This window comes from Staphylococcus sp. TCBT05 (assembly GCF_055179755.1).
This window is the reverse complement of record NZ_JBUQDQ010000038.1, coordinates 403700-519042: the sequence shown is the minus strand read 5'-3', so window position 1 is coordinate 519042 and position 115343 is coordinate 403700. Positions and strand designations below refer to the sequence as shown.

Annotated in this window: 108 protein-coding genes, 1 other RNA gene, 2 pseudogenes and 1 riboswitch (2 of these 112 running past the window's edge); of the genes and pseudogenes, 52 read left to right on the top strand and 59 right to left on the bottom strand. The window is 32.1% G+C overall.

Annotated features, from left to right (window positions below):
• The 10 genes from alsT to ACY191_RS09585 all read left to right on the top strand — a co-directional run.
• On the top strand, positions 1-737 hold the 3' portion of the coding sequence (gene alsT, locus ACY191_RS09630; protein ID WP_042738765.1) for a glutamine transporter AlsT. 706 nt of this gene lie to the left of the window's left edge; the window shows 737 of its 1443 coding nt (coding positions 707-1443); its start codon lies beyond the left edge, outside the window; its stop codon occupies positions 735-737.
• A gap of 398 nt (positions 738-1135) precedes the next feature.
• Complete coding sequence (gene glcT, locus ACY191_RS09625; protein WP_042738764.1) at positions 1136-1978, top strand: glucose PTS transporter transcription antiterminator GlcT; 843 nt, start codon at positions 1136-1138, stop codon at positions 1976-1978.
• Positions 1979-2601: 623 nt separating this feature from the next.
• Complete coding sequence (locus ACY191_RS09620) at positions 2602-3828, top strand: AI-2E family transporter (RefSeq protein ID WP_042738763.1); 1227 nt, start codon at positions 2602-2604, stop codon at positions 3826-3828.
• Between the two features lie 404 nt (positions 3829-4232).
• On the top strand, positions 4233-6758 hold the full coding sequence (mprF, locus tag ACY191_RS09615) for a bifunctional lysylphosphatidylglycerol flippase/synthetase MprF (RefSeq protein WP_463270013.1): 2526 nt from the start codon (positions 4233-4235) through the stop codon (positions 6756-6758).
• A 678-nt stretch (positions 6759-7436) separates the two neighbouring features.
• The gene (gene chrA / locus ACY191_RS09610) at positions 7437-8597 is read left to right on the top strand and encodes a chromate efflux transporter (protein WP_229367173.1); all 1161 of its coding nucleotides are present in this window, start codon (positions 7437-7439) and stop codon (positions 8595-8597) included.
• A 181-nt stretch (positions 8598-8778) separates the two neighbouring features.
• Positions 8779-9732 (top strand): LacI family DNA-binding transcriptional regulator, encoded by a 954-nt coding sequence (locus ACY191_RS09605; protein ID WP_042738760.1) that lies wholly within the window; start codon positions 8779-8781, stop codon positions 9730-9732.
• 45 nt (positions 9733-9777) lie between these two features.
• Positions 9778-10167: a D-ribose pyranase gene (rbsD, locus tag ACY191_RS09600; protein WP_042738759.1), complete on the top strand. Its 390-nt coding sequence runs from the start codon at positions 9778-9780 to the stop codon at positions 10165-10167.
• A gap of 11 nt (positions 10168-10178) precedes the next feature.
• Positions 10179-11669, top strand: coding sequence for a sugar ABC transporter ATP-binding protein (locus tag ACY191_RS09595; protein WP_269668881.1), 1491 nt, complete (start codon positions 10179-10181; stop codon positions 11667-11669).
• Positions 11656-12597, top strand: a complete 942-nt coding sequence (locus tag ACY191_RS09590; RefSeq protein ID WP_107589411.1) for an ABC transporter permease subunit — start codon at positions 11656-11658, stop codon at positions 12595-12597. Before ACY191_RS09595 ends, ACY191_RS09590 begins: the two co-directional genes overlap by 14 nt.
• A 12-nt stretch (positions 12598-12609) precedes the next feature.
• The gene (locus tag ACY191_RS09585) at positions 12610-13524 is read left to right on the top strand and encodes a D-ribose ABC transporter substrate-binding protein (protein WP_229367175.1); all 915 of its coding nucleotides are present in this window, start codon (positions 12610-12612) and stop codon (positions 13522-13524) included.
• A gap of 233 nt (positions 13525-13757) precedes the next feature.
• On the opposite strand, the gene msrA (ACY191_RS09580) is transcribed toward ACY191_RS09585, so the two are convergent.
• Positions 13758-14273 (bottom strand): peptide-methionine (S)-S-oxide reductase MsrA, encoded by a 516-nt coding sequence (gene msrA, locus ACY191_RS09580; protein WP_042738755.1) that lies wholly within the window; start codon positions 14271-14273, stop codon positions 13758-13760.
• Between the two features lie 138 nt (positions 14274-14411).
• On the opposite strand from msrA (ACY191_RS09580), the gene ACY191_RS09575 reads away from it, so the two are divergent.
• Entirely contained in the window at positions 14412-15392 is a 981-nt protein-coding gene (locus ACY191_RS09575) for an LCP family protein (protein ID WP_042738754.1), read from the top strand.
• A 79-nt stretch (positions 15393-15471) separates the two neighbouring features.
• Here the strand turns inward: ACY191_RS09575 and ACY191_RS09570 are convergent, their stop codons facing one another.
• Positions 15472-15657 carry a 2-hydroxymuconate tautomerase gene (locus tag ACY191_RS09570; RefSeq protein WP_042738753.1) on the bottom strand — a complete coding sequence of 62 codons (186 nt, stop codon included), beginning with the start codon at positions 15655-15657 and terminating at the stop codon, positions 15472-15474.
• A 160-nt stretch (positions 15658-15817) separates the two neighbouring features.
• On the opposite strand from ACY191_RS09570, the gene ACY191_RS09565 reads away from it, so the two are divergent.
• The 3 genes from ACY191_RS09565 (at position 15818) to ACY191_RS09555 (ending at position 18644) form a co-directional block, all read left to right on the top strand.
• Positions 15818-17080, top strand: a complete 1263-nt coding sequence (locus tag ACY191_RS09565) for a Y-family DNA polymerase (RefSeq protein WP_229367382.1) — start codon at positions 15818-15820, stop codon at positions 17078-17080.
• A gap of 89 nt (positions 17081-17169) precedes the next feature.
• On the top strand, positions 17170-17622 hold the full coding sequence (locus ACY191_RS09560; RefSeq protein WP_229367176.1) for a MarR family winged helix-turn-helix transcriptional regulator: 453 nt from the start codon (positions 17170-17172) through the stop codon (positions 17620-17622).
• The gene (locus ACY191_RS09555; RefSeq protein ID WP_229367177.1) at positions 17619-18644 is read left to right on the top strand and encodes a threonine aldolase family protein; all 1026 of its coding nucleotides are present in this window, start codon (positions 17619-17621) and stop codon (positions 18642-18644) included. Before ACY191_RS09560 ends, ACY191_RS09555 begins: the two co-directional genes overlap by 4 nt.
• Positions 18645-18737: 93 nt before the next feature.
• Here ACY191_RS09555 and ACY191_RS09550 read toward each other — a convergent pair whose 3' ends face one another.
• The gene (locus ACY191_RS09550) at positions 18738-19829 is read right to left on the bottom strand and encodes a prephenate dehydrogenase (RefSeq protein ID WP_042738750.1); all 1092 of its coding nucleotides are present in this window, start codon (positions 19827-19829) and stop codon (positions 18738-18740) included.
• A gap of 181 nt (positions 19830-20010) precedes the next feature.
• Here ACY191_RS09550 and ACY191_RS09545 point away from each other — a divergent pair, with 181 nt between their 5' ends.
• The 15 genes from ACY191_RS09545 (at position 20011) to ACY191_RS09475 (ending at position 35103) form a co-directional block, all read left to right on the top strand.
• Positions 20011-20943, top strand: coding sequence for a D-2-hydroxyacid dehydrogenase (locus ACY191_RS09545; protein WP_042738749.1), 933 nt, complete (start codon positions 20011-20013; stop codon positions 20941-20943).
• Between the two features lie 182 nt (positions 20944-21125).
• On the top strand, positions 21126-21944 hold the full coding sequence (locus ACY191_RS09540) for a squalene/phytoene synthase family protein (RefSeq protein WP_107512877.1): 819 nt from the start codon (positions 21126-21128) through the stop codon (positions 21942-21944).
• Between the two features lie 272 nt (positions 21945-22216).
• On the top strand, positions 22217-22522 hold the full coding sequence (locus ACY191_RS09535; RefSeq protein WP_463270012.1) for an SdpI family protein: 306 nt from the start codon (positions 22217-22219) through the stop codon (positions 22520-22522).
• Positions 22523-22550: 28 nt separating this feature from the next.
• Positions 22551-23579, top strand: coding sequence for a M42 family metallopeptidase (locus ACY191_RS09530; protein WP_042738746.1), 1029 nt, complete (start codon positions 22551-22553; stop codon positions 23577-23579).
• Positions 23580-23875: 296 nt separating this feature from the next.
• Positions 23876-24598 carry a hypothetical protein gene (locus ACY191_RS09525; protein ID WP_229367180.1) on the top strand — a complete coding sequence of 241 codons (723 nt, stop codon included), beginning with the start codon at positions 23876-23878 and terminating at the stop codon, positions 24596-24598.
• A 558-nt stretch (positions 24599-25156) separates the two neighbouring features.
• Positions 25157-26563 (top strand): anthranilate synthase component I, encoded by a 1407-nt coding sequence (locus ACY191_RS09520; RefSeq protein WP_229367181.1) that lies wholly within the window; start codon positions 25157-25159, stop codon positions 26561-26563.
• Entirely contained in the window at positions 26560-27156 is a 597-nt protein-coding gene (locus ACY191_RS09515) for an anthranilate synthase component II (RefSeq protein ID WP_229367182.1), read from the top strand. The genes ACY191_RS09520 and ACY191_RS09515 overlap by 4 nt, the downstream gene beginning before the upstream one ends.
• Complete coding sequence (trpD, locus tag ACY191_RS09510; protein WP_107589400.1) at positions 27125-28141, top strand: anthranilate phosphoribosyltransferase; 1017 nt, start codon at positions 27125-27127, stop codon at positions 28139-28141. The genes ACY191_RS09515 and trpD overlap by 32 nt, the downstream gene beginning before the upstream one ends.
• The gene (trpC, locus tag ACY191_RS09505; RefSeq protein WP_229367183.1) at positions 28125-28907 is read left to right on the top strand and encodes an indole-3-glycerol phosphate synthase TrpC; all 783 of its coding nucleotides are present in this window, start codon (positions 28125-28127) and stop codon (positions 28905-28907) included. Before trpD ends, trpC begins: the two co-directional genes overlap by 17 nt.
• Positions 28907-29545, top strand: a complete 639-nt coding sequence (locus ACY191_RS09500; RefSeq protein ID WP_107513009.1) for a phosphoribosylanthranilate isomerase — start codon at positions 28907-28909, stop codon at positions 29543-29545. Before trpC ends, ACY191_RS09500 begins: the two co-directional genes overlap by 1 nt.
• Positions 29538-30752 carry a tryptophan synthase subunit beta gene (gene trpB, locus ACY191_RS09495; protein ID WP_042738739.1) on the top strand — a complete coding sequence of 405 codons (1215 nt, stop codon included), beginning with the start codon at positions 29538-29540 and terminating at the stop codon, positions 30750-30752. The genes ACY191_RS09500 and trpB overlap by 8 nt, the downstream gene beginning before the upstream one ends.
• Positions 30745-31473, top strand: a complete 729-nt coding sequence (trpA, locus tag ACY191_RS09490; protein ID WP_229367184.1) for a tryptophan synthase subunit alpha — start codon at positions 30745-30747, stop codon at positions 31471-31473. Before trpB ends, trpA begins: the two co-directional genes overlap by 8 nt.
• A 120-nt stretch (positions 31474-31593) precedes the next feature.
• On the top strand, positions 31594-32253 hold the full coding sequence (locus tag ACY191_RS09485; RefSeq protein WP_463270011.1) for a type 1 glutamine amidotransferase domain-containing protein: 660 nt from the start codon (positions 31594-31596) through the stop codon (positions 32251-32253).
• 297 nt (positions 32254-32550) lie between these two features.
• Entirely contained in the window at positions 32551-33813 is a 1263-nt protein-coding gene (locus tag ACY191_RS09480) for an aminoacyltransferase (protein WP_107528020.1), read from the top strand.
• Positions 33814-33843: 30 nt separating this feature from the next.
• Positions 33844-35103, top strand: coding sequence for an aminoacyltransferase (locus ACY191_RS09475; RefSeq protein ID WP_107528019.1), 1260 nt, complete (start codon positions 33844-33846; stop codon positions 35101-35103).
• 413 nt (positions 35104-35516) lie between these two features.
• Here the strand turns inward: ACY191_RS09475 and ACY191_RS09470 are convergent, their stop codons facing one another.
• Positions 35517-36038, bottom strand: coding sequence for a DUF308 domain-containing protein (locus tag ACY191_RS09470; protein ID WP_042738734.1), 522 nt, complete (start codon positions 36036-36038; stop codon positions 35517-35519).
• Between the two features lie 1346 nt (positions 36039-37384).
• On the opposite strand from ACY191_RS09470, the gene ACY191_RS09465 reads away from it, so the two are divergent.
• A complete protein-coding gene (locus tag ACY191_RS09465; RefSeq protein WP_463270010.1) occupies positions 37385-38395 on the top strand; it encodes a siderophore ABC transporter substrate-binding protein in 1011 nt (336 codons plus the stop codon).
• A 57-nt stretch (positions 38396-38452) separates the two neighbouring features.
• Here ACY191_RS09465 and ACY191_RS09460 read toward each other — a convergent pair whose 3' ends face one another.
• Positions 38453-38809, bottom strand: a complete 357-nt coding sequence (locus ACY191_RS09460) for a membrane protein (protein ID WP_042738732.1) — start codon at positions 38807-38809, stop codon at positions 38453-38455.
• A gap of 286 nt (positions 38810-39095) precedes the next feature.
• On the opposite strand from ACY191_RS09460, the gene pepF reads away from it, so the two are divergent.
• Entirely contained in the window at positions 39096-40910 is a 1815-nt protein-coding gene (gene pepF / locus ACY191_RS09455) for an oligoendopeptidase F (protein ID WP_229367185.1), read from the top strand.
• A 274-nt stretch (positions 40911-41184) separates the two neighbouring features.
• On the opposite strand, the gene phoU is transcribed toward pepF, so the two are convergent.
• The 6 genes from phoU to cvfB all read right to left on the bottom strand — a co-directional run bounded on the left by phoU (position 41185) and on the right by cvfB (position 47070).
• A complete protein-coding gene (gene phoU / locus ACY191_RS09450; RefSeq protein ID WP_042739029.1) occupies positions 41185-41835 on the bottom strand; it encodes a phosphate signaling complex protein PhoU in 651 nt (216 codons plus the stop codon).
• 7 nt (positions 41836-41842) lie between these two features.
• Complete coding sequence (pstB, locus tag ACY191_RS09445; protein ID WP_042738730.1) at positions 41843-42718, bottom strand: phosphate ABC transporter ATP-binding protein PstB; 876 nt, start codon at positions 42716-42718, stop codon at positions 41843-41845.
• A gap of 78 nt (positions 42719-42796) precedes the next feature.
• Positions 42797-43714, bottom strand: a complete 918-nt coding sequence (gene pstA / locus ACY191_RS09440; protein WP_229367186.1) for a phosphate ABC transporter permease PstA — start codon at positions 43712-43714, stop codon at positions 42797-42799.
• A 1-nt stretch (position 43715) separates the two neighbouring features.
• Positions 43716-44645: a phosphate ABC transporter permease subunit PstC gene (gene pstC / locus ACY191_RS09435; RefSeq protein ID WP_042738728.1), complete on the bottom strand. Its 930-nt coding sequence runs from the start codon at positions 44643-44645 to the stop codon at positions 43716-43718.
• A gap of 204 nt (positions 44646-44849) precedes the next feature.
• Entirely contained in the window at positions 44850-45815 is a 966-nt protein-coding gene (locus ACY191_RS09430; protein ID WP_042738727.1) for a PstS family phosphate ABC transporter substrate-binding protein, read from the bottom strand.
• A 355-nt stretch (positions 45816-46170) separates the two neighbouring features.
• Positions 46171-47070, bottom strand: coding sequence for an RNA-binding virulence regulatory protein CvfB (cvfB, locus tag ACY191_RS09425; protein ID WP_042738726.1), 900 nt, complete (start codon positions 47068-47070; stop codon positions 46171-46173).
• 145 nt (positions 47071-47215) lie between these two features.
• Between cvfB and ACY191_RS09420 the strand changes: the two genes are divergently transcribed.
• The 10 genes from ACY191_RS09420 (at position 47216) to lysA (ending at position 58564) form a co-directional block, all read left to right on the top strand.
• On the top strand, positions 47216-48820 hold the full coding sequence (locus ACY191_RS09420) for an ABC-F family ATP-binding cassette domain-containing protein (RefSeq protein WP_042738725.1): 1605 nt from the start codon (positions 47216-47218) through the stop codon (positions 48818-48820).
• 167 nt (positions 48821-48987) lie between these two features.
• Entirely contained in the window at positions 48988-49818 is an 831-nt protein-coding gene (locus ACY191_RS09415; RefSeq protein ID WP_229367187.1) for an aldo/keto reductase, read from the top strand.
• 141 nt (positions 49819-49959) lie between these two features.
• Positions 49960-50138, top strand: a riboswitch (Lysine riboswitch).
• Between the two features lie 87 nt (positions 50139-50225).
• Positions 50226-51428, top strand: a complete 1203-nt coding sequence (locus ACY191_RS09410; RefSeq protein WP_229367188.1) for an aspartate kinase — start codon at positions 50226-50228, stop codon at positions 51426-51428.
• 49 nt (positions 51429-51477) lie between these two features.
• Entirely contained in the window at positions 51478-52467 is a 990-nt protein-coding gene (locus ACY191_RS09405; protein ID WP_107527353.1) for an aspartate-semialdehyde dehydrogenase, read from the top strand.
• Between the two features lies 1 nt (position 52468).
• A complete protein-coding gene (gene dapA, locus ACY191_RS09400) occupies positions 52469-53356 on the top strand; it encodes a 4-hydroxy-tetrahydrodipicolinate synthase (protein ID WP_229367189.1) in 888 nt (295 codons plus the stop codon).
• The gene (gene dapB / locus ACY191_RS09395; protein ID WP_042738720.1) at positions 53353-54075 is read left to right on the top strand and encodes a 4-hydroxy-tetrahydrodipicolinate reductase; all 723 of its coding nucleotides are present in this window, start codon (positions 53353-53355) and stop codon (positions 54073-54075) included. Before dapA ends, dapB begins: the two co-directional genes overlap by 4 nt.
• 22 nt (positions 54076-54097) lie before the next feature.
• Complete coding sequence (gene dapD / locus ACY191_RS09390; RefSeq protein ID WP_229367190.1) at positions 54098-54817, top strand: 2,3,4,5-tetrahydropyridine-2,6-dicarboxylate N-acetyltransferase; 720 nt, start codon at positions 54098-54100, stop codon at positions 54815-54817.
• Between the two features lie 251 nt (positions 54818-55068).
• Positions 55069-56217, top strand: a complete 1149-nt coding sequence (locus ACY191_RS09385) for an amidohydrolase (protein WP_229367191.1) — start codon at positions 55069-55071, stop codon at positions 56215-56217.
• A 5-nt stretch (positions 56218-56222) separates the two neighbouring features.
• On the top strand, positions 56223-57296 hold the full coding sequence (locus ACY191_RS09380; RefSeq protein ID WP_042738717.1) for an alanine racemase: 1074 nt from the start codon (positions 56223-56225) through the stop codon (positions 57294-57296).
• Positions 57297-57298: 2 nt separating this feature from the next.
• A complete protein-coding gene (lysA, locus tag ACY191_RS09375) occupies positions 57299-58564 on the top strand; it encodes a diaminopimelate decarboxylase (protein ID WP_229367192.1) in 1266 nt (421 codons plus the stop codon).
• A 144-nt stretch (positions 58565-58708) separates the two neighbouring features.
• Here the strand turns inward: lysA and ACY191_RS09370 are convergent, their stop codons facing one another.
• Positions 58709-59671 (bottom strand): NAD(P)H-dependent flavin oxidoreductase, encoded by a 963-nt coding sequence (locus tag ACY191_RS09370; protein WP_042738715.1) that lies wholly within the window; start codon positions 59669-59671, stop codon positions 58709-58711.
• Between the two features lie 125 nt (positions 59672-59796).
• Between ACY191_RS09370 and ACY191_RS09365 the strand changes: the two genes are divergently transcribed.
• A complete protein-coding gene (locus ACY191_RS09365) occupies positions 59797-60165 on the top strand; it encodes a winged helix-turn-helix transcriptional regulator (RefSeq protein ID WP_042738714.1) in 369 nt (122 codons plus the stop codon).
• A gap of 336 nt (positions 60166-60501) precedes the next feature.
• Here the strand turns inward: ACY191_RS09365 and cspA are convergent, their stop codons facing one another.
• Both cspA and msaA read right to left on the bottom strand, forming a co-directional pair.
• A complete protein-coding gene (gene cspA, locus ACY191_RS09360; protein WP_002507639.1) occupies positions 60502-60702 on the bottom strand; it encodes a cold shock protein CspA in 201 nt (66 codons plus the stop codon).
• A 185-nt stretch (positions 60703-60887) separates the two neighbouring features.
• Positions 60888-61193, bottom strand: coding sequence for a regulatory protein MsaA (gene msaA / locus ACY191_RS09355; protein WP_042738713.1), 306 nt, complete (start codon positions 61191-61193; stop codon positions 60888-60890).
• Positions 61194-61531: 338 nt separating this feature from the next.
• Here msaA and ACY191_RS09350 point away from each other — a divergent pair, with 338 nt between their 5' ends.
• From ACY191_RS09350 to ACY191_RS09340, 3 genes are read left to right on the top strand one after another with little or no spacing between them, the layout of a single operon-like run.
• Entirely contained in the window at positions 61532-61801 is a 270-nt protein-coding gene (locus ACY191_RS09350; RefSeq protein ID WP_229367193.1) for an acylphosphatase, read from the top strand.
• Positions 61802-61814: 13 nt separating this feature from the next.
• Positions 61815-62435 (top strand): 5-bromo-4-chloroindolyl phosphate hydrolysis family protein, encoded by a 621-nt coding sequence (locus ACY191_RS09345; protein ID WP_463270009.1) that lies wholly within the window; start codon positions 61815-61817, stop codon positions 62433-62435.
• Positions 62436-62459: 24 nt separating this feature from the next.
• Positions 62460-63599: a toxic anion resistance protein gene (locus ACY191_RS09340; RefSeq protein ID WP_042738710.1), complete on the top strand. Its 1140-nt coding sequence runs from the start codon at positions 62460-62462 to the stop codon at positions 63597-63599.
• A gap of 628 nt (positions 63600-64227) precedes the next feature.
• On the opposite strand, the gene brnQ3 is transcribed toward ACY191_RS09340, so the two are convergent.
• From brnQ3 to ACY191_RS09315, 5 genes are all read right to left on the bottom strand, one after another.
• The gene (gene brnQ3, locus ACY191_RS09335) at positions 64228-65571 is read right to left on the bottom strand and encodes a branched-chain amino acid-like transporter carrier protein BrnQ3 (RefSeq protein WP_229367195.1); all 1344 of its coding nucleotides are present in this window, start codon (positions 65569-65571) and stop codon (positions 64228-64230) included.
• Between the two features lie 115 nt (positions 65572-65686).
• Positions 65687-67579, bottom strand: a complete 1893-nt coding sequence (locus ACY191_RS09330; protein ID WP_229367196.1) for a vWA domain-containing protein — start codon at positions 67577-67579, stop codon at positions 65687-65689.
• A gap of 12 nt (positions 67580-67591) precedes the next feature.
• Positions 67592-68383 (bottom strand): ATP-binding protein, encoded by a 792-nt coding sequence (locus tag ACY191_RS09325; RefSeq protein WP_042738707.1) that lies wholly within the window; start codon positions 68381-68383, stop codon positions 67592-67594.
• 273 nt (positions 68384-68656) lie between these two features.
• Complete coding sequence (locus ACY191_RS09320) at positions 68657-68860, bottom strand: DUF6501 family protein (protein WP_042738706.1); 204 nt, start codon at positions 68858-68860, stop codon at positions 68657-68659.
• Positions 68861-68874: 14 nt separating this feature from the next.
• A complete protein-coding gene (locus ACY191_RS09315) occupies positions 68875-69684 on the bottom strand; it encodes a VOC family protein (protein ID WP_042738705.1) in 810 nt (269 codons plus the stop codon).
• A 216-nt stretch (positions 69685-69900) separates the two neighbouring features.
• Here ACY191_RS09315 and ACY191_RS09310 point away from each other — a divergent pair, with 216 nt between their 5' ends.
• The gene (locus ACY191_RS09310; RefSeq protein WP_042738704.1) at positions 69901-70092 is read left to right on the top strand and encodes a hypothetical protein; all 192 of its coding nucleotides are present in this window, start codon (positions 69901-69903) and stop codon (positions 70090-70092) included.
• Between the two features lie 852 nt (positions 70093-70944).
• Here the strand turns inward: ACY191_RS09310 and ACY191_RS09305 are convergent.
• From ACY191_RS09305 to ACY191_RS09285, 5 genes are all read right to left on the bottom strand, one after another.
• A complete protein-coding gene (locus ACY191_RS09305; protein WP_042738702.1) occupies positions 70945-71763 on the bottom strand; it encodes an ATP-binding cassette domain-containing protein in 819 nt (272 codons plus the stop codon).
• Between the two features lie 302 nt (positions 71764-72065).
• Positions 72066-73070: a Gfo/Idh/MocA family protein gene (locus ACY191_RS09300; RefSeq protein ID WP_042738701.1), complete on the bottom strand. Its 1005-nt coding sequence runs from the start codon at positions 73068-73070 to the stop codon at positions 72066-72068.
• 38 nt (positions 73071-73108) lie between these two features.
• Positions 73109-74257, bottom strand: coding sequence for a Gfo/Idh/MocA family protein (locus tag ACY191_RS09295; protein WP_463270008.1), 1149 nt, complete (start codon positions 74255-74257; stop codon positions 73109-73111).
• Positions 74257-75141: a sugar phosphate isomerase/epimerase family protein gene (locus tag ACY191_RS09290; protein WP_229367198.1), complete on the bottom strand. Its 885-nt coding sequence runs from the start codon at positions 75139-75141 to the stop codon at positions 74257-74259. Before ACY191_RS09290 ends, ACY191_RS09295 begins: the two co-directional genes overlap by 1 nt.
• Positions 75142-75193: 52 nt before the next feature.
• Positions 75194-76060, bottom strand: coding sequence for a sugar phosphate isomerase/epimerase family protein (locus ACY191_RS09285; protein WP_229367199.1), 867 nt, complete (start codon positions 76058-76060; stop codon positions 75194-75196).
• A 108-nt stretch (positions 76061-76168) separates the two neighbouring features.
• Between ACY191_RS09285 and ACY191_RS09280 the strand changes: the two genes are divergently transcribed.
• Together ACY191_RS09280 and ACY191_RS09275 are read left to right on the top strand one after the other, a co-directional pair.
• The gene (locus ACY191_RS09280; RefSeq protein WP_042738697.1) at positions 76169-77044 is read left to right on the top strand and encodes a helix-turn-helix transcriptional regulator; all 876 of its coding nucleotides are present in this window, start codon (positions 76169-76171) and stop codon (positions 77042-77044) included.
• A 226-nt stretch (positions 77045-77270) separates the two neighbouring features.
• On the top strand, positions 77271-77822 hold the full coding sequence (locus tag ACY191_RS09275; RefSeq protein ID WP_042738696.1) for an XRE family transcriptional regulator: 552 nt from the start codon (positions 77271-77273) through the stop codon (positions 77820-77822).
• Positions 77823-78104: 282 nt separating this feature from the next.
• Here ACY191_RS09275 and sucB read toward each other — a convergent pair whose 3' ends face one another.
• The 19 genes from sucB to ACY191_RS09180 form a co-directional block, all read right to left on the bottom strand.
• On the bottom strand, positions 78105-79376 hold the full coding sequence (sucB, locus tag ACY191_RS09270; protein ID WP_042738695.1) for a dihydrolipoyllysine-residue succinyltransferase: 1272 nt from the start codon (positions 79374-79376) through the stop codon (positions 78105-78107).
• A gap of 13 nt (positions 79377-79389) precedes the next feature.
• On the bottom strand, positions 79390-82191 hold the full coding sequence (locus ACY191_RS09265) for a 2-oxoglutarate dehydrogenase E1 component (RefSeq protein ID WP_229367200.1): 2802 nt from the start codon (positions 82189-82191) through the stop codon (positions 79390-79392).
• A 195-nt stretch (positions 82192-82386) separates the two neighbouring features.
• A complete protein-coding gene (locus ACY191_RS09260; protein ID WP_229367201.1) occupies positions 82387-83742 on the bottom strand; it encodes a HAMP domain-containing sensor histidine kinase in 1356 nt (451 codons plus the stop codon).
• Positions 83739-84401: a response regulator transcription factor gene (locus ACY191_RS09255; protein ID WP_463270007.1), complete on the bottom strand. Its 663-nt coding sequence runs from the start codon at positions 84399-84401 to the stop codon at positions 83739-83741. Before ACY191_RS09255 ends, ACY191_RS09260 begins: the two co-directional genes overlap by 4 nt.
• 467 nt (positions 84402-84868) lie before the next feature.
• On the bottom strand, positions 84869-85483 hold the full coding sequence (locus tag ACY191_RS09250; RefSeq protein ID WP_042738691.1) for a phosphatase PAP2 family protein: 615 nt from the start codon (positions 85481-85483) through the stop codon (positions 84869-84871).
• Between the two features lie 18 nt (positions 85484-85501).
• On the bottom strand, positions 85502-86572 hold the full coding sequence (locus ACY191_RS09245) for an undecaprenyldiphospho-muramoylpentapeptide beta-N-acetylglucosaminyltransferase (RefSeq protein WP_229367203.1): 1071 nt from the start codon (positions 86570-86572) through the stop codon (positions 85502-85504).
• 10 nt (positions 86573-86582) lie between these two features.
• Positions 86583-87092 carry a GNAT family N-acetyltransferase gene (locus tag ACY191_RS09240; protein WP_229367204.1) on the bottom strand — a complete coding sequence of 170 codons (510 nt, stop codon included), beginning with the start codon at positions 87090-87092 and terminating at the stop codon, positions 86583-86585.
• An 18-nt stretch (positions 87093-87110) separates the two neighbouring features.
• Entirely contained in the window at positions 87111-88568 is a 1458-nt protein-coding gene (locus ACY191_RS09235; RefSeq protein ID WP_463270006.1) for a S41 family peptidase, read from the bottom strand.
• A 157-nt stretch (positions 88569-88725) separates the two neighbouring features.
• Positions 88726-88947: a YozE family protein gene (locus ACY191_RS09230; RefSeq protein ID WP_042738687.1), complete on the bottom strand. Its 222-nt coding sequence runs from the start codon at positions 88945-88947 to the stop codon at positions 88726-88728.
• Positions 88947-89447, bottom strand: coding sequence for a PTS sugar transporter subunit IIA (locus tag ACY191_RS09225; RefSeq protein ID WP_042738686.1), 501 nt, complete (start codon positions 89445-89447; stop codon positions 88947-88949). The genes ACY191_RS09230 and ACY191_RS09225 overlap by 1 nt, the downstream gene beginning before the upstream one ends.
• Before the next feature lie 14 nt (positions 89448-89461).
• Positions 89462-89890, bottom strand: coding sequence for a peptide-methionine (R)-S-oxide reductase MsrB (gene msrB, locus ACY191_RS09220; RefSeq protein WP_042738685.1), 429 nt, complete (start codon positions 89888-89890; stop codon positions 89462-89464).
• A complete protein-coding gene (gene msrA / locus ACY191_RS09215) occupies positions 89883-90410 on the bottom strand; it encodes a peptide-methionine (S)-S-oxide reductase MsrA (RefSeq protein ID WP_229367206.1) in 528 nt (175 codons plus the stop codon). The genes msrB and msrA (ACY191_RS09215) overlap by 8 nt, the downstream gene beginning before the upstream one ends.
• A gap of 120 nt (positions 90411-90530) precedes the next feature.
• A complete protein-coding gene (locus tag ACY191_RS09210; RefSeq protein WP_042738683.1) occupies positions 90531-91370 on the bottom strand; it encodes a DegV family protein in 840 nt (279 codons plus the stop codon).
• Positions 91371-91383: 13 nt separating this feature from the next.
• A complete protein-coding gene (locus tag ACY191_RS09205) occupies positions 91384-91866 on the bottom strand; it encodes a dihydrofolate reductase (protein WP_042738682.1) in 483 nt (160 codons plus the stop codon).
• Positions 91867-91961: 95 nt separating this feature from the next.
• Positions 91962-92918 carry a thymidylate synthase gene (locus ACY191_RS09200; RefSeq protein WP_042738681.1) on the bottom strand — a complete coding sequence of 319 codons (957 nt, stop codon included), beginning with the start codon at positions 92916-92918 and terminating at the stop codon, positions 91962-91964.
• Between the two features lie 247 nt (positions 92919-93165).
• Positions 93166-93600 (bottom strand): bacilliredoxin BrxA, encoded by a 435-nt coding sequence (gene brxA / locus ACY191_RS09195; RefSeq protein ID WP_042738680.1) that lies wholly within the window; start codon positions 93598-93600, stop codon positions 93166-93168.
• An 18-nt stretch (positions 93601-93618) separates the two neighbouring features.
• Complete coding sequence (locus ACY191_RS09190; protein WP_042738679.1) at positions 93619-94740, bottom strand: conserved virulence factor C family protein; 1122 nt, start codon at positions 94738-94740, stop codon at positions 93619-93621.
• Positions 94741-94755: 15 nt separating this feature from the next.
• Positions 94756-95013 (bottom strand): NifU N-terminal domain-containing protein, encoded by a 258-nt coding sequence (locus ACY191_RS09185; RefSeq protein WP_229367207.1) that lies wholly within the window; start codon positions 95011-95013, stop codon positions 94756-94758.
• A 13-nt stretch (positions 95014-95026) separates the two neighbouring features.
• Positions 95027-95221: a zinc-finger domain-containing protein gene (locus ACY191_RS09180; RefSeq protein ID WP_042738677.1), complete on the bottom strand. Its 195-nt coding sequence runs from the start codon at positions 95219-95221 to the stop codon at positions 95027-95029.
• Between the two features lie 255 nt (positions 95222-95476).
• On the opposite strand from ACY191_RS09180, the gene ACY191_RS09175 reads away from it, so the two are divergent.
• The gene (locus ACY191_RS09175; RefSeq protein WP_229367208.1) at positions 95477-96181 is read left to right on the top strand and encodes a queuosine precursor transporter; all 705 of its coding nucleotides are present in this window, start codon (positions 95477-95479) and stop codon (positions 96179-96181) included.
• A gap of 331 nt (positions 96182-96512) precedes the next feature.
• Here ACY191_RS09175 and ACY191_RS09170 read toward each other — a convergent pair whose 3' ends face one another.
• Positions 96513-97067: an RBBP9/YdeN family alpha/beta hydrolase gene (locus ACY191_RS09170; RefSeq protein WP_229367209.1), complete on the bottom strand. Its 555-nt coding sequence runs from the start codon at positions 97065-97067 to the stop codon at positions 96513-96515.
• A gap of 159 nt (positions 97068-97226) precedes the next feature.
• On the opposite strand from ACY191_RS09170, the gene ACY191_RS09165 reads away from it, so the two are divergent.
• Entirely contained in the window at positions 97227-97631 is a 405-nt protein-coding gene (locus ACY191_RS09165; protein ID WP_229367210.1) for a ribonuclease HI family protein, read from the top strand.
• A gap of 85 nt (positions 97632-97716) precedes the next feature.
• On the opposite strand, the gene ACY191_RS09160 is transcribed toward ACY191_RS09165, so the two are convergent.
• From ACY191_RS09160 to ACY191_RS09120, 9 genes are all read right to left on the bottom strand, one after another.
• Complete coding sequence (locus ACY191_RS09160) at positions 97717-98598, bottom strand: 5'-3' exonuclease (RefSeq protein ID WP_042738673.1); 882 nt, start codon at positions 98596-98598, stop codon at positions 97717-97719.
• A gap of 14 nt (positions 98599-98612) precedes the next feature.
• Complete coding sequence (locus ACY191_RS09155) at positions 98613-102059, bottom strand: dynamin family protein (RefSeq protein ID WP_229367211.1); 3447 nt, start codon at positions 102057-102059, stop codon at positions 98613-98615.
• A gap of 258 nt (positions 102060-102317) precedes the next feature.
• On the bottom strand, positions 102318-102950 hold the full coding sequence (locus ACY191_RS09150) for an SDR family oxidoreductase (RefSeq protein WP_229367212.1): 633 nt from the start codon (positions 102948-102950) through the stop codon (positions 102318-102320).
• A gap of 319 nt (positions 102951-103269) precedes the next feature.
• Positions 103270-104175, bottom strand: coding sequence for an EamA family transporter RarD (rarD, locus tag ACY191_RS09145; RefSeq protein ID WP_229367213.1), 906 nt, complete (start codon positions 104173-104175; stop codon positions 103270-103272).
• Between the two features lie 73 nt (positions 104176-104248).
• Positions 104249-105370, bottom strand: coding sequence for a THUMP domain-containing class I SAM-dependent RNA methyltransferase (locus ACY191_RS09140; RefSeq protein WP_229367214.1), 1122 nt, complete (start codon positions 105368-105370; stop codon positions 104249-104251).
• A 173-nt stretch (positions 105371-105543) separates the two neighbouring features.
• Positions 105544-105926, bottom strand: an RNA gene (rnpB, locus tag ACY191_RS09135) — RNase P RNA component class B.
• Between the two features lie 140 nt (positions 105927-106066).
• Positions 106067-106423 (bottom strand): cell division regulator GpsB, encoded by a 357-nt coding sequence (gene gpsB / locus ACY191_RS09130; RefSeq protein WP_042738668.1) that lies wholly within the window; start codon positions 106421-106423, stop codon positions 106067-106069.
• 12 nt (positions 106424-106435) lie between these two features.
• Complete coding sequence (locus ACY191_RS09125; protein WP_042738667.1) at positions 106436-107002, bottom strand: SLOG family protein; 567 nt, start codon at positions 107000-107002, stop codon at positions 106436-106438.
• Positions 106995-107336, bottom strand: a complete 342-nt coding sequence (locus tag ACY191_RS09120; protein WP_042738666.1) for a DUF1798 family protein — start codon at positions 107334-107336, stop codon at positions 106995-106997. Before ACY191_RS09120 ends, ACY191_RS09125 begins: the two co-directional genes overlap by 8 nt.
• Positions 107337-107590: 254 nt before the next feature.
• Here ACY191_RS09120 and recU point away from each other — a divergent pair, with 254 nt between their 5' ends.
• Together recU and ACY191_RS09110 are read left to right on the top strand one after the other, a co-directional pair.
• The gene (gene recU, locus ACY191_RS09115) at positions 107591-108217 is read left to right on the top strand and encodes a Holliday junction resolvase RecU (protein WP_042738665.1); all 627 of its coding nucleotides are present in this window, start codon (positions 107591-107593) and stop codon (positions 108215-108217) included.
• The gene (locus ACY191_RS09110; protein WP_229367215.1) at positions 108214-110487 is read left to right on the top strand and encodes a transglycosylase domain-containing protein; all 2274 of its coding nucleotides are present in this window, start codon (positions 108214-108216) and stop codon (positions 110485-110487) included. Before recU ends, ACY191_RS09110 begins: the two co-directional genes overlap by 4 nt.
• Before the next feature lie 158 nt (positions 110488-110645).
• Here the strand turns inward: ACY191_RS09110 and ACY191_RS09105 are convergent, their stop codons facing one another.
• From ACY191_RS09105 to ACY191_RS09080, 6 genes and pseudogenes are all read right to left on the bottom strand, one after another.
• The gene (locus ACY191_RS09105; protein WP_042738663.1) at positions 110646-110978 is read right to left on the bottom strand and encodes a YpoC family protein; all 333 of its coding nucleotides are present in this window, start codon (positions 110976-110978) and stop codon (positions 110646-110648) included.
• A 5-nt stretch (positions 110979-110983) separates the two neighbouring features.
• On the bottom strand, positions 110984-111643 hold the full coding sequence (gene nth / locus ACY191_RS09100; RefSeq protein ID WP_042738662.1) for an endonuclease III: 660 nt from the start codon (positions 111641-111643) through the stop codon (positions 110984-110986).
• Positions 111630-111938, bottom strand: a pseudogene (locus ACY191_RS09095) (DnaD domain-containing protein); the annotation flags it as partial. The pseudogene ACY191_RS09095 and the gene nth, both read right to left, overlap by 14 nt.
• A gap of 74 nt (positions 111939-112012) precedes the next feature.
• Positions 112013-112319, bottom strand: a pseudogene (locus ACY191_RS09090) (DnaD domain-containing protein); the annotation flags it as partial.
• 90 nt (positions 112320-112409) lie between these two features.
• Positions 112410-113702, bottom strand: a complete 1293-nt coding sequence (asnS, locus tag ACY191_RS09085) for an asparagine--tRNA ligase (RefSeq protein ID WP_042738660.1) — start codon at positions 113700-113702, stop codon at positions 112410-112412.
• Between the two features lie 91 nt (positions 113703-113793).
• Positions 113794-115343 carry the 3' portion of a helicase C-terminal domain-containing protein gene (locus tag ACY191_RS09080; RefSeq protein ID WP_042738659.1) on the bottom strand. The gene runs 1153 nt beyond the window's last position, so only the last 1550 of its 2703 coding nucleotides appear in the window; its start codon lies off the right edge, out of view; it ends in the stop codon at positions 113794-113796.

Below are 115343 nucleotides of genomic sequence, written 5' to 3'. Positions count from 1 at the left end.
TCTTAATATTAAATTTCGATCAAATCATTCCAATGATTACAACGATTATTAAAAGTGCATTTGGTCTAGAACAAGTAACAGGTGGTACAATTGGTGCTACAATTTTACAAGGTGTAAAACGTGGTTTGTTCTCAAACGAAGCAGGTATGGGTTCTGCCCCTAACGCAGCAGCAACAGCGGCTGCACCTCACCCAGTGAAACAAGGTTTAATTCAATCATTAGGTGTATTCTTTGATACAATGCTTGTTTGTACGTCAACAGCAATTATGATCTTATTATATTCTGGATTGAAGTTCGGTGAAGATGCACCACAGGGTGTAGCCGTAACACAGTCAGCACTCAATGAACACATTGGTAGCATTGGTGGTATATTCTTAACGGTGGCAATTGCTTTATTTGCATTCTCATCTGTTGTAGGAAATTATTACTATGGTCAATCAAATATTGAGTTTTTATCAAAAAATAAAGTTATCTTATTTATTTTTAGATGTCTTGTCGTTGTTTTAGTATTTATTGGAGCAGTAGCAAAAACGGATGTTGTATGGAGTACAGCTGATTTATTCATGGGCTTAATGGCCATTGTTAACTTAGTTGCAATTATAGGATTATCCAATATTGCATTTGCAGTAATGAATGATTATCAGAAACAACGTAAAGCTGGTAGAAAGCCAGTGTTTAGACCAGAAGAGTTGGAAATCAATTTATTTGGTATTGAAAGTTGGGGCATGAAAAAATAAAATAACAGTTAAATATTTATGTTAGTACTGTTATAGTCTAACGTAGAAAGACAATTGCTAGTGGTCAATATAGCAATTGTCTTTTTTTATAAAATTTAGTTGTGTTGTTGTTAATTTGTTTAGTCAGCTTTGTGTAATATTTAATGGAGGTATGTGTTGTATAAAATAGCTTGGACTATTATTCAAAATATACTATGTATGCTTTATGATTATAATTGTTACTGTACTCTATTTAAGATGAAGGAACCAATAATTTAATCATCGTTGTTGTTATTGCACATTAGGCAGTGATAAATATATTTTATACGTGCTTTTTTATGAATGAAGGCGATCTATTACTTCCAATTTTTTTAGTTTCAATATATAATTTTACTGACATATAAATAAGGATGAACAATATGAATGATTACTTAGTTACTAAAGTTTTAAATAATAATGTTATCATTTGCACAAAAGATATGCATGAGTACGTGTTGATTGCTAAAGGGATAGGGTTTAATAAAAAAGCTGGCATGACTATTCATAATAATCAATCTATTGAAAAGGTTTATGTACTAGATCAGAAATCGCAACAAGAATACTACAAATCTATTATTGAATATGCAGATGATCAACTTATACAAGCAGTTATCGATGCTGTTAATATTATAACGAGTTCGGAATTGACAATTGATAATCAACAACTCGTGGTCTCTGTTACGGATCATATTATTTTTGCTTATAAACGCTTGAAACAAGGTCAAGTTATAAATAATCCTTTTGTAGCTGAAACAAAGCAATTATACCAAACAGCTTATTCGATTGCGGAAAAGGTGATTTATAAATTAAATCATGTGTTGGATGTGAATTTTCCAGAAGATGAAATAGGATTTATCGCATTACACATAGCTTCAAATACTGAAACGGTTTCTCTTGAAGAAATTAAATCAATTAATCGACTTATTAATAAAAGTATTTTTATATTAGAGCATGATTTGAAAAGTGATATTGATAAAAATTCGGTTCAATATCAACGGTTTATTCGACATATTCAATTTTTAATAAAGAGGTTGAGTAGTGGTGAGAATTTACAACATAATGGTGCGTTTGAAGCGTTATTAAAGGAGCAATATCCATTGTGTTATAATATTGCGCTCAAAATTATGAAGATGTTACAGCAAGAGTTAAAGGTTGAAATATATGAAGCGGAAATTACTTATCTTACGTTACATGTATATCATTTTATGGCAAATAAAAAATAAATTTAATAAGGATGTTTCTAATTTTTAAAAACTGTCTACAGACCTTTGGCTTTGTGGTCAGTTTTTATTTTGGGGACATGTGCTAGGTGTAGGTCAATTTTTTTATTATTAGTAAATAAAATAGATACACGCTTTCCGTGGACCCAGCCTCAGCCTGTAGTATTCGGCAAGTGCTATTCGGCAAGTGCTATTCCCACAGGAGTCGGCACCTAATTGGGTACTAGGAATAGCTTGTGAAAATTGATGTTTATGCTATAACCTTACTTATTTTACAAGTAATAGAAACAATTCAGATAAAAAATTCACAAAAGCAAATTGTTACTTACGTTTCAAAAAGTATATAAATTTTAAAATTAATACGTACTAAACATTATGTGAGGAAATATATGTTTAGAACAACGTGGATATGTTATTATAAATTTATTGACATGCTATGGAACTGAAATTAGGATGGTATGTTAACTTTTCGTATTTTATTGTCTTAATTACGATATTTGATAGTTGAGGTTACTTTTTAAGACTAAATATAAAAGTATTTATTTGTGACTATCAAAATAAAAGCTTAGGTTAAAATGTATTTTATTAAGACATTATTATGAATCAAAATAAGGTATGGTGAAGTTATGAATCAAGAACAAAATACTCAACAAGAATCAAAAAATAAAAAGGATCGGCTCAAGTTAAGTTTTCCAGAGACACGATTTATGAAATTTTTTGGTGGTAAAGATTTAATTTTTGGCCTCATTGTACTCATATTGGTCGGATTTGCGATTTTTATTTTTGACCAGGTATCTTATATTTTTAAACCATTTATTATTGTATTTAATACAATAGCTGCACCAATTATCGTTTCTATTATTTTGTACTATTTACTTAATCCTTTAGTTAATTTAATGGAACGTTATAATATTGGACGTGCATGGGGAGTTATTATTCTATTTTTACTAATTGTCGGTGTTATATCATTGGCGATTAATTTACTTATTCCTGTAATTGGCACTCAAATTAAAAGTTTTGGTCATAATTTTCCACATTATGTAGATAAAGTAAATGGTTTAATTGATCGGATTACTAAATATTCGTTGATATCTAATTCTTATAGTCAAATTCAAGACCAACTTGATGCATTGTCTAAGAAGATTCCATCAATGATTTCAGATTACTTTAATGGTTTTGGTACTAAAGTGAAAAATGTAGCAGAAGCATTAGTAAATGTCGGTGTCGTTATTGCTACAACACCATTTGTATTATTCTTTATGTTGAAGGATGGCCACAAATTTAAAGAATTTTCAACGAATTTAATGGCACCAAAATTTAGAAAAGATTTTCATGATCTATTGGATAAAATGAGTGAACAAGTTGGTTCTTATATTCAAGGACAAATTATCGTGTCATTTTGCATTGGTATTTTATTATTTATTGGTTATAGCATTATTGGATTGGATTATAGTTTAATTCTTGCTTGTATCGCCGCGGTCACAAGTGTCGTACCATATATTGGTCCAACGATTGCAATTTCACCAGCAATTATAATTGCTTTAATCACTTCGCCAATTATGTTATTAAAGTTAATTGTGGTATGGACTGCAGTACAATTTATAGAAGGGCACTTTATTTCACCAAATATCATGGGTAAAACATTGAAAATTCACCCACTTACAATTATCTTTATCTTATTAAGTGCGGGTAATTTACTCGGTGTCGTTGGTGTCATTCTTGGAATTCCAGCTTATGCAATCTTAAAGGTATTAGTTACTCATTTATTCTATCTTTATAAGCGTAGATATAATAAATATTATGGTGATGATGCTGGAGATTATGAAATTAAAGACGAAGAAGTCAATCGTTAATAAGATAGTCGTATAACTAGATAAATAGTTCGCTTGAATAGGCGATGTTGAGATATTCGTCAAAAAATGATATCAGCTCGCAAATGAATGTTAAAAGTTCATTTGCGGGTTTTTTAATATGGAAAATATTTCAATTAAAATGTGGAAATCAACGTAATTGATTGGTAGTACTAAAGTTGAATATGATAATACAAATGATATAAACATAATAAGTATGACGATAACGATGAATCAAAATAACAACAATAAAACAAACAAAAATATTTTTAAGCATTAAAGCAATTTTATCAATATTAAATATGACATTATTGTTAGCTCATGATTGCTTAATTATATTTCTTTGACAATTATATTGTGGTATATTTTTTATGAATATATGAAACTCGTAGAAATGAAGTGAAAAAATGTCTAAGGAAGTAAGAAGTAAACTGCTCTCTGTATTAAAGGTTGTATTTGCAGTTGCTTTATTAAGTTTTGTGATTTTTACATTGTATCGTGAACTTGCCCATATTAATTTTAAGGAAACTGTAAAAGCATTTGGCAAAATTAATAGTTTATGGTTAGTTGGATTGTTTTTAAGTGGTGGTGCTTCAATTGTTGTAATGTCTTTATATGATGTGATTTTAGCAAAGACATTAAATTTGCGTATTTCCATTTTAAGAACAATTCGTATTGGTTATATTGTAAATGCGCTTAATTCAGTAATTGGTTTTGGCGGCTTTATTGGTGCTAGCGTAAGATTTTTATTTTATAAAGATACGACTAAGGATAAAAAGGCTTTAGTCCATACTATTTCAATTGTTTTAGTATCCATGTTAACGGGTCTAAGTTTATTGTCTATTTTGGTTGTATTACATATTTTTGATGTCTCGCACATTTTTAGTCCATTTCCATGGATAAGATGGTTGTTATATATCGTTGCATTATTCTTACCGATATTTATTGTTGTTACAATTCTTAAACCTGTTCAGCAAAGTGAAAAGTATCTAGGGGTATATTGTACTATCGTATCGGCAATTGAATGGTTTGTTGCCGCATTAGTACTATACTTTGCTGCATATATTGTTGGTATTCATATTGCATTTCCTACCTTTATGGGCATCTTTATCATTGCTGCGTTATCAGGTCTCATCAGTTTTATTCCTGGTGGATTTGGTTCATTTGATTTAGTTGTGTTATTAGGCATGAAGGGGTTAGGTATTCCTGAAGAAAAAATCGTATTAGCAGTTCTGCTATATCGTTTTGCATATTATTTATTCCCATTATTGATTGCGTTGATTCTTTCAACCTTTGAATTTAAAGATACTGCAAAGCGTTATTGGGAAGATTCAAGGCTCAGTATTCCTGTAAAGGATATGTCTTCATTGTTAGCTTCATATCAAAAGGACGTATTGGCAAGAATACCATCATTTTCAATTGCAGTTCTATTAATGTTTACGAGTTTAATGTTCTTCTTAAATAACCTGACAATTATATACGATGGATTATATGCACCAAACCATAATGTATATTATACAATTGTGGCAGTTCATACTTGTGCATGCCTATTGTTGTTACTAAATACGTTTGGTGTTTACTGTGGATCAAAACGTGCAATATTGTTTTCTATTATCTCTGAAATATTAATTTTCGGTGTGACAGCATATACTTATGCTTCGTTTATATTATTAGGTTGGTTGACTATTATCATCATACTGCTTGTACTATTTTATAGACGAGCTACAGTAATCAAACGACCGTTTAGATTTTCTAAGTTGATGCTAAGTGTGTTGATAGGTGCGATCATTCTATTTCTAAATCACATTATCATAACAAGTGCATTTGCAAGTTTAGATATTTATCATGTGGAAATTGATACATCTATATTACGCTATTACTTCTGGATAACTATTATTTTAGTTGCAATTATTGTTGGATTAATTGTCTGGTGGTTTGAACATCGTTACCGCGTTTTAAGGACGGATGAGTCACTTGAAATTTGTGAAGATATCATCGCTAAGTATGGCGGTCATTTCCTCAGTCATTTAATGTATAGTGGTGATAAGAAATTCTTTATAAATGAACAACAAGATGCATTTGTAATGTATCGTTACAAAAATAATGCCTATATTGTACTGGGTGATCCAATTGGTAACTCGACTTCGTTTAATACATTATTGGAATCATTTTATAAGGAAGCAAAATTTTTCGGCTATGATGTCATCTTCTACCAAGTAACGGATAAATATATGTCGCTATACCATAATTTTGGAAACCAGTTTTTCAAATTAGGTGAAGAAGCAGTTATTGATTTGAATCATTTCTCTACTTCAGGAAAAAAGAAGCGAGGTTTGCGTGCAACACTTAATAAGTTAGATGATAGTGGGTTGATCTTTGAAGTACTATATCCGCCATTTTCTAATAGTTTATTAGCTGAACTTAAAGCAGTGAGTGATGAGTGGTTAGGTGATAGAAATGAAATGCATTTTTCTGTAGGACAATTTGATAATTTTTATTTAAATCAGGCACCAATAGCCATTATTAAAAATAATGATAATAAAGTTATAGCATTTTCATCAATTATGCCGGTATGTGAGCATGAAACGATATCTGTAGATTTGATTCGTTGGAAGCTAGATATTGATGTACCATTGATGGATGGTTTATATTTAAAAATGCTTTTATGGGCAAAAGAACAAGGCTATAGTAAATTCAATATGGGAATGGCTACTTTATCAAATGTCGGACAAGTACAATTTTCATTCTATGGAGAACGTATTGCTGGAAGAGTATTTGAACATTTCAATGGACTATATAGATTCCAAGGATTAAGAAAATATAAAGAGAAATTTAAACCAGAGTGGGAACCAAGATTTTTAGTATATCGTAAACACCATTCGCTTTGGCTTAGTATGTTAAAGGTAATGCGTGTAATTAGAAAGAAAAAGTAATACGGATGATAGATAAGTAACTAAAAGTAAATACAAGAAAACATCAAAAAGGCCAAATCTTAATTAAAAGATTTGGCCTTTTTGTAGCTTAAATTCCATGACTTTAAGCTTTTAGGAGTTTAAGTGTAGTGCTTAATGGTTTGTGTAGCCAATGATTGGAGAAGTATTAGCTACTAATAAACTAACTTGAATACTAGAAAAGTCATTTAATTCTAACTCTATATGACGATCATTACCCCTTTGCCGAAGGTATGTATATAATATAACATCGTAGGTAAGCGCTTTCAACAGTAGTTTAATTATTCTTCAAAATAAAAATTTACATTCTACTCTCTTTAATGCAATTTGATTTTAAATTGTTAATTTACATTTTTGTAAAAAGAGTGTAAAGTTTTAAAAATTGGTTTGACTAGTGTGTATAAAGTTTATAAACTCAATTTAAACTATCTTCTGTCACGTAAATAGAGATTGTGTAGTGCTTATCGTTTGTTACTACCTGCAATAATTAAAAATTAATAATTCAAATGGTTGTATTGGATTTATAGATCGAAAATTAAGTAAGTAGGCTTAGGTGTTTAAAGTTACGATTTTATTGCTACATTATAAAGAAATTCAATTGCTTGATTTATTATGATAAATTCATCCTTTGAAATAATAAAGAGAATAGAGGAGAATAAATTGAAAAAATATTTTCATATTTTTTGGATTGCTTTGAAACTTGGTTTTGTTTCATTTGGGGGTCCAACTGCTCATTTGGGTTATTTTTATGACACATATGTTAAAAAGAAACGATGGCTTAATGAGCAAGAATATTCAAACCTTGTGGCTTTATGTCAATTTTTGCCAGGACCGGCAAGCAGCCAAGTGGGAATTGGTATAGGAACTATAAAAGGTGGAATTATAGGTGGGATTATTTCGTTTTTAGGATTTACTACACCTTCAGTAATTATTTTAATGGCTTTTTCGTTATTTTTTGCTAATGAAAATACACATTTTACATGGATTCAGGGGTTAAAATTGGTAGCTATTGCAATTGTAGCGCAAGCAATTATTGGTATGGGCAAAAAACTTACTACTACTAAAACGACTATTACATTAGCATTATTTACTTTAACTTTGACACTGCTGATTGAGAATATTTTTATACAAGTTTTTTCTTTGATGTGTGTAGGTATGTATGGGTTGATATTTTTGAGAAATAAATCAAATAATCAACAAACACATAACAAATTATTTTATTTACCTAAACGTATGGGTTACCTTTCACTATTTCTGTTCTTTCTTTTACTATTCCTATTACCATATATTAGAACGTTAACCAATAACGTCTGGCTTTCTATGTTTGATAGTTTCTATAGAGCGGGGGCATTTGTATTTGGCGGTGGTCATGTCGTTTTACCATTATTGAAAAGTGAATTTGTCCCTCAAAACCTTATAACTTTAGAGCAATTTTTAACTGGTTATGGTGCTACTCAAGCAGTACCGGGACCACTGTTTACGTTTGCGTCATTTATCGGTACTGAAGTTGCTGGTATAGGTGGAGGTATTTTAGCCACAATTGCTATATTTTTACCTGCTTTCTTCTTATTATTTGGTGTCTTACCGTTTTGGGACAATCTTATTAATAATATCTATGCAAATGGCTTCTTAAAAGGAATTAGTGCAGGGGTAGTCGGAATTTTAATTTCTGCTTTTTACAATCCCATTTGGAAAACAACGATTCAATCAGAAATCGATTTTGCTTTGGTGAGCATTATGTTTGTTTTGTTAATGTATTTTAAATGGCCATCTTGGTCAATCGTCTTACTTGGTTTATTGTTTGGTATTGTATTTTATTAAATATTTAAGATGAACCATTACGTTATTTGCGTAATGGTCTTTTTTACTATAAAAAGTAGAAAATTTTGACTGGATATAGATTTTATAAATTTTATGCAGAAAATAATACATCATCTATTCAATTTTGAAAAAATATGCTATTATGAAAACGGTTACATATATTGGTGGGAGTGACTACACTATGGCGACAATTAAAGAAGTTGCACAATTAGCCGGTGTGTCTGTAGCAACTGTTTCTAGAGTGATTAATAATAACGGTTATGTTAAAGCAGATACCAAGCTTCAAATTGAGCAAGCGATTAAGCAATTAAATTATAAACCTAATGAAGCTGCAAGAACGTTATTTAAAAAGAAATCAAAAATAATTGGTTTACTGTTACCTGATATTAGCAATCCATTTTTTATGTTAATTGCTCGTGGTGTTGAAGATATTGCTTTAAAGCATGGATTTCAAGTCTTAATTGGTAATAGTGACAATTCATTAGAAAAAGCAAAAGGATATATTAACACCTTTAATTCTCATAATTGTATTGGGATCATTTCTACTGCATTCGATCACCATTCAATTACTGAATTGATAGCAACACAAAGTCTTCCTGTTGTTTTTGTAGACAGATTAAACAAGGAACAAAATGGCATTTCAACGAACCACTATAGAGGCGGTGAACTGCAGGCACAAATTGTAATCAATGGTGACGCACAGCATGTATTGTTATTGCATGAGGATCTTACTATTGAAACATTCAAATTACGATATAAAGGTGCAAAGCATGTATTGGAACAAGTGAATATTAAGGTTATAGATTGTCCGGTTTCAACGTTGCAAGATGCTAAATTATTCGAAACCATACTCACGACACAATATATTGATTCTATTATTTGCAGTAACGATATGATAGCAATTCAAGTGCTAGGAATGATTCAACAATTAAATTATAAAGTTCCAGAAGCGATTCAAATTGTAGGATATGATAATATTCCTTTTTCTAAAATGACATATCCACAAATTACTACGGTTGATCAGTCAGCATATCGTTTAGGTACCACAGCAGTTTCAAAATTATTAAATATTGATGAAGCGGATTGTGAACAAATTAAATTAATAATTAAAAAAAGACAAAGCACTAGAAATTAATGAATTTTATGTAACGGGTTACATATAGGAGAAAGGGGTTTATAAATGTATAAAACAGGTGTGTTAAATAGTGAAATTTCAAAGGTATTGAGTGATTTGGGACACACGGACAAAATTATTATTGCGGATTGTGGCTTACCGGTACCACAACATGTACACAAAATTGATCTCGCACTCACATTAGGACAACCCTCCTTTTTAGATGTATTTAATATAGTGAGTGAGCATATGAAGATTGAACGGATGACGGTAGCAACTGAAATTGAAAATGATAATAATCAATTATTTGAAGATTTAAAGGCTACTAATTTAACCATTGAAAGTGTAAGCCATGAAGAATTAAAAATGTTGAGTCATGATGTAAAAGCAATTATTAGAACTGGCGAAGGGACACCATATGCCAATGTAATCTTAACAAGTGGCGTTATATTCTAGGAGGTGAAATGATGATTGGTATGAATCAGATTTACAAATCTTTTGGTCAAAACGATGTGTTAATGGGCGTTGACCTAGAAATTCGTGAAGCGGAAGTCCATGCGCTTATGGGTGAAAATGGTGCTGGAAAAAGTACTTTAATGAAAATTTTAACTGGGGTTTATAAAGCAGATAAAGGTACAATTTATGACAATGGTCACGAAGTACAGTACAAAAATACTAAAGATGCTGAAGAAAACGGGATTGCATTTATACAACAAGAATTAAATATTTGGCCTAATTTAACAGTTTTGGAGAATTTGTTTTTAGGAAAGGAAAAGGTGAAACGTTTCGGTCTAATTGATAATAAAACGATGCGTAAAGAAGCCTTAGCTTTATTTGAAAAGTTGAACCTCAAAATTGAATTGAATGAATTAGCGAGTAATTTATCTGTAGGTATGCAGCAAATGCTGGAAATAAGTAAAGCGTTAATGCAAGATGCCAAAATAATTATCATGGATGAACCTACGGCAGCTTTAACAAATAGTGAAATAACAGTGTTATTTGAACAAATCAATAAGTTAAAAAGTGAAGGCGTATCATTTGTGTATATCTCGCACAGAATGGAAGAAATTTTTGAGTTGTCAGACCGTATCACTGTCATGCGAGATGGCCGTTCAATATTGACGACACAAACAGAACAGACAACACAGCAACAAATCATCAAAGCAATGATTGGTAGAGATTTGGATCATCAATATCCGCATAGAAATTTTACTGCAAGTGAAACGATTTTAACTGTGCAAAATTTGAATAGCAAAGCGCATGGTATTGAAAATGTGAACTTTGAGTTGAATAAAGGAGAAATTCTGGGATTTAGTGGATTGATGGGAGCAGGTCGTTCCGAAATTATGCGTGTATTGTTTGGTTTGGATGTAGGTCAAATGCATGTTGAATTAGCAGGACAACCGCTTCATATTAACAATCCGAATCAAGCAATTAAGCAAGGATTAGCTTTTATTACAGAAAATAGAAAAGAAGAAGGTCTAGTATTACAAGATACAATTGTAGAGAATATGACATTACCTGCGTTAAAAAGCTTTTCAAAGACGAATTTATTAGTACAATCATCAATGGATCAATATACTGATCAAATGATTCAACGCTTAAATATTAAAGGACGTAAAGAAAATAGTTGCATAGATTTGTCTGGTGGAAATCAGCAGAAAGTTGTATTGGCTAAATGGATTGCAACCGCACCTAGAGTGTTAATTTTAGATGAGCCGACAAGAGGTATAGATGTCGGTGCTAAGAGAGAAATATATCAATTAATGAATGAACTGACTGAACGCGGTATGTCGATTATTATGATTTCATCTGAGCTTCCTGAAGTAATTGGTATGAGTGATCGAGTAGCAGTGGTTCATGAGGGACATATTGCAGGCATATTAAATAAAGATGAATTATCTGAAGAGCATATTATGACGTTAGCTACTGGAGGGAATTTAGATGCAACAATCTAAAATATCATTATCTTATTTAGAAAAAGTAATTCCATTTATTGGATTAATCTTACTCGTTATTATTATTAGTATTTTAAACAGTGCATTTTTGGAACCATCCAATTTATTTAACTTATTGAGACAGGTATCAATTAATGGGTTAATTGCATTTGGTATGACCTTTGTTATTTTAACAGGTGGAATAGATTTATCAGTTGGTTCCACTTTAGCTTTATCTAGTGCATTAGTAGCAATTCTCATGGTTTCTGGTGTTGATGGTATTATCGCTATTATTATCGGATGCATTTTTGGAGCAGTCTTAGGTGCGATTAATGGATTCTTAATTACTTTAGGGAAAATGGCACCATTTATTGCAACTTTGGCTACAATGACTGTATTTCGAGGCGTAACGCTTGTTATTACAGATGGTAATCCAATAACGAATTTAAACGGCAGTTATGCATTTCAATTATTTGGACGAGGTTATTTTATTGGTATTCCAGTGCCTGCCATTACGATGTTCATTACCTTTATTATTCTCTATGTGATACTACATAAGACGATATTTGGTAGACAGACTTATGCTATGGGCGGTAATGAGAAGGCTGCATTTATTTCAGGTATAAAAGTTAATAAACTGAAAGTGTGTATTTACGGTTTAGCAGGGCTAATGTCTGCACTTGCTGGAGCGATTTTAACATCGAGACTTAATTCGGCTCAACCGACTGCAGGTATGTCATATGAATTAGATGCCATTGCCGCTGTTGTATTAGGTGGTACTTCACTAACAGGTGGTAAGGGTCGAATTGTCGGTACGCTTATTGGTGTATTGATTATCGGTGTGTTAAATAACGGTTTGAATTTGCTTGGTGTATCATCTTTCTACCAACAAGTTGTTAAAGGTGTAGTGATTATTATAGCAGTGTTGATTGATAGAAAGAATAAATAGGGGGTTTAGAGTATGAAGAAAATCTTTATTTGTTTAATTGCTGTACTATTATTTTTAACAGGTTGTTCGCTTGAATCCCCTTTAGAAAATAATAGTAATAGTAAATCGGATAAGAAGAAATCAGATATTGTAATTGGTGTTAGTATTTCTACTTTGAATAATCCTTTCTTTGTAAAAATTAAACAAGGCATAGAAGATGAAGCGAAACGACAGGGCGTAAAGGTCAAGTTTGCGGATGCGCAAGATGATGCAGCAAAACAAGCTAATGATATCGATGATTTAATTCAGCAAAACGTAGACTACTTAATAGTAAATCCTACTGATTCAGACGCTATTTCAGGTAGCATACAAATTGCGAATGACCAAAATATTCCAGTAATTACTTTAGATAGAGAAGTTTCTAAAGGGAAAGTAGCGTCATTTATTGCTTCTGATAATGTTAAAGGTGGAGAGATGGGTGCACAGCTTATTGTTGATGAAATAGGCAAAGATACCAAGGTGGCAGAATTAGAAGGTATTCCTGGTGCGAGTGCGACGAGAGAACGTGGTAAAGGATTCCATAATATCGCTGATAAATCATTGGATGTCGTATCAAAACAAAGTGCGAAATTTAACAGAACGGAAGGGTTGAATGTCACACAAAATATTATCCAAGCGCATCCTGATATTAAAGCCGTCTTTGCTCAAAATGATGAAATGGCTTTAGGAGCAGTGGAGGCTATAGGTAATAAAGATATTAAAGTTATTGGTTTTGATGGAAATGAAGATGCGTTAAAATCAGTAGACAATAAAAAATTATTTGCAACAGTAGCTCAACAACCTAGTTTAATGGGAGAAGAAAGTATTAAAACAGTTATGAAACTTTATGATGGTAAAAAGGTTGCTAAAAAGCATAAAATACCATTGAAAATGAAACAGCAAAAGTAAATCTTAGAAAGAATCGTTTTAGATTATAATAATAAAGCGCATCGATTGAAATATTAAATTTTAATCGGTGCGCTTATTTGATAAAGGGATAAGCCACAGTCGTATAATTTAATAAGAATATATACCAAATTATCGAGGTGTCTTATGTATTTCACATGTTTTTGGGTATTACTTGAATGGATTGTAGTACAGTTTATTCAAATTGTGAGTGTTGATGCCATATCAACAACAGACTAAACATCACTACTATTTTTATATTGATTGCGATCAGCTTGTTCCTTAGCATAGCGTTCAGGATTCTTTTTATAAAAATCTTGATGTTCTTCCTCAGCTTTATAGAATTCAGAAGCGGGTAAGATTTGTGTGGCAATCGCTTTGTCTTTATCGATTGTATGCTTTAACTTTTCTACATAATCTTCAGCTAATTCCTTTTGATCATTATTTGTATAGAAAATAGCTGTCTGATATTGTGCGCCTCTATCTTGGAATTGGCCACCAGCATCTGTTGGATCAATTACAGAAAAGAATATTTCCAATAATTTATTATACGAAAATAATGCGACATCATATTCGATTTCAACAGTTTCTAGATGCCCAGTTTCGCCAGTCTTCACTTGTTCATATGTTGGATTGTCGACATGACCTCCCATATAACCAGAGGTTACCTTTTCAATGCCTTCAAATGTATCAAATGGTTTGACCATGCACCAAAAGCAACCTCCGGCGAAGTATGCTTTGTTTATATTCATGATTAACATCCTTTCTGTATTGGACTTTAGTACCATTTATTAAGTTTTTTCTTGATTTTTATACACTTTTTATATAAGTTAGTATATATTAATTATAGTACATAAATGTGCAATTTTGAAGATATAAGGTTGATACTAATGAGTGAAGACAAACAAAGCAACAATGAATTTACAGAAAAAAGAACGACCGACAGTTCTATGAGAAGAGTAAAAAAGAAGAGAATTAGAAAGTTTCCGTTTATTATTTTGATTTTCGTCGTAATCTTAGCTATTATTATTGGCTATTGTGTACATGGTTATCATTCAGGAATAGACTATGCCAAAGACCATGGCAAGACACTCAAAGCACATAAATTTAATGGTGCTTCTAAAAATGATGGCAAGATTACAATTATGGTACTGGGTGCAGATAAAGAGCAAGGTGGTATTTCACGAACAGACTCTATTATGATTGCGCAGTATGATTATATTCATAAGAAAATGAAAATGATGTCCGTTATGCGTGATATATATGCAGATATTCCAGGTAGTGGGCAACACAAAATAAATTCAGCTTATTCAATTGGTGGTCCTGAATTACTGAGACAGACATTGAAGAAGAATTTAGATATTGATCCTGAATATTACGCAATCTTAGACTTTACTGGATTTGAGAAAATGATTGATGAACTTGAACCTGATGGTGTCCCAATTGATGTTGAAAAGGATATGTCAGCAAATATCGGCGTATCTCTAAAAAAAGGTAATCATCGACTAAATGGTAAAGAGTTATTAGGATATGCGCGATTTAGACATGACGCTGAAGGTGACTTTGGACGTGTGAGAAGACAACAACAAGTTATGCAATCACTGAAGAAGGAATTAGTGAGTCTAGATACATTACCTAAATTACCAAAAGTGGCTGGTATATTAAGAGGATATTTGAATACCAATATGCCAGATTCAGCATTGATACAAACTGCGTTAAACTTTGGTATTCGTGGTGATAAGAATATAGATTCTGTTACATTACCAATTAAAGGTACTTACCAAGATTTACAGACACCAACAGATGGTAGTGCTTTACAAATTGATAAAGCTAAGAACAAAGAAGAAGTTAAAAAGTTTTTAAATGAATAAATAATAATAAAGAAGCGTTCACTTTAGGAGTGAGCGCTTCTTTATTGTATTACCATTGTTATGCTTAGTCATAGATACTTTATTGATCTGATTTTCTTACGCCTGCAACACCGTAATGTGCAGGATTCATTTCTTCAATCACTACTTGGATTGCTTCTTTATTTGCACCTGTTGTTTTTTCAACTGCCTGTGTTACTTCAGAAACAAGCGCTTTGAGTTGCTCATCTGAACGACCTTCTAATAATTTTACATTGACGATTGGCATTGCAATTCCTCCTACTTAACTATAATTGACGCATTCATTATAGCATGAAAATTCCCAAAAGTTAGAAATTTTATTCGAACAGAACGTTCGTTCGTTAATTGTTGAAAGGGAACACTTGTTCGTATATAATATTTTTATGAAGGGGGCATTCATTATGGATATGTATGATTATAATCTAGTGGAAGAAAGAGATGTGCTATGTATAGATCAAAAGAGCTTTTTTGCAAGTGTGTCTTGCATACAGAAGGGACTAGATCCAAAAGAAGTTAAACTTGCAGTCGTAGCTGATACTAAACGTCAAGGTTCTGTTGTATTAGCAGCCACAGGACCTTTAAAGGAATTGGGAATCAAGACTGGATCTAGGTTGTTTGAAATACCACATAGAAATGACATATATATTATTAACCCAAGTATGCGCAAATATTTAGAAGTATCGATAGCAATCTCTAAGGTTGCTTTACGTTATGTTGCACCTGAAGATTTGCACCAATATAGCGTGGATGAATTTTTCATCGATGTTACAGATAGCTATCATAGGTTTAGCACGACCTTACATTCATTTTGTGAAAGATTACAGTATGAGATAAAGGAAGAGACAGGGATTGATTGTAGTATTGGTATCGGATCTAATATGTTGTTGAGTAAGGTAGCCATGGATATTGAAGCGAAACATAGTCCGAAAATGATAGCAGAGTGGCGTTATCATGATGTTCCTCAAAAGTTATGGCCAATTAAACCATTGAGTAAATTTTGGGGAATTAGTAAGCGTACAGAAGCCAAATTAAATAAGAGAGGGATTTTCTCTATTGGTGATTTAGCTAACTACCCATATCCATACTTAAAGAGGGATTTAGGTATTATCGGCGTAGATTTACATTTACATGCGAATGGTATAGATCAAAGTAGAGTGAGAGATAAGTATGAAGTGATGAATCCCTCCATTTGTAAAAGCCAAATATTGATGAGAGATTACCGATATGAAGAAACAAAGGTTGTGATGCGTGAACTTATAGAGGATGTAGCAAGTCGTGTTAGAGCAAGGAATAAATTAGCAAAGACTATCCATTTTTCATTTGGTTACAGTGATGAAGGAGGTATTAGTAAACAATATACTTTGGATAACCCGACCAATCTAGATGATCAAATATTTCAAGTTATTGAGCATTTTGCAGATAAATTATGTGATCGTTCAGCATTATATCGTACATTGAGCGTGTCATTAACACAGTTTGTCAACGAGAGGGAGAGACAACTGAATTTATTTATCGATGAATATGAAAGAAAGCGCAAGGAACGTTTAGCTAAAGCAATTGATGAATTACAAAGAAAGTATGGTAGAGGCATAGTGTCTCGAGCTGTATCGTATACTGCAGCAGGGACAAAGAATGGAAGATTAGGATTAATGGCTGGACATAAGATGTAGCAAACACATACCTTTTATATAGTTGACAAAATCAACTTATTAATCTATGCTGCAATTAGTTGACAAAGTAAACTAATGAGGTGTTGAATTTGAGTGTACAGACAATAAGAAAGTTTAATCGCTACTATACAAGAATCTTAGGTATATTTGACAAGAAAGTATTTAATTTAAACTATTCTATGATAGAGATGAGAATATTAGGAGAAATTAGTAGGAATAGTGGTATAACAGCTAATACATTAACAACCTATTTAGATATAGATAAAAGTTATTTAAGCAGGATTCTTGATAAACTATTAACTGCTGACTATATATATCGTGAAAAGGATTCAGAAGATAGTAGAAAATTGCATATTTATCTAACAGCAGAAGGGCAAAAGCTTAATGAATATGTAGAAACTGCATCAAATAAAAAGGTGGAAAAGTTAATCGCTGATATTTCACCAGGTGAAGTTAAAGCATTAGAAGAAGCAATGGAAACTATTGAAAACATATTAGGTCAAGTGGTTAGTCCGGATATAGAAGGAGAGACTCATAAATGATTTCATTTGAAAATGACTATCTAGAAGGTGCACATGAAAAAGTGTTAGCGCGACTGATTGAAACTAATATGGTTCAAGAGTCAGGCTATGGTACTGATTCATATACAAAGCAAGCTCAAGAACGTATTAAAGAAGTGATAGGCTTACCAACAGCAGAAGTACAATTATTAACAGGTGGAACACAGACTAATCAAATCGTTATAGATACTATGTTAGAACCATATCAAGGTGTACTTGCAGCAGATACAGGACATATCAGTACTCATGAAGCGGGAGCGATTGAATTTACGGGTAAAAAAGTAATAACGCTTCCTTCAAGTAACGGGAAGTTATCCGCCGAATCAGTAAAGGACTATATAGAAGTATTTTATAACGATGCTAACCATGACCATATGGTATTTCCAGGCATGGTTTATATCTCATTTCCAACTGAGTATGGAACATTGTATTCAAAGCAAGAATTAGAGCAACTATCTGCGGTTTGTAAAGCGTATCAAATACCACTATTTATAGACGGGGCACGGTTAGGCTATGGATTGGCAAGTGATTACTCAGATGTAACAATAGCAGACATCGCACAATTAAGTGATGTTTTTTATATTGGAGGTACAAAGATAGGGGCGCTTTGTGGTGAAGCGGTTGTCTTTACTTCAAATAATATGCCAAAGCATTTTGTAACACGTATTAAGCAACATGGCGCTCTATTAGCAAAGGGTAGATTATTAGGTGTGCAATTTTTAGAATTGTTCACGGATAATTTGTATTTTGAAATTAGTCAACATGCTATAAAAATGGCTCAAAAATTAAGAACATCATTTGTAAACAAAGGTTATCAACTGTATATAGACTCATCAACAAACCAACAATTTTTTATTGTACATAACGATAAATTAAAAGAACTACAAACAAAAATAAAATTTTCGATATGGGAACAATATGATGCAACACATACAATCATACGCTTTGTGACGAGCTGGGCAACAACCGAAGAAAATATTGCGAAGATAGATGCATTGATTTAAAACCATTAGTGAACAAAACAAAACCCAACATTCCCCTAAAAATGGGAGTGTTGGGTTTTTGATGTAAATTACACAAAATATCGCAATGAAAATCTAGTCGAAATAAGTATCAAAATCACTTAGTACTTCAGCACCGTGTTTGCGATCTTCAGGATTTTTAAAACTAATACGCAAGGCTCCATAAATATCTTCACGGACTTCTAATATTCTAAGGTTACTTATAGAAATATTATGTAAACTTAAGATGTGAGTTACTTTGCTAATCATACCTGGTTTATCCGGAATATCTACATATAGATCATACTCGACAGACAGCGCACCTTGTGATTTAAGGGGTAATTCATCACGATATACTTTAGCGTCATTAAAGAAATCATGTAAGTCTTTAGGGTTATTATGTTCTATTAAATCAATCACATCAGCCATTTGATGTTTCCATTCTCGTAATAACTTTAAAATTGTGTCTTTGTTCTCTAATGTGATGTCACGCCACATGACAGGGTTACTACTAGCGATTCGAGTAATATCTCTAAAACCACCAGCTGCCAATGTTTTAACTAAGGATGAATCTTTAACGTGTTCAGCATTAAGATGTACTAAACTAGATGCGATGATATGTGGTACATGACTCACGATACCAGTAACAAAATCATGCTCTTCAGCAGTTGTTGAAATAAATTTAGCATCAGTTGTTTTCAATAGCTCTTGTATAATTTCAAATGCATCATCATTTGCTGATTCATTATGTACTAAAATATAGAATGCATTTTCGAATAAATGTTTTTTTGCGTTAAGAACTCCCGATTTATGACTTCCAGCCATAGGGTGGCCACCAACTAAATGAATATCGTGCTTTAATAAATAACTTTCGTACTGCTGTATTGTAGATTTTGTACTACCCGTATCAGAAACGATGACATGCTTTTTGATATGATAGTTAGGTAATTCTTGAAGATATTTAATTGTTTGTTGAACTGGTGTGGCATAAATAATAATATCTGCATTTTCGACACAAGCCTGATAATCTGTAGATTTATAATCGATAATGCCGATAGAATGTGCCTTTTCTAGTTGTGATGCATCAGCATCAAATGCCGTAATTTCAATATCATCATGATAATATCGAAGATTGCTAGCTAAACTTCCGCCAATTAAACCTAATCCGACGAAAAGAATTTGTTTCATAAAGCGAATCACCTCTATCAAAATTTTCAGAATAGTAATATTGTATAGTAGCAAGTATTAATAAGCAACATCAATCAGTATATTTAGTCGATACAGTGAAGGGAATATTAACGAAGAATAAAAATTTAAATGTATAATTATAGAAGGTATGATTTGGTACAGTTAACAAAGGAGAATAATAATGAAGATTCAAAATATATTAATAGCTGGTGATTATCAAGCAGCATTTCATGAATATCTACCAAAATTAAAAAATTATAATTTATTATTTAAGCAATTACAGGAAATAGATAATAATGATTTAATATGGGCAGATGTATATGTAGGTTTTAGCCCTAGCCAAAGCTTTCAACCGCAGCAAGTTTCGTGGGTACATACGTTCAATGCTGGTGTAAATAATTATTTACAATTAAAGGGTTGGTTTGAATCAGGAACACTTTTAACGAGAACAGTAACAGATTTCGGACAAAAAATGGCAGAATATTGTCTCAGTTACATGCTTAAAGAAGCACAACATCACGAAATATTAGAGAAACAGCAAAGAAATAAACAATGGTCTGTTGTCACTCCTAAACCATTAAAGGAAATTACAGTAACTCTATTTGGAACAGGGGAAATTGGTAAGAAAATAGCGGAAATTTTTTCGTTATTAGGTATTACAGTATACGGTATTTCGTATAGTGGCGAGCAAAAAAGTGAATTTAAAGCTGTGACAACAGTAGCACAATCTAGTCAATATGTAGAAAAATCAGATTACATAATTAGCACGTTGCCTTTAACACAAGAAACAAATCAGTTATTTAATAGCACTATTTTTAAAACGTTTAATAAAGCAGTCTTTATTAATGTAGGCAGGGGACAAGTTGTCAATACTGAGGACTTAATACAAGCACTAGAAAATAATACTGTTCGCCATGCTATATTAGATGTTGTGGATGAAGAACCTTTACCGACAAATTCTGTTCTGTGGGATAGAAGTGATATAACTATCACACCACACATATCAGCGTTGACAGATATTGATGATGCAGTTGCATGCTTTTATGAGACATTGCAAAATATAGAAAATAAAAATCATCTCAATAATAAAGTTGATTTTCAAAAAGGGTATTGATCACTAGGATAATACAAAAAATATAAATGATAATTTTTTAATATTGCAAACCTTATTTATTGTAAATTATAGAATAAATATTGTTTATAGATAATTGAAGGCTATAAATTGAATTTGCCTTGGAATAATGTTTTATTTTGCCATTATGTGATAGTATTTTAAAAAAGGGAGGTAACAAGAAAATGACAGAAAAGAATTTCCCAAAGGATGCAATGCGAGTTCTGAAAGAAACGAGCCGTACATTCTATATACCGATTACTTTTTTAGATAAAGAAATCAAACATACAGTTGCATCGGCTTATTTGGTAATGCGTGCAATTGATGAAATTGAAGATCATGAAGAAATCGATAATGATTTGAAATATGATTTATTAATGCAAGTCAGTGATTTGTTAAAGAAACCATTTAATGAGACCGAATATCTTAATATTTTAGAACCTGTTCTAGATGATATGCCTGAAGTTACCCGTCGTTTAGGTGATTGGTTGGAGGCTTGTCCAGATAAGACATTAACAGTTGTTAAGTCATCTACGAGTGAGATGGCATATGGTATGGCGAAGTGGGCTAAGGCAAACTGGGAAATCCATACACGAGAAGATTTGGATGATTATACATATTATGTTGCTGGATTAGTAGGTGTCATGTTGTCAGAAATTTGGGACATTTGTGCCGGTGTTAAGACTGACCGTGATTTAGCAATTGGCTTTGGTCGAGGTCTACAAGCCGTGAATATCTTGCGTAATGAAGATGAAGACTTAGAAGAACGTGGCGTGAGCTTTAAACCAGATGGTTGGACGCGTGATGATTTATTTGAATATGCTGAAGAAAATCTAGCTAAAGCAGATGAATATAAAAAGGATATCAATAAAAAGACGATATTATTATTCTGTCGACTACCTCTAGCGCTTGCATATAAAAGTTTAAAAGCAATGAAAAATGGACGTGAGAAAATATCGCGCCAAGAAGTTGAAGAAACAGTGGAAGAAATTCAAAAAGATTAAATCGAATAAACACTTAAGAATGTATTAAGGTAACAAGTTTAGTCATATATTTAAGTAATTTATATTTGGAATGATACATGTTTAATAGATACTTTTATATGATTATTGAAATTGCACTAATAAACACTCAACATTTAGTGTTCGAGACATATAGTTTATAAAATGCCAACCCAAGATTAAATCATCACTTGGGTTGGCTATCTTTGTGTTAATTTATCTAAGGGAGGATAAGTAGCAATATGCTTTTGCTAACTTTCATAGTAGCGCATCATTTGATCATACGAAATTTCAAGAAGAATGTGCAGCAAAATTTTATAGCTAAACCCAATTTACTAATGGGCTATCGCAGTTTTAAATCATTGAAAAATGATAAAAGTTGGCAATTTGCACAACAAATGTTTTTAAAATATTCAGAACAGGTAAACAAAGTAGGGGTTGTATTAGGCGTCTTAGCGTTACTTTGGGCTATCGCAACGTGGTTAACACCAAGTTCACTAATTATTCAAGTTTTACTATTTTTTGTAGGTATATTATATATAATTATAAGAACGGAAATAAAAATAACTAAAAGTTATTAATTAAATCAACATAAGTGAGGTAGTACATATGGAAGCTATTTTTAAAACAATTAAAGAACTTACAGAGATTAATAGTCCATCAGGCCATACTACACGTGCGATAGAGTATGTACAGCAACACGCACAGAAATTAGGTTTTGATACGGAAATCACTAACAAAGGTGCATTATTAATCACAGTTAATGGTCAAAACGATGCACAGTATAAATGTATAACTGCACATGTTGATACATTAGGTGCAATGGTAAAAGAAATCAAAGAAGATGGGCGATTAGCTTTAACATTAATCGGAGGATTTCATTATAATGCGATCGAAGGTGAATACTGTGAAATAGAAACAGCAGCAGGTCAAATCTATAGTGGCACAATCTGTATGCATGAAACGAGTGTACATGTATATCGTGATAATCATCAACTACCACGGGATATAGAACATATGGAAGTACGTTTAGATGAAAAGGTAATGAGCAAAGCAGATACAGAAAGTTTAGGGATTGAGGTCGGTGACTTTATCAGTTTCGATCCTAGGACACAAATAACAGAATCTGGATTTATTAAATCGCGTCATTTAGATGATAAAGCAAGTGTTGCAATGATTATTGAATTATTGAAGGATATCAAACATAATCAATTAACATTACCACAAACGACACAATTTTATATTTCTAATAATGAGGAAATTGGTTATGGTGCAAATGCATCAATATCACCTAAAGTTGTTGAATATATTGCTTTAGATATGGGAGCGCTAGGCGATGGCCAAGCATCCGACGAATACACAGTTTCAATTTGTGCTAAAGACGGTTCAGGACCATATCATAAAGCCTTAAAGGAACAACTCGTTAGCCTCTGCAAAATTAATAAAATACCATATAAAATTGATATTTATCCATATTATAGTTCCGATGCATCAGCAGCGCTCAAAGCTGGTGCAGATGTACGACATGGTTTATTTGGTGCTGGTATAGAATCATCACACGCACTTGAAAGAACACACATCGACTCATTAAATGCCACTGCAGCATTACTAAAGGCATATTGTCTTACAGCTTTATAAGTCAATTTAATATCTTTATAAATACTCCTGAAAGTAGAACCAAAAACTCACTTTTAGGGGTGTTTTTGTGTTTGACAATATCAATTTATGTAATTGGAAAATCTATTATCGTATTAAAATTTAGTAACACAAAAAAATGTATTAACACAATCAATTTCAATGTATAATTAAAACGTAAGAAAGTTAAAAAATATAAATTTATATTGTTTGAAATATTAAAGAGATGTAAAGAAAATGCATCCTAGAATGAATGATGACGAATAATATAAAATTTAATAACAGAAAAGGAGACAATGATGAAAAAAGTTATAGGAATATTATTAATGTTTACAATTTTACTGGCAGGTTGTGGCTTTAATTCTAAAAAAGAAGATAAACCATTAGCATTATCAAAACTTGGAACTGGGGAACATATTTTATACATATCTCATCAATCGTCGAAAGAAATTAATAAAGTTAATGAAATAACTCAAATTATACAAGTTAAAGATGGCAAAATGAAAGGATATAATTTAGAAGAATCGACAACGAACTTAAAAGAATTGTCTAAAAAAGATGATAAAGAAGTGGTGAAATGGGCTGCGAAACAGGATAAACATAACTTTGATAAAGAATATAGCTCTAGAGAAGATACATTAAAATCATTGATTTCTTATGAAAAAAAGGGCAGTTCAGATTATAAGAAATACAATGAAGAATTAAAGGATTTAAGAACAATAAAGTATGTAAAACCAAAGTTTCATAAGTTTAATATTGAAACTACGCTGAAAAATGGAAAGCATCAAGAAACAATGATTGACCTACCGAGTTTAGTTAGTGTATCAATAAATGATATGAAAGAATATAAAGAAGACCTAGAAAATATGGGAATGCTTAATGTTAATCGTAAATTGTCAACGAAGAAAATAGGTAATTCAAGATTTTCGGGAGTACAAGAACATTATGGTAAACATGAACGAGACAATACTAATGTCATTATAAAATTAGATAAAGATCAATCCAAAGTTAGTTTTTACTAAATTAGTAGATGCTTAATATATATAACAGGATATTAATTTTCAAAAAAAAGATGATTACTGTTGACAAATAACTGAGATGCTCGTATTATTCTAGTTAATTACTTTTTGCAACTTTGGTTGCCATTTGAAAGTATGAGTAACATATATGATTCGTAGTACACAGAAAGCTAATGGTTGATGAAAATTAGCACGGCATATATTGTGAATTGGGCTTTTGAATGTATAATATTATATTTTTTAAGTGAACAAATGAAATTGTTAACTAAGGTGGCACCACGGTAACGCGTCCTTACAGAATGCGTTATTGTGGTGTCTTTTTATATTCAAAATTATGGAAAACAAAATGTAGTAGGTTATGAATGAGTAGTTTCAGAAAGTTAGTGGTCGATGCAAACTAACACTCACATAAACTGAAATTGGGTTTTGTTGGATTTAAAATTTAATAACTTAAGAGTGAGTAGAGATTTTTTTCTACTAAATTTAGGTGGTACCGCGCGACAGCGTCCTTGACATAATTTGAGTTAAGGGTGCTGTTTTTTTATTAGGAGGTAAGTTGAAATGAAAATATATTATGAAAAATTAAATGCTGAAGTAACACCGGAAGCATTAGCGAGATTAAGAAAGAAAAAAATTGTCCTTGAAAGTTCGGATCAATCACAATTAAAGGGACGTTATTCCATTGTGATATTTGATACGTATGGATCCGTAACATTAGATAACGAAACTTTAGAAGTTGTAACGAATGAACAACAAAAAATAATTAATGATAACCCTTATCAAGCATTGAAAGTGTTGGTCAACGACTATAAAGCGGAAATCGATGATAGTGAATTAGCAGCTCTACCATTTATATCAGGGTTTGTAGGATCATGTAGTTTTGATTTAGTTAGACATGAGTTTCCTGTTTTAAAACAAATTGAATTGGAAGATCATCCACAGCATGATGCTAAATTTCATATGGTAGAAGATGTTTATGTGTTTGACCACTATAAAGAGCAATTGTTTATTATCGCAACTAATTTATTTTCAAATCAAGCAGAATCTGAATTGAAACAGCGTGTTCAAGATAGAATTAACGAATTAAAGCATATTACGATTTATCCTGAATATAAAGCGCATGATTTAAGTAATAAGCAGATTGAAGCTAATATGACACAGTCAGAATTTGAAGAAACGGTTAGTGCTATGAAGTCTTTAATACAGCAGGGTGATATGTTCCAAGTCGTACCCTCTATTATTTATAGTTATCGTCATCAATTTGGCAATCATCTAAAGCAATTAGCTTATCAATTGTATCAAAATTTAAAACGTCAAAATCCAAGTCCATATATGTATTATCTCAATATGGATGAGCCTATCGTTGTGGGTAGTTCACCAGAAAGCTTTGTTAAGGTGAAAGGTGATACAGTTGTGACAAATCCAATAGCAGGCACAATTAAGCGTGGTAAGAATGAAGCTGAAGATATTGAAAATGAAAAATTACTAAAAAATGATGAAAAAGAGTTAAGCGAGCACAGTATGCTAGTTGATTTAGGAAGAAATGATATTCATAGAATTAGTGCGACGGGAACTTCAAAAATTGAAAAACTAATGGCAATTGAGCGTTATGAACACGTTATTCATATTGTCAGTGAAGTGACGGGTAAATTAAACGACGATTACTCACCGATGTCAGTCATTGCAAGTTTATTACCTACTGGAACAGTTTCGGGTGCACCGAAGTTAAGAGCAATTCAACGTATTTATGAAGCGCAACCACATAAACGCGGTATTTATAGTGGAGGTATAGGTTATATCAATTGTAATCATGATTTAGATTTTGCTTTAGCAATACGTACAATGATGATAGACGATACACATGTTAATGTACAAGCAGGTTGTGGTGTTGTATATGATTCTATTCCAGAAAAAGAATATGAAGAAACAAGATTGAAAGCTAAAAGTTTATTGGAGGTATCACCATGATTCTTATAGTTGATAATTATGATTCGTTTACTTATAACTTAGTAGATATGATTGCTAAACAAGAAGAAGTTATAGTGAAATATCCAGATGATCCTGATATATATGATTTGAATGTCGACGGTGTATTAATTTCGCCAGGACCGGGACATCCGTTAGATACAAAGGATTTAATGACAATCATTGAACATTATAAAGATAAACCAATATTAGGCGTTTGTTTAGGCTCGCAAGCTTTAACAGCATATTATGGTGGAGATGTAATACAAGCTGATAGCATTAAGCACGGAAAAACAGATCAAATGAAAGTAATCAAAGATACACCTTTATATCAAAATATGCCAGAATATTCTGAAATAATGCGATATCACTCGTTGATTAGTAATCCTAAAACATTTCCTAATTGTTTAACAATAACTGCAGAAACCGCGGATTGTATTCAATCATTTGAACATCAAAGTGAATTACATTTTGGTATTCAGTATCACCCTGAATCATTTGCCACAGAATATGGTGAAACAATAATCAAAAACTTTATCGAAATAGTAAGGGAGGCAAAAGACAATGCAATTACAAACAAAGTTAAATCAATATAAACCATTAAATCAAGAAGATATGAATGAATTTATTTCCAGTCTAATCAACACAGATTTAACTGATAGTGAAAAGGTGAAATTATTAGAGACATTTTCAGAAAAGGAAATTACTCAAGATGAGTTAACTTATATTTCAAAAAGTTTAATTCATTCAATGTATGATCAACAACCTACCTATAGCAATAGTATGTGCGTTTGTGGTACAGGTGGAGATAAGTCAAATAGCTTTAATATCTCAACTACTGTTTCATTTGTAGTTGCTAGCGCTGGTGTCCCTGTAATTAAACATGGAAATAAAAGCGTAACATCTGCCTCTGGAAGTACAGATCTATTAAATGCGATGAATATCAAGACGAGAACAGTTGAGGAAACACCTGAACAACTTCAAGATAAAGGGTTAGTGTTTTTAAGTGCAACAGAAACGTATCCAATTATGAAGCATATCCAACCTGTTAGAAAACAAATTAGTACGCCAACAATATTTAATATTACTGGTCCATTAATTAATCCATTTAAATTGGATTATCAAGTGATGGGCGTTTATGAAACATCCAAATTAGAAAAAATTGCGCATACCCTTGCAGATTTAGGGAGAAAAAGAGCAATCGTAATGCATGGTGCAAATGGTATGGATGAAGCAACGCTTTCAGGAGACAATATTATTTATGAGGTAACTGAAACAGGAGACGTGATCAATTATACGTTAAATGCAACAGATGTCGGACTACAAAGTGCGAACAATGAGGCCTTAGTTGGTGGCAGTCCACAAGATAACTTAGAAATTACAAAAAATATTTTGACTGGTAGCGATCAAACAGCAAAAAGAGATGTTGTTGTGTTGAACGCTGGTATAGCACTTTACGTTGCTGAGAAAGCTGAAAGTATCAAAGATGGAGTAGAAAAAGCGCAAACATTGATTAATGAGGGTAAAGCATTAGAACAGTACAATAAAATGGGAGGCAAAACGTATGACTATATTAGATGAAATCGTAGAGTATAAAATGGACCTGATAAAGGTAGGATATTATGAAGAAAAACTAGAATCATTATCAAAAATTGATGTTTCCCATAAACCTACATTAGAGTCACAGTTAGCACAATCAAATGATTTAGCTGTTATAGCAGAAATCAAGTCGAAAAGTCCGTCTCTAGATAAATTACCGGAGAGGAATTTAACACAACAAGTAAAGGATTATGAACAATATGGAGCGAATGCTGTATCAGTATTAACTGATGAACGTTATTTTTCTGGAAGCTATGAAAGGCTACAAGAATTAACTGTTGAAACCAATTTACCTGTATTATGCAAAGATTTTGTAGTAGATCGCATACAAATCGATGTGGCCAAACAAGCAGGTGCTTCGATAATATTATTAATCGTCAATGTGCTTACTGATGAAGCATTGCGTGATTTATATGATTATGCAACATCATTAGGTCTAGAAGCCTTGATAGAAGTTCATGACAGACAAGAATTAGCACGTGCTTATAAGTTGGATCCTAAAATTATTGGAGTGAATAATCGAGATTTAAGACGTTTTGTTACAGATGTCCTGCATACAAATGAAATATTACAAGATAAAAAATCAGGATATTTCTATATTTCAGAAAGTGGTATTCATGACAAACAAGATGTTGAAAATATTGTTGATTCAGGTATCGATGGCTTGTTGATTGGAGAATCTTTGATGAAAAGTGATAAATTAAATGAATTTTTGCCAAGCTTAAAATTAGATAAGGTGAAGTCATAATGAAACTAAAATTCTGTGGCTTTAAAACATTAGATGATGTTGAAAAGGCGAAAAATTTAAATATTGATGCAATTGGTTTTATACATTATCCAAAGAGTAAACGTTTTGTAGATGTACAAACCATTAATCAATTCACCCAACTCATTCCCGACGATAAAGAGAAAGTGGTTATTGTGGTCAACCCTAGCAAAACTACTATATCTGACTTAATAACGCATACTGGTATTACAACCATTCAATTACACGGAGATGAAACTTTAGCCACAATAAATTATATAAAGCAAATTGCACCACAACTAAAAATTATAAAGGCATTACCTGCAAAAGATTTAGCAACATTGCAACAATCTATTATTCATTATCAACAAAGTGTTGATTTGTTTATTATCGATACACCATCTGAAGATTTTGGTGGCACTGGAAAAGTTTATGATTGGTCGATACTTAAATCATTAAGTGATATTGAATTTTTAATTGCTGGTGGTATTAATTTGGAAAATATAAAAAAAATCGAACAACTTAATTTGAATCATGTGGGTTATGACATTGCAAGTGGAATTGAAACTGATGGGGTTAAAGATAGTGAGAAAATGTATGAAATCATTGAATATGTGAAAGGAGTACAACAAAATGGTTAAAAAAATACAAACAGAAGCAGATGAATTTGGATTTTTTGGAGCATATGGTGGTCAATATGTACCAGAAACATTGATGCCTGCAATTCAAGAATTAAAAAAGGCTTATAAAGAGGCGCAAGCAGATCCAGCCTTTCAACAAGAATTAGATAACTATTTAAAGGACTATGTAGGCCGTAGTACCCCTTTAACATATGCAGCATCGTATACTGAACAACTTGGTGGCGCAAAGATTTATTTAAAAAGAGAAGATTTAAATCATACAGGTGCGCATAAAATAAACAACGCTTTGGGGCAGGCGTTATTGGCTAAACGCATGGGGAAAAATAAATTAGTTGCCGAAACTGGAGCAGGTCAACACGGTGTTGCGAGTGCAACTGTTGCAGCATTGTTTGATATGGAACTCGTAGTCTTTATGGGTGAAGAAGACATAAAACGACAATCTTTAAACGTCTTTCGAATGGAATTACTTGGTGCCAAAGTTGAACCTGTTACTGAAGGTCAAGGCACTTTATCAGATGCTGTCAACAAAGCATTACAATATTGGGTCAGTCATGTAGAAGATACGCATTATTTATTAGGATCAGCTTTAGGACCTGATCCATTTCCAACTATGGTTAGAGACTTTCAAAGTGTGATTGGATCAGAAATAAAAATGCAAATTCTTGAAAAGGAAGGGCGTTTACCCGATGCAGTTGTAGCGTGTGTTGGCGGAGGATCTAATGCGATTGGTACATTTTATCCATTTATCAATGATGCTGTGAAATTATATGGTGTAGAGGCTGCAGGTGAAGGTATTGATAGTGATAAGCATGCGTTAGCTATCAACAAAGGTAAAGAAGGGGTATTACATGGTACTAAAATGTATTTAATACAAGATGATCATGGCCAGATTCAGTTAGCCCACTCTATATCAGCTGGTTTAGATTATCCAGGCGTTGGACCAGAACACTCATATTATCATGATATTGGGCGTGTGACTTATGAAACTGCGAGTGATAAACAAGCAATGGATGCACTTGTTTCATTTACTAAGGCTGAAGGTATTATACCAGCTATTGAAAGTGCCCATGCACTAAGCTATGTAGAATCATTAGCTCCAAAGATGAGTAAAGATGAAATTCTTGTAGTTACTGTATCAGGACGTGGAGATAAAGATATGGAAACGATAAGGAATTATATGCAACAAGGCGGTGACAATAATGAGTAAACTATTTATTCCTTATATAATGGGAAACAAAAGTTTTATTGAAAATATGAAAACTTTAAGTGCTGCTGGTGCAGATATTATAGAAGTAGGTGTGCCATTCTCTGATCCTGTTGCTGATGGACCCGTGATTATGGATGCAGGAAGCAAGGCGATTGAAGAAGGTGTAAACATTCAATATATATTGGATGAATTAAAATCTCATCAAGCTGAAATTGAGAGTGATTATGTATTGATGACTTATTATAATATAATAAATTTTTATGGAGAAGATGCTTTCTTTACAGCATGTGAAGATGCAGGCGTGTATGGATTAATAATACCTGATTTGCCATTTGAATTATTAGAACAACTAAAGGAGCGCCATCCACAACGTAAGCTATATATCATTTCATTAATTGCTATGACGACTTCTGAAGAACGAATTGAGCAAATTGCTAAACAAGCAGAAGGTTTTATCTATACCGTTACCATGAATGCCACTACAGGGGAAAATGGTAAGTTTCATCCACAACTAAAGTCAAAAATTAAGCAAATTAAAGAAATTTCGAGTGTACCAGTAGTAGCAGGATTTGGTATTAGAACGCCTGATCATGTGAAAGATATTATTGAAGCTTCTGATGGTGTCGTTATCGGTAGTGAGATTGTTAGACGTTTTAGCGAAGATAACCACGATACAACTACAGATTATTTAAATTCAATTCGTCAAGCACTTGATAGTTAAAATAAATGTAGTAAGAAATGCATACTCTTTATTTAGTACGGGTAAAATATTAAAGGAAGAAATGAGTTTAAAATAAAGATTTAGAAACTACTCATATTACTAATGAAGAGGTGACTTATTTTGAGTAAAAAAGTCTTATTTATATTAACGAGCAGAAGTCAATATGATGATGGTACACCAACAGGTTTATGGTTAGAAGAAGCTAGTGAACCATATAATATTTTAACAGAAGCAGGCATTGATGTAGATATTGTGTCTATTCAAGGTGGAGCAGTACCATTAGATCCCAATTCAACACAAAATGATGAGTTAACTCAATATGATAACTTTGTTAATGCTATAAAAGATGTGCCAAGTATTGAAACAGTTGATGTCCAAAATTACGATGCTGTCTATTTACCGGGCGGTCATGGTACAGTTTTTGACTATGCGCACAATCAAAAATTAGCATCTATATTAGCTGACTTTAAATCTGATGGCAAAGTCATTTCATCTGTATGTCACGGTCCAAGTGCATTTGTCGGTGCCAAAGATTACGATGGCAACTTTTTAGTCCAAGGCGTTACGCTAACATCATTTACTGATGATGAAGAACGTGCAATGGGATTAGACGACAAAGTGCCATTCTTGACGCAAACAGAGCTAGAGAATCAAGGGGCTAAATTTATTGTTAAAGATAATTTTGTTGAACATGTTGAAACAGATGGACAATTTATCACTGGTCAAAACCCACAATCTAGTGTTGAGATAGGTAAAACTTTGCGTGATGCATTAAAATAAATTAAAATAGAAGCAAAGCTTAATTACTGTATTAAGTAGTATAAAACTGGAGAACTTTATGTTTTCCAGTTTTTGTACTTTACGGTAACTAGTTCTTATTTTTAATACATTTTGAAAGAATAGATAGTGATTAAGTGTAAAATATTATTTTATTTAAAGAAAACGTTATAAAATGCATTAAATCAACATCGTTGAACATAGGTATTGATTTTGTTTTATAAATGAATATTGTATAATAATAAAGATTGAAGATTATAATATTAGAAATAGAATCATAGACATTTAGGAGTATATAAAATGAAATTTACTAATTTGACTGCAAAAGAATTCGGGACATTTACAGATAGTATGCCTAATAGCCATTTCACTCAAATGGTGGGGAACTATGAATTAAAAATTGCAGAAGGTACAGAAACACATTTAGTAGGTATAAAAAATAATGAAAATGAAGTTATTGCAGCATGTTTATTAACTGCTGTACCTGTAATGAAATACTTTAAATATTTTTATACTAACCGTGGACCGGTAATAGATTTTGAAAATAAAGAACTTGTGCATTACTTCTTTAATGAATTATCAAAATATGTAAAGAAACATCGTGCGCTTTATTTAAGAGTTGATCCATATTTACCTTACCAATATCGAAATCATGATGGTGATGTATTAGAGAATGCAGGGCATGATTGGATCTTCGATAAGATGAAGCATTTAGGTTATAAACACCAAGGTTTCTTAACTGGTTTTGATCCAGTCGTTCAAATAAGATTTCACTCAGTATTAGATTTAAAGGATAAGACTGATAAGGATGTCCTAAAAGACATGGATGGTTTACGTAAGCGAAACACTAAAAAAGTTCAAAAAAATGGTGTTAAAGTACGTTTCTTAGGTGAAGATGAATTGCCAATCTTTAGAGCATTTATGGAAGATACTTCTGAAACTAAAGCTTTCGAAGATAGAGACGATAGTTTCTATTATAATCGTTTGAAATATTATAAAAATCGTGTGCTGGTACCGTTGGCATATATGGATTTTGATGAATATATCGAAGAACTTACTGCTGAACGTGAAGTTTTAAGTAAAGATATCAACAAAGCTTTAAAAGATATAGAAAAACGTCCAGAAAATAAAAAAGCTTATAACAAAAGAGATAATTTAGAAAAACAACTTATTGCAAATCAACAGAAAATTGATGAAGCAAAAGCATTACAAGAGCAACATGGTAATGAGTTACCAATATCTGCAGCATTCTTCATTATCAACCCTTATGAAGTTGTCTACTATGCCGGTGGTACATCAAATGAGTTTAGACATTTTGCTGGAAGTTATGCAGTGCAATGGACTATGATAAACTATGCATTAGACAATAATATAGACCGCTATAATTTTTATGGGATTAGTGGTGACTTTACAGAAGATGCAGAGGATGCAGGCGTAGTTAAATTTAAAAAAGGTTTCAATGCAGATGTAATTGAATACGTTGGTGATTTTATCAAACCAATTAACAAACCAGCATATAAAATATATACAGCACTTAAAAAATTAAAAGATATAAAGAAGTAAACATAAATTATAGAAGGGAACTAAGCTAGAATGAAATTTACAGAGTTAACTGTCAAAGAATATGACAATTTTGTACAGAATCCAGCATTAGAAAGTCATTACTTTCAAGTGAAAGAAAATATTGCGACGAGAGAAGAAGATGGATTTCAAGTTGTATTATTAGGCTTAAAAGATGACGATAATCAAGTTATTGCTGCTAGTCTTTTCTCTAAAATTCCCACAATGGGTAGCTATGTTTATTATTCAAACCGTGGTCCGGTCATGGATTATAACGATTTAGGTTTAGTGGATTTCTATTTGCGTGAATTAGATACATATTTACAACAAAACAATTGTTTATATGTGAAAATGGATCCGTATTGGATTTATAATGTCTATGATAAAGATATTAATCCTTTACCAGAATATAATGAAAATGACGCATTGGTTAATCTGTTTAAATCACATGGCTATACGCATCATGGCTTCACTACAAAATACGATACTTCAAGCCAAGTGAGATGGATGGGTGTACTAAACCTTGAAAATGAAACGCCTGCTAGTTTGAAAAAGCAATTTGATAGCCAAAGAAAGCGTAATATTAATAAAGCGATTAATTATGGCGTAAAGGTACGTATGTTATCACGTGATGAGTTCGGTATATTCTTGGATTTATACAGAGAAACAGAAGAACGTACTGGATTTGTATCGAAAACAGATGAATATTTCTATAATTTTATTGATAATTATGGCGACAAAGCATTGGTGCCGTTAGCGTATATTGATTTAGATGAATATATTAATAGCACTCAAGAAGCCATTAATGATAAAGAATCACGTAGAGATCAAATCATGCAAAAAGAAAATAAAAATGATAAGCAGTTAAAGAAAATTGCTGAACTAGATAAACAAATTGAACATGACAAGAAAGAATTGTTACAAGCAAGTGAATTACGTCAAACAGACGGTTCGATATTAAACCTAGCATCTGGTGTTTACTTTGCAAATGCTTATGAAGTTAACTATTTCTCTGGTGGATCATCAACGAAATATAATCAATATATGGGACCTTATATGATGCATTGGTTTATGATGAATTATTGCTTTGAACATGGGTATGCGCGTTATAATTTCTATGGATTATCAGGTGATTTCACTGAAAATAGTGAGGATTACGGTGTATATAGATTTAAACGAGGCTTTAATGTACAAATTGAAGAGTTGATTGGTGACTTCTATAAGCCGATTAAGAAGACGAAATATTGGCTGTTTAATACATTAAATAATGTACGTAAAAAAGTGAAAAAATAGCAAAAATAAAACAGCAACCTGATTATGTATGAGCAAAATTCAGGTTGCTGTCTTTCATTTTTAAATGAAAATATTAGTTATATTAGGATGGCAATCTAATATAACAAGTATACTAAATTGTGTGGAATAATCTTAGTTGTTGATACTCGATGTCTTCCACATTTTTAGTATATCAATCGAAATATTATATTGCAATATCATTACATTATAATATTTTTATAGTAAAATTTATTTTTATAATTTTTGTTTTTGCAATGAAATGGCTCGATTATTGCCTATGATTAGCTCTAACAAATTTGCTAACGAAATAGTGTCATTATAACTACCGAATTATCTTTAAAAAAGCGTTTATTGAAATACATTTATTTCAATAAACGCTTTTGTCTTACAATGTGGTTTTTAAAATTAATTTATTATGATAATGCGATAATAATTTGTGAGATACCTATAATCACAAATACGAACGCAAGTACAAATGATACTAGCACAGCTGCAATTATAGGGTTAAATAATAAAAGTATCCCCAAAATTATTTCTAAAATATTAATAAAAATAGAAATCGTGTGTAATAAACGATTAGATCTCTCGAGCTGTGTAACTGTAAATATAGCTAAAACTGCATGAATAATAAACCAAACAGCAAATAGATAAATGATAAATGTAGTACTCGTAACAATATTAAGCATAATGACAATACCGATAATAATATTAATAACAGCAGTTAGCATTATGAATACTGAATTTTGATTTGTATGCTTCCTCATATTAAAGCTCATCACAAGCTCCATAAAGCCATTGATTATAAATAATAGTCCAATTAGCCAAGTAATAACGAAGAGATTTTCTTGAGGAAAACTCATGATAAAAACTGCTATAATCAGGAAAATCACACCAACAACTAAACTTGGCCATTTGATTCGATTGTTTTGACTCATTTTAGTCACTCCTAAGTTAATAATAATAACAGTATAAACATATATAAAGTAAATGCAACTATAAAATATAAATAACCATAAATATGTTATGTAAACCTATAGTAGTTTACTTTTAGTTTAAAACCAATCAACTAAGGATTGTTCCATCATATTATTATTTATATATCATAAAGATGACAGCTGTATATGGATATATCTAGCAGCATGTTGCGTGTTCGATATTATGACGCTGAGATTGCAATTTCTGAGCATCGAAAATTAATTTTACGTGTCATTGTACGTTGAATGTAATCTAGAATCACTTACAGCATGATGAGCAATAATGCAATTGGTTGTCTGAGTATTATGGATATAATTAAATCTTAAAAATTAGAATGTTGTGGCGTAAAATTTTTAAGATTGCGAGTTAATTCGCAATATATGGATTAGATCGTTGTAAGTTTATAAGGACGATAAATCGTTCAGTAATAATAAGCAACATGTATGAGCAGTTATAAACGTTTAATATATTAAACATGAAATTACATTAAATATAACTAATGAACAGTTAAAGTCATTGATTCATATGGCATATTTTGAAATTTTGTTTTTAGTTTACATAATATATATTATAGGAAGTTATGTGTAGTGATTGAAAAGTGCGCATTATAACCCTATTTCATCTATCATACTGTTAATTTGCATCAACGTCTTTCATATCATTCATTAGTAGATTTCAATTTTTAAAATTATAGATAATCCTGTTCATTAATTATTGGTTGTTTTCTATAGTTGAAATTATGTTATTATTTAAGACTTGATTTCAGTTACTAAATCCAATAAATATAATTTAGCTTGCTAATGCTTATAAATCTAATTCATCACATTTTATAAATTCAAATTCGAGTCATTTAACTAATAAAATTATTCATATTATTTAATTTGTTGATAATTCTAATCAGAATTTTGTTCAAGCTCATTCTTTTAAGACATTTATCTCTAAAGTCAAAATGCTATTCAATTCCATATGTTTGTATTTGAACAATCCTGTAAATTTTGAATAATAAATCACTAGCATCTAAGTTAACCTGCTTTAAGCAAGTATATTTTATTGATTGTCCTATATTTAACTATTATTTTGCATTCAGTAATAGTTAAAGTTTTGATATACATTTATCTCCTATGATTGTGAGTTTGTACTTATTAATGTAGTTATTATCATTGGTTTGTTAGATTTTACATATTTTCTGCAAAAAGTGAATTATTCCGCAATCAAAGTAATAGTATAAAACTAAGTTTTTAAAAATCTAATTGATAACACTTTTCAATTAGGATATAATAAAAGCTATTATAAGGAGGATAAAGTAATGAAGAAAATATTGTTTGTAGTTTTATGTTTTGCTGTGATGTTAGCAGCGTGTGGTTCCAATTCAAATGAAAAAGCAGAAAAAGATCAAAAAACAGTTAGTAATAAACAAACTTATGAATTTAAAGATAAAAATAAAGATCATAATCGTGGGAAAATGAAAACAGAAAAAATTAAAGTTCCTGAAAATCCTAAACGTGTTGCAGTTATGGATTATGGTGCTTTAGATATTATGAAATCATTGAAATTACAAAATAAAATCGTAGCAATTTCTAAAGGTCAAGGTGCATCTTTTTTACCTAAGAGCTTGAATGAGTTTAAAGATAAAAAATATACAAATTTAGGTAATCCAGGTCAACCAGATTATGATGCTTTAGCTAAAACAAAACCAGATGTAATATTTGCTTCATTTAGACAGGCACATACAAAGACGCTAGATGAAATGAAAAAAGCTGCTCCTAAAGCCAAAATAGTATTTGTAAGTCCAGATAATGATAATTACATAAAATCTATTAAGCATAATACACAAAATATTGGGAAGATCTTTAATAAAGAGCAACAGACAGATAAATTAATTTCAAAATTAGATGATAAAGTTAATGAAACTAAAAAGAGTATAAACAATGATCGTGTGCTGTTCTTAAATGTAGATGATAAAGGAATTAAAGCATTTGCAGATAGTGGTAGATTTGGAGGCTTTTTAAACAAAGATTTAGGCATCAAACATGCTGATCCGAAAATGAAAGCAAATTCAAGTGGTATATTAGTTTCAAATGAATATCTTGAAAAACTTAACCCTGATAAAATTTTTGTTATTGATAGAACAAAAGATTTAAAGCAAGATAAACAGCATATTCCTCAGACGTTGAAAAATCCTGTAATAAAAAATGTGAAAGCTATCAAACAAAATGATGTAACCCCTTTTGAATCGAATGCATGGTTCTTTGGTGAAGGTGGCATCAATTTAACAATCGAACAATTAAACAATATACAACAAGCATACAAAAAATAATTATACTAAAAAACTACGCTAATCCCCAATAATAAGGATTACCGTAGTTTTTATTATTTATCGCTTTCTATAGTGTTTATAATCTTCCATATGTTCTTCTGGAATTCCCCCACGTTTAGCAATAGCTTTTTGCATTTTCTTCTCTTTACGTTTGCGTCGAAAATCTCGTGTGAAATACCAAATTAAAAAACTAATAATCAAACTGACTATAGCTAGAAATGCTGCATAACCAAGTAATGGTTCATAAGTAATATCTTGGAAGTTTGGAATTAAGAATGCTGCAACACCCAAGACGATAAATGTAATAATTGCAGGTGCAAACCATTTGTTTAAAGCAAGATTACAAAATAAAGTTAATATTATCATAGCTCCAATTGTAATCCATAAAAAATTAGGCATATCCATTATTGTCATTTGGAGCACTCCTTCTACTTTCTTTATTATCTATAAGTATACTATATCTTTATTCATAACTGTTCAGACTTCAGTAGTATGATTTTATATTAAAATATTCAATTTATTAGGTCAAATATAATTTTTAATATATTTTCTGAATTAAAATCTTCTATATAAATAAAATGCCTTACATGTTCCTTTAATCTGATTCGAATTGGTTAATGCCTCGCATTGTATTTTAAACATTAAATTCATGTATAATGAAATATGTATGATATAACGTAGTGATAAAGGAGTTGTTAACATGGGTAAAGCATTACCTTTTAGAAATGATGTCCCTACAAATGAAACTTGGGACACTACAGATTTGTTCTTATCAGATCAACAATTTTATGAAATGATTGAACAGACCATAACAGATGCTAAAGCGTTTAATCAAAATTACAGTGGACGTTTAACAGACATAGATTTAATTGAAACAGCATTAGATGAATATGCAAACATACTGATAAATCTAGACAAAATGGCAAATTTTGCTGAATTAAGACTAAGTGTTGATACGACAAATCCTACAGCTCAAACATTAAGTTCGAAATTTTCTACAAGTTATGGAAAGATTGCAAGTGAGTTAGCATTTGTAGAATCAGAAATTTTAGAACTTAATAGTAATCAATTGGCTCAACTTATTTCAACTTCAAAATATCCTCATTATTTAACTAAATTAAAGCATAGACAACCTTATCTATTAGCACCTGAAGTTGAAAAAACTTTAGCGAGTTTATCCCCTACATTGGATGGCGCTTATGAATTATATGGTATTACTAAAATGTTAGATATTGATTTTGAATCCTTTGAACACAATGGTCAGTCATATCCATTAGACTATGCAACATTTGAAAATGAATATGAAGATAATCCGGATGAGTCATTTAGAACAAAGAGCTTTAAGCATTTTAGTGAGGCGTTGAAAAAATATCAGCATACGACTGCTGCAACTTATAATATGAAGGTTCAACAGGAAAAAATTGAAGCTGATTTACGTGGTTATGACTCGGTTATAGACTATTTATTGCAAGACCAAGAAGTCACACGTGATATGTTTGACCGACAAATTGATGTTATTATGAGCGATTTAGCTCCTATTATGCAAAAATATGCTAAGTTACTCAAACGTGTTCATGGCCTAGACGTAATGAAATTCGAAGATTTAAAGGTCTCAATAGATCCTGAATTTGAGCCTGAGATTTCAATTGAAGATTCAAAGCGCTATATCTATGGTGCGTTGAATGTGTTAGGTAAAGATTACCTTAATATGGTAGAAACTGCATATGAGGATCGTTGGATTGATTTTGCCCAGAATAAAGGTAAAGAAACGGGTGCCTATTGTGCAAGTCCATATGCATCACACTCATATGTGTTTATCTCTTGGACCGGTAAAATGACTGAAACATTTGTATTAGCTCATGAATTAGGTCATGCTGGCCATTTCACATTAGCCCAACACCAACAAAATTATTTAGAATCTGAAGCGTCTATGTATTTTGTTGAAGCCCCATCAACTATGAATGAAATGTTGATGGCAAACTATCTATTTGAACATAGTGATGATCCGAAATTTAAACGTTGGGTTATTGGTTCAATCGTTTCAAGAACATACTATCATAATATGGTTACACATTTATTAGAAGCTGCATATCAACGTGAAGTATATAATAAAGTTGATGTAGGTGAATCACTTACAGCACCACAACTTAATGAAATAATGAGAGATGTTTATAGTCAATTCTTTGGTGATAGTGTGAAGTTAACTGAAGGTGCTGAATTGACTTGGATGAGACAACCACACTATTATATGGGTCTCTATTCTTATACTTATTCTGCAGGATTAACAATTGGTACTGTTATGTCGCAAAGAATACAAAATGAAGGACAGATTGCAGTCGAGCAATGGTTAGATACTTTACGCGCTGGAGGAAGTAAGTCCCCTGCTGATTTAGCTAGCATTGCGGGTATAGATATTACTACCGATCAACCATTGAGAGCGACAATTCAATATATAGGTAAATTAGTAAATGAATTAGAGCAACTTACCGATGAAATAGAAGCTACTGACCAATAAATTAACTAACTGCGAAAGTGATATAAAATAAAAATATACGTAGATAGACATAATGTGTGCCCGTCACTAACAAGTGCGTTACAATTTACTGGTTTGTAAATACTGTACCATACGCATTGCGTATGGTTTTTTTCTATAATAAAAAAGCAAGTAAATGAACAAAAAATCATTTACTTGCTTTTTATTAGGTTATATTTCATAGGATTAATTATATGAATTTCAAATTTGGTTATTGATTATATTATATTCTATTAGTTGGATGATATTGTTTAAATTATTTATTATAGGATTCGTACCTATTTCCAGTGATGAAAAAGTATATGTTTTCTGCAACATTACAAATATGATCACCTATTCGTTCTAAGTGTCTCGCAGCAAGATGGGCTTGACCTGATACAAATGGATCGTTATCAATTAAATAAGTTGTATTAACGATGTTTTTATATAAGTCGTCTATATCATCGTCTCGTTCAATGATTTCTTTGATTAAGGTGATATCATTACTTTTTGCAGCATCGTCTAAATCTTTAAGCATTAATAATGCTAATTTCCCCATCGTATTTAAACGTGTTAACACGTAATTATCGATAATTTTGGCACGTAATCTGATTTCAGCGATACTTGCAGCATTATCACCTATTCGTTCTAAATCAGATGCAATTTTCAATGAAGCCATCATCAATCTCAAATCAGAAGCAATAGGTTGTTGCTTTGAAATTAACATGATTACCTTTTCATTTATATTGGTTTCTTGTTGATTTATTTCTTTATCTTTTTCAATAATTTGTCTCGCGTAATTTCTATCTTCTTCACTTAAAGAGTTTAATGCAAATTCGATATGGCGATACACTTGTATACCTAAGCGACGTAAATCTTTGATTAGGTCTTCGAGTTGACCTTCATATTTATGTCTAATTACGGCCATAGGCATATTAACCAAAACGACCTGAGATATAATCTTCTGTTTGTTTATCTGATGGATTTGAGAAGATTTTATCAGTGTCATCATATTCATTTACATAACCATTTAAGAAGAAGGCAGTTTTATCAGAAACACGAGCTGCTTGTTGCATATTGTGTGTCACGATGATGATTGAATATTTTTCTTTTAACTCTTGAACAAGTTCTTCAACTTTCAATGTTGAAATCGGATCTAATGCAGATGTTGGTTCATCCATTAAAATTACGTCTGGTTCAATAGCTAATGTTCTGGCAATACAAACACGTTGTTGCTGTCCACCTGATAAGCTATAAGCATTTGTATCTAAACGATCTTTTAGTTCGTCCCAAATTGCTGCACCACGAAGTGATTTTTCTACGATTTCATCAAGTACTTTTTTATTTTTGATACCGTGAATCTTTGGCCCATAAGTGATATTGTCATAAATTGATTTAGGAAATGGATTAGGTTGTTGGAATACCATTCCGACATTAGTTCTTAATTTTTCTACTGAATACTTTTCATCAAAAATGTTTTGATCACGGTATACGATTTTACCAGCTGTTTTAACAGTTGGAACAAGTTCTACCATTCTGTTTAATGTCTTGATATAAGTTGATTTACCACAACCTGATGGACCGATAATTGCTGTTACATTATTCTCTAAAATATCTAGATTAATATTTTTTAGTGCATGATTTTCACCATACCATAAATCTAAATTTTTAGTTGAGTACACGATTTTCTTTTCGCTATCTGGAATTTTATTGTCTTTCTTTTCAGCTTCGATTGTAGTCACAGGCGTTGCGTCGTGATCTGTGTGAGCATCTAGTGCTGATTTTTCTTCGATAATATCATTTTTAGTCATAATTAAAACTCCTTTTATTCAGACTGTTTGCAAATATTGATAAAGCTTTGCAATTTTCCCAATTTAGTCTCTCTATGATTAATATTTTTTACTGTATTTATTTCTTAAGAATATAGCGATAGCATTCATTAATAATAAGATAATGAGTAAGACGATAATTCCTGCAGAAGCAACATTTTGGAACTCATCTTGAGGTAATTTCGCCCAATTATAAATTGCCATTGGTAGTGCTTGGAATTGATCGAATATGCTTGACGGTAAGTTTAATAATACGGTTGGTATACCGATTAATATTAACGGTGCTGTTTCACCTAATGCACGAGATAGCGCTAAGATAAACCCAGTTAAGATTCCAGGAATAGCAGCTGGTAATACAACACGGCGAATAGTTTGCCATTTATTACCACCTAATCCATAAGAAGCTTCTCTAACAGAATTTGGAACGGACCTAATAGCTTCTTGGCTGGCAACGATAATTACTGGCAAGATTAATAGTGACATTGTTAATGCTGCAGCAAGTACTGAGTTACTTAATGCTAAAGCCTCAACGCCCATACCTCTCACAAAAATTGTTAAACCAAGTAAACCGAATACAACTGACGGTACACCTGCAAGGTTAGCGATACAAACTTTAATAAAGTTTGTGAATGCATTATCCTTTGCATACTCTTCCAAGTAAATTGCTGTACCAACTCCTAAAATAATTGAGATAGGAATAATTGTAATCATCAACCAAATCGTACCAATCAATGCACCTTTAACCCCTGCCATTGACGGAGTAGAAGATGAAAAATTAGTAAAGAATGAAGGTGTTAAATGACCTGCACCTTTGATTAGTGTATCTATTAATAGGACGGCCAATACGAGTAATCCAATCATCGTACAACCGAAAAATGCCCATTTATTAATTTTATTTTTTGTTAATCGACTAGATAGTTTTTTCTCGACTGTATTTTGGTTAACTAACGATTTTGAATTATTATTCACTTGTTCCATATTAATACTCCTCTCTAAAGCGTTTCGTAATCCATTGAGATATTAAGTTCATTACAAGAGTGAACAAGAACAATGTGAAACCAACCGCATAGATACTGTAGTAAATATCTGAACCAAATGTAGCATCACCTGTAGCAACTTGAACAATGTAACCAGTCATTGTCTGAATTGAACCTGTTAACTCTAATGTTGAATTTGGTGTACTACCTGCAGCAAGTGATACAATCATCGTTTCTCCAATTGCACGAGAGATTGCTAATACAATTGAAGCCATGATACCAGAAGTGGCAGCCGGTAATACAACCTTCGTTGCAACTTCAAATTTTGTAGCCCCTAATCCTAATGCACCTTCACGCATTTTATTAGGTACAGATGACATAGCATCTTCACTCATACTTGAAATGAGTGGAATAATCATTACACCAACGACAATTCCAGGACTAATTGAGTTAAAACTACCCAACTCTGGGAAAATTGATCTTAGTAACGGTGTTACAAATGTTAATGCAAAGAAACCAAATACAATTGTTGGAATACCTGACAGTATTTCTAAGATTGGTTTAATGATTTTTTTAGAACGTTGCGATGCATATTCACTTAAATATAATGCTGCTCCTAAACCAATTGGTACTGCAACAATCGTAGCGATAAAGGTAATTTTTAACGTTCCTAAGATTAAAGCCCAAATACCATATTCTGGATTAGAAGAAAATGGATTCCAATCTTTAGTGAATAAGAAATCTGTAATTGGAACTCGTGTGAAGAATGTAATTGTTTCAGTTAGTAATGTTACGATTATGCCGACAGTAGTGAGGATTGAAAACAATGCAATAATTCCCAAGATAATTGGAACAAGTTTATTGCTTATTCCTTTTTTATTAGCATTATTTTTAGCGATCATTTCACTTACTGAAAGGTTCTGATTTGCCATAAATTTCCCTTCTTTCTATTAAACTCCCAAATATGAATAAAGGCTGGGATGTTCACATCCGTTAATTTAAGCGTCAGTAAAAACATAACAGCACACGCTATAATTATTAGATGTATTGAACAAGGAATTGGATTGACAAAGTGGTACATAGACCACTTTGTCACCCCTAATCCAGAATCCCAACCTTTAAATATGTTTTAATACTTATTTGTCTTCTTTTTTGCTATCTTCTTTTTTACTTTCTTTACCAATGATGTCATCTAATTTATCTTTTTGTTCTTTGTAGTCTTTCTTAGGTAAAGCGACGAATCCTGCATCTTCAGCTGATTTACCTTTGTCATCGATGACAAATTTCATGAAATCTTGGAATCCTTTGTTATCTTTTAATTTCTTCTCGTTTGTGTAGATGAATAATGGTCTACTTAATGCATAAGAACCATCTTGGATTGTTTTCTTAGTTGGTTCAGTTAACTTACCGTTGTCATCCTTGATTTTAACTTCTTTCAATTTATCTTTATTTTGTTGATAGAAGTTATAACCGAAGTAACCAACACCTTGTTTGTTTTTCTCAACAGATGAAACAATTACGTTTGTATCGGCATTTTTCTCTGCTTTAATATCACCTTTGTCCATAATTTCTTCTGTGAAGAAGTCATAAGTTCCGTGAGATTGGTCAGGTGAAAATGCTTTGATTTCTTTGTCTGGCCATTTAGAGTTAACATCTTTCCATGTTTTTGCTTTACCAGAATAAATTTCTTTTAACTGTTCTTTAGTTAATTCATTTACAAAGTCGTTTTCTTTATTTACTGCAATTGTTACACCATCTTGTGCAATTTTGAATTCATCATATTTGATGCCTTTATCTTCTAATTTTTTCTTTTCTTCATCTTTTATTGGTCTTGAAGCATTTGAGAAATCAGTATTTCCCGAAATGAATTTTTCAAATCCTCCACCAGTACCAGCTGTACCGTTAGATACTGTTACATCTTTATTATCTTTTGCGAATTTTTCATTTAATTTTTCAATGATAGGGCCTACTGTTGACGAACCATCGCCTTTAACTTCCCCGCTACCTTTACCTTCGCCTGAGCCGCTATTACCGCCACCACAAGCACCTAATAAAAGTGAAGCGCCAATTACTGTAGTACCAACTAATTGCCAATTTTTCATTGAAACATCCTCCTAATAGATAAATAACCCATATGTGTTTTATATGTAGTTCTTACAATCCCTATACTACACATCGTTTATTAATTACAAATGAGTTTAATGTAAAAGATATGTTAAGAAAATGTTGATGTTATTTACAAAATTTATAATTGAAATATTTCAGGTGTTTAAATGTACTTGAAAACATTGTCATTTAGCGGTTTCTAATACATTTTTAGGTGTGTGCAATATTACAGAGATTACGTTGAAAATAGTAAATGTTAATAAAAAAACCGAAATACACTACAAATTTGTAGTGTATTTCGGTTGGGAATATAAATATTTATCTATTATATTGTCTTCTTTGTGGCGGGGTTTAGTCTTCTACCCTACTCCATCCCTTTTTAGTTAAAGAGATCTTTCCTGTTTCAATGTTAATTATTTTTTGTTTATATAAATGTCCGATTGCTCGTTTAAATGCACCCTTGCTCATATTGAACACCTCTTTTATCGCTTCTGGACTAGATTTATCCCAAAACGGTAATTCTCCATCGTATTCAACTAATAAGTCAAAGATATGTTGTCCATCATCATCTAAACGTTCATGGGCTAATGGTAAAAATGACCCATTAAGTTCGCCATTGTCATTGTGACCAATAATTCGTACCTCGACATTTTCGCCTAAGCGAGGTTCAGCTTTACGTTCTGATTCGTGAACGAAAATTTTATGCCCTTCTTTTGATAATAGGAAACTACCGATTCTTAATAAACGGTATGGTCTTGCCTCTATTATTTTATTTTGTAATGATTCATCGTGTACAGGCGTATACATTTTTTCGACGATTGTCTCTGATGCTAAACGTGCAAACATATTTTTCTCTCTATCGATTCTTAATGTAACGAGTAATTCGTCACCTTGTGTCGGCCAGACAGTTTTAACTTTTGGTAAATCTTCCCATGGTACTAATACTTCACGAGGTAAACCTACGTCAACATGTGCACCATCTCTGTCTGTTTTTAATACTTTTACAAAATCATACTTATCTGTCGTAATATCAGGCATGTTTTGTGTGGCAAATAAATCTCCTGATCTATTTGGATAAATGAAGAAACTATATTCTTCACCGATTTCTAATTCATCATCATCTTGAATTTCAGATTGATTGAGCTTTACTTCTTCGCCGTTAGGTCCTTTTAATTTATAAGTAGATCCTTCTAAACCGATTACTTCTAAAAACTCAATTGAGCCTACAATATCTTTTTCGTCTCTGGCCATACTTTTCTCCTTCGTACATAAATTTATTCTATATTATTATAACACGCATAACACAAACAAGCATTACTCCATCGAGAATGGTCGAAAGTCCAAGTTAATTGTGTTATAATTTGTCCGGTAGATTAACGAATAAAGGAGTAAATACATGTTACAAGTTACTGATGTAAGTTTACGATTTGGTGATCGTAAATTATTTGAAGATGTAAATATTAAATTTACAGATGGCAATTGTTATGGCTTAATTGGCGCAAATGGTGCTGGGAAATCCACTTTTTTAAAGATTTTATCTGGTGAGTTAGATGCTCAAACAGGACATGTATCTTTAGGGAAAAATGAACGTTTAGCTATTTTGAAACAGGATCATTTCGCATATGAAGAAGAACGTGTAATAGATGTTGTTATTAAAGGACATGAACGTTTATATCAAGTGATGAAAGAAAAAGATGAAATTTATATGAAACCAGATTTCAGCGATGAAGATGGTATCCGCGCTGCGGAATTAGAAGGTGAATTTGCTGAAATGGATGGTTGGAATGCTGAAGCTGATGCAGGCACACTACTTTCTGGTCTAGGTATTTCAGCAGATTTACAAGATAAAACGATGTCTGAGTTAGAAAATAATCAAAAAGTAAAAGTGTTATTGGCGCAAAGTTTATTTGGTGAACCAGATGTGTTATTACTAGATGAGCCTACAAACGGCTTAGATATTCCTGCGATTAGCTGGTTAGAAGACTTCTTAATTAATTTTGAAAATACAGTTATCGTTGTTTCGCATGATAGACACTTTTTAAATAATGTATGTACTCATATTGCAGATTTAGATTATGGTAAAATTAAAGTCTACGTTGGTAACTATGATTTTTGGTATCAATCTAGCCAATTAGCTATGAAAATGGCACAAGATCAAAATAAGAAAAAAGAAGAAAAAATCAAAGAACTACAAGATTTCGTAGCACGATTTTCTGCCAATGCATCAAAATCAAAACAAGCTACAAGTCGTAAGAAACAATTAGAAAAAATAGAATTAGAAGATATTCAACCTTCTTCACGTCGTTATCCATTTGTTAACTTCACACCTGAACGTGAAATCGGTAATGATTTATTGTTTGTGGAAAACCTATCTAAAACTGTAGATGGTGTGAAAGTATTAGACAATATTTCATTTACAATGGATCCAAATGACAAAGCGGTATTAATTGGTGATAGTGAAATTGCTAAGACAACTTTACTGAAAATATTAGCTGGAGAAATGGAACCAGACGAAGGTTCTGTTAGATGGGGTGTAACAACATCACGTAGTTACTTACCAAAAGATAATTCTGAATACTTCGAAGGCGTAAATATGAACTTAGTTGATTGGTTGCGTCAATATGCACCTGAAGATGAACAGACTGAAACTTTCTTACGTGGCTTCTTAGGACGTATGTTGTTTAGTGGTGAAGAAGTTAAGAAAAAAGCAGATGTTTTATCTGGTGGAGAAAAAGTGCGTTGTATGTTAAGTAAAATGATGCTATCAAGTTCGAATGTATTGTTACTTGATGAACCTACTAACCACTTAGATTTAGAAAGTATTACAGCGGTGAATGATGGATTGAAATCATTTAAAGGTTCAATTATCTTTACATCATATGATTTTGAATTTATAAATACGATTGCAAATCGTGTCATCGATTTAAATCCAGAAGGATCTGTTTCTAAAGAAATTCCATATGAGGAATATTTAAAGGAAACAGGCGTTTTAAATAAATAATTTTAATTAGTAAGTAACGTAGTTATCAGTGCAAATTAATGTATTTGATAACTGCGTTTTTTGTTTGTCTCCCCTTTTAATATTACTTTGTGTAGGCAAATTATTTTAAATAGATAATGTTGAGTTATATAATCAACATTGACAAAGTAAATAGGAGGAATAAGTTTATGAAAAATTTGAATTTGCTTGATGGCCAAGTATTGCCACAAATTGGTTTTGGTACATACAAATTAAATGGATCTGAAGGTGTACATGCTATAGTAAATGCCCTTAATCAAGGTTATAGAGTACTTGATACTGCCTATAATTATGAAAATGAAGGTACAGTTGGACGTGCGATAGAAATAAGTCATGTATCTCGAAATCAAATTATTATCACTTCTAAATTACCAGGACGTTATCAAGACTATGATGCTGCTTTAACAGCAATTCAAGAGTCAATTTATCGTTTGAATGTAGATTACATTGATTTATATTTAATTCATTGGCCTAATCCTAAACAAGGTAAATATGTTGAAGCTTGGAAAGCATTAATCGATGCTCAAAAAGCAGGTTTAATTAAATCTATCGGTGTGTGTAACTTTACACAAGAACATATTGAAACACTTGAACGTGAAACAGGTGTCTTACCTGCTGTTAACCAAATCGAACTACATCCTTACTTTAATCAAAAAGAAATGATTCAATTCAACAAAGAAAAAGGTATTGTTACAGAAGCATGGAGTCCACTGGGACGAGCATCAACTGTTATTAATGATGAAAATATTGCTACGATTGCTGAAAAGTACAATAAAACAATTCCGCAAATTATTTTAAGATGGCATGTGCAAAACGGCGTCGTTCCAATTCCAAAATCTACTTCTATTAGCAGACAAATACAAAATAAAGATGTGTTTGATTTCGCATTAACAGATGAAGACCTAGAAAAAATTGATAATTTAACACAACCAGATGGTAGATTAAAAGGACAAGATCCGGATAATTATGAAGAATTCTAATTAGTTAGTTAAATAATACACTATTAAAGTTAAATGGAAATTATATAGTTTAATTTTTCAGTAAATTAGAAAAACTTTGTTGAAAGCAGTTTACATGACATATAACCCTATGTATAATGTGAATCATAAACAAAAATTAAATAGTTTTGATGAGGCGCATCAATCATTAGTAAATTTTAGTAGAACCTGTCTGCTAGCAGCTAATTTTGAAAGGGTGAGATGCCGAAACAGTTATAATAGCAGCTTATAACACGTTGGACTTTATGGTTAAGAGCTAAGAGTCTGTCATTATTTTTAAATAATGGAGTGCATCACTTGTATATATTAATGAACAGGTTCGCAACTCCGGACTTGTTCTTTTTTTATATTACTGTGATTCTCCCCTATCATTGAGGAGGATATAGAAATTGAAAAGAAGTGTTTTAAAATTTGGAGGTTCTTCAGTTAGTGATTTTACTAAAATTAAAAGCATAGCTGAAATGTTAAAAAATAGAGTGGAACAAGGAGAACAATTGATTGTAGTTGTAAGTGCAATGGGTAAAACCACAGATGAGTTAATGGCGAATGTATCATCATTAACTTCTACGCCTAAGGATCAAGAATTAGCGTTGTTACTTACGACGGGTGAACAACAGACTGTTTCTTACCTTTCGATGGTATTGAATGATATCGGTGTTTCGGCAAGAGCGATGACCGGTTATCAAGCAGGTATTAAAACGACCGGACATCATCTGAAGAGTAGAATTGCTGAAATTGACCCCGAAACGTTTAATCAATCGTTTAACCATCACGATGTGTTAGTAGTCGCTGGATTCCAAGGCGTCAATGACGACTTGGAGATAACAACACTTGGTCGTGGAGGTTCAGATACGACTGCAGTAGCTTTAGCAGCTAGCAATCAAACACCGTGTGAAATTTATACGGATGTAGACGGCGTTTATGCAACAGATCCTAGGTTATATAAAGAAGCAAGGCGTTTGGATTATGTTTCATATGAAGAGATGATGGAAATGAGTGCTTTAGGTGCTGGCGTGTTGGAAACAAGAAGTGTTGAACTCGCTAATAATTATAATATTCCACTATATTTAGGAAGAACTTTATCAAATGTGAAAGGAACATGGATTATGCCACAAACTGAGATATTGGAGAAAAAAGCGGTAACAGGCGTTGCTTTAGACACACATATGATGCATGTAACAATCAGTTATCCCCTACCCGATAACAATTTGTTAACAGCATTGTTTAATGAATTAGAAGCGGGGTCTGTTAATGTTGATATGATTTCTCAAATTATTAACTTGGAAGGACTACAAATGTCCTTTACTATAAAAGATACAGATGTATTACAAATTACTAATATTTTTGAATCATTGACTGAACAATACAGTGCTTTAGACTTCAAAATTAATGAAGACTATGTCAAAATTTCATTAATCGGTTCAGGTATGCGTGATATGTCAGGTGTCGCTTCAAAAGCATTTCTTACATTAATTGAAAACGATATTCCTTTTTACCAAACTACAACTTCAGAAATTAGTATTTCAAGTGTGATTGATGCAGATAACGGTGAGCGCGCGGTACATGCTTTATATAAAGCTTTTGAAATCTGAATTTTCTAAAATTTTTATAAAATTAAATTATAAATGGAGTGTATAAATTATGACAAAATTAGCAGTAGCAGGTGCAACAGGTTTAGTAGGAAGAAACATGTTAGAGACTTTAGATAGAAAAGGCGTTAAATATGATGAATTAGTGTTATTTTCATCAGCTCGTTCAGCAGGTCAACAGGTAGAATTCCAAGGTAACACATATACTGTACAAGAATTAACAGAGGAAGCAGCAAATGAACACTACGACTATGTATTAATGAGTGCAGGTGGTAGCACAAGTGAACACTTCTCCCCTATTTTTGAACAAGCAGGAGCAATCGTTATCGATAATTCAAGTCAATGGAGAATGACGGAAGGTATTGATCTTATCGTTCCAGAAGTTAATGAACCAGTGTTAGAGCGTAAGATTATTGCAAATCCAAACTGTTCAACGATTCAATCTGTAGTTCCTTTAAAAGTCTTACAAGAAGCGTTTGGTTTAAACCGTGTAGCTTATACCACATATCAAGCTGTTTCTGGTTCAGGTGTTAAGGGTAAACAAGATTTAGCTGAAGGCGCAAATGGTAAAGAACCAGAAGCTTATCCGCACCCTATTTATAATAACGTATTACCACATATTGATGTATTTTTAGAAGACGGTTATACGAAAGAAGAACAAAAAATGATCGATGAAACAAGAAAAATCTTAAAAGATGATGATTTAAAAGTAACGGCGACATGTGTACGTGTTCCTGTACAAGATAGTCACAGTGTTCACATGAGTGTGACATTAAACAAAGATACGTCTGTTGCTGAGATTCAACAATTATTTGAACAGGACGAACGTGTCGTATTAGTCGATAACCCAGAAAAAAATGAATACCCGTTAGCGATTCATTCTACTGGTAAAGATGAAATATTTGTAGGTCGAATCCGAAAAGACGATTCTTTAGATAATACATTCCATGTTTGGTGTACTTCAGACAACTTATTGAAAGGTGCAGCATTGAACGCAGTACAAATTCTTGAGCAAGTAATGAGTCTGAAAGGAGTTAAATAAGATGGCACATATTTTTGAGGGCGTTGGTGTAGCCCTAACCACACCATTCACACATAATGAAGTTGATTACGATGCTTTAAGAAAACATTTAGCATATTTATTAGAAAATGAAGCGAAATCAATCGTTGTAAATGGAACAACTGCAGAAAATCCAACACTAACAGATGAAGAAAAAGAACACGTGTTAGAAGTAGTAGTGAATTATGTTGATGGGCGTGTTCCTGTAATTGCTGGAACTGGGACTAACAATACTCAAAAATCAATCCAAGCATCAGTGAGAGCACGTGAAATTGGTGCAGATGCTATTATGCTTATTACACCTTATTATAATAAAACAAGTCAGCGAGGTTTAATCGAACACTTTACCACAATTGCTGACGCAGTCAAATTACCAGTTGTATTATATAACGTCCCTTCTCGTACGAATATGACAATTGAACCTGAAACAGTAGAAACTTTAAGTGAAAATGAATATATTGTTGCTTTAAAAGATGCCACAAATGATTTTGAGTATTTAGAAGCTTTAAAATCACGTTTAAACTTAGCTGAATTTGCACTCTTTAGTGGTAATGACGATAATATTGTAGAATATTATCAAAGAGGTGGTCACGGTGTTATCTCTGTAGTAGCTAACGTTATACCAAAAACCTTCCAATCGTTATACGACGCTAAACAACAAGGGGAAAATATTGAAGCGCAATTTAAACCAGTTAAAGCTTTACTTGATGCATTGGCAGTTGATGTCAATCCAGTACCGATTAAAGTGTTAACTACAGTGGAAGGTTTTGGCAATTATGAAGTAAGATTACCACTAGTGACGCTACAAGATGATGATAGACAGAAATTAGAAACAGCATATGAACAATTTAAAGCAGGTGAACTAGTGTGAAAATATTATTAATTGGTTACGGCGCGATGAACGAGCGTGTAGCAAGATTAGCTGAAGAAAAAGGACATGAAATCAGTGGTATTATTGTGAGAAATAATGATAAGTCATATCCCTACCCTACTTTTGAAAAAATATCTGACGCAAAAGATGCAAATGTAGCGATTGATTTTTCAAATCCAGAATTATTATTACCACTATTAGATGATGATTTCGAATTACCATTAGTTATAGCAACTACAGGTGAAAAAGAAGAGATTATCGATAAATTGCAATTGTTAAGTAAAAAAATGCCTGTATTCTTTAGTGCAAATATGAGCTATGGTGTACATGCCCTAACTAAAATTTTGGAAGCAGCAGTCCCACTATTAGAAGATTTTGATATTGAATTAACAGAAGCACATCACAATAAAAAGGTAGATGCCCCAAGTGGTACACTTGTAAAATTATATGATGTAATTAAAGAATTAAGAACACAATCAACACCAGTATATGATCGTCATGAAAACAATGAAAAACGAACACAAGAAGAAATTGGTATTCATGCAGTACGTGGTGGTACAATCGTAGGACAACATGATGTATTATTTGCAGGTACAGATGAAACAATTGAAATTACACACCGTGCACAATCAAAAGATATTTTTGCCAATGGTGCAATCGGTGCTGCAGAGAAATTAGTTAACAAAGAAAATGGTTATTACACATTTAACAACTTATAAAATTCAAGGAGCGTATTAAATTATGGTACAACATTTAACGGCAGAAGAAATTATTCAATATATTAGTGACGCAAAGAAAACAACCCCTATTAAAGTTTATGCAAACGGAAACTTTAATGATGTAGCATTCCCAGAAGAATTTAAAGTGTTTGGTTCAGAAGATTCAAAAGTAATTTTCTGTGAAGCGGATGATTGGAAATCATTTTACGAGCAGCATCAAGCTGCAATTACAGATTTAGAAATTGAAATGGATCGTCGTAACTCTGCAATTCCATTGAAAGATTTAACTAATACAAATGCACGTATTGAACCAGGAGCATTTATTAGAGAACAAGCAATTATTGAAGACGGAGCGGTTGTAATGATGGGTGCAACAATCAACATCGGAGCAGTTGTTGGTGAAGGCACAATGGTTGATATGAATGCTACGCTTGGAGGACGAGCAACGACTGGTAAAAACGTACATGTCGGCGCAGGTTCAGTTCTTGCAGGTGTCATCGAACCACCTAGTGCCTCTCCTGTTGTAATTGAAGATAATGTATTAATTGGTGCTAATGCTGTAATTCTCGAAGGCGTACGCGTTGGTGAAGGAGCAGTTGTAGCAGCTGGCGCTATCGTTACTCAAGACGTACCAGCAGGAGCAGTAGTTGCGGGTACACCAGCTAAAGTTATTAAGCAAACGAGTGAAGTTGAAGATTCTAAACGTGAAATCGTATCAGCGTTAAGAAAATTAAACGACTAATATAATTAAAATATTTACTAATTGAATTGGATGAAAAACAACTGGGATTTACGTTGTTTTTATCCATTATTATCGGAGGATAAAGATACTTTTGGTTAATGACGATGCACTTGTCGAATTTAACTTACAATTTCTTTACCTCCATTTTTTAAAAATTTATATACATAATGTATTTGCAACCTATAGTTATATTTAAACTACTTAAATATGAGAATTTAATTGATAATAATAAATAAAGGATCTGATCTTAAATGAATGAATTAGAATTCGTTACTAAACATAGAAGACATTTACATCAACATCCAGAATTAAGCCTTCATGAATATGAGACAACGACGTATATAGCTGCATTTTTAGATGAACTGGGAATAACTTACAAACGTCCATTAGAAACTGGCATAATAGCATTTCTTGAGGGAAACAGTGATCGTACAATCGCTTATCGTGCAGATATAGACGCCCTACCAATATTTGAGGAAAATGACGTTGCCTATAGAAGTTCAACAGATAATGTTATGCACGCATGTGGCCATGATGGACATACTACAGCGCTAATGCTGTTTGTAAAACGTTGCAAAGCATTAGCTGAAAATGGTGAATTACCACATAATGTCGTATTTATTTTCCAGCCAGCTGAAGAAACAGGTGGTGGTGCGAATCGACTTATCAAGGCGGGTGCATTTGAAGCATATAATATAGAAGCAGTATTTGGAATTCATGTTATGCCTTTTGAAGATGAAGGTAAAGTTGTTATTAGAGATGAAGAAATTACTGCAAGTGCTACGGAGTACAGATTCTTCTTAAATGGATTATCAAGTCATGTAGCAGATAAAGAACAAGGCCATTCTTGTGGAGAAGCTTTGCAACATGTGTTAACTCAAGTTGGTCAAATTCAACAATATCATTTAAATGGTCTGAAACGCAATATTGTACATATGGGACACTTTGAAGCTGGTGAAGCAATCAACACAGTGCCTAGTAATGGATATTTAGAAGGTACAATAAGAACATATGATGTGAACGATTTAGAAATTGTGAAACAACAAATGCAGAAAATCGCAGAAAGTGTTAAATTGTTGTTTGATGTAGATTGTGAGGTTAAATTTGAAGAAGGATATCCCCCTACTTATAATGATCCAACATTAAAGCACAAAGTAACACAGGGTCTAACTAGTGCAAACTTTGAGATTATTGATAAACCTACGCCTTATTTATTTGGTGAAGACTTTAGTTTTTATAGTCAATTTGCACCGAGTTATTTTGTATTTGTCGGTGTACGAGATGAATCTAAAGGTTATATTACAGGTTTGCATACAGCAACATTAAACTTTAACGAATATATGTTGATACGTGTTGCAGATTACTATGAACAGTTATTAAAAACTTACAGTGAGGTGTGACGTAAATGACTGCTACTTGGTCAGTGGAAACAGCAGAATTTAAAAAGAATGCCGCAAATGTTGTTAATAACAATAATATTATGGCTGTTGTAAAAAATAATGCTTATCATTATGGCTTGAACTTTGCGGTAGAACAATTTTTACAAATTGGGATTAACACATTCAGTACGACCTCTTTAAAGGAAGCTGTACGAATTAGAAAGATAGCACCGGAAGCAACCATATTCTTGATGAATGCAGTATATGAGTTTGATGTTTTAAGAGAACATCAAATTCATATGACATTGCCTTCCCTTCAATATTATTATGAACATGTGGAAGATTTATATGATATTCATGTACATTTAGAATTCGAAAATTTATTGCATCGTTCAGGTTTGAAAACAATTGATGAAATAAAGGAAGTCTTGCAGCATCATGAACAGAATGAAAATACATTGAAAATGCATATTTCAGGCTTATGGACACATTTTGGATATGCTGATGAATTTGATGTTCCTGACTATGATATTGAAAAAACAGCATGGCTGAATGTTGTTGAAACGCTATTAAAGGATGGCTATCAATTTGAAATGATACATGCACAAAATAGTGCGAGCTATTATAGAGAAGGTTGTGTGCTTCCAAATCATACACATGCACGTGTTGGTATTGCTTTATATGGTTCAAGACCTTATGGTTCATTAGATGAATCATTGATTAAACAGTCATTAACTGTTAAAGGAAATGTAATTCAAGTTCGCGAAGTACAACAAGGAGATTATTGTGGGTATAGCTTTGCCTACGAAGCGACTGAGAACAATACAAAACTGGCAGTCGTTGATGTGGGATATGGTGATGGCATATTAAAGGCACGTGCGAAACATGAAGCTATGATCAACGGTAAAAGATATCCAATTAGAGCTTTGATGATGAGTCATATGTTTGTAGAAGTGGATTCAGAAGTAAATGCACAAGATGAGGTAATACTATATAATAATGATATGCGCGTAGATGAGTATACATTTAAAGGTGTGGGAGCTAATTCAGAGCAACTCAGCGCAATGAATCATGACTCACTAATAAAGGAGTATAGATAAAGATGGTAGTAGAATACAACAATAACGGCGAATTAACGATGGGTGGTACAAGTCTAAAGACGATTGCACAAAGCTTTGGTACCCCTACTATAGTATATGATGAAGTACAAATTAGAAACCAAATGAGACGCTATCATGAAGCATTTAAGGCAAGTGGTTTAACATATAATATCTCTTATGCTTCAAAGGCGTTTACTTGTATTCAAATGGTTAAACTTGTGCAAGAGGAAGGTTTAGAATTAGATGTAGTATCTGAAGGTGAACTCTATACTGCATTGGAAGCTGGTTTTGATCCACAACATATTCATTTTCATGGTAACAATAAAACAAAGCATGAAATCCAATATGCCTTAGAAAGCAAAGTTGGCTATATTGTTATAGATTCATTAGAGGAAATTGACTTGATTGATCGTTACGCAAGTGAAACAGTCAATGTTGTATTGCGTTTGAATCCTGGTGTTGAAGCACATACACATGAATTTATACAAACAGGTCAAGAAGATAGTAAATTTGGATTGTCGATTAAACATGGTTTAGCTATAGAAGGTGTCAAAAAAGTGTTTGCATCAAAGCGCTTAAACCTTAAAGGGGTCCACTTCCATGTTGGTTCACAAATCGAAGGCACAGAAGCGATGATTGAAACAGCTAAAATAGTGATTTCTTGGTTGAAAGACAATGATATTAATGTAGAGCTAATTAATCTTGGTGGTGGTTTCAGTATTCGATATGTTGAAGGCGATGTGAGTTTCCCTATTGAAGATGGTATTAAAGAAATCACAGAAGCTATTAAGACGATAGCTGAAGAAACCAATTATCCACTTCCAGAGATTGGTATTGAACCCGGTCGTTCGATCGTTGGTGAAGCTGGAATTACTTTATACGAAGTAGGAACAATCAAAGAAATCCCAGACGTTAATAAATATGTGTCAATTGATGGTGGCATGAGTGATCATATCCGTACTGCACTCTATGATGCGAGTTATGAAGCGTTGCTAGTAAATCGCAATGATGAAGCGAATGAAACAGTCACATTAGCCGGTAAGCTTTGTGAATCAGGTGATATTATTATTAAAAATGCTCAACTTCCAAATACAGTAAAACGTGGAGATTATCTCGCTATTTTATCAACGGGTGCCTATCATTATTCCATGGCTTCAAATTATAACCAAATGCAAAAACCATCTGTATTCTTCTTGAAAGATGGTAAAGCAAGAGAAGTTATAAAAAGACAATCATTAAGACAACTCATAATTAATGATACCAAATAATCAAATTTCAGAAGATAAATAAACAAAACCACAATCAAGTTAGTGCTGTTTGTTAGTGAATGTTGAACTATAGAATGATATTCACAGAACTTACAACACATCAGATTGTGGTTTTGTTTTTATATGTTATTAAGCAGCATAAACTTATTGAATATCCTTCATGACATCTTTAATAATATTTTTTACCGGTTTGATTTCAGAAATAGTAGAAATGCCTGTGCCAACTGAGACAAATCCATTTTCAGTATCACCATCTAACATACCTAATTTCATGTTAGCGCCCCCACCCATATACTGAGACAATTCGCTATTTGAATAGCCTTGGCGATCCATTTCTACTAATTCTTCTGCCAATTTTCCGGGTAACGATCTGTAGTATGCTGGTAAAGTTCTAAATAATAATAAATCTGTAGCATTTGAATCGACAATTTTTTGCTTAACATTTTCAGCAGCTGGGTTTTCTGATGTAGCAATAAACAAGCTACCTGCAAACACGCCTTCTGCACCTAACGCAAAAGCAGCATTTACTGTTCTGTAGTCTCCAATACCGCCAGCGGCAACGACAGGAATATCAATTGCATCGGCAATCATAGGTACAATTGAAAAAGTACCAATCACGCGTTCTGGAACTGTACCACCCTCATCAAAACCTGTTGCTACGTAAATATCTGCTCCAAAAGACTCAGCCTCTTTAGCATTTTCAATTGTTGGTGTTAAGGGTCTATATATTATTTTAATTTGATGTGATTTCAATTTTTGGTATAGTGATTTATCCTTTATATACTCGTTGGCAAGTACTACAGTAACACCCTCTTCAATAATTACTTCAACCAATTGTTCTGTATAAGCCATATCCCTACTTATGACTAATGGTACGCCAAATGGCTTATCTGTGAGTTGCTTAATTTTTTTAATTTCTTGTCGAAAACGCTCTATTGTATCGGTAACAGAACGTGTAATTAATGCCGATCCGCCATTGGGTCCTAAAAAGCCTAATCCACCTGCTTCGCTTACTGCTGCTACAAATTGTGCATCAGTTAGCCATGACATAGGACCTTGTATAATAGGTTTTTCTATATTCAATATGTTTGTAATACGTGATTTCATAAGTAACCCTCTTTTTTAAATTTATTATATATAGTATATTAGTATTCAAAATTCAATATTGAAAGAAGGCAATAATTTTTAACTTAGTACTAAAATTTGTACTATTGCGGTATGGAGGTATTAAAATGGTGAAAATTTGTAATTATGGTTTTGACGAATCATTCATAGATGAACATAGAGATATTCATGGGATAGCATATACTCAAAATGTGTTGTCAGGAAGATATAAAAATATCATTCTTTGGTATTTGAAAGAAGGCGATAAAAGATTTAATGAAATTAAAAAATTGCTTGTGAGTATCTCTCAAGGATCATTAACAAAGCAATTAAAAGAATTAGAACATGACAAGGTTATATCAAGAACTGTATATCCCGAAGTTCCCCCAAAAGTTGTTTATGGTCTAACAGATAAAGGAAGAGATTTAATACCAGTGATTGACATGATGGAGGCATTTGGGGAAAAATATAGTGAAGATAGTATAAATCGTAAGTAAAATAGCTAAGAATGATAATTAAGATGAGTGAAAGAAATATATCTTTATAATTAGTAGCATAATATCTAAAGTAGCATCTTTACGGAATAATAAAATTTGCTATTACATCTTTATTTGATAATTAGTGCTTTAAGTTGAATATATAAGAGCTATTAATCTACAAGATATACTGAAAAACATGTAACGATAGTATTAAATACATACGATACTTACGTTACATGTTTATTATTGTCTATTAACTTATCTATACGCTACTTGTTAAAAAGTTTTATTATAATGCAAAAAAAAGAACCTTTAACAAGGTTCTTTACAAATAGTCAATATTTCAATTTATAATTATAGTTTAGCAACGTTTGCAGCTTGAGGACCGCGATCGCCTTCAACTACTTCAAATTCAACTGATTGACCTTCTTCTAATGATTTGTAACCTTCTTGGTTAATAGCTGAGAAGTGTACGAATACGTCGTTTTCTCCTTCAACTTCGATAAAACCAAAACCTTTTTCAGCGTTAAACCATTTTACTGTACCTTGTTTCATAACTGTGAAACCTCCAAGACTAAAATTCATTCAATATGCGTTATTCGCATATTACAAAAAATACAATTTCACAGTTATCTTCTGTTGACACAATATTCTTTGCAATATGGAATAAAACTATTGCTTAAATAAGAGTATAATGCATTGTATACATAATTGCAATACAAATGTGAAAAAACAATTTATTAAATATTTGGTAAATTAAAATATACTTCATTATTGTTTAATACAATATAGCTATAAAAAATTTGTAAATCTTCATCACAATCCTTACAAAATCCTAATTCACAATTATTATAAAATGCATGAATATTGTGCTTTCCTACTAAATAATTATCGTAATCAATTTTACTTTTGTTAAGTAATGATTTATAACAAGTCATCATTTCTTCATACGTGTTAAAGTCATGTTGCTCAATAATGTGATCTGTCCAGTCACTAAATAACCACCAGCCTTCGTAATCAGCACGAATTTTTGCAACTGTCCACATAATGCTTTCCCCTTTCAATGTCGCATAGCATGTTAAAGCAATTTGAATTTATATGTAAAACATTCAACTATAATACTTACATGATACTCTTTGCTCTATCGTTATTTTAATAGTTCTTTGATAGTTCCCCACACTAGTTATGTATCGAACAATGTGATTTGTTTCCAAAATATCTAGTATATGTTTTAGAAAAATACCTATGTGTAATATTCTAACGAGTTGATATACAAAATCAAGTTATCTGTCTCATACTTTTGGCCTATAGACAAGTCAACAATAAACTCAATTATTAGTTTTGTAGAGTGAAATTGCGTATAATAAGTTTAAGAGGTGATTATATGCAATGCAAGCATGTTAAAGTATTTGGCATAGTTCAAGGTGTAGGCTTTCGTTATTATACAGAAAGATTAGCACTCAAATATGGAATTGCCGGTACTGTTGAAAATGTAAGTGATTATGTTGAAATATTTGCTCAAGGCGAAGCAGAATCATTAGCACAATTCATTGATGCTGTAACACAAGGTGCATCGCCTGCTTCGCATGTTGAAGATTATATAATTGAAGAATCAGATATAAATCATTCTTGGAATAAATTCAGAACAATATAAAGGAAGATGACAATTGAGATATAATATTTCTCGAATTATAGGGACAATTATTGCATTTCCGATTGCTGTTATCGCATGGTTCATTAGTATTTTTGCTTTTGACATCTATATGTTCTTTGATTTACTTATTTCAGCGGCAACATTCTTTGTAGTTTATTTCCCTACTCAACGTCTAACTTCTCGTAGATATTTAAATGAAATTGGCTTATCTCGCAGAGACTATCATTTTGTTAATAGCCAATTAAATAATGGTCAAGATAAAAATAGAAGAATATTAAAGTCATTTGTAAATGTGAGAAGTATTAAAGATTTTAGGCAGGTAAATGATATATATCGTATTTCTCGTGCTATATTTTTTGCTGTAAAGCAGCGACCTGCATCATTTTTCAAAGTAGAAAGTTTCTTCTATTCACATATCGATAATGCATTGAATTTAATTGAGTCTTATACTAGATTGGCAAAGTCATCCAAAAAATCTAAGGCTGAAAAGCAAAAACTTGAACAAACACGCATCACTTTAGACGAGGTTAAAAGAACATTAATAGCTGATTTAAAACGGATAAATGAAGAAGATTATAATATGTTAGATATAGAGATGGAATTGAACAGAATGGAACAAAATAGAAAGAAGTAAAATAGATGACTGGAGTGAACATTGATGGATAGAGAACATGATTTTATTAATTCACATCCATTAGATAAATATATTGATGAACGCACGGAAGATCAATCTGAAAAAATTAATAACGCTAAGCAATATTCACCAGAAGAACAACAAAAAATAAATGATTTAAGTCAAAAAATAAAGCCGATGGATAACGATGATTTATTAAATTATGGTACAGAAGCGCAACAAAAAATGTCACAATTCTCACACCGAATTCTAAATGAAGTGAGAACAACTGATGTGGGCCCTGTAGGTGAATCATTAAATGGATTAATGAGTAAACTGAAATCTGTAAATGCTGATGAATTAAATCCAGAAAATCAATCCAAGTTTAAAAGACTGTTTAAACGTACTAAGGCATCCGTCAACGAAATATTTTCTAAAATGCAATCAGTAGGATCACAGATTGATCGCATCTCAATTGAGTTAGATAAACATAAAAATAATTTAAAGCAAGACGTTGGCATGCTAGATGAATTATATGATATGAACAAGGATTATTTCGACGAATTGTCTTTATTTATTGAAGCAGCAAAGCAGAGAAGAGAGCAAATTCAACAGGAAGAGATTCCACAATTGGTTTCTAAAGCTAAAGCAACCGGAAATCAAATGGATGTTCAAGCGGCATCAGATATGGAACAATTTGTTGATAGATTGGACAAGCGTATATATGACTTACAACTTTCTCGACAAATTGCCATTCAAACGGCACCACAAATTAGAATGATCCAAAATGTCAATCAAGCTTTGGCTGAAAAAATACAAAGTTCTATATTGACGAGTATTCCCTTATGGAAGAATCAAATGTCTATTGCTCTTACATTAATGAGACAACGTAATGCTGTTTCAGCACAGAAAGCGGTAACGGATACGACGAATGATTTATTGCTAAAAAACTCTGAATTGTTGAAACGGAATGCGATTGATACTGCGACGGAAAATGAACGTGGTGTCGTAGATATTGATACATTGAAGACCACACAAAAGGATATTATTGAAACGATTGAGCAAACGTTGCAAATTCAAGAGCAAGGTAGGACAAAACGTCAACAAGCTGAAACTGAACTTATTGACTTAGAAAATGAATTACAACACCAATTGCTTGATTTAAAGAGACAAAAGCATAATTAGTTTTGGTAAATAATAATTAGAGTATCGTACTTTGGACAAATATTACAGAAAAAAAGCACTCAGATGAATGAATTTATCTGAGTGCTTTTTTTCATACTATTCGTATTATTGGCTCGCTTTCCCAGGGGACAGCCTCAGCCTGTAGTCTTCAGCCCGTCCTGTTCCCTCAGGAGTCTCGCCAATATACGTAGAAAAACATTTGTGACTTTTAAATTACTATCCACTTAAATTCTTGTATTCAATTTGTCTTGTTAGTGTGGCAAATAAATCATTAAATAAATAATAATTGAGCTGTTGGCTTATTATTCATATTATTCGTATTATTGGCATACTTTTCTAGAGGGCAGCTTTAGCCTGTAGTCTTCACATCCCCCTATTACCTTTAAAATCTCGCCAACATGCTTCTCCGAAGAATTATGGTTTAACATTCACATATACTTTTTAAATATCTAATAGGAACGTATCATTAGTTTAATAAGTAAAAAAACTTCCTTTAAAAGACGCACTGTAAATGTCATCACTTTAAAGGAAGTAGAATCATAAATAACTGTATTTAATTATGATGATAACAATTATTTATTTAACTGTTATTTCTATGTTTAAATCAAAATTTTAATATATACTATCTCTATTCTTTTTCATACACTATGGGTGATTGTTTTTTAACAAATGCTGCTACGATATACCCGATAATAGTGAAGATAACTGCTATAGGGAACCATTCTAACGAGTACTGCTTTAATGGTAGACTATCGATAAAATTAAGCTTTAACCATCCCTGTGTATGGATAACACTTAAAACTGAGATGATTGAAACGATAGCAATTGGTATTTGTTGTGCAATTGGTTTTGTAGGTATTAATCTTGCCAATAAGATTAATAAAATTATAGTAATTGCTACCGGATATACAATGCTTAGAACTGGTACAGACATTGTAATTACTGAATTTAATCCTTGGTTTGCTAATATAAAACTAATTATCGTAAAGATGATAACATAAGCTTTGTATGAAATTTTAGGAAAAATTCTGTGGAAGTATTCTGCAACTGCCACTACTAACCCACAAGCTGTTGTTAAACAAGCAAGTGCAACAATAATACCTAATAGATATTTACCAAATGTTCCAAATCCAATACTAGCTACTGTTGTTAGCAAGTATGTACCGATGTTTTGATCGTTTGCTTTCAGGCTAGCAATTTTTCCTGAAGATAAATTCATATGGTTACCGATAAAGCCTAGTGAAACATATATAAATAATAAGGCAATAGCCGCAATTAAACCTGCAATTAAAGTTTGTTTGAAGATTTTGTTTGCATGAGTAATGCCTGTTGCTTTAACTGCGTTCACTACAATCATTGAGAATGCAATAGCCGCAATTGCATCCATTGTTAAATACCCATTTGTAAAACCTTGTGAGAAACCAGTAAAGTTTGATGTGAAACCTTCTGCTGCTTGGCTACTAGGATTTCCGTGATAATCCATAAATCCTTTTACAATCATTGCTAAAATAGTAATTAATAATAATGGTGTAAGAATAGAACCGATTCTGTCGACCATTTTATTAGGATTAATACATAGATATAACACAATTAAGAAATATATAACTGTAAATATAAATAATGCAAGACTACTATTTGTGTGTGCAATTGGTGTCACTGTCATTTCAAATGATGTTGATGCTGTACGTGGTATTGCAAATAGCGGTCCAATTGTTAAATAAATAATAATTAAGAATACAATAGAAAACTTAGGAGAAATCTTATTTAAAGATCCAATATAGCCTTGTTTATCTAATGCACCTACGATTACACCGAGTAATGGTAAACCGATTCCTGTTAATGCAAATGCTAAGATAGCTGGCCAAAAGTATTCCCCACTATCTAGACCTAAACTAGGTGGAAAGATTAGGTTTCCTGCCCCAAAAAACATGGCAAATAATGTGAAACCGATAATCCAAGTATTTTTATTCATTTTTGTTGCTCCTTCTAAATTTAAAAATAATCTTACCTATTCTATCATGTCTGAAAATATTTATCTATATAAATTTCTGAATATTTAAATAGATAGACGAATATTTATTAAACATTTAAAAGGATTTTAAGAGTAGTTTTTTTAGTAAAGGTGATAAATGACTAGGTAAATTTTCTACGCCTTCAACGAATAAAGCATATTGACCATAAATATTGTGAATCGTCTGCTCAATGTCCTCTGTTATCGTGTCTTGACTTAAAAATACATTAAAGACTTCTAACCCCATTTTCCTCGCAGTTTCCACAGCTTCATAAGTATCTAAAATACCATCTTGACTGTAATTATAAGCAGATGGTTCACCATCAGAGAACACAATAAGGAAACGTTGATTATGCGAACGACGTAACAAACGATCACTCGCTATTCTGATAGCTACGCCGTCACGGTTATCATCTTGAGGCGTAAGTGCCATAATCCTTGGTCCATCTTTAGGATTTGTAGAGTAATCATAGCTAATTATTTCATCAATAATATTAGGTTGATTTAAGTTATCAGCATCAAATGCATCTTCGTTAAATGCCAGAATTTCATGTTTCACATTTAAAGATTTTAATGTTTCATGAAAGAGCACCACACCTTTTATCGTTTCTTCCATTTTATCTTGCATGCTAGCAGAAGCATCTATTAATAATGTGAAAGTAGCATCGAAAGATTGACTCAAATCTTGCTTTTTGTAGAATAATTTATATTGATCATCGATAAACCAATTAAGTAAATTCTTTTGTAATCTACCTTTAGTTAAATTATGTCTTGCATCTTGTGATTCACGATCAATTGCCTTTTTTATGATTTGAATTAAGTCCTTAGTTTCAAATTGAACTTGTGACTCAACAGTTTGATATTGCGTTAGGTATTCCGGTAAGATATCAGGTTTATTCCATTTAATTTCAACATTTTCATTGATACCTGTTAAGGCAAAGGCTGGATTAACTCCTACGTTATCTCCGCCTTCATCTTCACGTTCAGTAGTAGTACCTTTACCTTTTTTAGATTGCATATCTGTCATATCATCTGATGGATCGCCTTCTCTAGCAGTATCATTGTCACTCATGACATCACTATTTTCACCTTCATGTAATTCCATTTCTAGATATGCCCCACCTTCTGAAGCGCTATCTTGGTTATTAGATTCCATTTCTTCTGCTACAATGTCTGCATCTTTGTCATTTTCTTGATTTTGACCGTCAACATTGCTCGCGTCTGTACGTGTTAAATCTTCAAATTTTAATTCATGCATTGTTTCATACACCTTTTTAGGTAAATGATAATATTCATTTAACATATCTTCATTTAATAAATGATCGATTTGATACATGATTCGCTCAGCTAAATACATATTGTCTTCAGATGTTGAATTATGGAAAAAGTTAGGTAAATATTGATACATTACGAATACTGCATCATCAATCTGTGAATTAATATCCGGTAAATCATAAAAGTTCTCTTGTAAAAATGACTTTTCCAAACTTAAAAATAATAAATCTGTAAATGTTGTTTTAGTCTTATAAACATTGATTTGTGTTTGTGTAAAATTCAGACGAATTGCTTTACGTTTTCGTATGGCATTTGTTGTCGAAGGTCTTTCTGACATAATAAAATTTAATACTCGCATATCCTCTAATAACTTAAAAAGTTGTTGGAAAAATTTAGGATGCTCAAACTCATCGTTATGGATAACCTCATGGACAACAGTTTCATCCATTAATTTATATCCATATGCAGCAAGTAGTACGTCTGTTTTTAAGCCCATTGTTTCTATATCTGATTCTCTATGTGACCAAAACGAACTGGTAATTAATATATTCTGAATCGGGTCATAATAAGGGAATTTCTGTATTTTTACTTGTGTTTGTTCATTTTTTAGAAGTAATCGAGCTAAATCTTGAAGCATCATCACTTGCTTCGCATCTAATTGCTCGTCGTTAAATTTAATAAAACGATCACTCATGATTATCCCTCACTAAAAGTTTAATTCTACTGCATTGATTATCGCCTGTTGTTCTCTTTCATCTTCAAGTTTATCAATTATCGTTCTCTTAATTGCTCTTTTTATTGGCATGATTGTAGCTAAATCACTTAAGTCTAATAATGCACGTATACTTGCTGCTTCTTCTGAAATTTGTCCTTGTTTTGACATTGTACGTAAGTCTTCATTGAATTTAATTATACTTTGAATGAGTATCTCATCTTGTAATTGACTTTGTTTTTTAATAACATCACTTAAGATGTCTCCGTCAATATAATCTACTTGAATTACTACAAAACGGTTCTTCAATGCTTCATTCATTGGTAACGTACCGATGTATCCTTCATTAATAGCAGCAATTACATTGAAACCTGGAGCAGCGTTTACGACTTCTCCTGTGAAGGGGTTCGTCAACTTTCTACGATAATCTAGTACACCATTTAATATAGGTAATGTTTCAGGTTTGGCCATATTGATTTCATCAATATAGAGTAAGTGCCCTTCTTTCATAGCTTTAATCACTGGTCCATCTATAAAAACAATTTCTTGCGAACCGTTATCCGTTGTTTGTATTGTTTTAAATCCTAACAAACTTTCTGCATCTAAATCTACAGAACAGTTTATTTGATGCATTGGTCTATTTAGATGTTCACTTAATGATTCAGCTAATTTCGTTTTACCTGAACCTGTTGGTCCTTTTAATAATAAGTTTTTGTTTAATTCCATTAGTGAGATTGCATCATTAAATACAGTTTCATCTTTGTTTATATATTGTGCATTTGCCATTGTCATTCTCCTCTTATCTAACCTTTTCTATTATATCGACACATTAAAAATAGACCGGAATTTGAAATGAGTAAGCATCGTTTCGGTTGCTATTAAAAGTGTCCGAAAGTAATATCAAATAAAAATATTATAACCCACATTACTTAAAAATAAGTGAATCATAATATTTTCTTTTAAATATTACGCTTGCCATTCCAAATTCTAGTCTAAATTTGATGAAAATAAATGAATAAGTGTTTAATTAATACATTATATGATTTCGGTGTATATTGTTTAAACTTCCTTAAAATAAGTCTTGTAATAGCCACCAACAAGCCCAGAATTATCAATAATTTGATAATATTCTTCTGTTTCGTTAATTACATCATATACTTTGCCAACAGTTAACATATCCGATACTTTAAACTTTTGAGCATCTGTATGTGTAACTTCGACCTTTTTAATTGGTGTACGTTCTTTCCAAGTTTCGTGTAGCATTTTAAAAATCCTTTCTATTGTCCTTCTAATGTTAAGATAAATGTGATACCGCTATTCTCAGAAATTCTAATGGATCTTTCGCCATTTTGATCAAGACTTTGATATTTGATACCAATTGATTCTAATTGGTCAATTGCATGTTGAAATTGTGATTTAGATTCTGTAGCAAATTCTATTTGCTCTACAATACCGTGTTCAGGTAATTCTAGTGGGATATCAGAGGCATGAACATGTAACTCGCCACCTAGTCCACCATCACCAATTTGAAATACTTGAACCTTATAATCTGCAGTTGCTGAAGGTTTATATTCAGCAAAATGTATTAATCCGAACACCTCAGTTAATACCGATTGAGTAAGTAATAATTCATTAACTCTGATTATAACTGGACCCAACCCTTGTATTTGATGTAACGGATTTACTGTACTTTCAAATGTAGGCATACCGAGTGGTGCTCCAGTGTTATGTTCATTTGAATATATATTAAAAGGTTGAAGATTATCGTCTTTAAAATTAAAGTATTTATGACCATTCAAATCTGTAATTTCTTCGTATGCAATTTGATGTTTCGTTAATATTTCTTGATACTCATTCAGTCCTTCATCACTGGGTATACGAAGACCAATATTTTCAATATGGTTATTACGGTTATCATAGTTTGGTATTTCGACAAAATGCAGTCGTGTCCCAGAATTTAATTCAGCATCTCCAAAGCGAAGGGCCTGACCTTTTTCTGCAACATTCAGTCCGAGTATATCTTTAAATAATGTTTTAGTTTTCGCTAAATCGCTTGTACCTGTTGTAACACTTCTAAGACCATTCATTTAATGTACCCCTCTATTTTTGTCTTTTCAACTTATTATAACGCATTTTTCAGTATATTTGTATGACGAACTGTCGTTCTACTCAACCGTTCACAAAATTATAATTAAATGGCATTGGATATAGACTTGAAATGTATTAAAATGTATATATCATAAAATATAAATTTTAGGTAAAACTTCAATTTAAGTAAAAGTAAAGTGAAGGGGCGTTATTTTATGTCTGGAATTTGGATTATCTTTGCAATCACAGTGTTAATTGCAGTTTACTCAGGAATCACTTTCGTAACTAACTTAAATAGTAAACAGAAAGCCAAAGGTTCTGCAAAATCTAATAATAATATCTATGGAATAATCTTTCTAGTATTTTTGATTATTGCACTAATTGAATTGTTTTTGTTTATTGCTTAAATAAGTTTAAAGCAATATAAATATAATGATTAATTATTATAAAAAAGCGAGTTAACGTTGATGTATATGCATCAACGTTAACTCGCTTTTTTAATGTAGTGATTATTTTACCGACAACTTATGTAGATAGCTATTATATTTATAAGTCAGATGTTCTGTGAAAAAGTAATTTAATTATGAGATATGCACAAATGCAATAGACAATTGCTAATAATATAGCACTTAGAAATTGAAAATTTGTCAATTGTAAATTATCAGATGTTAATAAATTAATAAAACGATTGATTGGTGGGAACACCCATAAGATCCATTTTAATAATGGTAAACTTTCTATAAGCATAGTCTTTGTTAAGATGATAACCACAATTAAGGTTGTCAGCAGCCAGGTATATTTCTTACTCTTAATTATAGTATTGGTAACAAAAGTACCTAGTAAGATTCCAAAGACACTCATTAGACAATGAACAATAAGTCCAATGATGAGCAAATTGAGAGTCAGTGCTTTATCAAATGCCCCAATTATTATTGGATAGACCAGTGATAACACAATTAATGGACAACTGAATATAAATAAATACAATATCTTATTATTGAGATATCTTATTCGACTTTGTAATTGGCAATATAGAATATGACGTTCGTTCGTACCATCATGATTGAAATTAATAATGGTAATCCAAGTTAAAATAATAAATAATATGATCGCTGTCGAAGCGAAACTGGATAAAATCGGTATATTTCGATAAATGTATATGCCTACTACGCTTAATAAGAACAGGAATACAGGTGCTATGTATAGATAAGATTTTATAAATTTTGAATGTTCATATTTAATAAAAGTTGTGAGCATAGTTATAGGTCCTTTACTTCTATGATTTCATAGTTATGATCAATTAATGACTTTATTAAAAGGTTGCTATTCGTTTTTAATGCTGTAAGCGCAATAATGTTGTGTTCTTTCTGTTTTTGATCAGCGATATATTGCTGAATTTCATTCGGCAATGTCGTTTTCTGATTTGGAATTAATATTTGTTTTAACTCAATGTTTTTCTTATCGTGTACCTGATAGAATTGTTTAGTATTTAAATTAAGTACATGAGTAACTATAGTATTTTCTATAATATGGTTGTGGGCAGTTAGGATAATCGTTTTATCATGCGCAAGTTCAGATAAATAATTTATAAATGTTTGTTCGGTTGCTTCATCTAATCCAGAGAATGGTTCATCGAAGATTAATATATCAGTATTGTTCAGTAAGCACTGAATAATATTGACTTTCTGCAATGTACCTTTTGATAATTCGGTTAAAGGTGTATTGCGAAACGCAGTTAAATTAAAGCGTTCCATTAAGTGATTTAAACCTTCATTGTCGATATAGTTTCTTTTATTGACGTGTAGTTTCCTAATGTAGTTTAGATATGACGCTACTGTTAATTTAATGTTTTTTGGTAAGGTATCTGGTGCATAGCTTATCGTGTACGAACAGTCAATATCTCCATATGTTGGTGTAATTAATTGGGTTAATAATTTTAGCGTAATACTTTTACCAACCCCATTTTGCCCTTTTATTAAAGTTATTGCATTCTTAGGGATATTAAAGGATAAATTTTCAATAATTCTCTTTTTATTATAATATTTAGATATATTTGTTGCCTTGATGGCATAGTCCATATTATTCCACCTTTGTTATTGCATAAAATAAATAAATTAACTAATATGTTGTAAAGTTCTTTTCATAAAATAATTGTATGAAAGTTAAATAGTAAAATCAATCATTTAGAGTGTAATATCAATATAAATGATAGCTATTAGGCTTTATGTTAATTATTTTTAGTAAAAGATATATACGTAATGTAAATAATTGCTTTATATTTTGAAGTTAAATTAAAAAGACAAACCCTAATGCATTAGAACGACATAGGATTTGTCTCTTTTTTTATGAATTCATTTCACTTATTTTATATTTAATTTATTTATTCATTTAACATAACAGTTTGATTTGTGTGTGATGATTTTACTATGGCGTCAATCATCACATTGGCTGTAATTGCATCCTCAACATGAATATAATTATTTAAATTATAATCTATACAGTTATAAAAATGGTCTATTAGTTTTCCGTGACTGGGGCCATAATATGATTTTGTACCTGGCATGATATCATCTGCTGCGATTTGTTCTTTAATATTGTCTGAATTAACTCGTGTCAGTATATTATCTTTTATGGTAAGCTTTTCATTTTCAAAGATAACTTGTAATTCAATACTACTATTCGAAATACTAGCATTTGTTGCGAAAAATAGACCATGCGCCTTGTTGTTAAAAATAATATTTGCTGAAGCAGTATCTTCAACCTCAATATTGTAATCTAAAAGTTGTGTGGTATTACCGCGAATTGAATTCATTGAACCACCTAGAAGTTGCATTAAATCTAATGTATGAATTGCTTGATTAATTAATACGCCTCCACCAGAATGTTTTAACTGGCCACGCCACGGTTTATCAGTGTAATAGCTATTTGGACGTGACCATGTGACAAGTGCTTTGATTCCTTTTATTGGACCGTATATATTGCTTTCTACAATTTTTTGTAATGTTTGAAATGTTTTATTGTATCTATTTTGAAAGCAGATTCCAATTTTAATATGTGGATATGCTTTTTCTAGTTCTAATAATTCAGAGCCTTCCCTTGCATTAAGTGCTAAGGGCTTCTCTTGAAGTACGTGGACCCCCTGTTCCACACATTGTCTTGTAGCAAATAAATGCAAATAATGCGGTAAACAAATATGGACACAATCAAGATCTTCGTAATTTAACATATCTTGAAGCTTTTCATAAAAAGGAACTTCCGGAACTTTGTGTTTAAGTGATTGATCACTATCACATACAGCGATAACTTGCGCATGTGGATTATTATTAATGGCTTGTATATGGATATTTGATACATCGCCAAGGCCAACAATACCGATATTTAGCATAGCATTCACTCCATTTGACTTTGTTTATAATAGATTTATTATTCGTTTTTCTCAGTTGTGATTTGTTTGTTTAATTCGAGTTCAAACTGTTGTGAATCAACTGGAAGTGTAACTTCTCTACCTAGCCAACTGGATAAATAAAATGCATTAACTAAATTTACACCATTAATACCATCACTTCCAGGAGCAATGAGAGGTGTTCCGTCAATTATATTAGCTGCAAAGTTGTTAAGTACATTAATATGTTGCTCTCCCCAAATACTGTTAAATTCAAATGTTTCTCTACTATAAATGTCATCTAATGCTTTGCCTTTAAATATTTCTTGTGCTTCAGACCAATTCATTTTATTGTTCATAGATGTTTCTGATTCGTTTAAATGTGTCAAGGTTAATTTAGAACTATCTTCAACAAGTATCTTCCCTTTATCGCCAGTTATTTCTAAACGATCTGTGCCTATCACATCGTGAGTACAAGTGATAAAAACACCAGTCGCTCCATTACCATAATCTAGAACCGTTGTAACATCATCATCGACGTTGAGTTTTCTTTGGTAGCCATATTTAATGTTTGAATATACTTTTTTCGGTAAACCACATAGCCATTGTAATAAATCGATTTGGTGCGGCGCTTGGTTGACTAATACACCGCCACCTTCTTGTGACCATGTTGCACGCCACGCGCTTTGATCGTAATACGCTTGTGGTCGCCACCAAGTAGTAATGATCCAATTTGTACGACGGATATTGCCAATTACACCAGTATCGATAAGTGATTTTACCTTTTGATATAGCGGATTAGTACGTTGATTGAAAAATATACCAAATGTTAAATGAGGTTTAGTTTGTGCTAAGTCAGTAATTTCTTGTACTTTAGAAGCGTAAATATCAGCAGGCTTTTCTAACAATGCATGAACTTCATGTGTTAAGGCATATTTTCCAATTTCAGTGTGTAGATAATGTGGTACTGTTGTAACTATTGCATCCACTTCACCACTTTTGATTAATGATTGATAACTATCAAAATATGGCACATTTGGATAAAGTTGTTGAACTTGTACTTTTTTTGCTGGATCAATATCACAAATGCCACCAATAACGAGATTTTCAACTTTGCCACTATTGATAAATTCTGCATAAGTACTTCCCTGTGCACCAAAGCCTATGATTCCTAAACGTACTTTTTCCATTAAGCATGCTCCTCTTCTAATTCTTTTAATATTTCTAATAATGCGTTGTATTGTATTTGATATGCCTCTGCGCCAGTTTGTGCAGCAGCATTTTCAATAGTTTCTGTAGAATGTTCAATCTCTAAATCTTTTATAGAATCGAAAAGAACTAAATGTGGTTCTAATGTTAAAAATCCACAATAACCATTATTGAAAAACTGCTTTAAGATTGCTGCAATTTGACCATCACCAGTACCACATACGACATTGACATTGTCTTTATATACTGCATCTTTAATATGAATATAGTCTACATATTGAGAGAGTAAATCATAGCAATTTTGCGGATCTTCACCACATTGCACAAAGTTAGCAAAATCAAAAATTGCTTTAAAATGATCCGAAGCTACTTCGTCTAAAATAGTTTTACAACGACGACCAATATCACCGAAAATATCTTTTTCATTTTCATGTAATAAAGTAACATGATGCGATTCTGCAATTTCTGCAAATTGCTGTAATTTTTCTACTACTTGTACTTTGTAATTATCAAAATTTTTATCTTTTGGTATATAAAAACTGAATATTCTAATGTAATCGCAATTTAATAATTTAGCGATTTTACATAGTTCCTCTAATTCTATTAATTGTTGTTGAAAAGATACTTCATCATCAATATAGATCTTTCCAATTGGTGTACCAATGGAAGATACTGCTATGCCCCATTGTTCCAGTTTTGGGATGACTTGGTCTTGAATCGTATTGACAGTAAATTGACTAATATTGTGCCCATCAATTGCTCGCAAAGAAATATAATTCATTCCTAGCTCTTTAACAGTTTTCAATTGTGTTGTAAAATCCGAAGCAATTTCATCAGAAAATCCTGATATTTTAATTTTATTCATTTTATTCACCTTTCTATTGTTAGCGCTTACAAAATTGTCGTTAATTTGAGGTTTAGAACCAATCTCGGTAGCCATTAGCCAATAAATAATCACGGCTTGTAACTAAACAATCATAAGCATCTTTACCATAAAGTGCATCTTGTTCTACGAAGAAATATTCGCTACCACTGTCAAAACCTGCTTGAATAATCTGCGGTAATGGTAGATTACCTTCACCAAGTTCCGCAAACTGAGTAATCATATGAAGCATGAAATAAATCTTTTCATGACCTTCTCCTGGATATTGATCCATATCAATTTCACCAATTCTGTAATCTTTTAAATGAATCGCACGAATTCTATTTTTATAGTTTTTCAGTACTGCAATAGAATCTAGTCCAGCTCTCCATATCCAATGAATATCTAATTCGAAGCCAAGAAGTGTCGTATTATCTCGCATTAAATCCAACATATAATGGCCATCGTATTTAACGAATTCTAAATTATGAGCGTGGTAATACAAATCAATACCTTCAGCTTTTAGTTGTTTGGCATAAAACTCACATTTATTTGCAAATGTAAGTGCCTTTGCTTTAGACCCCATATAATTTATTGGTAACATGCCTATTCTTAAAATATTGCAATTCACTGCCTTACAATCTGCAATGATTTTCTCTATATTGTTTTGTAATGTATCTCCAGGGAATTTTTCTGTTTCAGAAATATCTTCAACACCACAAGACATTGCTGAAATTTCAATACCTAAATCATTGATTGCCCGTTGCATTTCTGAAACATTATGTTCTGACATTTCAATTTGTGATACTTCAAAACTGTTATAACCAAGATCGTGTACTTTTTTTAAGACATTATATATACCTTCTTCATTAACCTTTTCTTTTAGCATCATCATTTGTACTCCTATACGTGGTTTAACCATGTCACTCATCCTTTCAATAAAAATGTTATAATATAAGTATATATTTTTAGAAAATTATGAACATTGTAAATAAAGAGGAAAAGATTGTTATTTGAGGAGGAATTCTAAATGTCATATAAAGATGAAATAATGTTCAACTTAGATACCATTTCCTTAAATCGTCATGGCTCTTACGCGGCATGGCATAAAATAAGTGATGGACATTTTGGTAATGAACTACATTATCATGACCATTACGAAATATTCTTTTCATTATCAGGCAACATGATCTATACAATAGAGGATCGTACATATCAATTAGATGTTGGTTCTTTATTAATTATCACACCCTATGAATTTCATAAACTAAATGAGCAATTAGACGGTCATGCTGAGAGAATTGGTTTAAGGTTTAATCGTGATTTGATAAAAAAATTATCTACTGAAGATTTTGACTTAGGACAATGCTTTGATATTTCTTCAGTACATTTCAAAAGTCTTTTACAATTAACAGAAATACAAAAAAGAGAATTGTATTATATCTGGCAAGGTTTATTAAAGGAACAGGACCATAATTATAGTGGGAAAAAGCTAAATGAACATGCATTATTAACACAATTCTTTATTATTCTAAATAGAGTTGCAGAAGATAATAGAACGTTGGAACCATACCAAACGAACAGTTCAGAACTTGTTAGACAAATATTAGATTATATGGAAGTGAATTTTGCCCATCCTATTTCTTTAGAAGATTTAGAGCAACAATTTTATGTAAGTAGATATAAAATAACTGAACAATTTACAAAATTAGTTGGATATCCACCCTATAAGTATTTGCTACATAAAAGACTGCAAAATGCGCAATATATGTTAAAAAAAGGAGAAAGTCCTCAACAAGTTGCAAATCTATGTGGTTTCACAGATTATTCTAATTTTTATAGAAGATTCAAATCAGCTTATGGATGTAGCCCAAGAGATTATTATAAACATTTTAATGCAAGTTAAATTAAAAATGCGATTCGTCTTATATGTATGACAGTGTATTTTTATCAAAAATATCAATAACTATCACAAAGTTTAGTTTTCGAGTATATGATACAATGTACTGTTATTACAATAACTTGACCCCTCCCCTATACCAATTAATGTTATAACATCTAAAAATATGTTATAACATATGTAAAGATTTAATTATTTTATACAGAAAAATGAATATAAAGGTGTGGGTTTAATGGAGGATATCAATAAAATCGTTGCAGAGAATTTAAAATTTTATCGAAAACAAAATGGTTACTCTTTAGAATATTTGTCAACCATTTCTGGAGTGAGTAAAGCAATGTTAGGACAAATTGAAAGATATGATTCCACTCCTTCTCTTACAGTTTTATGGAAGATAGCACACGGTTTAAAGTTGTCACTTGCAGATCTAACAACTGAAATACATGTAAACCATGTGAAGAAAATATCAGCTGAACGATTGGAGACCATACAATCATCAGATGATGGCTATATAATATATCCATATTTTACATTTGATATACACAAGAAATTCGAATCTAAAATGATTAGTTTAGAGCGTAACGGATTTATGAACGGAACACCATATGGCGCTAGCAGTACTGTTTATATAACAGTCTATGATGGTTATTTATCATTAACGATAGATGGAGAACGCTATAACGTTAACAGCTTTGATTCAATAAAGTTTAATGGCAATGTCTTCCATATATTTGAAAATCATTCAGAAAGCCTATGTAGGTTTAATATGATGGTACATTATTGATTAATTGAGGGAAATATCCCTTTACTTTATACAAGCCCAAATAGTGATTATATGAGCTGTGGGTTGATCTCAAACATTTGTAGAATTATATATAAAACACTTTCGTTGACTACATTTAAAATGAATCATACGGAGGTGTTTTTTATATTTCAATATTTTTATGTTTACTTAAATTAATCGAGGTACGTTTAAAGGCATATTACCCTAAATCTTTAAAAGTAAAAAATACAACGACGCTGAACGCCGTTGTATTAGGGTTTATAAACTATTTTGTGTTGTGGATTAAGATTCTAATAGTAAATCTTCAGGATTTTCAATTAAATCTTTGATTGTTTTTAAGAATCCTACTGCCTCTTTACCATCGATTATTCTGTGATCGTAACTTAATGCAATGTACATCATTGGACGATTTTCGATAGTATCAGCATCTATTGCAATTGGGCGAGTTATAATTGAATGCATACCTAAAATTGCAGCTTGGTTACCATTGATGATTGGTGTTGACATCATTGAACCGAAGATACCACCGTTAGTAATTGTAAATGATCCGTTTACCATATCATCTAAACCTAATTTTTTATCACGTGCTTTTTTCGCTAGGTTTGCAATTTCATTTTCAATTTCAGCGAAGTTTTTCTTATCGCAATCTCTTACAAATGGTACAAGTAAGCCATCATCAGTAGATACAGCAACACCGATATCGTAAAATTGTTTTGTAATCATATCGTCTCCATCGATTTCAGCATTTACTTCAGGGTATTTTTTCAATGCTGCGACAGCTGCTTTAGTAAAGAATGACATGAAACCTAATTTTGTTCCATCATGATCTTTGATGAATTGCTCTTTTTTACGTTTACGTAAATTCATTACGTTTGTCATATCAATTTCATTGAAAGTCGTTAACATAGCTGTATTATTAGAAACCTCTAATAATTTTTTAGCAGCAGTTTTTTTACGACGTGACATTTTTTCTCTAATTACAGGTTTAGATGGATTTTGTGGTTGTGCTTTTTTAGGTTCTTCTTTTGCAGCAGGTTGTGATGCCTGTTGATTATTTGATTGACTTTGGTCTACATGAGATTTACGGACAATATCATTTGATTGTGGTGCTACTTCTGATAAATCAATGCCTTTTTCACGGGCATATTTACGCGCAGATGGTGTAGCATTGACACGTTGGTGTGAGTCTTTATCTGAAGATGAAGATGCATCTTGTTTAGATGATTCATCATCTGATTTATCATTCTCATTACTTGTTTCTTGTTTAGCTTCTTCTTGTTTAGGCGCATCATTTGTTGAGCCGCCATCTGCATTGCCACTTCCTTCACCAACGACAGCAATTGCTTGACCTACCTCAACTGTATCACCTTCGTTAGCTAATTGTTCTTGGATTACGCCTGCCTCTTCAGAAACAACTTCAACGTTTACTTTATCTGTTTCTAATTCGACAATAGCTTCTCCTTTTTCAACGCTATCGCCTACTTGTTTTAACCATTCTGCAATGGTACCTTCTGTGATTGATTCTGCTAATTCTGGAACTTTTACCTCTGGCATGCTTAACTTCCCCCTAGTTAATTTTTGTACTTTGTTCTAGTATCATATTTTGAACGAGTTTGTGTATTTCACCGTCACCTTCAGCTGGAGCTGAACGTTGAATACGACCATGATAACTTAAATCATACTTGTCTGTTGTAAGTTCTTTTAAATATGGATAAACAAATGACCAAGCGCCTTGGTTTTTAGGTTCTTCTTGTACCCAGGCTACATTTTCTAGATTTGGTAACTCATTCAACAATGCTTCAATTTCTGAAGCTGGGAATGGATACAATCTTTCTACAGCGATTAAAAGAATAGACTCATCTGGATTTTTTGCTAAGTATTCTTTTAAATCGATAAACATTTTTCCTGAAGCTAGTATTACTTTTTTCACGGTATTTTTATCATGTTCCTCAGGTAAAATTGGTTCGAATTTTCCTGTAGTAAATTTGCTAATTGGATCCGCTACCGTCTTGTTACGTAATAAGCTCTTAGGTGACATAACTACTAAAGGTCTCATAGATTGAGAATCTAAATTAGCAGCTTGTGCACGTAATAAATGGAAATAGTTACTAGAACTAGATAAATTAACAACTGTTGTGTTGTTTTCGCCTGCAAGTTGTAAGAATCTCTCTAAACGAGCAGATGAGTGTTCAGGTCCTTGACCTTCAAATGAATGTGGTAATAACAATGTTAAGCCTGAACGTTCTCCCCATTTAGCGCGAGCGCTGAATAAGAAGTTATCGAATATCATTTGAGCCATATTAGAGAAATCTCCGTACTGAGCTTCCCAAATCGTCATACATGCTTTGTTTTGCACGTTATATCCATATTCGAAACCAACGACTGCTGCTTCTGAAAGTGGTGAATTTCGTACTTCGAAAGTCGCTTTTTGGTTAGGAACATGGTGTAATGGCACATATTCTTCCCCAGTATCAGGATCGTGTAGAACTGCATGACGATGGCTAAATGTACCACGTTCACTGTCTTGACCAGTCAAACGAATTGGATTTCCGTTTTGCGTAATTGTTGCAAATGCTAATTGCTCAGCATGTGCCCAATCAACTAATCCTTCTTCACTTTCAAATGGTTCTTGTCGTTTTTCAAGTACTTTATTTAATTTTTTAAGAACATTGAAACCTGATGGATAAGTTAACATCGCATCATTGATTTCTTTCAAACGTTCTAAGCTGACATCTTCATCCTTAGTTTGGATAGGTTCAGCTAGACTTTCAGGTTTTTGCATATCTGGATTGTCCATTTTATCGTTTTTATCAATTTTATCATGTGCTGCACGTAATGTTTTTTGTACATCGTCGATAATTTGATTCATTTGATCTTCAGTGATAATACCTTCATTTACGAGTTGTTTACCGTAAAGAACATCTACTGGATCATGTTTACGAATTTCATGGTATTGTAGTGGGTTTGTTATAGATGGTTCATCCATTTCGTTATGCCCGTAACGACGATAACCAACAAGGTCAATAACAACGTCTTTATGGAATTCCTTTCTGAATGCCATGGCAATTTCAATTGCTTCAATAGTAGCTTCAACATCATCTGCATTTACATGCATGATTGGCACATCATATCCTTTAGCAACATCTGAAGAATATGTTGTTGAACGACCATCATGTGGTTCAGTAGTAAAGCCAATACGGTTATTTGTGATGATGTGTAATGAACCACCCGTAGAATAACCATCTAAATTACCTAAGTTCATCGCTTCAAAGTTTATGCCTTGTCCAGGATAAGCTGCATCACCATGAATGATAATTGGCATTGATTTTTTAAACTCTGTTGAAACTGCACCTGATTTATGCGTATCATCTTGTGCTGCTCTAGTCTTACCTAACACTACTGGTGAAACGATTTCTAAGTGACTAGGGTTATTTGCTAATGAAATACATTGTTCAATTCCATAAGATTGAGTAGTTTTTACGCCACCTAAATGGTATTTCACATCTCCTGACCAACCAGAAGTAAGCTGAAGGCTTCCATCCTCAGGTAGGAACTTCATAGGGTCAGTATGCATAAATTCAGAAATCATCATTTCATATGGTTTCTCAAGTACGTGAGTCAGTACATTTAGTCTGCCTCGGTGTGCCATACCGATTTGAATATTTTGTATACCTTCATCACTGGCTAACTTTAATGTTTGTTGAAGCATTGGAACGAGTGAGTCTACACCTTCAATTGAAAAGCGTTTTGCTCCAACGAAGTTCTTGTGTAGATATTTCTCAAAGCCTTCAACATGTGCTAATTTTTTAAAAAGTTCAATTTTTTGATTTTCATTTAATAAGGCTTTGTATGGTGTTTCGATTCGTCTCTTCAACCATACGCGTTCTTTATTATTGTTAATATGAGTATATTCGAAAGCGATTGGTCCTTTATATCGCTTTTCCATACGTACGATTGCTTCATAAGCATTATCATAAATATCTTTAAAATGCTCAGAAACGATACCAGCTGAGATAGATTCAAGCGTTTCACGATCTAAATTAAAATCTTCTATACTTAATTTTGGAACATGTTCTCTCGCTGGTCTGTTGACTGGATAAATATCTGCCAATAAATGCCCATATTGGCGAATATTATCGATTAGGCGCATCACACGTTTAATAGTACTGTCGCCTTTAGTCGATTGTGATTGATTTGTTGTATTTGTTGCGATGTTTGCTTCACCGTCTTTAATTGTACTAAATAGGACTTGCAAATCTTCAGGGACTGAAGCAGGATCGTTTAGATATATATCATATAAATCCAAAACATATCCAAGATTTGCCCCGAAATTTACAGGTGCCTCGGAAACCTGTTTTTCGTTGCTCATTTTACACCCTCCACAAAATAGTTGAAACGCTTACACAACAATAATAGCATTAAATTTATTCAAATTAAAGTGCCAATAACCTAGTTCTATGAAAAAAGCAGAACCTCATTTAAAATGGTTCTGCTTTTTGTATTTTATATTTAATAGTGTAACATATAAAATTTGAACATTTAATAGTTGTAGTCTGTCCAAACGTTAAAATACTATTCTAAAAGTGGTATATTTCCTTAGTTCACTTTCAACTTGTATTGTTCCATTATTTAGTTCGATGATTTTTTTTGCAATGGATAATCCTAATCCATTACCGCCTAATTTTCGTGAACGAGATTTATCTACTCTATAAAAGCGATCAAATATAAATTCTATATCTTCCTTAGGTATACCGACACCATGGTCAGTAATTTCTATTGAAATTTGTTTGTTCTTAAGGTTGGTTTGAATATGAATATATTTATTAATTTGATCATATTTCATAGCGTTATCGATAAATATAATTAATACTTGTTCTAATTGATAACGATCAATTTTAATATTTATCGGTTTCGCATATGGTTCAAATTCAAAGGTATAGTCTTGGTGTAATTGTTCTAATGATTTAATACGGGATGATATTTCATGATTAATTTCCACGTTTTCTAATTCTTTGAATTTAGTATTCGTATTATCTTTAGTAAGTAATAACAATTCTTCTACTAATTTAGTGATACGGTTCATTTCTTCTAAAGAAATATCAAGTGATTCTTCTAAGATTGCTGCATCTTTCTTACCCCAGCGTTGTATCAAATTCAAATGGCCTTGAATAATTTGTAAAGGAGTTCGTAATTCGTGTGAAGCATCTTCTACAAATTGACGCTGTTGATTAAATGATTCTTCTAATTGGTACATCATTGCATTAAAAGTGACTATTAAATTATCTGTTTCTTCATAGTTCGTTGTGAGTTCTACTTTCTCTTGGAAGCCGTCTCGTCGAATTTGTTGCATCTTATTCGACATTAATATGAGTGGTTTCGTTATTTGTGATGAAAAGAAGTAACTAATAATTGCAGTGATAAAGGTTGCAATCACTCCAAAGATGAGTGCTAAAAAGTACAGTGAACTTACGAGTGCATTATAGTCTTCCAATGAGTGTACGACGACACTATAGCCTTTAAAATTTGGCATATCAATATGACGTGTGATAACAAGATAATCGTTGTTATGTTCATTTTTTACGATAACATGATTAATATCCGTTTTTTGCAATCTCGGTGAAATATCGATGGAATGACTGTTAGAAGTTTCTATTATTTTCTTGCCATCTTCATTAAATAACATTACTTTTTGAAAATTCCCTAGCGCTGCATTTAAATCTAATGGTGTGATTTCGGATAACTTTTTAGTATCAAATAGCTTTTGAATATCTTCAGAACTTCTTTCTGCCTCATCAAGTTCGTTATGTCTTAATGAACTGCTTAAGAAAAATATGATTATGATGCTGAAAAAGAATATAGTTAGAAAAGTGATAGTCGTTGTAATAATCATCCACTTTGTGCGTAATTTACGTTGTTTCATTGCCTTATCACATACCCGACACCACGTACTGTCTCAATATATTTATCTTTGCCAAATGGTTTTAATTTATTTCTAAGATATCTAATATAAACGTCAACTACATTCGTTTCGACTTCACTATCATATCCCCACACATCTGTTATTATTTGTTCGCGTTGCATTACATGGTTCTTATTTTTAGCGAGCAAATAAAGTAAATCATATTCAGTTTTTGTTAAGTCTAAAGGCATACCATCAACAGTAACTTTAAAGGCATCTTTATCTATAATAAGCCCTTTTATGTCAATGATGTTTTTCTTAGGTTGTCTTCGCAACATGGCTCTAATTCTTGCTAATAGTTCCTCTATATCAAATGGCTTTACGATATAATCATCAGCGCCATAATCGAGGCCTGCCACTTTATCATATGTATCACTCTTTGCAGTGATAATTATAATAGGTGTTGTTTGGCTTTGTCTGATTTGGCGACATATTTCAAGTCCGTTGATATTAGGTAACATTAAATCTAATAGAATTAAGTCATAATTGTTTGTTACTCCCTTTTCTAGACCTAATTTTCCATCGTTTTCAATATCTACAGTATAATTTTCATGCTCCAGTTCAAGTTCTATAAATCGAGCAAGATTTTGTTCATCTTCTACAATTAAAATTTTTGTCATTAGTTCCGCACCTCACCTATATATTAAAGGAAAATAATTCATGTAGAAAGTTATTATCTTAAATTGTTGATAATTTGTTATTTTAATCTTTATTATTTGTATTGAGAATGAATATCATTTATAATCATTTTTATCACTGAATTAGTGTTACAGAAAGCGTTTTTAAATGAATTTAAAAAAATTACGATTTCTAATTGACAATTATTCTCAGTGTTGTATAATGTAATTGAAAATGATTATCAATTCCAAACATAAGACATTCCCCCCACACATATTTGTTCTTAGTTGGATTAATCATTTTCATAAATATCCCCTTTTATATGCCCGTAAAAGACTAACGTTGCGAGACGACGTGAAATATAAAAGCCGGTTTTACTTTGTAAAATCGGCTTTTATAATAAATTTTGACACAAAAAAAGGCAGTTAGATGATTTTTTCATCTAACTGCTTTTTAAAATTATAACTTATTATATTTGTAGTTTATGTCTTAGGATTAATGTTGATAATACTACACAAAATGCACCACCGATAATTCCAGCTATAATATCAGTCGGATAATGTACACCGAGATATACACGAGACGATGAGATCATAATTATAAATAAAGCACATAATCCTATCATAAATGCCTTGGAATTACCTTTTAATACTCTGTTAACAATATAAATCGAGCTTCCAAAAAATGCTGTTGCTCCCATTGCATGACCACTTGGAAAGCTAAATCCTGAGATATCAATCAATCTTAATAGCGTTGGTCTCTCTCTATCGAATATATTTTTGAGCAATGGATTTAAAGTACTTGATAAACTCATTGCAATTGCAAAGAATAGCGCTTCGATATTTAATCGTTTTAGCATTAAATATGCCACGAGTAATAAGGATAATGTGACCATTGCCCAAACTTCTCCAACTTTGGTAAATCCTAAGAAGATTGATGTACTAATAAAGCTTTCAGATGAATATATAAATTCATAAACTTCATTATCAATCCACTTGCCTAATCTGGATTCATGAAAGAATGCAATGATGCCAAAGATCAATGTGAATATAATTAGTAAGGATATTCTTTTCCAACGACTCATTGCACACACCTCCAGTTCTTATTTTGCATCTTGTAAAATTTTGTGGAATAAATCATAACGTGTGAAGCTCTCTTTATAAACGCTCATTTGCTCAATGATAGTTGTTCTATCTGCTTCAATTTCTTGCAGTTGTTTAATTAAGTCTTCTTCAGTTAATGTATCTTCTGGAATTGTTCTACCAAAGCCCTTAGATTCAAAATTCTTTGCATTATCAATTTGATCTCCACGCGATTGATCTAAACCAAGTGGAATGAGTAACATAGGAATTTTTAACGTTAAAAATTCATAAATTGCATTTGAACCCGCTCGACTGATTACAGTATCAGTAATCGCCAGTAAGTCTGTTAAATCATCTTTAACGAACTCAAATTGTACATAACCATCTTTATCGTTATATGAAGAATCTAGCAATCCTTTACCAGTCAAATGGATGATTTGATATGTTTCTTGCAGAGCTGCTAAATTTTGACGTATGATTTCATTTAATTTCTTACTGCCTAAGCTACCACCCATTACAAGTAAGACCTTTTTATTTTCATTAAAGTGGGTTAATTGATAACCTCGTTTTTTGTCTCCAGATTTTAGGTCTTCGCGTACAGTAGCTCCAACAAAATCTGCCTTGTCTTGAGGTAAATACTGAAGTGTATCCTCAAAGGTAGTATAGATTTTTTTGGCAAATTTTAACGAAATTTTGTTGGCTAAGCCAGGTGTTAAATCAGATTCATGAATAATTGTTGGAATTTTTAAGCTTTTAGCTGCAATGACAACTGGTACTGATACAAATCCACCTTTTGAAAAAAGTAAATCAGGTTGTTCTTTCTTTAACACTTTACGTGCATCGATGATACCCTTGAGTACTTTAAACACATCTTTAATATTCTCCCAAGATATATATCTACGTAATTTACCACTAGAAATCGCATGATATTGTACTTCAGGTAATTGAGATTCGATCATTTCTCGTTCAATACCAGTTTTAGAGCCAATATAAAATGCTTCATGGCCTTCTTCTATTGCAGTTGGAATCAAGCTTAAATTTACTGATACATGCCCAACTGTGCCGCCTCCTGTAAAAGCGATTTTCGACATAATAAAACCTCTATTCTTCTAAATTTTTATAATATGCATAAAATGGTTCGCCTTTGTTATACGGATGGTAATCAATTTTTGCTTCACCAACTTTATTGAAACCGAACTTTTCGAATAATCCTTGTGCACGTTTATTAAGTGCAAAGGTATCGGTAATCATGAGATGAATATCATGATCTAAAGCTAGGTTGACTGCAAAATCAAATAATTTAGTTGCAGCACCTTTATATTCTGCTGATGCTGCAAGTCTATGGATAACATACGCACCTTCTCTATTAACAGGCCATTTTAAATTATCATACCACTCAGATTGACTTTGGTCGACCACAATAAATGCATAAATTTCATCATTTTCTTCTAATACATATAAGGTTTCTTTATTGATATCTTCTTCAAAATGACTTTCGACTGGATAGTGTTCATCCCACTGATTATTGTTATCTTGCTGCATAACAGCTTTAGCTTCTTCAACAATTGTTAAAATACTGTTTAAGTCTCTTAGTGTTGCAACTCTAATCATTAAAAACACCTCTTACATTTAATTTAATTTTTGCAATAAATTCTGTAATACAGTATCTTCACCATTAGCTTTATTAACTAGTTCTTGAGTGAATTTTTCATTTGTTTTTTTATCAAATTCTCCAGTAACAGTTAAATCATTCTTACTTTGGAATGCTTTAATTGCAGTTGCTAAAGAACTATCAAATTTTTCGGATTCATTATCAACTTTAAAGCCTAATGCTGTTAAACCAATTTTCATGGTCTTAACATTTTTATCCGTATCATTTAGTTTATAAACCTTTTTATTAGGAATTACATTTAAAGATTGGTAGGCTGGTTCAGAAATTTTTACATCGGGTTTAATACCTTTACCATGAATGTAGTGCGCTTTAGGCGTTAACCATTTCATATTAGTAAATTTTAATAATGAACCATCACTAAATTCGTGTGTTGTTTGTACAATACCTTTACCAAATGTTTTTGTACCATAAACCTTTGCCTTATTATAGTCTTTCATAGCACCAGTAAACACTTCAGAAGCACTTGCAGAACCTTTATTTACCAATATAGAGACATGCATATCTTTAGCTTCTTTTAATGAATCATTAGGTGCTGTTACTTTTTCTTTATGATTTCCTTTTTGTAATTGGACCACAGTATCCCCTTTATCAATAAAGATATTGGCCATTTTAACAGCTTCGTCTAATAAACCACCTGGATTATTTCTTAAATCAATCACAATATTTCTCACACCATCTTTATGCGCTTTTATGATTGCCGACTTGAGTTCGCCAGATGTACTATTTTGGAATTTATTAATCGTAAACACACCGATGTTTTTATGCTTTTTATATTCTACACTTTTAACGTGGATTTTATCTCTCTTTATCGTAATTTCATGTTCTTGATTGGCCCTTTCAATAGTTAAAGTGACCTTTGTTCCCTGTTTTCCTCTTACTTGTTTTACAATACTTTCTAAAGGCTTGCCTTTTACTGACTTGCCATTAACTTTTGTCACAACATCTTTTGGTCGAATACCAGCTTTTTCAGCTGGAGAACTTTTCATAGGACTGGTAATTTCAATTTTATTATTTTTCTTCTGCATTTCAGCACCTATTCCGACAAAATCACCTGAAACATCTTCATTAAATGATGTTGTTTCCTTTTTAGTCATATATTCAGAATATGGGTCGTCTAGGTCTTTAACCATGCCATCTATTGCAGCTTCGGATAATTTTTCAGAATTTGTTTTCTTATAATATTCGTCATTTAAAATTTTATATACTTGTTGAACTTTTTTCATTTCAGCACGTTGTTGCCCATTTAGTCCGCTCGTCCAATGGCTAATTGCAATCGTAGCAAATACTGTAATTAATACCGTCAAAAAAATTGTTGTCAGTAATAATAAAATCAGGTTACTTTTTTTGAAACTTACGCGTTTTTGTTGTTGTTCTACTGGTTGATCTTGCTCTTGAATTTCTTTATTATCCGACATTTCATCACTTCCTAATACTTATGTACAATTTATCAATTAGATTTTTTATGAAAATAAAAATAGCTGGGATTGAACCATATTCGATTAATCCCAGCATCTTATATGACACATTAATATTTTAATATACTTATATATATATCGACAAATATTAAGTGATTTAAAATTTTAACCATTCCGTATATTCTTCATATAAATCATCAAACACAGACATAGAAATAGTGAACGTACTTTGTGTTTCTATATAATCTGATAAAGAATGGAAGTCTTTTTCGTGCTTTGGAAAGGATAAATCATCAAAAATTTCTTCAGCTAATCTACCTTTCTCATCATTACGACCACGTACGGTTAATACAAATTGATAAAATGAATGGTCTTTCATTAATTCATTGTCACATCAATAATTTTAGTTTCACCTTTAGTAACTGATGCCACATCAGCAATTGAAACAGATGTAGTATTATCAGAGTTAGTGATAATAATAGGTGAAATAACAGATTTTGCATTTTCTTTAATATAATTTAAGTCGAAGCGAAGAATCGGGTCACCAACATTTACAGTGTCGCCACTTTCAACTAAAATTTCAAATCCTTCTCCGTCTAATTGTACGGTATCTAAACCAATATGAACTAATAATTCTAGACCATTGTCTGCTTTTAATCCGATAGCATGTTTAGTTGGGAAGACGTTATCAATTTTACCCTCAATTGGTGATACAACTTCACCTTCAGTTGGGTTAATTCCAAAGCCTTCACCCATCATTTTTTGTGCGAAGACAGGGTCTGGAATGTCTTCTATTTTTACATATTCTCCAGTAAGTGGTGCAAAAATTTCACTATCTTTATTTACTTCTTTGTTTTTACCAAATAACTTTTTAAACATAACTTGTTCGCTCCTTATTTTTCAAAATGTGGTATTAAATCTCCATAACCTAATTCTTCTAATTTATCGAATGGAATAAATTGTACTGCTGCTGAATTAATGCAGTAACGTAATCCACCACTTTCAGTTGGACCGTCATTAAATACATGTCCAAGGTGACTATTTGCATCTTCTGAACGCACTTCAGTTCGAACCATGCCAAAGGATTTATCGACTAATTCAATGATTTCATCGTCATCCAATGCTTTAGAAAAACTAGGCCAACCACAATCTGATTCAAATTTTTCTTCAGATGTAAATAATGGCTTACCTGAAATTTTATCAACATAAATACCTTTTTCAAAATGATTCCAATATTCATTTTGAAAAGGTGGTTCAGTTCCATTTTCTTGTGTTACAAGATATTCCATTTCAGTTAAATCATTTTTTGACTTTTTAATCATTTTGTTTCCCCCAATGTTTTTCTATAAAAGCTTTTCTTCCTGAACCACGTTTATATTGCTCATAATGTAGCGGGTTCTTTTTATAATAATCTTGATGATAAGATTCGGCAGGATAGAAATTTTTATACGGTTTAATGGGTGTTATTACTGGTTTATCAAAGATTGCTTGTTCGTTCAATTCTTGTATTTTTGCTTCTGCTGCTTGCTTTTGGTGTTCATTGTGATAAAAGATGACTGGTTGATAATGTTCGCCACGGTCAAAGAATTGTCCGCCATTATCAGTTGGATCAAATGTTTTGAAATATACATCAAGAATATTCTCGAATGTAGTTACTTCTGGATCATAAGTAATTTGAACTGCTTCTACATGTCCAGTTTGATTTGTACTTACACTTTCGTAAGTAGGATGATCCACATGTCCACCACTATACCCTGAAACTACTGTTTCAATACCTGGATATGTGGTGAAGGGTTTTACTAAACACCAAAAACAACCGCCTGCTAATGTCGCATAAGCCATGAAACCCCTCCTAATACTATTTTGTCATAAAATTACCACTATTTTAAGGAATTTGCTATAAAATTGATTGAATATTAATTTAAGACAAGATTTAATTGTAATATTTACGACAGTTCGCTTTTAGGATCTAAGCACGACAAGTCCGATTGCACCTTGTCCTGTATGCGTTGAAATCACAGGCGTTGTAACATTAGTATCATATTGAGTGAAATTAAATTCTTCAGTGAAATGTTTTTTGATTTTATCAACGAATTCAATTATATTTGCATGTGCAATTCCAATGGATTTAATTTTTTTATCTCCAATAAATTGTGTGATTTCCTTTTTCAAATACTGAATGCTTGCATTTTGTGTACGTGAATTATGGATAAGTTCTATTTTACCATCAACTAATGTGCCTATGGGTTTAATTTTCATCATATTACCGATTAAACCTTTTGTCTTACTGATGCGACCACCTTTAATTAATTGGTTTAATTGACCGATAACAACGTAGAGCTTGATATCTTTTTGTAATTCATTAATTTGGTTAACGATGTCTGTAGTTGAAAGTCCCTCATTATTCCATTTGACTACATGTTGCACTTGATAGCCTAAACCATAGGATATGGATTTTGAATCGATAACTGTGACATTACTTTTAGTCATTTGACTTGCTTGCAAAGCAGTTTGATACGTACCACTTAATCCGGAAGTCATATGAATACTAATGATTTCTGAACCATCTGCACCTAATTCATCATATAAATCGATAAATTTGCCAATTGCAGGTTGACTTGTTTTAACATCTGCATCATTTTCAATTTTTTCGATAAATGCTTCTGATGAAATATCAATTTGGTCAGCAAATGATTCACCATCTATCGTTAGATTTAATGGAATAACATTAATATCGTTATCAGTTAAATATTTTTGAGAAAGATCCGATGTTGAGTCCGTCACTATTTTCTTTTTACTCATATATTTCCTCCTGTTAATGTTGCTTACGAATTAAATGTAAAAATGTATGAGGAATAGTGTTCTTTTCATCTAATTCACCTGTTACTGCTGATTCTACTTCCCATTCTTTAAATGTATAAGGTGGGAAAAAGGTATCGCCATTAAATTTATCTTCAATCACTGTGATATACATATCGTCAACTTGATCAATTAATGCTTCAAATAATGTTTGGCCACCAAAGATAAATACATGACCTGGTAATTCGAATATTTCATCAATAGAATGTATCACATCGACACCTTCATGATGGAAAGCTTTATTCCTAGTTAATACCACGTTACGTCTATTTGGTAATGGCTTTCCAATCGAGTCGAACGTTGCTCTACCCATAACTAAAGTGTTATGAGTCGTTAAAGATTTTACGTGTTTTAAATCATTTGGCAAATGCCAAGGAAGTTTATTGTCAATGCCAATTACCCTCTGTTGATCATGTGCCACTAATATTGAAAGTGTCATGATGGTCCTCCCTTTGTGTGAGCTATTTTTCAAAATTGTATGAACTCTCAATTATTATATAGTAAAGTGTGCAATTTATTAAATAAAAAGCGGTTTTATACTGCAATTGGTGCTTTAATTGCTGGATGAGACTCATAATCTATAATTTCTAAGTCTTCGTATTCAATATCAAAAATAGAGGCATTGCTATTAATTTTTAATTGTGGTGGAGCATAGCTGTCTCTAGCTAACTGTGTCTCAATTGCGTCGATATGATTTGAATAAATATGAGCATCCCCAAATGTATGAATAAATTCTCCAACTTCTAAATTACACTCTTTAGCAATTAAATGTGTTAATAAACTATAGCTTGCTATGTTAAATGGAACACCAAGGAATATATCTGCGCTTCGTTGATAGAGTTGACAACTTAATTTACCGTCTTGTACATAGAATTGAAACATTGTATGACATGGTGGTAAAGCCATAGTATCAATTTCTGTTGGATTCCATGCTGAAACAATGTGTCTTCTAGAGTTAGGATTATGTTTAATTTGATCAATCACTGTTTTTAATTGATCAAAATGATTACCATCTTTATCTATCCAATCACGCCACTGTTTTCCGTATACATTTCCAAGATTTCCATATTTTTCTGCAAATACGTCGTCTGTCAAAATGGCTTGCTTAAATTTTTGCATTTCAGCCTTATAAAGTTCGTTAAATTCTGAATCAGTTTGTGATCTATGACCAAAATCAGTCATATCCGGACCATTGTAATCACTTGATTGGATATAATTTTCAAAAGCCCATTCATTCCAAATATTATTATTGTATTGTAACAAGTATTTAATATTTGTATCGCCTTTAATAAACCATAACAGTTCAGTTGCAATTAATTTAAACGACACTTTTTTTGTAGTTAATAGTGGAAACCCTTGTGTTAAATCAAAACGTAGCTGATGGCCAAATTTTGAAATTGTTCCTGTGTTTGTGCGGTCTTCTTTTTCTTTACCTATCTCTAATATCGCTTCGCATAATTCGTGATAAGATTGATCAAAGGTATTTTGCATAATAATGCACTCCTTCTCCTTTTAATATTAGTTAACTTTATCATATTGGAAAATGATTATATTTTAAAGCCGTGTGTAGAAAATAATTGATATATTTTACACTGACTGCTAAACGGTTTGAACTATGACTTAACATATTAAAAACCAGTGTTCACAATCCATATTATAGAAAATTTGAATTGTAAGCACTGGTTCGAATTAGTCTATTTTAAAAATATAAATCTAGAAAATATAATGTGATCGACAATTAACAATAATCGTCAAAAGCATCCTTAATATCCATACAGATATCTTGGATATCTCTACCTTCTATATGTTCACGTGGTATAAAATGCTTCAATTCTGTCCCTTTAAATAATGCATAAGATGGACTAGAAGGTACTTGTTGAATATAATCTCTCATTTCGGCAGTAGCCTCTTTATCTTGTCCAGCAAATACTGTAACTTTATGCGTAGGTTTTTTATCATTTTGTTCAGCTACAGTTACCGCTGCTGGTCTAGCTAAACCTGCAGCACAGCCACATGTTGAATTAATAACAACAAATGTTGTTTCATCTTCTTTAACTTTACCCATAAAGTCTTTAACGGCTTCTGCACTTTCTAAACTTTTGAAATCTCTACCCGTCAATTCTGTACGCATTTGCGTAGCTAGCTCATTCATATATGCTTCGTATGCATTCATGTATAACAACTCCTATAATTAACTGTTTTTATTTCGATTAGCGATTTGTTTCCACACTGAACCCAGTGCTTCGTCTCCATTTTCAATACGAGATATTGCCATTTCTATTTGTAATTTAACCTCATAAGCTGGATCATTTGCATGTGCCTTCAAAGCAGGTAATTGCTCCTGATTTCCTTCGTCAAATATAAACATTGCAGCACGCCAACGGACAATTTTTTGAGGATCATCAAGTGCATTTTCCATTTCTGGCAAGGCCTTTTTAAATCCTAAATCACTAAGGCAATCACCCGCAGTACGTCTTACAGCTGGACTCTTATCATTTAATCCTTTATATAAATAAGGTAATACTGCTTCATCCTCAATCATACCAAGAAGTACTACTGCTTCACGACGCAGTGGAATTTTAGTCTCATTTAATGCTTCCCCTAATAATGGGAAATCTGTTTTCGTTGGTGTAGGAAATGATTTTAACATTCTTAACTTATCTTTCCAATCTTTTGCAGATTGATAAGTTTCTAATGTCACATGCTGATATGACTTTTCTGGTATAACCACATCTGTTGCTAGTGCTTCCTCGACTAGTTGTTTTAAGGTCGATTCTGGGTAAACTGCAGTAATTTCTTCAAAAACTTCTGCCATAACCTCATCTAATTCGCCATATCTGACACCTAAGTCTTCCCATTTTCTTAAAAAGACAATGTTATCTTCATCTTTTTGAGCAGCTAACATACTGTCAACAAAGATTTCAGGTAGTTGCTTTCTTTTTTCTTCTGTATTAGTCGTCAACTTAATTTGATATGGTATGCCTTTAAATTTTAATACTTCTGTTTTCACTTCACCGAAATGTTCGTCAGGAACAGCTTCGTTTGCAGTTGCTGCTTCATCTTCTTTCAGTGTTGCTGTAACTTGAGGTAACACTTCTTCCCAATCAAATTTTGGCTTCTTGTCTACAGCTAAAAAGTCCATGACGTGGAAGATAGATTTGACACCTTCAATTGCTAAAATGTCATTGATGAAATGAGGTTGTCCATCCTGTATAGAAGTATACGTATTAGATTTATTATCTTGCCTTTTTTCATTTAACACAATTTTCATGGTATTAGGACTTGGTGTAGGTTCTACGCGAACTATTTCCATAAAGGTACCTCCTTTTTACGCTTCTACTAAAGTTTCTGTGATTTTAGGAATAATCGTATCCCAGTCAGATTCGTCACTTTTATTAATAGCTAAGAAATCCATGACATAAAAAATTGAAGTAACCTCTTCAATTGCTAACAGTGCGTTAATAAATGCTGGTTGATCTTCTTTCACAGCATTATAAGTATTTGATTGATTACCTTCTCTAGCTTCATTTAAAACAACCTTAATTGTATTAGGGCTTGGTGTTTGTTCTATTCCTTTGATATCCAATATAACTGCCTCCTTATTGTAATTCGTTTCCTAATTGTTTAATTTGTTTGCCTATCGAACATTCATTTATACAAAAATGATGTGCTTGTGTTTTACCTTCTGTTTTTCTCTTATGACTCTTTAATAAGCATTGATTACAATAAGTGTTCATGAGGTAATCGATTGCATCAATCGCTTCTTTTTCTGAATAAGTTAAAATATTTGTCACGCTCCTATTTTTGAAAATTAACAAAGATATATGTTATGTGTAATTATCTTTATTAAGTATAGGTCACTTGTTCGTATTATATCATTTGTAACTACAATTGTTTAATATAAAAACTGTATTGGCTAAAGTTGAAAAAATTAGATATTTTTATTATTTTCAGGGGGTTGCAATTTTATAATATTTTGGTAAAATAAATCAGTTGTTTAATAGCGGTTTCTAAATACCCGCATCATCAAAATTTAGGAGGATTTTAAATTGTTTAATGAATTATTTGGTGTTTTCACCTTTGTTGTAACGTTTTTATTATTAGTGATTATGTATAGAATGTTTGGCAAACAAGGCTTAATTGCATGGATTGCAATTGGTACAATTATTGCTAATATTCAAGTGCTTAAAACAGTTGACTTATTTTCAATTTCAGCAACTTTAGGTAATGTAATGTTTGCTTCTATTTATTTGGCCACGGATATTTTAAATGATATTTATGGTCGGAAAGTAGCAAAACGTGCTGTATGGATTGGGTTTAGTTCTACTTTAGTGATGATTATTGTGATGCAAATGTCGCTTCATTTTATTCCGTCTTCTATTGATACGTCTCAACATGCACTAGCTACAATCTTCAATGTCGTGCCACGTATTGCACTTGGATCAGTCATTGCTTATATTATTGGTCAACATTTAGATGTATTTATTTTTTCAATGATTAAAAAAGTTTTTAGTTCGGATAAAACGTTTATTGTAAGGGCATATGGTAGTACAATTATTAGTAATATTATTGATACTGCATTATTTGTAGCGATTGCATTTATCGGTTCAATGCCGAATGGTGCTGTCTTTGAAATCTTTATTACGACGTATTTATTAAAGGTAATTTCAACGATTTTTAATGTTCCTTTTGGATACTGGGCGAAATCTATGTATCGTAAAGGTAAGATACAAAAATTAGATGAAGGATATTAAATATGTTTTGAATCTAAGTTTTGAATTAATAAGTGAAATGTATATTTTTGAGTGAGCCTAAAATGACTTTAGGTTCACTTTTTTATTTGTAAAAATTTTTAAATGATTTGGGCATGGTTTCCACGGTCCCCACTTCAGCATGTAGTCTTCAGTAAGTGCTAATCCCGTAAGAATCTGCCCAAAATTTTGAAAATATAATATACATGCTTAAGTTTATTATATGAGTAGACCTTTCTATACCAACTAGTCACTTATCAATTGAAGCTCCATAGTCATTTATAAAGAAGTTCTAATATAACCTAACCACTTTCTTTATTAGTATTTAGACATTTCACAGTGTTTTAGATATCAAATTATATAATTCACTAAATGTTTCGTAACCTTCATTTCCTAAAAAGTGTCCGTTATGTTGAATTGTATAAGTATCGATGTTGAATGCATTTGATAATTGTTCAGATGATTTTATATTTACAACTGGATCTTGATTTGCAGCTATAGAATAAATATGGCTTGCTTGTATATTTTCAGGCGTCACTTTACATTGTTGAATATAGTTATCAAGTTCTGGAATATTATTTAATGTCTGAATAAATCCTGAAACTAAAAATAATCCTTTTATTTTTGGCATTTGATTTAGCTTTGATAAATAATTCAAGGTAGTAATAACACCTAGACTATGAGCTACAATTATAGTTTGACTATTAAGTTTATTATCTAAATTATCTTTTAATGCTTGTTCCCATTGTTTAAAATCTGGATTTTTACTATTGGGTAAATAGACGATTTGTGTCTTATAGCTATACTTTGCCATTTTGTCTGCTAACCATTGGAACCAATGACTATTTGTGCTTGCTTGGTAGCCGTGAATTATAAATAGTTGTTTCATAAACAACCTCTCCTTAATCCCGAGTGTTTTAGTAAAGTTTATTATTTGTAATTTATAATACGAAACATGTTGTATATTAACAAGTAATTTGTTTCAAAAATATAGTATAACAACATAGCGTTTGGTAAGATAGAATAAATATAATTTGTAGGTGAAGTTATGGCAAAAATATTTTTCGATGCAGCTACAGCCGGTAATCCAGGGCAAAGTGTAGGCGCTGTGGTCATCATTACTGAAGAACAAAGATATCACTATACCATTGATTTAGGGTTAATGGATAACCATACTGCAGAATGGGCAGGATTAGTATTTGCATTAGAACAAGCGCAAGCAATAGATATAAAGACTGCTTTGGTTTATACAGATTCTAAATTAATAGAAGATACATTAAATAAGGGACAAGTAAAAAATGAAAAATTTAAACCTTATTTTAAACAAGTGCTTAAAATGGAACATGAATTTGATTTATTATTTGTCAAATGGATACCAAGAGCGCAAAATAAGGAAGCAAACCATCATGCGCAAAATGCCTTGTATAAACTTACTAAAGGTAATAAGAATTAATCATTAATTTACAATATTGATAAACATAATAAAACACGTATCGTAAAGATTAAAAACCTGAACGATACGTGTTTTAATTTTATTGTTAATTAAAGTGAGTTGTTAAATATTTTCTTGAAACGAACAATTCGTGTTCATTACAAATGTTTAAAATTTTAGTGATATCTGTTGCAAATTTCATATCATTTAACAAGCTTGAAGCATTTAAAGGTACCTGAGTATGAATTTCTGCAAGGGATTTTGAAAGTTTTAAATTATCCATATCAGTTTCTATTTTTTTACGTTGGCCAGGAGTCAGTTCATCTAATGCATGGATAACGGACTCTACTGAACCATGATTTTGTATGAGTTTAATGGCAGTCTTTTCTCCGATACCTTTAACTCCAGGATAACCATCTGCTGTATCACCCATAAAGGCTTTAACATCGATCAATTGCTTTGGATCTAAACCATATTCTGATTGGAAGCGATCTAGTGTGTATCGATTATATATATTAAAGCCCTTTTTAGTTAACCATATTTCAACGTTAGGATTAATACACTGTAAAATATCTCTATCGCCTGTAATTACATAAATTTGATGTTCGTCAGAATATGCTTGTGCTAATGTACCGATTACATCGTCGGCTTCATAATTTTGGACACCTATATTTACAAAACCAAATTGGTTTGATACTTCTTTAACAAAATCAAATTGTGGAATAAGTTCTTCAGGTGGCGCAGGTCTATTTTGTTTATATCCATCGTACATTTCATTTCGAAACGTTGCCTTCCCCATATCCCAACACACTGCTACATGAGATGGATCAATTTCGTTAATCGCTGTAAACACGTGTCTAACAAAACCTTGAACACCATTTGTAGGCATACCTGTTGATGTACGCATAAATTGATTGTGTAAGCTTGTCGCATAAAAGTGACGGAATAAAAGCGCCATTCCATCAATGAGTAATATTTTGTTTGTCATTAAATAAATCCTCTCTATACTTTCAATATTTCTCGTAAAGTTTTATTTGTCTCTTCAAGTTGCTGAATTAATTGATTATCTAAATCGAAAGCAAGTAACGATTTAATTTGCTGATGTAAATCCGCTTCTATCGCATGACAATGTTGATCAACTTGTGATTGTAGTGAACTAACGATGTCGTTTAATGCTTTTCTTAAATCAGCAATACCAGAACTTAGGAATTCCATAGTAGTAGTATTGATTTGTTCTTGAATTTCACTTTGTGTTTTCGGCTGTAGAATATTCTTTTTCGTCAGTGACTTTGGTAATGCCTTAACAAATGAATCTAAATCAATTTTAAGTAATGGTTCGTTTAATGATTCATCAATATCTTTAAAGTCTGGTTCAAAAAACACGTGGACTTGTTCAAGTTTCTGCTTTAATGGTGCGATTTCCATTAATAATTGTTCTACAAAATACTTTTTGATTCTTTCGACTAGCAATGATTGTTCTAAATACAAACGTTGATGAATCTGATCTAAATAGGTTTTTGTTGAAATACGTTTTTCTGCTGAAAAATCACTGTTTTTTGTCATTTGACCATTATAAACTGATTTGACTTCATCAAGCAATTGAATTTTTAAACGTTCACTCAAGTGATAAATTTGGTCCTCTACCTCATTAGCAGTTCGTTGTTCTGCTGGTTGTAGTAAAGATTGTGAAATGATTTGAGTTTGATCATATTGAGTTAATTTCTTTTTACGTTGAGCGATTTGTGATTGATTATGTTTGGATTCTTCAATCATATCGTCGAAGGCGTTTGAAATATGTTCAAGTTGACCAAGCATTTGCTTTTGTAATATGCCTTTTGATTCTACCTGAGCAAAATGGACAATGCTATCACGTAATTTATCAATTCCTGTATCTCCTGATTTTAGTGCTGCACGGCTTGAAACGGCAAATATATCCGATTTCATATTCACTTGTTCTAATGCATCGCCAACATATTCAATTACAGCATTCAAATCTTCTTCAGATTCTGCTAAATCAGTTGCGTTAATAATCATTTTAAATGCTTGGTTTTCATTTAATTGATTCATGTCTTTCATATGTTCAATGAAACGTTTGTCATTATCAGTAAAGGAATGGTTGAAATAGCTGACATATAATATTAAATCAGATGATGTAAGTATTTTTTCAGTTTCATTCGTGTGTCGTTGATTATTAGAATGTAAACCTAATGAATCAACGATAATCTTATCTTTAAGCCATTCTAAAGGCAATTTAAGATGGACAGTATTAACGAATGTGGCATATTCATCTTCAGCACTCCATTTTTTAATATCTTCAGGTTCAACCGTGTGAACTAAGCCTGAATCAATCATATCTTGATACATTGTATAGTGTTTTTCAACTGCTTTTACAAAGGCTAATTTATTTTTTTCAAGATGAACTGTTAATTTTGAAATATTTTGTGATAAAAATGCCGTAATACTCTCGAAAGATTTATTTTCTATTTCAAATACTTGATTTAATTCGTTGAGTAGCTGTTCGGGTTCCTTTAATGTTATCTGACTTTCAGTACCATATGACAATTCAGTCATTGCCGCAGTAGTTGGATTTGGTGAACTGACTAAATATTGATCACCAAGTAAAGCGTTAATCAAACTACTTTTACCTGCACTAAACGTTCCGAATACACCTATTTTTATTATTTTATTATCAAGGCGTCTTAATGTCTCATTAATATCTTTCTTAGTTTGTTCAAATAATGGAATATCATTAATTAAATTTAACCCTTTTTGGATTTGTTCAGTATAATCATTTGTGACTATCTCAGTATTTTGATGTTGTGTTAACGTTGTTTTAGTCGTTTCTTGGTTATGTTTAGGACTATAATCTATTTCTGTACGATCGATCAGTTTATCAAGTGAATCGTCGATATGGATGTAATAGTGCATATAATTTTCAGTTTGCAATGACTCTCTAAGATTTCTGAAGTCCATAAAGCGTTGGTAATCGTTATAATCATCTTCCTCTTCAATGCCTATATCATTCGCTTTAGAATGTTGGATAGCCTTTTTAAATAATGGATTTGAAGCATTCACTATATATTTTTTAATTGCTTTCATTAAATCATCTGAAAATGTTAGTACATATTGATTGCTAATACTAATTTGCTGTTGATATAAATCAGTAATCAGTTCAGGTTTGATTTCATAATGTTGATTTAAAATATCATTATTAATTTCGGCCGAGTTAATAAATCTAGTTAAGAATGACATATCGCTTCGAAGCGGTTGACGAATTTCTTGATTCACTTTTTCTTGTAGTTGTTGCACCACAAGATTGAGCCTTTCATTCTGTTCGGCAAGTGTTTTATTTTTTCGGTTGAAGATACCTCCAACTTTAAAATCCTTAGTACGACTTTCTAAATAGTGTCGAATTGTTTCACGTGTGTCGTGTGTCATGACATAAGCATTTTCTAATATATCTTTACGTTTTTGTTCTAAATAATTAAATAAACGATCGGGATTATTTAATAACTTTGCTTCTTCGCTTACCTCACGATGTTGTTGAAATTTCAAATAAGCATGGTCGAAATCCGCTTCATAAATATCCAATTTATCTAATAAATCATTTATTTCATATTGTATATATGATAATTGCTCATCGGTAATAAATTTGACGATACGTTCCACATAGTCATTGATTGTTTCTCTATGATTATCCTTTTCTACAAGATAACTTGATAAATCTTCAATTTCATTGTGTTCGTGTTTGAACTTTGAAACATAGAAGATACGATCCAAATTAATTTCCCATTCAGCAATGGAATTTTCTACGCGAGATTTAAAGGTATCAAATGATATTTCATCTTCGTTATGTTTATCAATTTGATTAATTACAAAAACAACTGGTACATTGGCTTGGTTTAGTCGTTTCATAAATTGGAAGTTTAATGCGGATTGAACGTGATTATAGTCTACTGTATAAAATAATACATTGCTGGTATACATAAATTCTTCTGTACTTGATTGATGAGTTGCGACATTAGAATCAACACCTGGTGTATCTTGCAAGGTAAATCCATTATTGAATTTAGGAGAATTATATTTTATCTCTACAGATTCTACATCGAAATTTTCACGGTTCATTTGCTTTACTTCATCATAATTATCTAATTGCGTATATTGTTTATTACTTAAATTGGCAATAATACCATTTTCATCTGTAACAGTAACAATCGCGGTATTACTTGTAGTTGGTACAGGTGAACTCGGTAATATATTTTCTTCAAACAATAAATTAATTAACGTTGACTTACCTGCTGAGAAATGGCCAACAAAAGTAGCAGTATATTGTTCTAAGTATACTTTTTTAATTACTTGATTAATGATATGTACGAGTCGTGCATTGTTTGATTTTTCAACTTCTTTTTTTAATTTATATAAAATATCTAGTTGCTCAGTGTTAGACATCATATTATCCCCTTTGTTACATATATGTAATTATTCTTATTGTATAACAAAATAACAATTGTCAAAAGTAAGTTAATTAAAATACCTGACTAAAATCAAAGATGAAAGTATTCTAAATTCTACATTGTTAAGTGTGTATTGGTGCTACTGAATTAAATTGTGCTAATGCATCATAAAAAAACCACCCTTGAAGCGGATGGTTTATAAAATAACATTATTTGGATTACCCTAATAGACATATAGCTTAATTGTTGAATCCTAAATGTTAGGGATTTGATTATCAGTATTTGGTTTGCTTATTCCAATGTTTTCTTTAAAATATAGTTCAGGATTTTTGGCGATATTAACGGCAACTGCAGCAACACTTTTTCTAGACACTTCTGTACCTTTAAATGGTTCTGCCCTTGTTGAGATTTCATAATCAATCTCATTTTTTTCAGTTAACCATGCAGGTCGGAATATCGTATAATCCAAATTAGAAGCTTCAATGATATCTGCTGCCTTTCTGTAGGTACTCAATTGGTCACCAATTTGTGTTTTAATCCATTGACCAAATTCTCCTGGCACTTCATCATAAATACCAAGCGCAGTGACAAATATCAAACGTTTGACTTGTTTATCTTCCATTGCCTTTACAATGGTTTCCGCTTCTTTATCTAATTCTCCTGATAAACTTGCGAATACGATATCTACATCTTCTAATGCACGACTCACATCATCTAGGTTCGTCGCGTCACCTTCCCTAACTCTAATACGGTCTGATGCAAAATCAGGTAATCTGTTAGCATCTCTTAAAAATAATCGTAAGGTATATGATGTATTTTCTAAAAATGAATTAATAGCTGCTTTAGAAACTGCACCATTTGCACCTAATATTAATACTCTTGTCATGTAATCACTCCTATAAATCGTTATTAATTAATATATAGATGTATACTTTTATACTTTGTTTTAGGCTGTATCTCGGTTAACGTTTAATTTAACTTTGCCTCGCTTATGTCTCACAATACTACAGTTATCCCGTTTATTCTAACAATAAACTCAATGTTTACTTAAACATTATAAGAATTTAAAAAAATCTTTATATTATAGATTATTATTGCACTAATTGATGAATTTGACTATAAAATAAAAAAATCTCTAACACAATACCGCAACATAAAATATATGGTGTCAGTGTGATTAGAGATTTAATAAATCATAAATGAAGTTAATTTATAATTGGATTTTTATCTTTTTTGATTTTGAAATATTGTGAGATGCTATATACGATAATGCCAATCCATATAAAAATGAAAGTGATGAGTTGATCAATATTGAACGGTTCTTTAAATAAAAAGACGCCGAGTACAAACATGATCGTAGGTCCAATATATTGTATAAATCCAGTTAATGATAATGGAATACGTCTAGCTCCTGCTGAAAATAGAATGAGTGGCACTGCAGTGACTGCACCAGATAATAGTAACCAGAATGAAGATACATTGTAACCGAAAGTCAAGCCTCCTTGTTGCCAAACATACCAAATATATATCAGTCCTGCAGGCGCAGTTACAATACATTCAATAGTGATACTACTTATCGCATCAAGTGGAACGAGTTTTTTAATCAAGCCATAGATGCCAAATGAACCTGCTAGTAATAATGAAATACCAGGAAAAACACCCATTTTTAATGTCATATATAATACGCCTATGACCGCTAATGCAATGGCCAACCATTCAGCTTTATTAAACCGTTCCTTTAAAAAGATTAGAGCTAATAATATGCTGACTAAAGGATTGATATAATAACCTAAACTAGATTGTAGTACATGTCCATTGGTCACTGCCCAGATAAATGTACCCCAATTGATAGTTATGACATATCCGGCAGCAATAATTGCGATCAGTTGAATGGGTTGTTTTATTAATTGTTGCACGTCTTTGATAAATGGCCCTGTCTTGTTACTGATGATTACGATAAAAACCATAAATATCATTGAAAAGATGATTCTAAAGGCTAGTATTTCAAAAGCACCTATATTTTGAATTAATTCCCAATATATTGGCAATATTCCCCATAAGATATAGGCACCGAATGCAAAAATGACTCCTTTTTTAAATTCACTATTCAAATCGTGCACCTCCTTTAAAGTGTTTTATAATATGAAGTGCTCATTTTTCGGTTATCGAACGTTTGTTCTATATTTAGCGTTGGCCCCAATATTGATAATAAGTACATTCGATATAACCATTAAATAACTTTCTACGTTTTGTAGCTTTTCTATTAGTTAAGTGCTCAAATTCAGAATTACTAGTAAGTACATACGCAGATAAACGTGCATGTTGATGTAACAATTTACCGATATAACGATACATTTTTTCAACCTCATCACGATCACCGATACGTTCACCATATGGTGGGTTACCAATTAACGCAACAGGTTCATTTGTATCAATCGTTAATGTATTAACATCTTTTACGCTGAAATTGATAATGTCAGCAAGACCAACTTCTTCAGCATTACGTTTTGCGATTTCAATCATTTCAGGATCAATATCTGAAGCATAAATTTCAATTTCTCTATCATAATTTGCTTGTTGATCTGCTTCGTCTCGCATTTCGTTAAATAAATTATCTGGCATGATATCCCAGGTTTCAGAAACAAAATCTCTGTTGAATCCTGGAGCGATATTCTGAGCAATTAGACTTGCTTCAATTGCAATTGTACCTGAACCACAGAAAGGATCGATTAATGGTGTATCACCAGTCCAGTTTGCTAAACGGATTAAGCTTGCAGCTAATGTTTCTTTAATTGGTGCTTCACCTTGTGCTAAACGGTAACCACGTTTATTTAAACCTGAACCTGAAGTATCAATCGTTAATAAAGCTTCGTCTTTAAGGATAGCAACTTCAACTGGATATTTTGCACCTGTTTCATTTAACCAACCTCTTTCCTCGTAAGCTCGCTTTAAGCGTTCTACAATTGCTTTTTTAACTATAGCTTGACAATCTGGCACACTATAAAGTGTTGACTTAACACTACGGCCTTGCACTGGGAAATTACCATTTTGCTCAATAATGGCTTCCCATGGTAAAGATTTTGTTTTTTCAAATAGTTCGTCGAATGTAGTCGCTTTAAATTGACCAACTACAATTTTGATTCTATCTGCAGTTCTTAACCATAGGTTACATTTAACAATTGCAGTTTCATCACCTTCGAAATATATTCTGCCATTTTCTACAGTTGTGTCGTAACCGAGTTCTTGTATTTCTTTTGCAACAACTGCTTCCAATCCCATTGGACATACGGCTAATAATTGGTACATAGTTTGTCTCCTTCGCTTTTATGATTATGTAAGTATTTTATCAAAACTTTATTTAAATAGATATGCTGTAAGTTTATGAACTTTGTAAATATCTAATATTAATATGGATAGTTTTACATTTAACAATGAAAAAAGCTCTCCGAAATGGGAGAGCTTGGGTCTAGTGATGATATTTCTATAAGCCATGTTTTGTACCTTTGTACTGCCAACGTGTACTAGTAACACTCGTACGCAGGTGGTAACCATCTGTCTACATACCTTTAATTTAAAAGGTATGCCTTAATTATACGTTGAATTCCGCTAAAAAAGTGCTCCTACCTAATTTGGATTGCTCACTCGAGGGGTTTACCGCGTTCCACCCTTTATATTTCTATAAAAGCTACGTCACTGTGGCACTTTCAAACTATTCTAGCCATATCTTTGAAGACTTAGGCTATTTCGTTGCCGTCAATTTAATGCCTTGACTTATTGTTTCGTCAAGCACGAACACTACAATCATCTCAGATTGTGTGAGCATGGACTTTCCTCTATATTGCTATAGCGATTACCCGAAACACCATCTTTAAAAGTATATCATTATTTAACTTTTGAAACAAATAAAAATAAGACAAGTTTTAAATTTATTTAAAACTTGTCTTTATGTAGATAGTACCTTATCCACCTTTGGGCATATATTTCTAACAATTATGCTTTGCCTTATTTACCAAACACAGCTTTTTCTAAATTAGAAATACGTTTTAAAATATCTACATTATTACCGCTATTGTTGGCACTCTTACTTGCATTACTATTGTTTGAAGAGAAATTTTTATTTTCTTGTGGTCTCGATGTTGCTACACGTAATCTCAACTCTTCAAGTTCTTTTTTAAGTTTATTATTTTCTTCTGAAAGTTTAACGACTTCACTATCTAAGTCTGCCATTTTTTGATAATCTGCTATGATATCGTCTAAGAAGGCATCTACTTCTTCTCTTCTATAACCACGAGTCATAGTTTTTTCAAAATCCTTTTCATAAATATCTTTTGCTGATAATTTTAATGAAACATCTGACATTATTTTTCCACCTCATTCAAAACTTTGTTCTTGAGACCACTGTAAATCGTTGATAAATTCAGTTAATTCATCGAACGTAACAATGTCACAAGTATAGTTTGTTTCTTCCATAAAATCAACTAACATCTGCTTAAAGAATTTTGGGCTTGCTTCTTGTTCCTCATCATAAATTAACAGCGTCAAATCGGTATGATCTAGCATAAATCGATCTGTTTGTTTAAATTGATGAGGCCCTTCATATGATGAATGAAACACACTATCTACATAATCAGCTTGTTGCTGGATTGTATTATACTTTAATTGATTTTGCTCGTTCCATCTATCGCTATGCCCATAAAATGGAGTTATAATACCAAGTTTTAACTCCGGGAATGTAGTTTTTAATTCAAGTACTACCTCTGCTGTCCATAATTCTATACCCATCTGTCCTTGTATTAATACCCACTCTAATCCTTCTTCAATCAACTGAATTAATTTATGTTTGATAAATTGCTTTAAATAATTGATTTCTGGCGCATCGTCTTTGAATATATTCAATTCATAAGATTTATATCCTGTTACATAAATGGTCTTAATCATATTTCCACTCATTTCTCAGTATATAAGCTAAATCATATTGTACTGCTTTAATTTTTTCAGTGAAAAGTTTCCTACTTGTACGTTTAAAATGACACTCGACAGACAATGCCTCGATATTTGAAATAAGTAGGTCGAACTTTCTTTTATTCATATATTGTAATGATAGAATTTGAGTCTCAAATGAACGCAATTTAGAAAGTGATTTATCAATTTTCTCTGTGAATGGTATGACCTCTGTATAAAAATCATAATCCGTATTACTTTCTTTTACTAACTCATATTTATCTTGCATGTATTGCACTTCATTTAAAAGCTGAGTAATTAATTGTTGCATGAGGTTTCCTCCTACACAACAAATTTACCACAAATGCCGTGATGCGTCATTTCTAAAGCGATGTCAAAGTTTAAATACTTAAAATTAATATCTATTTTCTAATATTGTATATTTAAAAGAAGCACGTTAAAATATATATGATGTATTTTTGTAATTAAATTTACATCCTTTCTTATAGTATAGTTTGGAAAAATAAAGCAAAGTCAGTTATAATGGAAAAGGTTTTTCATAACCAAATTAGAGTGGTGAAAAAAATGAATTATCCTAATGGAAAGCCATTTAATAGAAATAAGCCTCAAGTCGGACGCGCTTTTTCTAACAAATCAAGTAATATAGACTATGGTGGCAGAGGTATGTCCTTGGAAAAGGATATCGAACTGTCGAACACTTATTATTTAAACCATGGCATGGCTGTTATACATAAAAAGCCTACCCCCGTACAAATAGTAAATGTTCACTACCCCATGAGAAGTAAAGCCGTAATCAATGAAGCTTATTTCCGAACACCTTCAACCACTGACTATAATGGCATTTACAATGGCCGTTATCTAGATTTTGAAGCAAAAGAAACTAAAAATAAAACGTCGTTTCCTTTAAATAATATGCATGAGCATCAAGTTGTACATATGGATGCATGTTATAAGCAAAATGGAATCGTTTTTTTATTAATCCGCTTCAAAACATTAGATGAAGTTTATTTGCTTCCCTATGTTAAATTCAAATATTTTTGGGAAAGACATATGAGTGAGGTGAAAAAGTCAATTACGGTTGAAGAAATTAGAAAAAATGGTTACTATATTCCTTATCAGTATCAACCACGATTGAATTACATCAAAGCAGTTGATAAGTTGATATTAGATGAAAGTGAGGACCGCGTATGACGGAGAAGAAAAGGACTTCCCAATCCAATAGTAATGGAGAGTCCGAACAAAAAAAGAATAGGAATATTAAGAGAACGATTATTAAGATATTCGGCTTTCTTATCATTGCCTTTATCGTTTTAGCATTAATCGGTATTTTACTATTTGCGTATTATGCTTGGAAAGCACCAGCATTTACGGAATCTAAATTACAAGATCCGATACCAGCAAAAATTTACGATAAAAATGGTGATCTCGTAAAAACGTTGGACAATGGTCAACGTAGAGAACATGTCGATTTAGACAAAGTACCAACCAAAATGAAAGAAGCTGTTTTAGCTACAGAGGATAATCGATTCTATGATCATGGTGCACTAGATTATAAACGTCTATTTGGTGCTGTTGCGAAGAACTTTACAGGTGGATTTGGATCACAAGGTGCTTCGACTTTAACACAACAAGTTGTTAAGCGTTCATTCTTAACTGACCAAAAATCTATTGCTCGTAAAGCTCAAGAAGCATACTTATCATATCGTTTAGAACAAGAGTACAGTAAAGATGAAATATTCCAAATGTACTTGAATAAGATTTATTATTCAGATGGTGTCTACGGTGTGAAAGCTGCTGCTAAATATTACTTCAACAAAGACTTGAAAGATTTAAATTTAGCAGAAGAAGCATACTTAGCAGGTCTACCTCAGGTGCCAAACACTTATAATATCTATGACAATCCTAAACAAGCGGAATCACGTAAAGATACAGTACTTTATCTAATGGAATACCACCATAGAATTACTAAGAAGCAAAAAGAAGAAGCACAAAAAACTTCTCTTCAAGATAACTTAGTAAAACGAACAAATAAAGAACGACAAGTAAGTGAAAATGATTCAAACAAAGAATACGATTCTTACTTAACGTTTGTTAAATCAGAATTAATGAACAACAAAGAATTTAAAGACAAAGATTTAGCATCTGTTTTAAATAGTGGTATTAAGATTTATACAAACATGGATAAAAACGTTCAACAAACTTTACAAGACCGTGTAGATAATGGTAGTTATTATAAGAACGAAGACCAACAAGTTGGTTCTTCAATTGTTGACAGTGAAACTGGTGGTTTAGTTGCGATTTCTGGCGGTAGAAATTATCGAGATATCCAAGATCGTAACCAAGCAACAGATGCTCACCCTACTGGTTCATCACTGAAACCATTCTTAGCATATGGTCCTGCAATAGAAAATATGCAATGGGCAACAAATCACGCTATCCAAGATGAATCTTCATATCAAGTCGATGGTGTAACGTTTAAAAACTATGATACAAAGAGTCATGGTACAGTGAAACTTTATGATGCATTACGTGAAAGTTTCAACATTCCAGCACTTAAAGCTTGGCAATCTACTAAAGAAAATGCCGGCAATGATGCACCTAAGAAATTTGCTAAAAAAGTAGGACTTGATTATCAAAGTGATATCGGACCTTCTGAAGTATTAGGTGGATCAGCATCAGAATTCTCACCTACTCAATTAGCTTCAGCATATGCTGCAGTTGCTAACGGTGGAGAATATAACAATGCACACTCTATTAAGAAAGTCGTTAAGCAAGACGGTGAAACAATTAAATATGAACACACGAGTCATAAAGCGATGAAAGACTATACAGCGTATATGTTAGCGGAAGTATTAAAAGGTACATTCGAAGCATATGGTTCTGCTTATGGTCATGGAGTATCAGGTGTTAACTTAGCCGCTAAAACTGGTACAGGTACGTATGGTGAACAAACTTATCAACAATACGGCTTACCAGATGATGCTGCGAAAGATGTTTGGATTAACGGTTTCACGCCTAAATACAGTATGTCTGTATGGATGGGCTTCAAATCAGTTAAACAAGGTGGCGTAAATTCATTCGTCGGTCACGATGAACAAGAATACCCACAATATCTATTAGAAGATGTTATGTCTGATATCTCGCCTAAAGATGGTAAGGACTTTACTAAACCAGATTCAGTTAATGGCAGTGATAAAGATGATTTATCTGTAGCTGGACACCCAGATGATAACACAACGAGCCAAAAACCAAATGGTCAAGGTAGTAGTTCTTCATCAAGCTCTAGTAGCAGTGAATCAAGCAGTAGTTCTGATAGCAGTACTTCAAATAGTGGTTCAACAAGTAGTTCAACAAGTAGTTCTCAATCAAGTCAAAGCTCTGGAAGCAATTCTTCTAGTGGTAATGCATTGACTAAGCTATTCAACTTGAACGCAATATTTGATATTAGAAAATCATCATAAGATGAATTTAACCCCCGAGTTCCTATTTTAGGAAATCGGGGGTTTTTTTCTTGTAGAAAAAAACCATATGCTTAGCATATGGTTCATTTGTAAAGTAATATTAATAGTCAAAATTAAGCGCCTATAAGTAATAGCCATTAAAAACACTGTCATTTTTGTTATTGCTGTTCCCTTTTAAGCTTAAGTTGATATGCGGCATTCATTTTAATAAGTTCGGTTTTTAGTGTTTTCATTTGTCTATAACCCATGAAATGATGCTTACGCTCTATCATGTAAGTATAGCGCTCTTCAAAGTTCATAGGTACAACTGGATACGAAGACAATAGGTTTAGTTCAATTTGATCAATTTGATTAATTTGTTTGAAATACGCAACAAGTAAATCGAAATAGCTATCTAATGCAGTAATGGCCTCAGGTTTCTTTAATTGCTTATTTTTGGCAAACATATCTAATTGCTTTTCCAGTTCAATAAAATCCTCTTTTACTATCATAAATATCACGCTTCTTTCAAACTTGCTTTAAATCGTTTCTGTCCTTCTCTGCATTCTTCAAATAATGGACAAATATCACATTTTGGACTTCTAGCTAAGCAATGGTAACGTCCGAAAAATATAAGTTGGTGATGCGTTTTATTCCAACGCTCACGAGGTACAACTTTGCACAGTTTATCTTCTACTTGACGTACATTATCTTTCCAGCGACAAATCCCTAAACGCTTAGAAACCCTTTCAACATGTGTATCTACAGCTAATGAAGGTTCTCCAAATGCAACACTCATTACAACATTTGCGGTTTTTCTGCCGACGCCGGCAAGACTTTCTAGTTCTTGGTGTGTTTCAGGAATTTTACCATCAAATTTAACGAGCAGTGATTGACATAACTTTTGAATGTTTTTAGCTTTATTTCTATATAAGCCTATTGTTTTTATATCATTTTCTAATTCTGTTAGTTCTACATTTAAATAATCTTCTGGTGTCTTATATTTTTGAAATAAATTTTTAGTTAATTTATTAACAGAAATATCTGTAGTCTGAGCAGATAATAAGACTGCGATTGTAAGTTCAAATGGATTGTCATGAACCAATTCGCATTCTGCATTTGGAAACATGTTTGCTATGACATCTACCATTTCTAGTGCTTTTTTATTGCTGATCATCTGGATTCTCCCCATTTAGCCAGTCAAACTTAGGTACTTTTTGTACTGTATGTTTCATTTGAGGTTGATTAAATTGACGGCTTATTTTTTTAGAATCTTCAATGGTTTTAACATTGTTTTTCTTCCAATTAAGTAGGATACGGTCAATGTATTTAAAGCTGAGTTTATTTTGAATTGTGGCCTCGTCTAATGCTGCTTGAATGACCGACAGTTCATGATGGTCAACATCTAACCATTGATTAATTGTTTCTATTTCATAAGGTGACAAAGCCCTACCAAAGGTTTGTTCTATATTTTTAAAGACATTTTCAAATGCTAAAGTATTATCTTCAGCTATCTCTTCTTCCTCTATTGAATCAATAATTTCACTTAACCTTGTATAAAATTTATCAAGATTCATATACTCGGTAAATTTACCTTCTTCATCTTTACTAACGTTTAATTCTAGTAAATCATATTGGATTAAACGTTGAATGATAGCAGTAATTTCCCTTGAGTCTAATGTGCTACCTTGTTGTAAAGTTTCAATTGACGGTTGTTTATTTGAAATTTCTGCACTATGCAAAAGTTTAATTAGAATAATTAGCTCAGTCTCGTTTAACCCCATGTCAGAATAATGGTCTAATAATTCCTTTCGTATTATAACAGGTCTTGATTTTAATTGTTCAATGTTCATATATATCACTCCAATCAACCAGAATTGTTATAAAAGCGCCCAGTCAAAAATTTGAGACTGGACGCAAAATGAAAATTAATAACACATTATTTATGGATATAAACGATTTAATAAACGTGGGAACGGCGAAGTTTCACGGACATGTTCAACGCCTGATAACCATGCAACTGTTCTTTCTAATCCTAATCCAAAACCACTATGAGGTACACTACCGTAACGACGTAAATCTAGGTAGTAACTATAACTTTCAGGGTCTAATTCGTATTCGTTGATACGTTGTTCTAATAAGGCTAAATCATTAATACGTTCAGAACCACCGATAATTTCACCATAACCCTCAGGTGCAATTAAATCAGCACATAATACTGTATCTTCATTGTCAGGATTTGGCTGCATATAAAATGGCTTTATCTTAGTCGGATAATTTGTAATAAATACTGGTAAATCATAGTGATTTGCAATAGCTGTTTCATGAGGTGCACCAAAGTCTTCGCCCCATTCAATATCATCAAAGCCTTGTTCTTTTAAGAAAACAACAGCATCATCATATGTGATACGTGGGAATGGTGTAGTTACCTTTTCAAGCTTTGAAGTATCTCTTTCTAATGCATTTAATTCTAATTTACAGTTGTTTAATACAGATTTCACGACATGTGTAACATATTGCTCTTGCACTTCTAAACTTTGTATATGATCACAAAACGCCATCTCTGGTTCAATCATCCAAAATTCAATTAAATGGCGTCGTGTTTTAGACTTTTCGGCTCTGAATGTTGGACCGAATGAGAATACACGACCATGTGCCATAGCTGCTGCTTCCATATATAATTGACCACTTTGTGATAAAAATGCATCTTGATCAAAGTATTTCGTATGGAACAATTCGCTTGTTCCTTCTGGTGCGCTTGCAGTTAAAATTGGTGGGTCGATTTTTGTGAAACCATTATCATTGAAGAATTCATATGTCGCACGAATGATTTCGTTTCTGATTTTCATAACAGCATGTTGCTTTTTAGAGCGTAGCCATAAATGACGATGGTCCATTAAAAATTCAGTACCGTGATTTTTCGGTGTAATTGGGTAATCATGTGCTTCTGCAATGACTTCTATTGATTTCACTTGCATTTCATAACCCAAATCAGAACGTGTATCTTCTGTAATCGTACCTGTAACATATAAAGAAGATTCTTGTGTAACCTCTTTAGCCAGTTTGAATATATCTTCTGAAACATCCGCTTTTACTACAACACCTTGCATAAAACCAGTGCCGTCTCTTAATTGTAAGAAAGCAATCTTCCCACTTGAACGTTTATTTGTTAACCATGCGCCTATTGTTACTTCTTGGTTAAGGTATTGTTTAGCTTGCTTAATCGTTGTTTTCATAACCAGTCTCCTAATATTCATAATCTACTTTTATTTATCCTAATATATTTTAACAAAATACGTAACTCAGTTCTAGTTGCGTGTGTTAACTTTATGGTTTGTTATGTTCATCTTTTTTTATTTTTTTCAATAAACTTGAAAATTGTTTTATGTCGCCTTTGTTTTGTTTATAGTTTTCTAATGCTTGCTCAAAAAATTGCTTATAATTACTACGCACGAGTCGATCATCGAATGAAACGATAATACCTTTATCTTGTTCACCACGAATTAATCGACCTAACCCTTGACGAAATCGAGTTACTGCATCTGGTAAAACATAATCTTTAAAGGTCGATGCAAATTCAGTATCCATTAACCAATACTTAGTATTATTTTGATTCATAAATGGCAATTTTGCTATCATTACACATTTAATACCGTTTGATTGAAAATCGAAACCTTCGAAAAAAGTGCCTGTCCCTAGCAAAATGGATTTATCAAAGCTATTAAATTGTTGCACAATTTTATAATTCTGATTTTGTTGTTGCGTGAGAATAACATAATCTTCAAATTCAGGTAACTCATTGAGTAATTCTTGTACCATATGCATCATTTTATAACTCGTAAATAAGATTAAACATTTGGACTCAACGTTAGTTGTATATTCGACAACGTAGTTAACAATAGATGTAACGTAATCATTGATATTTTTATAGTTATAAGATGAAACATCGTTTGGTATAAATACCGTAGTTTGTTTACGATTTGATATAGTAGAATCAATTTCAAAAGTATTGAATTTGGCATCCTTATTAAACCATTGTTTAAAGCTTTCAAACGAATGATTAAAGGTTAATGTACCTGAGATAAATGTAAGTGAATTGAACTTATCCAACACTTGCTTTGTTAATATATCCTTTACTTCATAATCCTTTACATTTAAGCGAATGGTTGATTTTTGATTTAAATTTTTAATTGATAAATAACTTGTATGGTTATTTTTTAAACTATGTTCAATATCTTTGAAGCGGTCATTAATATATAGAATTTGCTTCCGTACAGATTTTATCGTTTTGTGGCTCATACCATTGAAAAACTCAAGTGTCATATTTAATTTATGAATAATGGCATGTAAATCTTGCAAAATTGGAGACACATCAAAGTGATAAACAAAATGCACTTTGTGTATTTCGTCATCGTGTACATCAGTTTGCTTGATCAATTCATACATAGTATTAAAAAGTTGCTCATTTAAATCATGAATTTCATTTATATTTGTTTTTAGTCCAAATACATCAATTGGTGGAATATCAAGTTTTTCTAAGATGCGCTGTTGTTCTAATGTATCAATTGCTTTTAGTAATTTTTCATTTTCTGTTTTACCGATTAGACCTAGTTGATATTTTATATCTGAGTAACTCAGCTCATTTGTGACTTGATTCAAAGCATAATCAGGTAAACGATGTGCTTCATCTATAATACAATCATCGAATAATTGATAAATTGTATTATCATGCGAAGCATTTATTAAGTGCGCATGATTAGTAATACCAATTTGTATATTTTGGGCATTACGCTTTATAAAATTAAAGTAATGAATGTCATTGCGCACCGGTACATAGGTTTCGAGCTTTTGTTCGAAGTACATTTTCTGTCCGCCTT

Excerpts from the sequence above, each read along its gene's own strand:
- glcT (WP_042738764.1), top strand. The coding sequence starts at position 1,136 with ATGAATGATTACTTAGTTACTAAAGTTTTAAATAATAATGTTATCATT.
- ACY191_RS09620 (WP_042738763.1), top strand. The coding sequence starts at position 2,602 with ATGAATCAAGAACAAAATACTCAACAAGAATCAAAAAATAAAAAGGAT.
- mprF (WP_463270013.1), top strand. The coding sequence starts at position 4,233 with ATGTCTAAGGAAGTAAGAAGTAAACTGCTCTCTGTATTAAAGGTTGTA.
- ACY191_RS09605 (WP_042738760.1), top strand. The coding sequence starts at position 8,779 with ATGGCGACAATTAAAGAAGTTGCACAATTAGCCGGTGTGTCTGTAGCA.
- rbsD (WP_042738759.1), top strand. The coding sequence starts at position 9,778 with ATGTATAAAACAGGTGTGTTAAATAGTGAAATTTCAAAGGTATTGAGT.
- ACY191_RS09595 (WP_269668881.1), top strand. The coding sequence starts at position 10,179 with ATGATTGGTATGAATCAGATTTACAAATCTTTTGGTCAAAACGATGTG.
- ACY191_RS09590 (WP_107589411.1), top strand. The coding sequence starts at position 11,656 with ATGCAACAATCTAAAATATCATTATCTTATTTAGAAAAAGTAATTCCA.
- ACY191_RS09585 (WP_229367175.1), top strand. The coding sequence starts at position 12,610 with ATGAAGAAAATCTTTATTTGTTTAATTGCTGTACTATTATTTTTAACA.
- msrA (WP_042738755.1), bottom strand. The coding sequence starts at position 14,273 with ATGAATATAAACAAAGCATACTTCGCCGGAGGTTGCTTTTGGTGCATG.
- ACY191_RS09575 (WP_042738754.1), top strand. The coding sequence starts at position 14,412 with ATGAGTGAAGACAAACAAAGCAACAATGAATTTACAGAAAAAAGAACG.
- ACY191_RS09570 (WP_042738753.1), bottom strand. The coding sequence starts at position 15,657 with ATGCCAATCGTCAATGTAAAATTATTAGAAGGTCGTTCAGATGAGCAA.
- ACY191_RS09565 (WP_229367382.1), top strand. The coding sequence starts at position 15,818 with ATGTATGATTATAATCTAGTGGAAGAAAGAGATGTGCTATGTATAGAT.
- ACY191_RS09555 (WP_229367177.1), top strand. The coding sequence starts at position 17,619 with ATGATTTCATTTGAAAATGACTATCTAGAAGGTGCACATGAAAAAGTG.
- ACY191_RS09550 (WP_042738750.1), bottom strand. The coding sequence starts at position 19,829 with ATGAAACAAATTCTTTTCGTCGGATTAGGTTTAATTGGCGGAAGTTTA.
- ACY191_RS09545 (WP_042738749.1), top strand. The coding sequence starts at position 20,011 with ATGAAGATTCAAAATATATTAATAGCTGGTGATTATCAAGCAGCATTT.
- ACY191_RS09540 (WP_107512877.1), top strand. The coding sequence starts at position 21,126 with ATGACAGAAAAGAATTTCCCAAAGGATGCAATGCGAGTTCTGAAAGAA.
- ACY191_RS09530 (WP_042738746.1), top strand. The coding sequence starts at position 22,551 with ATGGAAGCTATTTTTAAAACAATTAAAGAACTTACAGAGATTAATAGT.
- ACY191_RS09525 (WP_229367180.1), top strand. The coding sequence starts at position 23,876 with ATGAAAAAAGTTATAGGAATATTATTAATGTTTACAATTTTACTGGCA.
- ACY191_RS09520 (WP_229367181.1), top strand. The coding sequence starts at position 25,157 with ATGAAAATATATTATGAAAAATTAAATGCTGAAGTAACACCGGAAGCA.
- ACY191_RS09515 (WP_229367182.1), top strand. The coding sequence starts at position 26,560 with ATGATTCTTATAGTTGATAATTATGATTCGTTTACTTATAACTTAGTA.
- trpD (WP_107589400.1), top strand. The coding sequence starts at position 27,125 with ATGCAATTACAAACAAAGTTAAATCAATATAAACCATTAAATCAAGAA.
- trpC (WP_229367183.1), top strand. The coding sequence starts at position 28,125 with ATGACTATATTAGATGAAATCGTAGAGTATAAAATGGACCTGATAAAG.
- ACY191_RS09500 (WP_107513009.1), top strand. The coding sequence starts at position 28,907 with ATGAAACTAAAATTCTGTGGCTTTAAAACATTAGATGATGTTGAAAAG.
- trpB (WP_042738739.1), top strand. The coding sequence starts at position 29,538 with ATGGTTAAAAAAATACAAACAGAAGCAGATGAATTTGGATTTTTTGGA.
- trpA (WP_229367184.1), top strand. The coding sequence starts at position 30,745 with ATGAGTAAACTATTTATTCCTTATATAATGGGAAACAAAAGTTTTATT.
- ACY191_RS09480 (WP_107528020.1), top strand. The coding sequence starts at position 32,551 with ATGAAATTTACTAATTTGACTGCAAAAGAATTCGGGACATTTACAGAT.
- ACY191_RS09475 (WP_107528019.1), top strand. The coding sequence starts at position 33,844 with ATGAAATTTACAGAGTTAACTGTCAAAGAATATGACAATTTTGTACAG.
- ACY191_RS09470 (WP_042738734.1), bottom strand. The coding sequence starts at position 36,038 with ATGAGTCAAAACAATCGAATCAAATGGCCAAGTTTAGTTGTTGGTGTG.
- ACY191_RS09465 (WP_463270010.1), top strand. The coding sequence starts at position 37,385 with ATGAAGAAAATATTGTTTGTAGTTTTATGTTTTGCTGTGATGTTAGCA.
- ACY191_RS09460 (WP_042738732.1), bottom strand. The coding sequence starts at position 38,809 with ATGACAATAATGGATATGCCTAATTTTTTATGGATTACAATTGGAGCT.
- pepF (WP_229367185.1), top strand. The coding sequence starts at position 39,096 with ATGGGTAAAGCATTACCTTTTAGAAATGATGTCCCTACAAATGAAACT.
- phoU (WP_042739029.1), bottom strand. The coding sequence starts at position 41,835 with ATGGCCGTAATTAGACATAAATATGAAGGTCAACTCGAAGACCTAATC.
- pstB (WP_042738730.1), bottom strand. The coding sequence starts at position 42,718 with ATGACTAAAAATGATATTATCGAAGAAAAATCAGCACTAGATGCTCAC.
- pstA (WP_229367186.1), bottom strand. The coding sequence starts at position 43,714 with ATGGAACAAGTGAATAATAATTCAAAATCGTTAGTTAACCAAAATACA.
- pstC (WP_042738728.1), bottom strand. The coding sequence starts at position 44,645 with ATGGCAAATCAGAACCTTTCAGTAAGTGAAATGATCGCTAAAAATAAT.
- ACY191_RS09430 (WP_042738727.1), bottom strand. The coding sequence starts at position 45,815 with ATGAAAAATTGGCAATTAGTTGGTACTACAGTAATTGGCGCTTCACTT.
- cvfB (WP_042738726.1), bottom strand. The coding sequence starts at position 47,070 with ATGGCCAGAGACGAAAAAGATATTGTAGGCTCAATTGAGTTTTTAGAA.
- ACY191_RS09420 (WP_042738725.1), top strand. The coding sequence starts at position 47,216 with ATGTTACAAGTTACTGATGTAAGTTTACGATTTGGTGATCGTAAATTA.
- ACY191_RS09415 (WP_229367187.1), top strand. The coding sequence starts at position 48,988 with ATGAAAAATTTGAATTTGCTTGATGGCCAAGTATTGCCACAAATTGGT.
- ACY191_RS09405 (WP_107527353.1), top strand. The coding sequence starts at position 51,478 with ATGACAAAATTAGCAGTAGCAGGTGCAACAGGTTTAGTAGGAAGAAAC.
- dapA (WP_229367189.1), top strand. The coding sequence starts at position 52,469 with ATGGCACATATTTTTGAGGGCGTTGGTGTAGCCCTAACCACACCATTC.
- dapD (WP_229367190.1), top strand. The coding sequence starts at position 54,098 with ATGGTACAACATTTAACGGCAGAAGAAATTATTCAATATATTAGTGAC.
- ACY191_RS09385 (WP_229367191.1), top strand. The coding sequence starts at position 55,069 with ATGAATGAATTAGAATTCGTTACTAAACATAGAAGACATTTACATCAA.
- ACY191_RS09380 (WP_042738717.1), top strand. The coding sequence starts at position 56,223 with ATGACTGCTACTTGGTCAGTGGAAACAGCAGAATTTAAAAAGAATGCC.
- lysA (WP_229367192.1), top strand. The coding sequence starts at position 57,299 with ATGGTAGTAGAATACAACAATAACGGCGAATTAACGATGGGTGGTACA.
- ACY191_RS09370 (WP_042738715.1), bottom strand. The coding sequence starts at position 59,671 with ATGAAATCACGTATTACAAACATATTGAATATAGAAAAACCTATTATA.
- ACY191_RS09365 (WP_042738714.1), top strand. The coding sequence starts at position 59,797 with ATGGTGAAAATTTGTAATTATGGTTTTGACGAATCATTCATAGATGAA.
- cspA (WP_002507639.1), bottom strand. The coding sequence starts at position 60,702 with ATGAAACAAGGTACAGTAAAATGGTTTAACGCTGAAAAAGGTTTTGGT.
- msaA (WP_042738713.1), bottom strand. The coding sequence starts at position 61,193 with ATGTGGACAGTTGCAAAAATTCGTGCTGATTACGAAGGCTGGTGGTTA.
- ACY191_RS09350 (WP_229367193.1), top strand. The coding sequence starts at position 61,532 with ATGCAATGCAAGCATGTTAAAGTATTTGGCATAGTTCAAGGTGTAGGC.
- ACY191_RS09340 (WP_042738710.1), top strand. The coding sequence starts at position 62,460 with ATGGATAGAGAACATGATTTTATTAATTCACATCCATTAGATAAATAT.
- brnQ3 (WP_229367195.1), bottom strand. The coding sequence starts at position 65,571 with ATGAATAAAAATACTTGGATTATCGGTTTCACATTATTTGCCATGTTT.
- ACY191_RS09330 (WP_229367196.1), bottom strand. The coding sequence starts at position 67,579 with ATGAGTGATCGTTTTATTAAATTTAACGACGAGCAATTAGATGCGAAG.
- ACY191_RS09325 (WP_042738707.1), bottom strand. The coding sequence starts at position 68,383 with ATGGCAAATGCACAATATATAAACAAAGATGAAACTGTATTTAATGAT.
- ACY191_RS09320 (WP_042738706.1), bottom strand. The coding sequence starts at position 68,860 with ATGCTACACGAAACTTGGAAAGAACGTACACCAATTAAAAAGGTCGAA.
- ACY191_RS09315 (WP_042738705.1), bottom strand. The coding sequence starts at position 69,684 with ATGAATGGTCTTAGAAGTGTTACAACAGGTACAAGCGATTTAGCGAAA.
- ACY191_RS09310 (WP_042738704.1), top strand. The coding sequence starts at position 69,901 with ATGTCTGGAATTTGGATTATCTTTGCAATCACAGTGTTAATTGCAGTT.
- ACY191_RS09305 (WP_042738702.1), bottom strand. The coding sequence starts at position 71,763 with ATGGACTATGCCATCAAGGCAACAAATATATCTAAATATTATAATAAA.
- ACY191_RS09300 (WP_042738701.1), bottom strand. The coding sequence starts at position 73,070 with ATGCTAAATATCGGTATTGTTGGCCTTGGCGATGTATCAAATATCCAT.
- ACY191_RS09295 (WP_463270008.1), bottom strand. The coding sequence starts at position 74,257 with ATGGAAAAAGTACGTTTAGGAATCATAGGCTTTGGTGCACAGGGAAGT.
- ACY191_RS09290 (WP_229367198.1), bottom strand. The coding sequence starts at position 75,141 with ATGAATAAAATTAAAATATCAGGATTTTCTGATGAAATTGCTTCGGAT.
- ACY191_RS09285 (WP_229367199.1), bottom strand. The coding sequence starts at position 76,060 with ATGGTTAAACCACGTATAGGAGTACAAATGATGATGCTAAAAGAAAAG.
- ACY191_RS09280 (WP_042738697.1), top strand. The coding sequence starts at position 76,169 with ATGTCATATAAAGATGAAATAATGTTCAACTTAGATACCATTTCCTTA.
- ACY191_RS09275 (WP_042738696.1), top strand. The coding sequence starts at position 77,271 with ATGGAGGATATCAATAAAATCGTTGCAGAGAATTTAAAATTTTATCGA.
- sucB (WP_042738695.1), bottom strand. The coding sequence starts at position 79,376 with ATGCCAGAGGTAAAAGTTCCAGAATTAGCAGAATCAATCACAGAAGGT.
- ACY191_RS09265 (WP_229367200.1), bottom strand. The coding sequence starts at position 82,191 with ATGAGCAACGAAAAACAGGTTTCCGAGGCACCTGTAAATTTCGGGGCA.
- ACY191_RS09260 (WP_229367201.1), bottom strand. The coding sequence starts at position 83,742 with ATGAAACAACGTAAATTACGCACAAAGTGGATGATTATTACAACGACT.
- ACY191_RS09255 (WP_463270007.1), bottom strand. The coding sequence starts at position 84,401 with ATGACAAAAATTTTAATTGTAGAAGATGAACAAAATCTTGCTCGATTT.
- ACY191_RS09250 (WP_042738691.1), bottom strand. The coding sequence starts at position 85,483 with ATGAGTCGTTGGAAAAGAATATCCTTACTAATTATATTCACATTGATC.
- ACY191_RS09245 (WP_229367203.1), bottom strand. The coding sequence starts at position 86,572 with ATGTCGAAAATCGCTTTTACAGGAGGCGGCACAGTTGGGCATGTATCA.
- ACY191_RS09240 (WP_229367204.1), bottom strand. The coding sequence starts at position 87,092 with ATGATTAGAGTTGCAACACTAAGAGACTTAAACAGTATTTTAACAATT.
- ACY191_RS09235 (WP_463270006.1), bottom strand. The coding sequence starts at position 88,568 with ATGTCGGATAATAAAGAAATTCAAGAGCAAGATCAACCAGTAGAACAA.
- ACY191_RS09230 (WP_042738687.1), bottom strand. The coding sequence starts at position 88,947 with ATGAAAGACCATTCATTTTATCAATTTGTATTAACCGTACGTGGTCGT.
- ACY191_RS09225 (WP_042738686.1), bottom strand. The coding sequence starts at position 89,447 with ATGTTTAAAAAGTTATTTGGTAAAAACAAAGAAGTAAATAAAGATAGT.
- msrB (WP_042738685.1), bottom strand. The coding sequence starts at position 89,890 with ATGATTAAAAAGTCAAAAAATGATTTAACTGAAATGGAATATCTTGTA.
- msrA (WP_229367206.1), bottom strand. The coding sequence starts at position 90,410 with ATGGCTTATGCGACATTAGCAGGCGGTTGTTTTTGGTGTTTAGTAAAA.
- ACY191_RS09210 (WP_042738683.1), bottom strand. The coding sequence starts at position 91,370 with ATGAGTAAAAAGAAAATAGTGACGGACTCAACATCGGATCTTTCTCAA.
- ACY191_RS09205 (WP_042738682.1), bottom strand. The coding sequence starts at position 91,866 with ATGACACTTTCAATATTAGTGGCACATGATCAACAGAGGGTAATTGGC.
- ACY191_RS09200 (WP_042738681.1), bottom strand. The coding sequence starts at position 92,918 with ATGCAAAATACCTTTGATCAATCTTATCACGAATTATGCGAAGCGATA.
- brxA (WP_042738680.1), bottom strand. The coding sequence starts at position 93,600 with ATGAATGCATACGAAGCATATATGAATGAGCTAGCTACGCAAATGCGT.
- ACY191_RS09190 (WP_042738679.1), bottom strand. The coding sequence starts at position 94,740 with ATGGAAATAGTTCGCGTAGAACCTACACCAAGTCCTAATACCATGAAA.
- ACY191_RS09170 (WP_229367209.1), bottom strand. The coding sequence starts at position 97,067 with ATGAAACAACTATTTATAATTCACGGCTACCAAGCAAGCACAAATAGT.
- ACY191_RS09165 (WP_229367210.1), top strand. The coding sequence starts at position 97,227 with ATGGCAAAAATATTTTTCGATGCAGCTACAGCCGGTAATCCAGGGCAA.
- ACY191_RS09160 (WP_042738673.1), bottom strand. The coding sequence starts at position 98,598 with ATGACAAACAAAATATTACTCATTGATGGAATGGCGCTTTTATTCCGT.
- ACY191_RS09155 (WP_229367211.1), bottom strand. The coding sequence starts at position 102,059 with ATGTCTAACACTGAGCAACTAGATATTTTATATAAATTAAAAAAAGAA.
- ACY191_RS09150 (WP_229367212.1), bottom strand. The coding sequence starts at position 102,950 with ATGACAAGAGTATTAATATTAGGTGCAAATGGTGCAGTTTCTAAAGCA.
- ACY191_RS09140 (WP_229367214.1), bottom strand. The coding sequence starts at position 105,370 with ATGTACCAATTATTAGCCGTATGTCCAATGGGATTGGAAGCAGTTGTT.
- gpsB (WP_042738668.1), bottom strand. The coding sequence starts at position 106,423 with ATGTCAGATGTTTCATTAAAATTATCAGCAAAAGATATTTATGAAAAG.
- ACY191_RS09125 (WP_042738667.1), bottom strand. The coding sequence starts at position 107,002 with ATGATTAAGACCATTTATGTAACAGGATATAAATCTTATGAATTGAAT.
- ACY191_RS09120 (WP_042738666.1), bottom strand. The coding sequence starts at position 107,336 with ATGCAACAATTAATTACTCAGCTTTTAAATGAAGTGCAATACATGCAA.
- recU (WP_042738665.1), top strand. The coding sequence starts at position 107,591 with ATGAATTATCCTAATGGAAAGCCATTTAATAGAAATAAGCCTCAAGTC.
- ACY191_RS09110 (WP_229367215.1), top strand. The coding sequence starts at position 108,214 with ATGACGGAGAAGAAAAGGACTTCCCAATCCAATAGTAATGGAGAGTCC.
- ACY191_RS09105 (WP_042738663.1), bottom strand. The coding sequence starts at position 110,978 with ATGATAGTAAAAGAGGATTTTATTGAACTGGAAAAGCAATTAGATATG.
- nth (WP_042738662.1), bottom strand. The coding sequence starts at position 111,643 with ATGATCAGCAATAAAAAAGCACTAGAAATGGTAGATGTCATAGCAAAC.
- asnS (WP_042738660.1), bottom strand. The coding sequence starts at position 113,702 with ATGAAAACAACGATTAAGCAAGCTAAACAATACCTTAACCAAGAAGTA.